The following is a 115,343-nucleotide window of genomic DNA, read 5'->3' on the forward strand; positions in this document are numbered from 1 at the left end:
GCCAACGGCGGCGAGGAGGCTCAGCGCCGGCCCCGCGGAAAGCGAAGCGCCTGGAACGGAAATCAACAGCCCCCATTCCACCACCAACCAAATAAGACTGTAAACAAACACGATTTTCATCGAGTTTGTCTACAGTCTGAGGCACCATCCAGAAAACTGGATGGTGCCTGTCACCCTAACTCACCTCTGCTTATAATCCCATGTTTTTTGCGATGATTACTTTCATGACTTCATTTGTTCCGCCATAGATGGAGGCTACTGCGACATCGCGATATCTTCTGGCAATCTCGTACTCTTCCATATAACCGTATCCGCCATGAAGCTGCATGCATTCAGCCGCGACACGCTTGGAAAGGTCTGTCATCCACCATTTAGCCATAGAGACTTCATTTACAATATCTTTGCCTTCCATGTGATCAACGATCATCTTATCAACAAACGTCTCGCCAATTTTAATGTTGGTTGCAAGTTCTGCGAGTTTAAACTGAGTGTTTTGGAACTTGCTGATTGGCTTTCCGAAGGCAGTGCGCTGTTTCACATAATCCACTGTGATTTCAAGCATTCGCTTCGATCCGGTAATACTGCCGACAGCAAGCATAAGGCGCTCTCGCTGCAGCTTGTTCATTAGGTAATAAAAGCCCATGCCTTCCTCACCGATTAAGTTTTCCTTAGGAACAATCGCATCCTCAAAAATCAGCTCGGATGTGTCATTGGCATGCTGCCCAATTTTACGAAGCTTTTTCCCCTTCTTAAATCCGGGAGTGCCTTCTTCTACCACCAGCAAACTAACACCCTTGTGGCGCGGCTGAGCATCTGGGTTCGTTAAGCAGACAACGATTACAAAATCGGCTGAATACCCGTTTGTAATAAATGTCTTTTGTCCATTCAGCACATAATGGTCGCCCTCTTTCACGGCAGTTGTCTGGATGGAGGCGAGATCTGACCCCGCTCCAGGTTCTGTCATCGCAATGGCTGAGATCATTTCTCCGCTCACTGCTTTTGGCAGCCACCTTTGCTTCTGCTCTTCGGATCCAAATTCCGCAATATATGGAATGACTATATCGTTATGAAGGCCAATTCCAACCCCGCCGCCTACTTTATCCATTTCTTCTACCATGACGATCGAATAGACAAAATCAGCTCCAGAACCGCAGTACTTTTCATCTACCCAAGGACATAAAAATCCTTGCTCCCCGGCCTTCTGCCAAAAGGATCTTGGAACTTGTTTTGCTTGTTCCCACTCCTCATGGTAAGGCATGGCTTCTTTTTCAAGAAATTTCCGAAAGGATCTCCGGAAAATTTCATGCTCTTCTTTAAAATAAGGTTTCATTTAACACCCAACTCCCTTTATAGCGTTATTTAGGCTGCATATTTTTCTGCTTCAGCGGTGCTTTCAGGATTTTTCCTGTTGCGTTCTTTGGCAGCTCCTCAAGGAAGTAAATTTTCCTTGGGACCTTATATGGTGCAAGCTTTGTTTTACAATAAGCAATAATTTCTTCTGGAGTCCTTTTTTCCTTCATGACAATGTAAGCAGCGATTTCTTCCCCAAAAACAGGATCGGATTCCCCAATAACAGCGCCCTCTATAATATCCGGATGGGTGTAAAGTACTTCTTCAATTTCCCGAGGGTAAACATTATATCCACCGCGAATAATCATGTCTTTTTTACGGTCAACAATATACAAATAACCACGTTCATCCTGTCTAGCAAGGTCGCCAGTATGGACCCAGCCATCAATGAGAGTTGAAGCTGTTTCTTCTGGCTTTTTATAATAACCCTTCATTGCATTTGGCCCTTTGAAGATAATTTCTCCAACCTCCCCAACTGGAACCTCTTTTCCAGATGGATCGATAACCTTCAGTTCCATGCCAGGAAGCGGAAGGCCAACAGAACCAAATTCTTTTTCAACATCAGTTGGAAAGCAGCTGATCATGACGGTACTTTCCGTCTGTCCATAGCCTTCGCCAAGTTCTACACCCATTTCTGCTCTTACCTTGTCTCTGATTTCCATTGGCAGACTCGCACCGCCACATCCTGCTGATCTAAGGTAAGGAAACTCAAGCTCTTTGATTTTTGAGGAGTGGACAAACATTGTGTACATAGTCGGCACACCCATGAAAATAGAAATTTTTTCGTCAGATAGCTTTTGAAGGATGATATCCGGTATAAAACGTTCTTCCAGATAAATCGTGATTCCAATATACACACTTTGGAGCATGCCCTGAAGCTTCGCAAAAGCATGAAAAAGCGGCAGGACAACCAGGATTCGGTCAGCTCTCGTTATCTCTGATATTTTAGCGCTCGTTTCAGTCATCCATTCAAGGTTTCCATGCGTGATAATGGCGCCCTTTGGTTTTCCTGTTGTTCCTGAAGTATAGATAATTTGCGCGTGCTCCTCTTGTTCTTTCGGTTCAAGGAGGAATTCATCGGCGTCACCGATTACCTCCTGCCAGGAAGTAAACGGGATTGCGGGCTCCAATGAAAAAATCTTTTTGACCGTGGATAACTGGGAAGTTGACTTTTCAACTTCTGCCATGGAAATTTCATCAACGATTAATGCTTCCGCCTCTGAATCGTTAAGAATATAGGTAAGTTCACTTTCCTTAAAAAGTGGATTAAGCGGAACAACTGTTGCACCGATCGATAATAAAGCAAAATAGGCAACCATATATTCTGGCTTGTTACCCATCATCAGTCCAACATGAGAGCCATTTTTTATTCCAAACTTTTTTAAACCGACTGCTTTTCTTTTCACTTTTTCAGTAAGCTCCTGATAGGTAATCGGGTTATTTTTAAAAACAACAGCGGGATGGCTTGGAATCTCTGCAGCTGTATTAAGCAAAAATTGTGTAACATTCATCTTTTTTGCCTCCTTTTCGTACTAGTATGAAAATGATAATTTTCATTATGTACATTCACATTGTGTTGCAATTGAAGGTGACAATGATGGACAAGCAACACTTTATTCAGCCTATAAAACGTTTTAAACTAGCCAAAGGTGACTGAATAAAGTGTCTAATTTTTAGAAGCTTAGACTGGCAGTTTTGCTTCCCATTTATCGACAACAGTGACGCCAAGATTTTGGAATGTGTTCATTTCTTCAAAAATCCTCGGAACTTCTTCCAGAGAAATTGTGCTCGTTACCAATTTGCCCGGGTTCAATCTGCCCTGCTCAACCATTTGCAGCATATAAGGGTATCTGGATGGCTGCATGCCTAGGGATCCAACTAATTGAATTTCTGATAAAGCGATTAAATCGATAGGAATCGGGATCATACCTTCTTCTTCTCTTGAGGTTAAGCCGATCTGTAAATGTCTGCCGCGCTTTCTAAGGCTCATAATCGAGGATTGGCAGGTTTGTTTGATACCCAATGCATCGATTGAGACATGTGCACCGCCTTTGGTAATTTCTTTAATTGCTTCAGGAGCGTTTACCTTTCTTGCATTTACGGTTGCAACAGCACCGAGTCCTTTGGCAAACTCAAGCTTATCGTCACCAATATCTACGGCAATGACATTCGCTCCAAGTGCAGTTGCGATCTGCACAGCAGATAAACCTACTCCTCCACAACCATGTACAGCGACCCATTCACCCGGCCTAACACGTGCTTGGTCCGTAATTCCGTGGAAAGCAGTCATAAAACGGCAGCCCATCCCGGCTGCTTCCACAAATGAGATACTATCAGGTAGCTTCGTCAGGTTTACGTCTGCATTCGGAACATGTGTATAGCGCCCATAACCTCCCCAAGACGTAAAGCCTGGCAGCTGGACGTTCTCACAAATATTATGGTGGCCGCTCTGGCAATAAGGACAAGTTCCATCACCAATTGTAAACGGAACGATGACACGGTCACCCTGTTTAAAGTTTTTAATGTTTGCGCCTACTTCTTCGACAATTCCTGAGAATTCGTGGCCTAATACATGAGGCAATGGAAGCTGAATTCCGATCCATTCCCAGTCTCCCTGCCAGGCATGCCAGTCGCTGCGGCACACCCCATTTGCTTCAACCTTGATGACAACCCCATCTGGCGTGCATTCTGGATCTGGCATTTCCCGAACAACTAATGGTTTCTTTAACTCTTCTAAAACTAGTGCTCTCATACAGCATTCCTCCTAAGGATATGTTGCTTTAGTAACTCCCGGACCTTGTTTGTCCGAGTCCATAATTACTCTATGAAGCTTTTTAAGTTTAAAGAACTTGTCTGAGATCCCAAGATAGAAAATAATTGGTAGATTACAACCCTACTAGTAAGCGCTTACAACATAATGAAAAACGACCCATTCACCTCTCTCCACACAAGTCTTTATGCAATCCACACTGCATCACAAAGGCACATCTGCCTGCATAAGAAAAACCATTCCAACTCTTTCATTCTTATTATGTAGTAAAAATATTCTGAATGTTATAACTATAACACACTCGGGTGACAGGCACCACCCAGTTAATGGAAATATTTTAAATCTCTCAATCTATCTATAATTTAAAAGCCCCTATCCACCGTAACTTTCCGTGTAGTGCTCCCTACTGAATCGGTGACCATGGTGACAGGCACCATCCAGTTATATGGAAATGGTTTTCTGTTTGGCTGTGGACATAGAAAAATAAATTGTTGATGCTGCAGCGTCTTTGCTATACAATGGCAGAAAATGGATGGGGGTTGGTCATAACGTTCTTGACAGTATTACCTTACATATTAATCTTTGGCTTGCTTGTTTATTTCTTTTATTACTTTGTAATTCTAGTGATCGACTCAAAAAAGCGAGTTGAACAAAACGATAAGATCATTGAACTGTTACAGCAAATCAAAAAGAGTCAAAATTCAGGTGGGTGACAGTCACCATCCATATTTTTCTAGAAATTTGCATTTTCCACATAACAAAAACAGCTAAGCCTTTGGCTGTTTTTGTACAGTTACCAATTAACTGGGTGGTGCCTGTCACCTTTCAGTCACCTTTCAAATTAGATATTTGCAGGCTGGGGTGCGAATTTCTTTTTTTGAATATGGATAAGTCTTAAGGACAGGGCGATTGATGCGGCCAGAAGGCCTGTTGTTAGGCCAATCCAGTAGCCTGATGCTCCAAGACTTGTATAATGTGCAAGGATATATCCTACTGGCAGACAGATCAGCCAATAGGCAATCAGTGTCATAACAAATGCTAGATTAACATCTTTATAGCCTCTTAATGCAGCAAGTGCTGTTGCCTGGATGGCGTCGACGATAACAAAAAAGAGTGCATATATCAGAAAGTGGCCTGTTAAGCTGATTACTGCAGGATCGTTCGAGTAAAATCCAGCCACATCATATCGGAATAGAACGACAAGCAACCCTGTTACAGCTGCGATAATAATCGAAAGATAAATGCCCAGCCAGCTGTAAGTCTTAGCATCGCCATACCGCCTTGCTCCCACTTCAAAGCCCACCAAAACCGTTTGAGCCATGCTGATCGCAAGGGGAATCATGTACAGAAAAGAGACAATATTTAAGGCTGTCTGATATGAGGCAATGGTAATAATATTAAACCTGCTGATTAATACTGTCACCACTGCAAACATACTTGTTTCAAAGAAAATCGAAAACCCCATCGGGACACCAATTTTAAGGATTTCCATTAGTTTTTCTGTAGAAAATTCGCTAAAAAGCGTCGATCCTGCGAATTCAGAAAATGGTTCCTTTGTTTTAATGATATAAGCGGTTATCCCCGCAATTACTACATAGGTAAAAGAAGTTGCATAGCCTGCACCAGATCCGCCAAGCTCAGGAAAGCCAAATTTCCCGAAAATCAGCATATAATTCAGTACAAGATTCACTGGCAGAGACAATAGCAAGATAACCATAACCACACGTGTTTTTCCTAATGCATATATAAAGGCTCTCAGTACGTTATATAAAAATAAAGGAATGATCCCAAAACTGAGACCAACTAAATAATCATGAGCTGTTTTATGTACACCTGGATCCAAATTCATACTGTTTAAAATTGGATTTAATATGAGTGCTCCGATTAAAATGACCGTTAAACCAATTAAAAAAGCAAGGTAAATTCCATGAGTTAAAACAGAAGAAACTTCACGGTGTTTCTTTTCCCCAAGTTTCTGGGCAGCAATTGGAGACACTGCCAGTAAAATTCCGCTTAATCCAGTAAAAACTGGAGTCCAAATCGCCGAACCAATTGCAACTCCTGCTAAATCCGAGGCATGGTACCTTCCAGACATGATTGTGCTGAAAAAGACCATTGAAAACATTCCCAGCTGCGTGATTAAAATAGGAACCAACATCGTTGTCAGCTGTTTAATTTTCTCTTTTAAAGTAAATGTCTGATACATGATGAATACTCCTTGGGTTAGAATTAAACGAGCACACAAAAATAGAGACGGCAAAGACATTTAAGTGACGTAGGACTGAGGAACACCCGCTTAGATTAAAGAGTCAACAAGAGATGTTGCCTTATTATCAGTCGCCGGCCGCACTCATATTTGACGCAGCAACGCATATGGTTACCCACAAAATCAATCCTTTAGATTTCCCTAACAATAAGAAAGACACCCCGAAGAGTGCCTTATTAATTCATAATTATGATTATATCTCAGAAACCATTCCCCGTCTTTTCTAAACCCTTTTGGGGTAACAGGCACCATCCATATTTCTTCCAAATACCTATATCAAAAACATTCATTCATACTTGAAATCTATCGTTATGTGACTAAACATCAGCCTTACCAATCTCCCCTTCTTTATCCTAATTATACTAGAATAAAAACCAAGGTGCCTGTCACCGAACTACTTCAAATTCTCCTGTTTGGGTGTTGACGAGGAAGCCTTGTATGAGGAGTCCTTTTGGTATGATTGGGTGGTTTTGGATCATTGTCATGTTGCCTTTTACTGCTGTTTTTACATCTTCCTGGCCTGCCAGCCAGCTCATAACATCGCCGTTGGCAGCCTTAATGTAGTTTATTGTTTTAATCGTATCTTCTGATATTCCTGATTCTTTCATTTTTAATAAAAGCGCCCCGCTGTCAAGAGGGTTTTTCTGGCCTTTTTCTGCAACGATAAAAATTTCTTCTATTTCTTCCATCAATAAGGTTCTAATAATATTTCTAACCGTGCAGCCATATGGATGAGACACTTCATTGTCAAAGCTATTTAGAATAACAATCTGCTCTTCAGTTCTATTAGTAATTTGCGGCAGCATCTGAACTACTTCTTTATTCATGCCTGTAATAATTAGTGTTTTTTTGTTGGTCATCGTTATTTCCTCCTAGTAGAATAGTTTGGCCAGTCCATAATAAATCGGAATTCCGGCGATTAGATTGAATGGAAATGTCACTCCTAGTGATAATCCTAAATAAATCGAAGGGTTTGCCTCTGGTACTGATGTTTTCAAAGCAGCAGGAGCAGCAATATAGGATGCACTTCCCGCAAGAACTCCCATAAGGGTAGCGCCGCCCAAGGAAAGACCGGCGGCATGCCCGACAACCACACCTAAACTTCCAAATAAAATCGGAGTAACTATACCAAACAACAATAGCTTCAGGCCATGTTTGCGAACCTCAGGCAAGCGTTGCCCGGTAATAAGCCCCATATTTAGTAAAAAAAGAATTAAAATGCTGCTATACATATCCATGAATAACGGTTTGACCATCGGAACCGCCCGATCGCCGAGCAACAAGCCAATTAGTAAACTTCCAACCAGAAGTAAAACGCTTTTTCCAAATAAACTCTCCCTTAAAACTTCACGATCTAAGGTTGGAAGTGAAGAAATAATTCCCAAGCTTCTTGCAGGAGCCGGCTTTATTCCTCGGTTGCTCTCAATCATCTTCAATAGCAGCAATGAAACAAATATAGCTGGGCTTTCCATTAGAACAACAAGGGCATTCATGTAACCCTCATAGGATACTGTCTCTTTTTCTAAAAAAGAGATAGCTGCCCCGTATGTTACTATGCTTACCGAACCATACGTTGCAGCAATGCCTATCGAATTTTTCAGGTCCAGTTTGACAAACCGCAAAATTAGCAAAGCTAGCAATGGGGTAAGTGATCCGAGCAGTAGTGTTGCTAAGATCGGGGCCATTACCGAATCGAGTGAATAATGGGTAAGCTCGATTCCCCCTTTGATTCCAATTGCAATTAGCAGATAAATACTCAATGCTTCACTCAGACCACTGGGGAATTTCAGGTCAGATTTGCATAGAGCAGCAACAATTCCTAGAACAAAAAACAAAACAACTGGGGACATTAGATTTTCCACAATCATCTCAGACATAAATCATCCTCCTTTATAAAAAAAACCGATATTTGCAGAATACAGATGGCTATGCCTCTGATCCTGAAATACCGGTTTACCCTACAACGAACCAATCTGGTTTTTTTAGGGTCTCCCTGTCTAGTTTTATAGCTTTTCTTCGAAGTTTGAACTTAACTTGAATACCATAATCCGTTCGCCTGTACGAGTGCTAATATCAGTGTGAAAACTAATTACCTCTTCTTGGCTAATCTTGCAGACGATCTCCATGAGCTGCTCCAGTCCGTGCTCTACAAGCTCAGACCGTACTTTTTTTATTGTCAGCACGCCCTCTTTTGTTTCACATAACGAATACTCTGCAGGTGTTAAAATACCACGCAATGTGACAATAACCATATCCCGCAAAATATCAGTTTTAACTAGGACTGAGCCACGGCCAAGGAAATCCTTTTCCCATTGGGTTAATGCTTTGCTAATTTCTGCCTCAATGGAACCTTTCGACCTTTTCATCAACATCATTCTCCATTCAATAACAAGTCGCATTTACATGTCTGGGGCTAAGGACTTTTGGACACCACACATCATAAAGGCTGGCAAAGCCTAGTTGCTGGCGTGCAGGCAGACTCTTAAGCTTTTTAGTAACTTTCACCTTTAAAGTTTTTTACATTCCCAGACCATAAAAAAATCGGCATATTTCTCCCTAGCTTCCCAGAAAAGAAATATCCCGATTTATCTGCTTCCTCCCCCTCCGTCTTATAAAGGTTCCTTTTTCATACAGTCAATTCACATTAACAATATGCTAAAGTTACTTCAGAAACAGAAGGGTAAGAGTAATCTCTCGGATATTATATTATAAAAAACATAATAAACTGTCTAGCACCCAGCTGTCAACAAAAAAATCTCAGGTGACAGGTCCATCCATTTAATTCCCATTTCATGACACACGTCCTCAATTATAAGGATAGGGAAAAAACTGTGACTACACTTAAAACATTCTTCTGCCTTTGGACAACTCTCTTCCTCATGATATGATGAGAAAATAATGTAAATTGGGGTGATTGGATGAAGTACAGACGTTTAGGCAAAACGAATCTTGATATTTCAGTAGTTGGTGTGGGGACATGGCAATATGGCGGAGAATGGGGCAAAGATTTTTCGCAATCCGAGGTGGACGCTATTTTAGATAAAGCTCAGGAGGTTGGCATTAATTTTCTTGATACAGCTGAATGCTATGGAGATCATCTTTCCGAGCGGCTGATTGGGGATTATTTGAGCCGGAATAACCGGGAGGATTGGATTGTCGCCACTAAATTTGGCCATCACTTCCTCGGAAGCTTTGAACGGTCAAGACAATGGAGTGCTGGTGATGTCCTGAATCAGTTAGACGCTTCACTAAAATCTTTAAAGACAGACTATATCGACCTTTACCAGGCCCATTCTTGCTCTGACGAGGAATTCAATAATGATGAGCTATGGACAATGCTTGATAAACAAGTTCAGGCGGGGAAAATCCGGCATCTAGGCATATCATTAAAAAGTAATGATGATAGTTATCAAACAGATAAGGCCCCGGACGTGAACGCTGGTGCTATTCAAGTTGTATATAACCGGCTTGATCAGAATCCTGAAGAAAAGATCTTTCCCTCCAGCATTAATAACAATCTCGGGGTACTTGCCCGAGTTCCGTTAGCAAGCGGCTACCTGAGCGGTAAATATAAGCCTGGCGCAACTTTCAGCAAGGATGATGTGCGTTCCAAACATGATTCAGAAAGAACTGATCAGCTTTTAAGGAAAGTCGAGGAAATTAGCCGGACAGAGGTTCCTAACGAAGTACCAATGGCATCATGGGCACTAGCCTGGTGTTTAAAGCACCCAGCCGTAACAAGTGTCATTCCCGGCTGCAAAAATCCAGAACAAGTAGTCCTAAATGCCAAAGCAGTTGAATGGGTATCAGGCGATCACCCACAAACTATCCAAAAATAGGCAGGTGACAGGCACCATCCATTTCCTGCCAAAAAAGCCCTTCCCGGACCGGAGAAGGGCTTTTTGCATGCTATTTAAAAGTAGATAACATAGATAACTAAGGCTAAAACAATACGATAAATTGCAAATGGTATGAGCTTTACTCTATTAATCAGCTTTAGGAAGAATCGAATTGAAATTAACGCAAATACGAAGGCACTCAGAAAACCTGCGATAAAAAACGGCAGCGCGTCCATCGAAAAATACTGCCAGTTTTTCAGTAAAGATAGTGCACTTGCACCGAACATTATCGGTACAGCCATTATGAACGTAAAATCAGCAGCAGCCCTATGGCTTAATCCCAATAAAACACCACCCGAAATAGTGGAACCTGAACGTGAAAACCCAGGCCACAGTGAAAAACACTGAATTAAGCCAACTACCATTGCCTGCTTATAGGTAATTTGATCGACGGATTCGATCTTTTTATTTTTAGGACTGAACAGATCAGCGGCAATCATTAATAGAGCACCTACAACCAAGCCAACTAAAACCGTTTCAATAGAAAATAAATGTTCATCAATGTAATCCTCAAATAAAACGCCTAATATTCCCGCTGGGATAAGGCCCACGACAACTTTTGAAAGACTCAGCCGTTTTTGTGTTACAGCCTCGCTGGTTCTTCGCTTTAATCCTAAGAGGTCTATGAAGCGATCTTTAAAAATAATGACCACTGCCATGATCGAACCAAGCTGGATCACTACTTTAAAAGTATTTGCCACATACTTCGTTAAAAACTCCTCTGATTTTAGCCACATATCGTCGACAATGATCATGTGCCCGGTAGACGATACCGGAGCAAATTCTGTTAATCCTTCTACAATACCTAAAAAGATTGCTTTTAAAATAATTAATAGATCCATATAACTTCCCTCTTATTCCTGATGATAGAAAATCCGGATCTCCCATTGCCAGATGGCATGGATGAACCTGAAATTCATTTTAAAACATATATGGTTAAGAAGCTATATAAATCGAACGAGAAAAGAGTTATTTCTTACCTAACTTATCTATCAAGCTATTCCTCGTCAGCTCTGCCTAGTACTGAATTTGTAGATAAAACCGGCCTAATCCAACTCTTCAAATTGGATTATTTTTTGGAGTTTTTCAACAATGACCACACACCTTCGTTCTCCAATTTTATAAATATACATCTTTTGGCCCTTCTCTTGAATCAATTTCTTGAATTGAATTTCCCCAGTCAGTTCCTGTGCTTTTGCTAAATCTGATATCTTTTTATAGATTTGGTCTTTCGTTGGTTCAATTTTAGATGCTATTTTAATAGGGAGCTGCATCCCCTTTACTCTAATCGTAACTAGTATCACTGAATCCACTTTTTTCATCTCCTTAATGAAGCTATTCGACGCAAAAAGATGATTCCCTTTAACTTTTACGAAACCGTAAAAAAGCATAAACGGCCTTTAAATGAAGTATGGACAGGAGCCAACAAGAAATGCGGAAGCGTTTCAAGTTGGCTTATCGCAGAAAAGAAGACGTAGTACACTTATCACCCAACGCAGGAATTGGATGCACACACCGCATATACGAATCAATAAAATGAAACTTTCAGTATTACCTGAACCGAAAAAAAAGCCGGACATGTTCATAATGTCCGGCCTCTTGGTGCTTCTACTCATTAAGAGGATTCTCTCTGCCTCTTACTGAATATTTTTGTATTCGTCTTTAATCTCTTTAATAGTCTTATCGAACTCTTCGCCCCAATGATCATTAATAGTATTAAAGATTACCGTTCCTTCTTCATCCATTAATGCATAGCCTCGATAAGCAGTATCACCATTTTTCATATCCATGTGATCTACTAATTCAAGATCAGGATCGGATATAAAATCAATGCTTGTCCCATATTCTTCTTCTAGCGCATCATGTAACTCTGCCTGATGTTCTGGCGTATCATTACTGATAACATACTTATTGGCGTCGATATCGTCTAATTCATCAAGATTTTCATGCAACTGAACCAGTTGCTGCTGGCAAAGTCCTCAGGTGTAGCTAGTGATGAAAAAGAACAAAGTTGGCTTATCTTGCGGGAATGTTACTTCGTTCTTATTATGATCCATTAAAGTCGTTGATTCCAGATTATCCTGGCCGCACGCAGTCAAAAAAACAGCTGCTGCCACAAGCAATAGCATCATTTTTAATTTCATACCGTTTCTCCTTACTAATAAGTCTAATAATTAAAAACAGTACCATTTTTAATTTAAAAAGTAAACTAATAGGGCTGACCAGACAGGGTGACAGGCACCATCCAGATATTTGCCAATCTGCCTAACAAAAAAAGGCAGAAGCTCTTTTAAAGAAACTCCTGACTTTTCTTCACACCAAAACTAATCTTCGTAAAAAAATGCGTCTTCATACCCGGAATTTCTTGCCCGGTCTCTTTGCAATTCTGCATTTTCACGTACTGAGAAGGCACCAATTTGCACTTTATACAAACCGTCTCTGAGCAGGACAATGGATTCGAATCCTTTACTCTCTGCATCAGCTGCTAACCTGTCTGCATTTGCCTTATTCCTGAAAGCTCCGATTTGAACTTTATAGAGAGTGCCTGAACCAGTATCAGGATCAGCACCAGGATTAGGATTTGATACTCCTGACAAATTAAATGCCCTGGCAATTCCATTGGCATGGCCTCTGGCGATCTCATTTAAGAAACTTGCCGAACTTAATCGACTTGCATCATTGGCATTATCAATAAATCCATTTTCCGTGAGTACTGCCGGCATGATGGATTCCCTCAACACATGAAAATTGGCTGTTTTTTCACCACGGTTGGCAAAGTTTGTCTGGCTAAGCACCTCTTCATGTATGGCAGTTTGATATGTGGTTGTAGGAGCTCCCACGCCTGGATAAATATAACTTTCCAAACCAGCACCACCCCCTGCATTTACATGGATTGACAGGTAAAAATCAGCTCCCCAGCTGTTAGCCTCATTCGTTCTTTGATCCAAGCTAACTGTCTGATCACCAGTCCTGCTCATGCGGACAGTCACACCTTCATACTCGTTAATCAAAATATCTCTTAAATTGGTGGCTATTTGCAAATTTAAATTTTTTTCTTGTAAGCCATTTCCGGCTGTTCCTGGATCTGCACCACCATGCCCTGGGTCTATAAAGATTTTTACCATTAACATCACCTCTCTATATCATATAGAAAGGATCTTTAAACGTTTGGACAAACAACATATTTATTTATAAAACAAGTTTTAAAATAACAGGTTTACTGGAGGCTTTCAATCGCTTGTTTAACGTGTCTAAATGACCTTATAGCAGACAAATTTATTCCGCTGTTCACAGCTGTCTGTGCTAATTCCGGTCTTATTCCTGTTATTGAGATAATTATTCCTAATAATCGCAGGACATTTCCAATTTGATGAAGATAATAGGCCATTTCCGGATCTATTGTCTTAAGCCCAGAGAAATCGGCAATCAGATGTTTAATTTCCAGCTTTGAAATTTTCGGAACTACCTTTTCTAAAATATAATCAGCCCTGTATGAATTCATAGTACCAATTAGCGGCAGTACAGCAACTCCCTCTTTAACCAATACAATTGCTGCTGACAGTTCGGCCATTTCTTTTTGATTCTCTTTAAACATTTTATCCGTAAGACGTTCATATGCGATGACTGTTTGATTGACGCTAAAATCGAGCAATGTGTTAGTCCGCTTAATTATATAGGTAGTTTCTTCTATAGTAGCCTCGAACTCTATACAAATTCTTGTTACAATGTCAGTTAAAACTTCACGTGTTGGAGAATACCGAACTATGATGTCAGAGATTTTTTCTTCAGATGAGGCTTGTCTTTCCCCGTTTCTTTCACTCCATATTAAAAGTCCTTCAGGCAATTCCTCTTTTTCTTGAATAAGGGAGTTTCCTAAAAAACCCATTAACTCCACATACATGCTGATCGCTTGGTCTTTTTCCCACTGGGGGATATTCAAGTTTAACGTTCCAAGAACATTTTCCACGATTTCAACAGCTAAAGATTCTGCATTATTTATTATGTAGGTAGAAATCGAAGTCATTCTCATCCATCACCTTTTCTCATTTGATGAACCTATTATACCCTAATCTATCAATTTATAAGTATACCAAGCCTTGGGTATTTGTATCTGATGAGAAACCCCCACGTGAAAGAAAAAATGGAAGGTGACAGGCACCATCCATTTTTTTCCTCTTAGTGTTTATTTTCATCAACATACTTCCCGAAATCAGGGATTGCAATTTTATCAAATTCTGCTGCAAGCTTCTCTAAACTGATTGATAATTCTTCACCTGAAAGTGGCAAGCCATGTCCTGTTACGGCAATGCTCGGCTTAAGTGCTTCCAGTTTCCGAACCGATTCCCATGATGCATGCCAATCTGTCGTTAAATATCTCGGCGGACCGCTAATTTCCTTTTCCTGCATCATCACACTGTATAATGATTCCTGCTTTACGGTAACAAACGCATCTCCGGCAATTAACGCCCGATCCTTGTCTCTGAAGAAAGAAACATGGCCTGGTGTGTGACCTGGTGTGTGGATCCAACGCCAGCCGGGCATCTCAGGAACACTATGATCAGATGGTAAAGGCTTTACATGGTTTCCAAGATTAATCGGTTCGTTTGGAAACATCGGCGACATTTTGGCGACTAATCCGCCCTCTACTGTTGGATCAGGCTCCGGATAGCTCTTTTGCCCGGTAAGGAAAGGCATCTCCATACTGTGGGCATATACAGGGACCTTCCACTCCTCAACGAGTTCAATAATCGCACCCACATGATCAAAGTGCCCGTGAGTTAAAATAATCGCCTTTGGCCGGCTGTCCTCACCAAACCTTTCCGCTACAGCAGCGAATATCTCACCAGCAGTTTCAGGCATTCCCGCATCTACTAATACAAACTCTTCTGACTTAGGTTCACCGACCATACAGAAGTTTACAATTTGAATGGTTTGGCAAAATAAATCCGGTAATAGTTCGAGGCCATTTCCACTGGCAACCGAGCTAGCAGGAATAAATTTATAGTCATTTCCATAATTCATATCATTTTCCATTAAATCCGCGCCTCTTTTCAATGTTACTTGCAAACAATAACCAAACTTATCTTCCGCTTTTTGATTATTATTATTCAAACCAAGGAGAAGGATTCTCTATTACAGAATATACCCATGTTCAGCAAGGTCTCCCAGCTGTTCAACCACCATCATACAGTCCACAAAATCCAGTTTCTTTAAACAGCTTTACCTAGTTGTCTTTACCGCCTTTTTTGTTAAACGTTCGTTCTTTAAGCCTTTATCACTATAGGAGTTATCGCTATTAAGTCGCCCTCCAACTGGTCCGCCATTCCTATCATTATTACCTTGCTGTCTGTTGTCTTGTGCCATACTTCACCTCATCACCACATTGTCTTTATGATCTCATTAGATCTATCTAAAAGAAAAAGATCCTTTTAAAAAGGACTATTTCGACTACTAGCTTATTTATTTCGATGCTTTCTTTCTTTGGTACTTTGCGGTGCAGTATCTATGGTACCGCTTTTACTATCATATTCCTTATCAATTCCCGCAAACCTTTTATAGTCATCAGGACGATCCTTTCCAACAGACCCTTTGGCCATATACCTCACCTCCTCTTTTAAAAGTAGGATTTACAGCCCAGCCACAATTATGTACAACGGTATTTTCTAGTGATTTTTATATAAAATCATCATGGAACAACCATACTATGTAGCAGAAAGGAGGAGATAGCATGGACAATAAAAAGGAAATACCACAAAAAGAAAATCTTAAAATAGCAGGCAGAAATTATGAGACATCGGATTATAAAGGTGAATCCCAGCTAGAACAAGGCCTTGCAACAACACACGAACAGGCTGGGGACGATTATACAGAAGGAACCGTTGACCAACTATTGGAATAACGGATGTTAAAATTGAAAACAGATACTAATTCAAACCCGGATATTGGCTAAAAACCTGTATATTCGGGTTGTTTTCTATTCCCCTTCCTTTTTTAAAAGCTCCCTAATTCACCATTTATTCCAATTCATTTGTCTATCACACCTAATATCCTGCTCTTTTTTACAGATGTCTGGGTTAAGAGAAGTTTAACTGCTTCCCTTGCAGTATATTGAGTTGTAAAATAAAAGGGTCAAGAAAGGATGTGTAACAATGGCGATCGTATTGCCTCACATTGAAGATTCAAACACAACGCACTATATCCCTCCAAAAAATGAGTATGAAACCTTTCAGGATGAAAATCATTATGAAGAAAAAGTACGAGAATGGGGATTAAGCACAACAAAGGATGTTAAAAGGGAATTTTGGTACAAGGATAAGAATCATCAGCGGCTAATAACTATAAAAGGATATGAGACTTTTGGTGAAACAGCCGATCATAATACACTTGTGATTGAATTTCAGGATGGCAATCTTTCCTGTATCCACCCCGCTTACTTAAAAGAAATGCAGGCATCTTCCTTTGGGAAAGAAAACTGGGCTCAGGACGAAGCAGTTACTCCGAAAACAACTAGTAAAGCCCCAAAACAAAGTGAAAAAACTGATTCTGCAGTAAAACCTAAAAAGCAATCGAAAGTAAAGAAGGAAAAGCCTGCTAAGATCGTCTTGCCTGAGGAAAAGGTTCATTTCTCTGGAAAAGTTAAACAACTGGCTCTTAGCTGGAATCACTTTAATGAAGATAACGACGAAGTAATCGTTCTGGAGAATGTCCGGATACAACAAGATGACGCAATTGAAATTGGCCTTGCTTGGTGTTCTCATAGCAAAACGCTGAAGAAATTTGAGCTATCTCCAGGAGAAACGCTTGAATTCGATGGGAAAATCGTCAAAAAGAATCTCCCAAAAGGTAAGGATGTTGAAGACGAGGCCTTCATTTTGGACGTTTCAGTACCTTATAAGATTAACAACCCATCAAAAATAACTAAAATATAGTATCCCCTTAAAACCCCGCAGCTGTAACTGCGGGGTTTTCGATTAAACATTATTATTCCTTTCTAAGTGAAAAACCGATATTTTTCAAAGCACTTTCAAGGTTTGCCTGGATATTAACCTTTTCTAAGTCAATGTTCGTTTCCATCGCTTTCAGTGCCATATCAGGTCTAATACCAGTTAGGATTGGTGTCACCCCGATTAATGATAACAAATTAACTATTTTTAATAAGGATGAGCTTACCACATGATTAATTTGGGCTATTCCAGATAAATCAATGATCAAAAATTCAAGAGAGAGGTCCTGGCTTTTTACAAGTGCCTGTTCAATAATGCTGTCCACCCGCAGTTCATTGACATTCCCTATTATTGGTAAAATCGCCACCCCTTTGGTAATTGGAACCAGCGGCGCCGACAAATTCTCTATTTGTTTATTTGCCTCATCCAGCTCTAAAACATAGGAAAGTAGAGAACTCATTGTTTCGAAAAGCTTAATATTCTCTTCAGTAAAATTGAACGGTTTCGTATCTAAAGCACAAATAGTCCCATAGTTGCTTCCATCCTCATAGAAAACCGGCAGACCAACAAAACTTCCGCTTCCCAACTCATCGGTTACCTTTAAAGACTTCGTTAGTTCACTTTTTGTTATATCAGGAATTATAAGAACTTTTTTCCCATAGTCTACGCTTAACTTGCAGAATGTCTCTTCAAACGGCATAGTTTCTCCAGCCTGTAAAAGAGTTTCATTTTTGTTAAGTACTTTAATAACTTCATTACTAACATTATCATTTTTAGCAATAAATAAGGTGTTAATATCTAAAAGTTTACTCATCATTTTTAGGATACTATCTGCTGCCTCATCAAAATTTTTGAATACATAGGTAGAGTTTTGTCTAGATACAGATGATACGTTCATATGTATTTTCCCTTCTGTCCATTTATTATTAATCTGCAAAGAAATTCTTTTACCCAGATTGTTTTCCTTTTAAACATTTTTAAAATATTTAAAATCGATGAACAGCTTTAAGCTTTAAAATAATAGATAAGCAAGAATAGAATAACTGGGTTATAAGTGGAAAGGATAATTAAAAACCGGGTTCGGTTTTGTTGATTAAAAGGAGGGGTTTTTGGAATGGATTATTTAGATATGACCTATCGAATTATCTTTACCTTTATTGTGCTTTATATCCTTTGCAGAATCTTAGGGAAAAAATTAATTTCCCAAATGACTTTTTTTGACTTTGTCGCGGGTGTTGCATTAGGGTCAATTTCAGCCAGTTTGATATTTAGCCAAAATCTCCCTACACGAATAGGGATATACGGTTTAGTTTTATTTGCTTTATTGGCATTAATACTTGATATTGTAGCCTTAAAATCATTTAAAGGCCGGAAAATTTTAAACGATGAACCCACACTTATAGTGAAAAACGGAAAAATATATGAAGAAGGTTTATCAAAAGCACGGCTCACGATCGATGAAATGCTATTTCAGCTTCGGAATAAAAATATTTTTTATTTAGATGAGGTTGAAATTGCCTTTTTTGAAACGAATGGCCAGGTAACAGCTTTGAAAAAAAGCACGCAATTGCCCCCTACAAAACAGGATATGCAAATCAATTCCCCATCCAGGGGGCTGCCGCAAACTTTCATTATTGATGGAAAGATCCTGCCCAACAGTCTGAAGGCTGCCGGAAAAGATGAGGCATGGGTGAAGTCAATATTACAGACTAATGGGATCTCAAAAATTGGTGATGTAGCTGTTGCTCAAATCGACCAACTAAATAAGGTGTTTATTGACAAAAGAAATGACCAAGAAGCCCTTACATAAAAGGGTACTTTCGAGACCACCATGTGTGGTCTTTTTTTTAGGAATGATCGCAACCTACTTTAGGCTTCCCGCAATGATATAAGGTGCATAAATTAGCATAAGCATTTTCATTCTTAAAGGAGGTCCATATGATCAATTTTTTTTGGCGCCCTCGCCCTACCCGTCCACCCCTGCCGTTTTGGTTTAACCATTCCCAGTTTCCAAGTCCCCACTTTTTTAACGGTCAGCCTATAGAGCAGTCACCTTATAGTTCACCCTATACATTTGTAGTTGGTCACCATACAACTGGCAGCTTTGTTCCAGGAGGTGGAGGACTTCCGCCAAACTTTTAGTTTTTCACCCTTCCATTTTGCACCTGTTTACTGGCTTTACATTTGAAGTTATAATAAGAAAGCCATCCTGCACCCTTAACTAATTAAAAAGGAGGCGACATTATGGCAAAAAAAGCGTTAATTATGAAGCACAAGAATGAGCAAAAATTTCAAGTGCGTGAATATACTCGCTGTGAAAAGTGTGGACGTCCACATTCCGTATTGCGTAAATTTAAGCTTTGCCGAATTTGTTTCCGTGAACTCGCTTATAAAGGACAACTTCCTGGGATCAAAAAAGCAAGCTGGTAATAGAATAAAAACCCCACTTTTTGGGGTTTTTTACATATAATGTCTAGTACAGGACTAAATTCTTTTACTCATCAATAAAAGAAGCGAGATGTTCTTTCCCGCTTCCTTTTGTCACTTTTATTTTAGAATGGTAGAGAAATGTTGATTTCCGCTCCTGGGCTTGCTTTCCATAAAAAAGAAAAATAGGCCAAACCGAAAATAGCTCGAGTTTGTTTAAAGTCTGAAACGAGACCCTCACTAGAGGGCTCGTTTTTTTGAGCAAATTAGATTTCTTCTATTTCCCAAGTGTGATTTAACTGAATGCATCCCTTCAAAGTCTGCGCGACAGGACAGCCTCGGTCAAAAACACCGAGAGCTCGTTCGGCAGCATCTCGTTTTCCTTCAGGAACTTTGAGTTTATAATGGCAGTCGATTTTGGTTATCTTAAGAACTCCTTCAGGTGCTTCAATTGTTCCTTGAACCTTAGCACTGACCTTATCTGGGGAAGTCGGTATTTGGCGCGCCTCCAGCGCACCGGATAAAGTACCGACCAGTCAGCCACCCGCAGCAGCAACAATGTGATCTAGGGTTGACGGATATTCTATCTCTGTCTCAGCTTTATAAAAGTCCCGGACACCACCGTGCACTCCAAAATAGAACGGCTCTGTAAAGCCCTCTACGTATGCCTCCCTAATTTTATTTGCTGTATCCTTTTGAAAAATCGTAATATTTGATAACGCTATCTGATCTGACAAAATGCAGCCCTCCTTTATATTTGCTCTTACCTTACCGTAAAAGCCTTCCATGGTCAAAAAATCCAACTTTCAATCTGCTTGTTTTATATTTCCCTCATGTGAAAAATAAAAACCAAAGTTTGTTACTTAAAAAATGCTGCCCGAAGACAGCATTGCCCAACATTCATCTTAAGATTTTACTATACTGCTTGAGATTTCACTATTAAGGAACTCGCCGATATAATTGTACACTTCCTTTATATCTTCCTTTGAGTCAATCATGCTGAACAGGTTAAAGAATCCATGAATTTGGCCTTCCTCCCGCTTAATGATGACCTCAACACCTGCTTCCCGTAATTTTTCACCATAAGCTTCCCCTTCATCACGCAAAGGGTCATATTCGGCGGTGATTACAAGAGCAGGGGGAAGACCACTTAAATCTTCCGCTAGCATCGGCGCAGTATGGGGGTTGTTTCTCCCTTCGTCACTTTGAATATAAAGTTTACTGAACAGCCCCATTGATTCTGTTGTTAAGAAATATCCGCTTCCATTCTCCTTGTAAGAGGCATATTTATCCGGCTGGAACCGATCTGTAACTGGGTATAGCAATAACTGTTTGCTTATTGATAATCCGCCTTGTTCTTTTGCCATCATTGAAACAACAGTTGCCAGATTTCCGCCAGCACTATCCCCCGCAACTGAAAGCTTTGTATTATCAACATTTAATTCCTCTGCATGGTCATACACCCACTTGGCAGCTGTAAAACAATCATTTGGAGCTGCTGGGAATGGATTTTCTGGTGCAAGGCGATAATCAACTGCAACAAGAACTTGCTGGGAGGCTTTTGCAATACTCCTGCACACACTATCATGGGTATCTAAATCCCCGTAAACAAATCCGCCACCATGGAAATAAACAGTAACTGGAAATGGCCCTTCCCCTTCTGGCATATAAACCCGCACTGGAATATCACCTTCCGGGCCCTTTATCTTCTTGTCCGTCACTTTATGAATCTGTTCTACTGTTCCTGCCGGTGAAGCAGCGCTTCTTCCTCGAATATCCTCTAACGTAGGGGTATAGCCCTCTGGATAAACAGGTAACAGGTTTTCTAGAAAAAATTTCATTTTCGGATGCAAAACTCCCACTTTTTTTCCTCCCTTATTAGATCTCACATATATGTCTAAAAATTCAGTTATTTATTTATTCGACAATTCCCTTTTTATTCCTGCAATTTTTCTTTAATTCATGCTAACTGATCCTAATAGTTACTTTTTCCGAAAGTTTGGATTTTGAAGATCTGCTAAAATCGTGGGATATTCTTTGTCAATTTTAAATAGGAACATAAGAATAACCTGAATAACGGCTAACCCCAACGGAATATGAAGATTAAGGATCATGATCATTTTTATTGAAAGTGCTGTTTGCTCTCCACCGCCGCCAACATATCCGCCATAAGCCAGCATCCAGCCAATTAATCCGATACCAATACCTGAACCAGCTTTAATTCCAAAGCTCGCACCGCTATTTACTAAACCTTCAGTCCGAAGTCCGGTTTTCCATTCTCCATACTCAACAGTGTCGTTAATCATTGCAAAGATCAACGCTAATGCTGGCATTGCTCCAAGACCTCCCAGTGTGCAGCCGATCAAGAAAAGGACTAAGCTAGTCGGTTCGACCATCCTGACGATTTGGCCGATGATGAATAAACAGGCACCCCACATGACAACATTTCTTTTGCCAAACTTCTTTACAACTGGCCCCAGAAAAAACAATCCAACGAGCATAGGCAAAGATATAGCCATTCCGATTAGAGGATAGTAGTTTACATTGCCGAACACATATTGCGCATAATAGAGGGCCGAACCCTGTGTAAGTCCAATTGTCGCGTAAAACGTAACACTAAACCCCGTGACAATGAACCAGTATTTATTTTTTAATAAAGCACGGTAGGAAGCTTTAAATGGTATATTCTCTTGCATACTTGCGGTTACCTTTACTCTTTCTTTTACAAAAAAGAAAGTCACAGCAAGGGCCGTTATAGTAACGAATCCATATAAAACGGCAAGCGGCGTCCAGCCCATAGCAGCTGTTAACGGTTGGGTAAGTGTCATGACGAGCAGATTTCCTACCATAATAAAAATTGCCGCATAAATGTTTGACATTGATCGGCTATGCTGATGCTGGGTCATTAGTCCAAGCAATGTTTTATACGGAATCGACACTGCTGTATAAAGCAATATAAATAAAATATAAGTCGAATAAGCATAGATGATTTTACCGGTCATCCCAATGTCAGGGACTGCAAATAAAAGGACCATTGTAACGGCTAGCGGGACAGTCATCCATAATAGCCACGCCCTAGCTTTTCCATGCTTTGACCTAGTTCTATCTACAATCGTTCCCATTCCTATGTCGGTAACTCCATCGAAAAGACGGGCCACCAACATTAATGTTCCAACGACCCCTGCTGATATTCCGGCTATATCTGTATAATAGTACGTTAAAAATGCGCCAATCAAGGTTGTTATCGCAAATATTCCAAAACTCCCAACCCCGTATGCCCACATCTCCTTTTTCCCAGGCTGTGTCAATTCTAGCGCTGTGGTGGGTATATACCCGCCGTCTACCTTTTGCTCTAACATTTACTTCTCCCCTTTGCCTAAATTATAATTTTTCTCTTTCTAACAAACATTGATTGGCCAACGGGCTGGCATACTCAAACAGTGCTGTCATGCTGGCAAACAATTGTTAAGAAAACCAAGGAATAACCGACATTGAAGTGATAAAAAATCATTATGTATGCATGAGTGCACTGAGAAGAAATTATTAAGATACTTTTTAGAAAAGACTCTAGGATAGGAGTGGAAGGAGGAATAAGCTGCAGAATCTGATAATCAGCCACAATAATAAAATGATCATGTCGGCTGACGAAGTTGGTGAAAGCGGTTACAAAATAAGATAAGTAGGTTACTAACTTGTTTATGTTTTCAAGTACTTAAAATATAACGGGTCAAAAACAGCTTTGTCAAACTAATTTTCTGACTATTCGGTTATTTAATTTTTTATTATTATTTTAAAATAGATCAGCATTACTCTCGTTAGCTAAAACACTGCAATACCAGTGACCACTACAATCTCAAAAAATGATTTTATAAAAACGTTTTCATAATACAGTCATCTATCATCAAACTATATGCAGGGTATTCACAATTTCCCCCGAATATAGTAGACAAGACTTATATTAAAGAGGTGATGAACATTTATGCTAAAGGCTGAAAAAGTAGAAACCAAGGATGCACTGGATGCGATAGAATACTTTTATCAACAAGGCTGGACCGACGGCTTTCCGATCGTTCCGCCTACTTCTGACAGAATCCTTGCGATGCTGGCTAGTGTAAAGATGGAGCCCGATACGATTGTTGGTTCCATTCCTGAGAGAGAGCGGGCGTTCACGGCTGAAGTGGTAGCTATCAATTCCGTTATTGCCGGATGTCTCCCAGGTTATTTCCCTGTCGTTATGGCGGCGGTGCAAGCGATTACCGAGTCCGACTTTGGATTGCACGGTCCAAGTGCTAGTACACATGGCGCGGCAATCATGATTGCCGTAAACGGACCAATTGTACAGCAAATCGGTCTAAATGACAGTGAAAATGCTTTTGGACCAGGAAATCGAGCTAATGCAACGATCGGGCGGGCAATTCGGCTGCTGATGATGAATGCCGGCGGCTCACATGAGTTCGACCGTTCAACACTTGGTACCCCTGCCAAATACAGCTTTTGCTTTGCTGAGAAAGAGACCGACTGGACACCCTTGCATGTTCAACGCGGATTTAATGAGGAAGATAGTACGGTCACTGTCTTTGCTTGCGAAGGTCCAAACCAAATTCAAAACCACGGTGCTCTTAAAGGAGAAAGTATTTTGCGGACACTTGCTGATCGTATGACTCCATTAGGCTCCTTTAACATGGCTAGCGAAACAGAAATGGCTGTTGTGATTTGTCCGGAGCATTATTACCATTTACGGCGGGAAGGCTGGACGAAAGAAACAGTCCAGCAATTCCTGTATGAGCATGCTGTTCGCTCTGTGGCAGATATGAAAAAGGCAGGCCTAATCGAAGCGCCGATTGGCGATGGGGACGATCTGCAACTCAAACATGCAGTTCCCTCACCTGAACACCTATTATTAATGGTTGCCGGAGGAGATGCCGGCCGCTTTTCAGCCTGCATGCCCGGCTGGTTTAGCTATAAGCAATCTAAGGCTGTCACCAAATCGATCTCAGCCGCTACAGGCTTCACCTGAGCAGAATGCTAAATAGCCAATCGGTGATTGGCTTTACTAATTGAAATAGAAAGGATGAGATCTGCCTTGAGTTTAATAGTTTTTAATCCAACGAGCGGCCCGAGCTTAAAAGAGTTGCATATGGCAAAACGAAACAAGCCATTAGATGGAAGTGTAATCGGGTTAGTGGATAATGGAAAAATGAATTCAGATACTGTTGTTCAATTTTTAGGTGAAAAACTTCAGGATAAATATAAAGTAACAGAAGTAATTCGTTTTAAAAAACATTCCTTTTCACATGGCCTGAAGGAAGAGGACGCACGAATGCTGGCTGGCAAGTGCGACTTTATTATTTCAGGTGTTGGGGACTGAGGCTCCTGCAGCTCGGGCAGTTTGCTCGATGGAGTTATTATGGAAAAGCTTGGAGTTCCTACAGCAGTCATTATCACTGAACCATTTATTGCTTCAGGCAAAGCAATGGCAGTCGCCCAGGGAATTCCAGACTACCCGTTTGCGGTAATCCCCCACCCTATTGCCGCTACAGAAAGACAAGCTCTCGGTGAATGGACGGAGCAAATAGTCGATGAAGTCGCGGAGATTTTAACTAAGGTGAATTAACCCAAAAAGTCGTACTTTCCTGAAGTGGATTGTACGGCTTTTTTCATTTTGAATTTGAGGATCCCAGCGTATTTTCTCCAACATTCTTTCTAAATAAAGTCAGACTTGTTTTCTGTATGTCCATTTCATGATAACATTCTAATTGAATAAGAATAGAGAGAGTGAACCCATATGATTTTTACCAAACTAGTGATTGATCTGCTTTGTGGCCTGCTTGTCCTCGTAGCTGGGATAGTCTATTTAAAAAACACGTTTAAAACCATTCAGAATTTGGACGAAACTAAAACAGATGCTAAACAATTTCGGAAAGAATTTTACTTTGCTGATTTTATTCGGTATCTGTCCATTGCCGTAATCGTCATGTTCATCATGGTATGGGCCATAGACAAGGAAGTGAACATTGCCTTAAATATTGTGTTTCCCTCTATGCTGATTGCCGGAGCCGTAAAAGGTTTTCACTATCTTTTTAAAAATAAACTTACAGGTCCCCGCTATATTTACTACCTTGCAGTAATTGTCCTATCTATATTAAATATTCTTTAGGTGTTTCATTCCGCTACCAATTTTCTACTCCATATAAGAAAAACCAGGCAAAAACCACCTGGTCCTTTTTTGTTTGGCTGTTAAATGGTGCTGTTGATTTCCACTCCAGCCGCTTGCTTTCCGCGGGGCGTGCGGTGAGCCTCCTCAGCGCTAAAGCGCCTGCGGTGTCTCACCTGTCCCGCTGCTCCCGTAGGAGTCAAGCGCCTTCCGCTCCAATCAACAAAGTGCAAAAATCAACATCTGGCTTTAAAACAGCCTTTTGTTTAAAGCATCCAAAGTTCTATTCCATTCCTAATGATAATCCCGAATCATACTATAAAGAATGTCTTCCTTTAGGACGTTTGGCCGTAAGGAGATGGGCACTGGAGCTGGATAAAAATAGTCAACCCATTTAAATTCTGATAATATAAAATAATGTGCCTGAACCCGAAGTGGGGTCAGGCACTGCTATTTTAACGCTGGATTTTAAAGGTTCCTGTTCCCTTGGCAATGAGCTTATTTTCCGAGTCAATAATTTTAGAATCAACGAAGGCTAGTTTGTATCCCTGCTGGATGATAGTAGCTTCGGCAAAAACTTCACCTTGCTTAACAGCGGCAAGGTATTGCGTCGTTAGGCTGGTTGTTGCAACTCGCTGCTTTGTGACGGACCTAAGAAGCATTCCTGAAATAAGGTCAAGCATCGTGGCATGAACACCTCCATGCAATGTACCATTTACGTTAAGCAGGTAGTCACGAATTGCCAGCTTTACCTTTACCCTGTCATCCGCAAACTCAACAATTTCAAAGCCAATATGCTTAAAAAATGGGCTGTCCTCAAAACTTGTCCGAATATCAGCATGTGTTAGCTGCACGTATTTGTCCTCCTACATCAGCGTGAAGTAAACTCTGGTTTCCTTTTCTCTAAAAATGCAGCCGTGCCCTCATTTTTATCCTCAGTTGAAAATAGGATGGCTTGAGCTAATTTCTCAATGATCAATCCCGTTTTTTGATCAGTTTCAAAGCCGGTATGTACGGCTATTTTCGCCAATTTAACAGCGAGCGGCCCCTTTGAAAGGATTTTTTCGGCAATTTCTTCTGCCTTTGCTTCTAGTTGTTCAGGTGGAACCACTTCGGAAACTAATCCGATTCGATACGCTTCTTCCCCATCAATAATTTTTCCTGTCAGGATCATATCAAGTGCTTTCCCTTTGCCGACTGTCCTGGCAAGACGCTGAGTTCCCCCTGCACCGGGGATAATGGAAAGATTCAATTCAGGAAGACCAAACTTTGCATTGGAAGAAGCTACTCGGATATCACAGGCAAGAGCAAGTTCACAGCCACCGCCAAGTGCAAAGCCGTTGACCATAGCAATGGTTGGTTTATCATACATTTCGATAAGATCATAGACCTCTTGCATCGCCCCAGGCTTAAAGACATCAAGCGCAGTTTTTTGCTTTAACTGGCCAATGTCAGCTCCTGCTGCAAAAGATTTGTCTCCTGTTCCGGTAAAAATAATACAGCCTACCGTTTCATCTTCCCTAAGCAAATTTAAGGCAGCAACAATGTCCTCAAGCGTTTCTTTGTTTAATGCATTGCGAAATTCTGGACGATCGATCAAGATATACGCTAGTCGCCCGGTTTTTTTTAGTTTAATATTATCAAATTGATCCATTTAACTGTCAGCTCCTTTCTCCCTTATTTCTTTAAGGAGATTACTTTAAAACTTGCCTGTCCGTTTGCAGCTATATTGCCCTCAGGATCAAAAACCGTTCCCTCTCCATATGCAATATTGGCATTATCATGTTTGACTGAAGCTTTACAAACAAAATAATCTTTTTTGGTGTTGTCAAAAATATTTACACTCAGCTGGATGGTCACACCAAAACCATCCAGTGTCTTGGCAATAACTGTTCCAATAGCCGTATCAAGCATAATGGAAAACAGGCCGCTATTCACGGTTCCTTCATCCTGCAGGTGCTCAGATTTTACGTTAGTGTGCAGAACCACGGTACCATTCTCATCCTGTTGCCGCTGAAAAGATAAATGATCAAATAAAAGCGAATGCTGTTGTTCCATGAGTGCACCTCCAACAAGTGCCGGTAGGATTATCCGGCAATATTTTCAATTAATATTGCCATTCCTTGTCCCCCGCCGACACAAAGAGTCGCGATTCCGTATTGCTGTTTCCGGCGGATCAGTTCATGAAGCAAAGTGGTGACGAGGCGGGCGCCGGTTGATCCGACTGGATGTCCTAGCGCAATTGCTCCGCCGTTTACATTAACCTTAGACTGATCCAAGCCTAACTCCCTAATGACCGCTAAAGCCTGGGAAGCAAATGCCTCATTTAATTCAATTAAATCTATTTCCTCGATTGTTTTCCCTGTTCTTTCAAGCAACTTTTTGACTGCAGGCACTGGACCAATTCCCATAACTTCGGGGGAGACACCTACTGCTGCCCAATCAATGATTCGGGCTAGTGGTTTAAGGTTCAGCTCTTCAGCTTTGGTTCTTGACATAACAACTAGAGCTGTTGCACCGTCATTACGGCCACAAGCATTCCCTGCTGTAACGCTCCCATTTTTTCGGAATACAGGTTTCAATTTACTAAGCTTTTCAATTGTCGTTTCAGGCCGGGGATGTTCGTCGGTCTCGACCAATACTGAGCCAGATCTCGACTTGACCTCTACTGGGGCAATCTCAGCTTTAAATCTCCCTTCAAGGATAGCTGAATCAGCTCTCCGCTGGCTTTCAATCGCAAACGCATCCTGATCCTCTCTAGAAACTTCATATTTCTCGGCAACATTTTCAGCTGTAATTCCCATGCCAAGGTTTTCACCGTATATTTCTTTCGGCTGCTGCCCTGCTTCCGTATTCGAATCAACTAAATGTGCCTTGTCGCCTCCGAATCGGGAACCGCGAAGGTAAACAGGTGAACAGCTCATGCTTTCTGTTCCCCCAGCGACAACGATCTCTGCCTGACCTGACTGAATTTGCTGCACAGCAGAAGCGATTGCCTGCATACCCGAAGCGCACAGACGGTTGATTGTAAAGGCAGGTGAAGAGTCTGGAACACCTGCTCTTAAGGCCGCTACTCGAGCAACATTAGATGATTCAGTTGTTTGTCTTACTTCCCCAAGGATCACTTCATCAACTTGGTCTGCTTCAATATTGGCGCGATTAACCGCTTCTTTGATCACATGGCTTGCCAGTTGTCCAGAGCTAATTTCCTTGAACGCCCCTCCATACCGTCCAATTGGGGTGCGTACGGCACTTACAATTACAATTTCTTCATTTAAACCCATGTTCAGTCTCCTCTCTCTTTATGCTTTTAGCTGTATTCTTTTTTTAATTGGCCCGCAATAATATTTTTTTGAATCTCAGAAGTTCCTTCATAAATACGTGTGATTCTTGCATCCCGGAAAAAACGCTCAATTGGATAGTCAGAAATGTAGCCAATTCCACCATGTACTTGGACAGCTTTGTCTGCAACCCGGTTATAGACCTCTGATCCAAACAACTTGAGCATGGCAGCCTCTTTGATCACTTTCTGACCTTCATCAACCATCCAGGCGACACGATAAGTGAATGATCGAAGCGCTTCGATATCTACTGCCATTTCTGCAAGCATATGTCCGACCGCCTGGTGATCAATAATGGGAACATTGAATTGGATCCTTTCGAGGGCATAAGTCGAGGACAAGTCAAGAAGCTTCTGGCATGAACCCAGATTTCTAGCTGCCAGACCTGCACGTCCATTTGCTAGGATTTTTAATGCATTCACATAGCCTTGGCCTTCTTGACCCATTACGTTTTCGGCTGGCACCTCGCAATCCTCCATAATTACTTCGGCAGAGTGAGACCCTCTTAGTCCCATTTTCTTTTCTACTGCTCCTACATGAAAGCCAGGAAAATCTTTTTCAACAATAAAAGATGTTATTCCCTTTGCCCCTTTTGCAGGATCTGTAACAGCCATTACTGTAAAAACGTCAGCCTCTGTAGCATTAGTGATATAATGCTTTGTACCATTGAGGATAAATTTATCGCCTTTTCTAACTGCAGTGGTTTTTAGATTTGTCGCATTGGAGCCTGCTGCTGGCTCTGTAAGTGCAAACGCTCCTATCTTCTCCCCAGACGCCATATCTGGAAGATACTTCCGCTTTTGCTCTTCATTCCCCATTTCAACAATCCCAACTGTTCCAATGCCCGTATGTGCACCAATCAAAGTAGTATAGCCATTATGTGTAGCTCCGATTTCCTCATACAGCGCGCATTTACCGACCATACCGATACCAAGCCCGCCGTACTCCTCAGGAATACTTAATCCAAATAATCCAAGCTCCTTTGACATTTGAATAATCCGGTCGGGAATTTTATTTTCCTCTTCAATTTGCATGGCCACAGCTTCGACTTCTGTTTGCACAAAATCACGGACATTTCTTTTTAAAAATTCAATATCTTCACCTAAACGAAAATCCATATCCAGTCACTCCTTTAATTGTAGTTATAAAATCCTCTGCCTGTTTTTTTGCCAAGATGCCCTGCTTTTACATATTTTACGAGAATTGGACATGGACGATATTTTTCGCCGAGAGTCTTATGCAAATACTCCATATTTCTTAGCCTTGTATCAAGTCCAACAAGATCGGCTAGCTCCAGCGGTCCCATTGGATGATTGAGTCCAAGCTTTATCGCTTTATCAATGTCCTCTATCGTACCAACGCCTTCCATTACCATGTTCATTGCTTCGTTTCCGATCATGCAGTTCATCCTGCTAACAGCAAAGCCTGGAAATTCATTGATCTTGACACACTCCTTGCCAAGCGTACGGCCAAATTCAAAGCATTGATTAATAGTTTCTTCTGACGTTTCCAAACCGCAGATGACCTCAATCAGCTTCATCTTGGGCACTGGATTGAAAAAATGAAGGGCGATACAGCGGTCTGCCCGGTTTGTCTGTGCCGCAATTTCTGTCGGGCTCATTGTTGATGTATTCGTCGCCAGTATCGCATTAGCAGGTGCATACTGATCAAGCTGCTTAAATATCTCTATTTTAAGTTCCATGATCTCAAGGACTGCTTCAATAACTAAATCAGAGTCATGAACGGCATCCTCGAGGTTTGTAGTGAACCGAATGCGTTTTTTTGCGGCATCTGCCTCCGTACTGCTTAGCAATCCTTTTTCGATTGCACGGTCAAATTGCTTATCCAAATAGGATCGGCAAGTGTCCAATGAAGCTTGATTAATATCTTGGACTGTTGTTTCAAAACCTGCTGCAGCACAAGAAAACGCAATTCCTCGCCCCATCGTGCCAGAACCAATTACACTAATCCTTTTCACAAAACCTTCTCCCCTCGGCTGTTCTATATATGTATATAAGCCCCCGCCGGAGCAGGGACATTTACTTTTGCAGGAATATTATAGGTTGTTAGTAGCGCTTAACGGGCGCTTCCGCTTTTGTTTTCATCCAGCTCCAGCGCCTAGCTCCTCGAGTCGCTTCGGTCCAGCCGATGAAGTCAAAGAACGACTTCACCTTCTGGCCCTCCAGCGCTTTTTTAGTTGCGCCTCCTAGCTTCTCGAGTCGCTTCGATCTTGCTGATGAAGTCAAAGAACGACTTCATCTGCAAGACCTCCAGCGCTTGTCGAAGCTAAACAGTCGGCTTCACATTAAGGTTTGTCGGAGCTGATCAAGGCGCTTGCGCTTTTGTTTATTTATGCGTTCACTTTTAAGCTTTTAATCTCTTCTACTAGCATCGGAACGACTTCAAACAAATCTCCAACAATACCATAATCGGCAACCTTAAATATATTCGCCTCAGGATCTTTGTTAATTGCTACGACAATTTTAGAATTGGACATCCCTGCTAAATGCTGGATGGCACCTGAGATACCACAGGCAATATAAAGATCTGGAGTGACAACCTTGCCTGTCTGCCCAATCTGGAGCGAGTAATCGCAATACTCTGCATCACAGGCTCCGCGTGAGGCACCCACAGCCCCCCCAAGCACATCGGCAAGCTCCTGGAGCGGCTTGAAGCCATCTTCGCTTTTGACACCCCTGCCACCGGCAACGATCACTTTCGCTTCGGAAAGATCTACCCCTTGAACGGCTTTTTTCGCTACTTCTTTTACAATCGTCCGCAAGTCTTTAATCTCAACAGACAGCTTCGTTACTTCCCCTGTTCGTGAAGCATCCTTGGGGAGCGGAGTAATATTATTTGGACGAATCGTCGCAAAAATGGTTCCAGCAATTGAAAGCTTTTTTTCAAATGCCTTTCCAGAGTATATTGGACGGGTAAATACGACATTTTCGCCTTCTGTCTCGATTTCAATAACATCCGAGACTAGACCGGCACCAAGCTTGCTGGCAACTTTGGGAGCCAGATCTTTTCCTGCAGCTGTATGGCCAAAAACAATCGCATCTGGTTTTTCCTGATTAATGACAGCTAAAATTGCCTGTGAAAAACCGTCTGGAGTATATTGGGCAAGCTGTTTGTCCTCAACGGCAACAACCTGGTCTGCTCCATAATGGAACAACTCCTGTGCCAAACCGCTAACTGTTTCTCCAATAAGAACTGCAATGACCTCGCCCCCTTCAGATATTTTCTGGGCAGCTGCAATTCCTTCAAAAGATACATTGCGCAATGCTCCATCACGGGCTTCACCTAATACAATGACTTTTCTTGGCATTTTGTAAAACACTCCTTTTTATATGACTTTTGCTTCAGAATGCAGCAAGCTCACAAGTTCCTTTACCTGGACATCCAACTCACCTTCAAGTACCTTCCCTGCCTCTTTTTTTGGCGGCAGGAAAATTTCGATTGTTTTTGTTTTTGCTTCTACGTCATCTTCGTCAAGATCTAAATCATCTAGCTCCAATTCCTCAAGAGGCTTTTTCTTTGCCTTCATAATTCCCGGCAAGGATGGGTAACGTGGTTCATTTAAGCCTTGCTGAGCAGTAACAAGCAGTGGAAGTGCTGCTTCGATTGTTTCAGAGTCACCCTCAACGTCACGTACAATTTTAACGCTGGTTCCGTCGACAGTAATATTAGTGATTGTTGTTATATAAGGAATATCTAACAGGTCTGCAACTCGCGGTCCCACTTGTCCGCTGCCGCCATCAATTGCAACATTTCCGGCAAGGATCAAATCTGCCTCTTTACCTTGAAGAAATTCAGCTAATATTTTTGATGTTGTGAACTGGTCACCATTTTCGATATCATCTTCAATATTGATCAGTACAGCTTTGTCAGCACCCATTGCAAGAGCGGTCCGGAGCTGTTTTTCTGCTTCTTCTCCGCCAACAGACACCACCGTGACTTCCCCGCCCTGACTGTCCCGAATCTGGATAGCTTCTTCAACAGCGTACTCATCGTATGGATTGATAATAAACTCTGCTCCATCTTCAACAATCGAACCATTAGAGATGACGATTTTCTCTTCCGTATCAAACGTTCGCTTTAATAATACAAAAATATTCATGTTAACCCTCCTTAAACTTTTTCCGGAGTGGCCTCATAGTTATAAAAGCCTTTTCCGGTTTTGCGTCCAAGCTCACCTTTTTCAACCTTTTCTGCTACGATTCTGGATGGCTTATCCCGCTCATCCCCTGTTTCCTGATAACGTTGCATCCTAACTAAATAATTAACATCAATTCCGGTCAGATCCATTAATGCAAACGGGCCGATTGGATGGTTAAGAGCTTTTTTACAGACAATGTCAATATCTTCGTGACTGGCAACACCGGATTCTAAAAGATAAACTGCTTCATCCATCAGCTTTCCTAAGATGCGGTTGGCAACAAAACCTGAGATTTCCTTATTCAACAGCACAGGTACTTTGTTTATCGATTTAACAAATGCAACAGCGGTGTCGGCTGTTTCTTCAGATGTATGAGGCCCGCGAACAACCTCGACAAGTTCCATGACCAATGCTGGATTGAAGAAATGCACATTGCATACCTTCTCCGGCCTGGCTGTTACGTCAGCAAGCTTCGAGCTAACGATGGTTGAACTGTTTGTTGCAAGAATCGCATGTTTCTGAGTGATTTGGTCAAGCTTTGAAAAAAGCTCTCTCTTAACTTCTAGCTTTTCGACAATTGCTTCAATCACCATATCAACGGAGCTTAATTCGGCTAGTTCAGTAGTAAATAGGATTCTATTAAAGGCTGACTCAACAGCTTCAGCTGTATATCTACCTTTACTTACGCGTTTTTGCATCTGTTCTTCTAGAATTCCCTTGCCCTTATTTAGGCTTTCCTGACTAATGTCCTGCAGTATGACTGAATAACCGGCGAGTGCACTGACCATTGCGATTTGGGCCCCCATCGCTCCTGCTCCAACGACAGCGACCTTATTAATAGCGTTAATTGGCATTATTTTGCTCTCCCTTCTCCAGTTCCTCTTTTACTAGCAGCCTTTTTAATAGCTTTCCAACTGTATTCCTTGGAAGTGATCCCCTTACATCAATTACCTTTGGTACTTTGTAAGGTGTCAATTTGGAGTAACAGTACCCACGGAGTTCATCTAGATCGATTTCGCGCCCGGTTTTTGGAACCACATAGGCTTTAACTAGTTCTCCGTGTTCCTCGTGGGGAATTCCGACTACTGCCGCTTCTTGGATATCTGGATGTTCATAGAGAACTCCTTCAATTTCCTGTGGGTAAATGTTAAAGCCGCCTACAATAATCATTTCCTTTTTCCTGCCTACGATATAGAAATATCCTTCATCATCCATCATCGCGAGATCTCCGGTATATAACCAGCCGTTTTGGAGTGCCGTGTGTGTGTCTGCTTCGTTATTCCAGTACCCTTTCATTATTTGCGGTCCTTTTATCAGCAGTTCTCCGACCGATTTTGGGCCAAGTTCATTATTGCTGTCATCGATAATCATACAATCCGTTTCTGGCATAGGAATTCCAATGCTTCCAACTTTTCTGATTCCGAAAGGGGGATTGCGGTGAGTCGAAGGTGAAGCTTCTGACAAACCAAAGCCCTCCCCGATCGTCGCGCCCGTTAATTGTTCAAAACGCTTGATTATCTCTACAGGCAGTGGCGCTGATCCGGACGAACATATTTTCAGGCAGCTTAGTCCGAACTGCTCAATTTTTGGGTGATTGACGAACGCATTATACATCTTTGGTACACCTGGAAAGAATGTTGGCTGATATTTTTTTGTTTTTTCTAGAACATCGTTTATTTCAAATTTCCTAAAAAGCAGGATCTTTGCTCCTATATAGATTCCTAGATTCATCGCACTGGTCATCGCGTACACATGATACAGGGGGGTCGCCGTAAGAACGGTTTCCTCCCCTTTGAGCATTTTGCCGCCGTACATGGTAAAGCTTTGAACTACATTGGCGACAAGATTAGAATGAGTAAGCATGGCCCCTTTCATTTTCCCTGACGTACCGCCTGTATATTGAATAACGGCCACATCTTCGTTAACATCCACGGAAACCGGAACATCAATTGGGTCTGATTCTTGGATCATTTCATCTAGACTTGTAAAACCGTCCCATGGCTCAGAACCGCATTGCGAAGCGATCAATCGCTTGAAATGGTAGAGACCATTCACTTCTAAAATGGTTTTTTTAGCTAATGGATCTGCTACAATATAGGCGACCTGGGCGTCATTCACTATCTGCAGGAGCTCCCTTGGTGTATACATTGGATTGATTTGGACGACGGTAAGTCCAAGAGCATGTGCTGCATAATAAGAGACAATGTAATCTGGATGATTGGCAAGCATTAATCCGATTCGCTGGCCCTTTTGAAAGCCAAGGTTTCTCCACGCTTCTGCAAGGCGATCAACTTTGTCCTTTAGCTGAAGATAGGATAATGTTTCATCCTCAAAAATGATAGCCGTTTTAGACTGATACTCGTCAGCTGATTGAGCGAGCATTTGGTAGAGCGATATTTCTGGCAGCTGTATGGAGGCATTTTCCTTATAAAACTTAAACCATGGACGACTTTTTAAACTTTGCAAAGGTTTTTCATCCTCCCGTACTTTATTCTAGAACACCCTGTTCCTCATAATATTTTTTTGCGCCAGGATGAAGTGTCTCCGGATCGATTCCATCGAAGGCAGTTTCAAGTGTGAAATGCTTTGCGCGCTCTGGAATCTGTTCTTCAAAAGAGTCCATATTGTCCCAGAAAATTTTCGTTAAATTGTAAACATAATCTTCTTCCATATCCTTACGAACGGTCAGCATGGAAACAGCAGTATAGGTAGGAATTTCTTCATCCTGTCCCTTATATGTTCCTGAAGGAAGATTATCGAAGGAAATACCAAAACCTTTTTCATTAATGCTTTCCAATTTTCCCTGGTCGATTGGTATGACTTTGATTGGGTTTGTCATTTCAATTTCTTGAAGTGCTGTAACGGTTGGTGCTCCACCACCTACAAAGACATCAACATTTCCGTCTGACAGCATCGATGCTCCGTCTGAATAATTCCCATAAGAAATTTTACCGCCCGAACTTTCAATCGACTTTTCGTCAATTCCATATTCCTCCATCATTCTCCAGAACGCGACCGGTCCGCCGCCGCCTTTTGGCCCAAGGAATATATGCTGGTCAACGATATCCTCAATTGTATTAATATCACTATTTTTCTGTAATGTAGCGATGGTTTGGTATACAGGATAAAGAGAAGCAACACTTGAAACTGTATCTAGCTTTTCAGCAAAGCTTCCTTCACCTTTAATTGCATCAGAGAAATCAGAGGTATAATTGATTCCCATATGAATATCTCCAATATCAAGTGATTTTAGGTTGGCTGTAGAGCCTCCTTCAATTTGAGATGCATTAAGATCGCTAAAGTTGTCCATATAAACCTCTGACATGACGGTAGTGATTGGGAACCAGCCTGATCCCATCGGACCAGAGCCAATTTTCAGGAATTTTTCTGGTGCTTCAACTTTTCCATCATCCCCACTTCCACTCGTTTCATCAGACCCACAAGCTGCCATAAGGAACATGCTAAACATAAGTAAAAGACTAATCGTTAATTTTTTCATTTTTATATCCACCTCTCCAATCTTTCTATTAAACATTCAAATGTTTTGGTGCCTCGGTCAAAACAGACCGCTTTTGCCAGACATAAACCAGCACGAATACTGCAAGTCCAATTAAATCTGTCATGAATCCGGGAATGACAAGCACAAAGGCTGCTGCAAAGAGCAAAATCCTCTGGACAGGATTTAAACCAATGATTAAGTAATTTTCAACAGCTGCTGAGAATAAGAAACAGCTAACTAACGCGCTCGCAACTGCTAGCGTAACTTGAAGTGTATTCCCATTTTGCAGCAGTAATTCAGGGTTGTACACAAAGATAAATGGGATTAAGAATCCGCCTGCCCCGATCCGCATAGCATAAAACGCAGTGGCATTTGGATTTGACCCTGCAATTCCAGCCGTTGTGTAGGCTGTTATTGCCACTGGAGGTGTCAGACCGGATAATACACCAAAATAAAACACAAACATATGAGCGGCAATCAAGTTAACACCTGCATCAACAAGAGCTGGAACACCAAGGACTGCTAAAATGACGTAAGCCGAAACAGTCGGCATTCCCATCCCAAGTATGATGGAAGCAAGCGCAATCAAAATTAACAGCAGGAACAATTGTCCGCCTGCCAGGTCGATGACGAACCTTGAGAAATTCAATCCTAGTCCAGTCAGTGAGACTGCACCGACAATGATGCCAGCTGTCGCACAAGCAGCAATGACGGAAAGAGATCCGCGAATTCCACTTTCCAGCGCTGCCAAAATATCCAAGAAGTTCATTCTGGTCGCCTTCCTGATCCAACTAATCGCGACTGTTAACAGGATGCCATAAAATCCTGCTTTCATCGGGCTGTATCCATAAATCATAAGCGCGATGATCGCGAAGATCGGCAGGAAAAGATAGCCTTCTCTTAACAGGATCTTAACCGGATCAGGCAGCTTTTCTTTTGGGATTCCAGAAAGCTTTAGCCGCTTTGCATGGAAATAGACAATAAAGCCTGCAATTAAGAAATAGATGACTGCCGGAATAAGGGCATACAAAGCTAGCTTTATATACGGCACACCCGTTGCTTCTGCCATAATGAATACAGATGCTCCCATAATAGGCGGCATGATCTGCCCGCCTTGAGAGGCAACCGCTTCCACAGCAGCTGAAAACTTTTTCGAATACCCAAGTTTCTTCATCAGTGGGATCGTAAATGACCCCGTAATAGCAGCATTTGCAGCACCGTTCCCGGTAATCGTTGAAACAAGACCGCTCGCCCCAACTGCAGACAGAGCAGGGCCTCCAGTTTTGTTTCCAAGAGCTCCGAATGCAAAATTTGTGAAAAACTGACCTCCGCCAGATTTCATCAAAAATGAGCCAAAGATAACAAACAGGACCAGTATCGTCGAACTCACGTAAATCGGAGAACTAAAGATTCCAAGCGTACTATTAAACATTTGGTCGATCATCTTGCCATACCTTGCACCTGGATGGGCAAGGATTCCTGGAAAATACTGACCAAAGAAAATATAGACGAGGAAGAACAGGCCAATCAGCATCATGAAGAATCCATTTGTTCTCCTAGTTGCTTCAAGGATCAAACCAAGCAGGAGTGTGCCAAAAATCATGTCATTATTGCTGACATTCCCTTGCCGGCTTTGAATTTCTTCGGCGCCAGCCATTATATAGGCACCGACCACCATCGTGAGAATTAGAAACAAAACATCGATGGCTCCAAATTTATTTCCTTTCTTAAACGGAAACAGCAGAAAGATCAATAACAAGGCCCATACGACATGAATACTTCTTTGCTCCCATGATGGCAGTGTTCCAAAACCTGCTGTATACACATGAAAAATCGACATCCCAATTGCCAAAAGCGTAACAATTAACATATAGACTCTTGTTTTATTCCAGCCTTCTTTCCTGGAATGCCAAAGTTCTTCGATAAAGGCAGGTTTTTCTTTTACCGTTGTGTCAATCTTCCCCGCAGACTGTTCTTCAGCCATTTTTATCCCTCCCTTAACGTAATGCGTCAGGCGCTAAAGCGTACTGCCGCCATCTACGGATAGCACTTGTCCTGTTACAAAATCACTGGCAGGGCTGGCGAAGAAAAGGGCTGCTCCCTTTAAGGCCTGATCATCTCCAATTCTTCCGAGAGGGTTGTGGTTTTTAATCTCCTCCCCTTTATCAGCCAGCACATGTTTTGTCATTGTGGTTGGAAAGAAACCCGGGGCAATTGCATTAACATAAATGTTATGCTGCGCCCATTTTCTTGCGAGATCCCTTGTAAAGTGATGAACAGCTGCTTTACTAGTGCTGTAGCCAATCGCATTCAGTACCTCAGGAGGTTCTGCCTTTACACCAGCTGCAGACCCGATGTTGATAATCTTACCGGACCTTTGTGCAATCATCTGCTTTCCCACTTCTTTTGTAACCAGAAAGGTTCCCGTCAGATTGACGTTCAGTACTTTTTGCCAGCCATCAAGCGGCATGTCCTCAACAGACGCTCCCCAAGTTGCTCCACTGTTATTTACCAGGATATCGATTTGTCCAAAATCACTAATGACTTTTTCGACTGTATCCTTTACATCCTCTTCGTTCTGGATATTGCATGCGTAGCCTTTTGCTTTTATGCCGAAAGTATTTTCCAGATACCGAGCCGTTTCTTCGCACTGTTCAAGCTTTCGGGAGCAAACAGCAATATGACAGCCTGAGGAGGCGTAAATTTCGGCAATTTGGCGGCCAAGCCCTCTTCCTCCGCCAGTAATAAATGCGACTTTGTTATCAATGTTAAACAAGTCAGCCTGGCTTTTTATTTCTTCATTCATCAATTTTCCTCCAAAATTCTTCTGGCAATAATTAACCGCTGAATTTCATTTGTCCCTTCGTAAATCTTGGTAATTCTTGCATCCCGATAGAAGCGTTCGACAGGATAGTCGGATACATAACCCATTCCGCCATGGATTTGAACAGCTTTATCAGCAACTCGATTGAATACTTCTGAAGCAAATAACTTAGCCATTGAAGCTTCCTTAATCACCTTTGTTCCTTCATCGATCATATAAGCTGCCTTTAAAGTAAGAGCTCTGGCTGCTTCGGTTTCTGTTGCCATGTCAGCAAGCATCCACTGGATTGCCTGGTTGCTGGCAATCGGCTTACCGAACTGGATTCTTTCCTTAGCATAGGATGCGGATAGTTCAATAAGCTTGTCGCAAGATCCGACAGACCGTGCTGCCAATCCTACCCGTCCTTCTCCTAGAATTTTCAACGCTGACATATAACCCATTCCAACTTCACCGATGACGTTTTCTTCTGGCACAACACAATCTTCAAAAATCAGCTGAGCTGTATATGAACCTCTTAAGCCCATTTTTTTGTCTTTTTTACCAATCGTAAAGCCAGGGAAATCCTTCTCAACAAGGAATGCGGTAATGCCTCCCTTTGCCCCCTTGTCCTTGTCTGTCAAGGCAAACACGGTAAACACATCAGCAACCGGTGCATTGGTGATGAAGTGCTTTGTGCCATTAAGGATCCAATTGCTGCCGCTTTTCTCGGCTCTTGTTGCTAGATTGGTAGCATCTGAACCTGCTCCTGGTTCAGATAGGGCGAAGGCAGCAATCTTTCTGCCAGCTGCCATATCCGGCAAGTATTTTTGTTTTAAATGGTCTGACGCAAGCTTTACTAGACCAGTACTTCCGATTCCAGTATGGGCGCTAATCAAACTGACAAAGCCGTTATGAGTCCGTCCGAGCTGCTCAAGCACTACCGCTTTTCCGACTGCATTTAACCCAATACCTCCATACTCTTCTGGAATACTGATTCCAAATAAGCCTAACTCCTTTGCCTGTTCGACAAGATGCTGAGGAATTTGGTCTTCATCTTCGATTTGCTGTGCGAAAGGTTCAACTTCTTTCTCGACAAAGTTTTTAACCATTTGTTTCATCTGTTCAATTTCTTGTGGAAGTGTAGCTTGCATATGTATAGCCTCCTTGATTGTTTTCATTTTTACAGTTGCAAGAATCGTGCCAAAAGTAAAACGCTTTCACGACACTATTCTGAACTTGTTAAAATTTTAGAAGATTCATATTTGAATCGACAAATATATACATTTCGACATTGAATATAGGTTAATTCATGATTCTTTTTTGAATCGATCGATTCATTTTTGAATCAATTGATTTTTGTAGGACTATTTCTAGAGAATAAGCATGGATATTTGCTATAGAGGTATGGTTTTATTGGAAATGAAGAAAAAAAAAACCACTAGTTTTCAATTTAATGACAACTAGTGGTGGAAATGGTTTATTTTCGTTGTTGTTCTTCTGCGAATTTTAAAAGTCCATGAATTGTGTTGGTTAGGGGAACTTGGACATTTGTTTTTTCTGCTTTTCGGATAAGATAGCCGGTTAATGCATCTGTTTCTAATTTTTTCCCATTTTTAAGATCCTGGAGCATTGATGTCTGATGGTCTTTTGCCCTTTCTGACGTGATAAATAGGTTTTCCAAGAACTCTTGCGGAAAGGAATAGCCCAGTTTATTTGCAACTGCCAACACTTCATTCCCAATTCCTTCTGCTAATTTACGTAAATGCGGGCTACCCAGCATATCTCCTACACTAGCATTTGCGACCGCTGAAAGAGGATTAAAGGTAACATTCCATATGTACTTCTTCCATTTGTTCCTTAGGATATCTGATACTGTTTTAGCTGGGATATTTGCTTGTTCAAAAACTTGAGTAAAGAGCTGGCTTTTGCTTTCTGAATCACTGCCAAGCCCACCTATTACTAGTTGATAAAAGCCATTCTGTCTGAAAATCCCAGGTGAAACGGACTTGGCCTGCACATAGGTGGCGGCAGAGAATACCCGCTCCTCACCAAACACCGACACTAGTACTTCTTCATTACTAACCCCATTTTGTAAAGTTAAAATAAAGGTGTCTGGACCGCACGCAGCATTTATCTGCTGTGCTGCCTCCTCCGTATCCCCCGATTTCACACAAAAAAGCACCAATTCAGCATTCGATAATTCCTTTACATCATCTGTAAAATGTTCACTAACAACGATCAACTCTTCATCCTTATATACATGCAGCCCATTCTCCGTCATTTTTTCAAGGCTGCTTCCCCTGGCTATAAAAGTAACTTCGTGACCAGCTGAACTTAGCAGACTTCCAAAAAAAGCTCCCACAGCACCTGTGCCCATAATTCCGATTTTCATAGTACCTCCTAGCGGCATAACCTGCCAGTTTAATTATTTTCATCTGTTGTTTTAAATTTTAAATTGTACTTTTTCAGCTTTCTTACAATGGTTGGCTGGCTTGTATCAAGAGCAACAGCCAGATCATAAGTGTTGGTACAGTTTTGCATAGCAAGTGATAGGAGCTTTTCTTCCGCCAGCTCTGCAGCTTCCTTTAAGGTCATTAGCTGATTGACTTTGACATCTGCCACTTCCGACTGTTTATATTCGGCTGGTAAATGGCTAATATGCAAGGTATCCTCCTCAGTCACAAGCACCATTCTTTCTATCAAGTTACCAAGTTCACGAATATTACCCGGCCAGCTATAGCGGTAAAAGAGCTCATTGAGAGCAGGAGAAACCTTTTTACGTTTTTGATATTTTGTATTTAAAGCCTCTAGAAAATAATCGACCATCGGCAGAATATCGTCTTTTCTTTCAGCAAGTGGCGGGATTGACATCGGGACTACATTAAGGCGGTAAAATAAATCCTCACGAAAGGTTCCTTCCATTACCATGTCCTTTAAATTCCGGTTTGTTGCTGCAATGATACGAACATCTAATTTCACCGGTTTTATGCCACCTACTCGCTGAACCTCTCTCTCTTGGAGAACTCTCAGCAGCTTTACCTGAAGCTGTAAGGGAAGCTCGCCCACTTCATCAAGAAACAGAATGCCTTTATGGGCAAGCTCGAACATTCCAGGCTTCCCTTTGGTATGAGCACCTGAGAAAGCGCCACCTTCATATCCAAATAATTCAGACTCAAGCAAATCAGGAGGAATCGCACCACAATTAATCTTGATAAATTCTCCCGCACGGCTCCGTTCGCTAGTTTCATAGATAAACCGTGCAAGAACATCTTTTCCTGTTCCGGTTTCACCAAGGATCAATACGGTTGCATCCACATTAGCAATCCTAGCAGCCGTTTCGTAAATCATTTTCATTTGATCGCTTCGAATCACGACACCTTTTGGCTGATACACTTTCCCTTTAAGTCTCTCAATTTCTTTTTTATAGCTATTGTTTAATTTAGTAGCTTTAGTAAGCGCAGTTTGGAGTTCATTTAACTCAGACAAGTCACGGATATTTGTTACAATACTTTCAATTTCCTCCGCTTCATTAAAAACCGGGTTACCTGTTAATAATGTTTCACGTCCCGCATAGTTCGTCTGGACCAATGAAACACTGCGTTTTTTTTCAAGAACTCGATGGGTCACCGAACTTTTTAAAATACCTCTTTTAATTAAGTCGTCAACCTTTTTCCCAATATAATATTCCTTAGGAATTCCAGTTAGTCTTTCTATCGCTGAATTCGTTTTGATCGTTACGCCATCTTTATCTGTTATATAGATGCCATCGTAAGAATTCTCGATGATGGCATCCAGTTTTCTGTTGGTCCGCCTGGCATCTGCCAGCTCTTCTACTAACGAAGTTAATTCTGAAGAAAACGTTCCTATATAGACAATATCGGTAGAATCCTGAAGCTTGCTCTTAATAAAAATACAGTCGGTATCTCCGCAGACTGCATATATTAGTGTACCGCCCCTCAACTCTTCCCAACTATCAAATATCTCATTTATATTCTTTTGGATAATGTTCGTTTTTTTAGGCAGGCACTGAAGAAATACTTCGTTGCTGTAACGGATGCAATCATCGGATGAAGCAATAAAAAAAGGAAATGGGAGTTTATCGATTAGGACTGCTTCCATGTTCTCACCTCGGCAATTGTATAGTTATATAGTTATTATACACGGAAAAATTACTTTCTCCTTATTCACTTATACAGATGCGGTATTTTCAGGGGACTAATTTCTCTGCTAAGAGAATAAAAAACTCCCCCTGCAGTCACTGCTGCAAAACTTAGAAACAGGTAGGCCTGGCTATACTCAGTCCCGATTCCATTCCAAAAGGGATTAATAGCATTTATTGAGGAAAAGCGAGCCAGTATAATTCCGGATACGGTAACCCCCATCGCTCCACCTATATATTGAAACAGCTGAAGTGTCCCAATACCAGTGTTAACTTGTTCGGTTGGCAGCACTTCAGATAGTCGGTTAGGAATCCCTGTAGTGATACAGACGAACCCAGAACCGGCAATGATAAAGGCCACCAAAACAATGAATATTGACTGAAAGCCCAGTGAAGAAAATATCATTGCAGCTGTAAACATGCAGCCAATCCCTGCAAGGATAAGTTTTTCCGCCCCATATTTATCAACAGCCCTTCCTACAAGAACCGAAGCTAGCGAAGAGAAAATCGCTGCAGGGAACAGGATCAGGCCTAATTTCGCTGGACTTGTAACTGAATGGATCTTAACTAGGAGGAGGGGGGTCACAAACATCATGGAAAAATTAATAAAGAAGATCATGAATCCGATTGCGATTAAGTGAGCCACCCGTCTGTTTTTTAAAATCTCTGGTTTTAAAAATGGATGCCTCTTCCTGCCGAGATGCTTCCAGAACAACCATATTAAAGGCAGTCCTATCAAAAACATAAGCTTTCCGGTTGATAGAAGAAGCAGGATTGAAAATAAACTGCCCATCATCAACAGCAATCCTGTAATATCAAACTTCACAAAGGACCTTTCCTCTTTCGGGAGGATCCGACGATAAATCGGGATGGTAATCATTGATATCATGGAAATAGCAAAGAGTTTTTCCCAGCCAAGATACTGGGTAATTACTCCTCCCAATAAAGGCCCAAGCCCGAACCCCAGAGTAATGGCCGCTCCGATTCTTGCCATAGCTGCACCACGCCGATAGAACGGAATATACCTCGAAGTAATGATCACCCCAAGAGCCGATATGCTAGAAGCACCAGCCGCCTGGATCACCCGTCCCGCGACAAGGAAATAGAAATCATTTGAAAGGAAACCTACTAGAGAACCCGCACCAAGACAGAGCATTCCAAAGGTCAGTAGCCCCCTGACAGATATTGAATTTGACAGCTTGCTATAAAGTATCGCACCAATTGCAAACACAGCAGAATAACTGCTGACAATCAGAGATGACGATGAAGGTTCCAGGTTAAATCGATCAGCAATTGTCGGGAGCGCTACATTAAACATCGATGTATTAATGACGGTTACAAGTGTATTTAAAAAAATGGCACTATAAAGTATGTATTCATGTTTGATCAAAAGGACTTCATCCTTATGATTTTGTATTTCCAAAAGAATCTCCTCCCTGTTTTTTTGGACGGTACAGTCAGAGAAAATTCAGCGAACTAATATAAGAGAAAACCCAGCAGGACCAGCAAGATTTGCTGCCAAGTCACTGCTGGATCTTTAACTGCAATTGCTTATTAAAGTTCTGCTACTGGTTTTTTACTTGTTGAAACTGATAATGCAAATCTGCTAATGCTGCAACAATGGCATTGGTCGCCTTGCCATAGTAGTTTTGTTTTACCGCTTCAGACAAGTCGTCTATTCCATGAAGAATACTATGTCCTCGTAATAGCCTTCCTATATAATCTCGGCCATGCTCGGTGGCAAGTGTACAAGACGCTTCTAGTATAACCCCATACTTTCTTTCAAGCTCTACAGTAATTGTTAGCGTTTCATATACATTTTGCGCAGCCATACCAGCAGGCAGCCGGGCGTGCCCAGCAATAAACATCGTATGTGACATATTTTCCACCTCTGCGAATTGTTCTTTACCTATAATCAATTCGCTTTGGCAATATAGTAATCCTGCAAATCATTTTATTTAGTCAGAGGCTCTGAGGAATTTCGTGATTAGCTTTTGACACTTTCCTTATGATTTTCAAACGGCCAGCTTGGAAGCGGGTTAGAAAGAGCTTTGTCTGCGCGATAATCCAAAAGGTATTCAGCTTGCATAACCGTATGAATTTCCCTTGTTCCTTCATATATAACTGGAGCCTTGGAGTTCCTAAGAAATCTTTCAACCGGATATTCATTTGAGAATCCATATGCCCCGTGAATCTGAACAGCATCATTCGAAGCTTCATTTGCAAAGTCGCAGGCTTGCCATTTGGCCAACGAAGTTTCACGAGTATTGCGTTTCCCGTCATTTTTCAAGCAGCCTGCTTTGAATACAAGCAGCCTGGACATTTGATAGCCTGCTTCCATTTTAGCAAGCATTTGCTGAACAAGCTGATGCTTACCGATTTCTTTGCCAAATGTTTTTCGTTCATGGCAATATTTAACACTTTCTTCAATACAAGCCTTAATTTGTCCACACGCGCCTGCTGCTACTGTAAATCTTCCGTTGTCTAGTGCGCTCATGGCAATTTTGAAGCCTTCTCCTTCTTTGCCGAGCAGGTTTTCTTTCGGAACACGGACATTGTCAAAGAACAGTTCCCCTGTGTTTCCTGCCCGTATGCCCAATTTACCTTTTATAGCTCTGGAAGAAAACCCAGGCATTGTTCGTTCAATGATAAAAGCTGATATACCATGGTGCTTCTTTGCTTTGTCTGTGTAAGCGAATACAAGGAAATGATCGGCAAAATCACACAGTGAAATCCATGTTTTTTGGCCATTTAAAATATAATGATCCCCATCAAGCACAGCAGTGGTATTCAAGGATGCAACATCTGAACCAGCATTTGGTTCGGTTAACCCAAAAGCACCAACCTTTTCACCCTTAGCCTGTGGGATTAGGTATTTTTGTTTTTGCTGTTCATTTCCCCATTGAAGGATTGTCAGACTGTTTAAACCTGTATGAACCGAAACCGCCGTACGGAAAGCAGTATCGCCTCTTTCCAACTCTTCGCACACAATTGCAAGTGTATTATAATCCATACCGCTTCCACCGTATTCTTCCGGAACACAAACTCCCATTAAACCCAGCTCAGCAAGCCTTTTCAATATAGATGGTTCGAAATGACCTTTTTCATCCCACTCGCGAATATTTGGGTTAATTTCCTTATCTACAAAATCTCTGACCATTTTCTGAACCGACACCTGTTCATCTGATAAATTAAAATTCAACATTTTCTAATCTCCTCCTGTGTTTGCAAATAATCTGTTTTTAGCTAAAAAAATAAAAGCCAGCTGCATAGGTATGCAACTGGCTCTTGCCTGGGTTTCCCTTTCGGTACCAGACTAGACAGTAATGTAAAAAACATTTATTAATAGTGAGTAAAGGAAACAAGCGTTCCGCTGATCATAAGAGGGCTACCTCTTTAGAAGCTCAAGCTGTTTGAAATTATTATAACTTCCTTCAAAAAAAATTGCAATCTGTTTATTTGAAAATTTTCAATATTCTCTTATAAAATCTCTTTTTTAAAACTAGCGTAACTATATGGCTTGTACTTTTCAGGATAAATCCCACAGAATTAGTATACTCTGATACTATACCCGTTGTTTTAGGCATAAAGGTAAGGTATAATTTGGCTTTCTGACAATCGTGTGATAGGATTTATGAATCAACATATAGGAAGTGAACAATTAATGATTAAGATTGAAATTCCAGCACCTGATGTGGTACTTACAAAAAAGAAACAACTTGGAGAAGCCGTTGAAGCACCATTAAGCAGCGAATTTGGTTTTACAGACTACCATCGAATTCCAAGAGATAAAGGCGGTATCATCATGATGTTTAATGCTGATGATGAACTGCTGTTTGTCGGCAAAGCCCGGAAGCTACGCCCACGTGTAAAAAAGCACTTTGAAGACACAGTTTCGCCTATCAAGGCTCATCGCGATGAGGTTTACAAGATTGCTGTATTTACTGTCGAAGAGGCTGCGGATCGTGAAATATACGAAACCTACATTATCAACACACTTAAAGCAAAATATAATGTTGATAAAGTGTTCTATAAGTAAATTTGAGGTACAGTAAAAGAGCTGGGAGATAATTTCTCCCAGCTCTTTTATTTGGCTTTATTATCTTTATACCTCAATTCAAGGGATCCTCCTTCATGTGGAGTGAATCTGTCTATCTGAAATAAAGTCCTTTCCATGTACATTTCCTTCAATTCCCTCTACGAAATCACCGCCTGCCTAGCTATTATCCAATGCTCCTCACACACATCCTTTTATAAAATTTCTGGAAAAGTTATACTTCTCTCATTTATTCTGGAATATTTTTTGTGAATCTCTTCAAACTAATTGGAGGTCTAGTATTAAGTACATATATTTTGGGAGGTACATTTATGAAGGATATTAGCCATAATACTGGCTTAACTTCGTCTGAAATTGCAAATCTTTGGTCTCAATATATTAATGACAGTATGTCGGTATGTATTTTAAAGTATTATTTAAAATCGGTAGAGGATAAGGATATACGCTCGATTCTCAAGATTGCCCTAAGGCTGTCTCTAACACATGTTGATAAAATAAAAGGCTTTCTTGATAAAGAAAACTACCCAGTCCCAAAAGGATTTACTAAAGAAGATGTAGATTTGGCAGCTCCACGCTTATTTTCAGATACGTTTATGATTGTCTACATGCACATTATGACCATTCACGGCCTTTCAGGCTATGCAGGGGCTGTCAGCACCTCCACAAGGCATGACCAGATTAAGTATTTCACAAACTGCAGCGCTCAGGCCATGGGATTATACAGCCGGATATTAAATTTAATGCTAGAAAAGGGTATAGCCAGCAGGCCTCCCAATATAAATCCACCCAGCCAGATTGATTATGTTGAAAAGCAAAGCTTTCTAACTGGCTGGTTCGGAACGCGAAGGCCCCTAAATGCTGTAGAATCAAGCGGGATCTTTTTCAACATGCAAAAGAACGCGGCAAAAATAGTATTAGAATTAGGTTTTAGCCAAGTCGCGAGATCAAAGGTTATTAGGGATTATTTAAAAAGAGGTGCAAATATTTGCGACCAGCATTTTGATTTTTTCAGATCGATATTAGCAGAAAGTCATTTACCGCCTCCAAAAAAATGGGATGCTGAGGTTACCAACTCAACTGTTCCTCCCTTTTCAGATAAGTTAATGCTATTTCATATTGCAACCTTGATTTCAACTGCCATCGGGTATTATGGTGCCGCTTTTTCTTTATCACAACGCCGTGATTTAGCGGGAAAATATTCACTTCTAATAGTAGATATCACAAAATACGCAGAGGACGGGGTAAATATTTTGATAGATAATGGATGGCTAGAACAGCCTCCTACTTTTGATGACCGAGATAGTCTGATGAACAAAAATTGATCAACCGTCTGTTACACAGGTCGGCCGACGTGAACCTGGAAAGTTTATTCATTCAAATCCATAGAAAAACCTGCATCCAAAAATGCAGGTTTTATCTTCTATTTAAACCAGCCCTTTTCCTTTGATTGGGTAATGGCTTCAATTCGGTTTTTAACTTCTAGCTTATCTAAAATGGCTGAGATATAATTTCTGACTGTACCCGTTTTTATGCTTAGCTCATCAGCAATTTCATTAGTGTTTTTCCCGCCGGCAATCAATTCAAGGACTGCCTTCTCCCTGTCAGTTAACGGATTTTCTTCGCTATAGACATTATCCATTAGTTCAGGTGCATAAACTCGCCTGCCCGCCATAACGCTGCGGATGGAATCAGATAGCTCTTCGCTCGGGCTATCCTTCAGTAAATAGCCGCTTACACCTGCTTTTAAGGCACGCTGAAAATAGCCTGAGCGGGCAAATGTGGTTAAGATAATCACTTTACAACCTTTCCCCTTAAGCTCTTCAGCGGCTTCCAGCCCAGTCTTACCAGGCATTTCTATATCCATAATGCAAACATCTGGTTTAAGCTTCTCGACAAGCTGGGTCGCTTCCTCCCCATTGCTTGCCTTGCCAACAACTTCCATATCATCTTCGAGATTAAGTAACGAACCTAAAGCCCCCAATAACATTCGCTGGTCTTCAGCAATGACAATCCTTATCATTACTCTTGCTCCCCCTTATCCTATCTGTTTCACATCATTTGGTACTTTGATAACCAATTTTGAACCATCCCCGCCAGTAACCTCAAGGCTGCCATTCACAAACTCTAGTCTTTCTCTCATTCCAATTAATCCATGGCCATTTGCAGAGGATTGGTCGTTCACATCGCCAGTTCCATTGTCACTGACAGTTATAATGACTTCGTCCCTCGTTTGTGCTATCGATACGAGGCATTCTGTCGCCTTGCTATGTTTTACTACATTAGTCACAGACTCTTTTAGACACATGCTCAAAATATTTTCAGTTAATAAGGAGACATTTGTTAATGTCGGTTCCGTTTCTAACTTAAAATCGATTTCAGCAGCACTTAATAGCTGTTTTATGTGAGTTAGCTCATCTCTCAAGCGTATCCCGCGCATTTCAGAAACCATCTGTCTTACTTCATTCAGAGCGGTTCTTGCCGTCTGCTGTACATCTCTTAACTCGTTTCTAGCTTTTTCAGGGTCTTTGTAAACTAATTTTCTCGCCAGATCGCTTTTTAAACCGATTAGAGACAGCTTTTGCCCAAGTGTATCATGCAAATCGCGAGCTATTCGCTGCCGTTCCTCCAATTTTACCAAATCGGATATCCGCTTGTTTGCATCCTCGAGTTTCTCCTCTAGGTGTCCAAGCTCTTTTTTATTGCGAATGGTAAATGGTAGTAAAATGATACTTACCCAGATAATAATGACAAACGGAAGCTGTCTCAGGAACAGTTCATCTTTCATCACTATGTTAAAGTTAATGGCACCCGAAGTGCTTATCAGATGAATAAAATAAAGGACTAGAAAGGCAATTCGATCTTTTATATTTCCAATTAAGAAGGCTAGAAAAAAAGCAAAATAAACGTAACTGTAAAAACCCGTGGCTGCAATCGACATAATGATAAGAAGGCAGGTCCAAAGATAGACTGGCCATCCCTTAGATACAAATGCAAACCAGTAGATAAAAAAGAAAGATAGCGTTAGTAAGATTCCAACAACCATTTCAGCTGTCGTTGATAGTTGTGAGATAAAGTAAAACGGCAATATCGCTAATACTGCCCATATATAAGGAGATATCCCGGTGCTTTTTAATAAATTTACATACTTGTTTAACATTTAAAAAACCTCATTTATAATAAGAAACTGGGTTTATTTGTATTTTACCATAATACCTTGTCTATTGCCTTAAGGCTTATAGCTTTTATAAAACAAGCTCCCCTTTTGCAGATCAACTCAAAAAGTTGTGATCTTGCACCAAGGGGAGCTTTAAATCGTATTTTACAGCTCAGGCTTCGTCTGAACGGACATATTTTTTTGTTTAATAATCCCTTTTATGTCACCAAAACTAACAAAGTTTTTACGTTCTTCATCCCATAATCGGAAACGAAGAGACTCTAAGCTTGTTTTAAGTGTAATGGTTGGCACGTTTTGTAAAGGTGTTGTACTTTTATGAACTTCTTCAAGCTTGTAGTTCGGTACTCTTGGGCTCAAGTGATGAACATGGTGAAAACCAATGTTCCCAGTCAACCATTGTAGGAGTTTTGGAAGTTTGTAAAACGAGCTTCCTTCCACTGCAGCTTTTACATATTCCCAATTCTCATCTTCTTCAAAGTAGGCATCTTCAAAGGTATGTTGTACATAAAAAAGCCAAATGCCAACAGAACCAGAGATGAAAAAGATGGTCCCCTGAACAATCAGGAAATTCTGCCATCCAATTAGCCAAGAAAAGAAGACAACCAAACTTGCGAGGGAAACATTTACGATATAAGTGTTAAGACGTTCATTCCATTTAGCGCCTTTTCTGTTAAAACGGTTGGTAATCACAAAAATGTAAATTGGTCCTATGCCGAACATCACTAACGGATTCCGGTAAAGCCGGTAGCCGATTTTTGTCCAAATAGAAGCAGCTAAATATTCATCGACTGTCATCATCCAGATATCGCCAGTACCCCGTTTATCAAGGTTAGAGCTTGTAGCATGATGAACAGAGTGTTCATGCGCCCATTGATTATAAGGGAACAAAGTCAAGATTCCAGCAATGGTGCCCACTATTTTATTAGCTTTACGGTTTTTAAAGAAAGAGTGGTGGCAGCAATCATGAAAAATAATAAAGATTCGCACTAAAAAGCCTGCTGCAGGCACTGCGAAAACAAGTGTCAGCAAATAAGAAACTGAAAGACTTTGGTAGGCCAGGATCCATAGTACCACAAAAGGTACAACTGTATTAACTATCTGCCATATACTTGCCATTAAATCGGATTTTTCGAAGGGAGCAACTAGCTTCCTTAGCGTCCTTGCATTTTGGTTGGTCATTTTTTCAAATTCCCCTTCCTTTCATTCAATATCTAAAGTATATAGAAAGCAAATATCACTGTGTAGTAGCACCTGTCATGTCCAAACCATGATAAATGTCATGTATGAGGAAAAACAGCCGAAATTAATTTTACAGGTATATTTTTAGACAGGTTAATTGTAAAACAATAGTATGCAATGTATCTGGAGCAAAGATTTAGAAAGACAGCATAAAGTCAACTTTTTTCGGTCAGTATACACACAAGCTAATTTTATTGTGTCCGAGTAACTTTTACCAAATATTTTCTGACCATAAAAAAGCTTGAATCCCTGTTGGATCCAAGCCCTTCATTAAAAAAACGTCTTAATCACTTCATCTTCTTTTCCGCATTCTGTACAGCGGTATTCGATTTCTAAGGCGTCTTCCCGGGCATTGTGGACCGTTTTCTTTTTACAGTTTTTACAGAATTTTGTTTTCCATACCTCTTTCATCCCTATCCCTCCATATTGAGTACTAGCTTAATCCTAAAAAGTACTATCCCTGATAACTGCCTCCATTGTTAATCGATTTGGAAAAAATATCTTGACGATATCTTCAGCACCTGATTATATATTCTTAACCATTAATACTTATAAAATCAGGTTTACAAAGGGGCTACCTACATGTATCTCAAATCGGTAAAAATGAGTCCGCCGCAGCTCTTAATTTTAACTTTTATTATCTCAATAGCTGTAGGTACTGTTATTTTAAAATTGCCTTTTTCTACGACTGGAGGGATATCCTGGGTGGATGCTTTCTTCACCTCCACTTCTGCTATGACTGTTACAGGGTTAGCAGTAATAGACACAGGAAAATCCTTCACCTTGTTTGGAGAAGTTGCAATTATGATTCTTATCCAGCTTGGCGGGTTGGGTATTATGTCTTTTGCCGTTTTAATTTATATCATGCTGGGCAGGAAAATCGGCTTTAAAGGCCGGATGATTTTGCAGCAAGCCTTGAATCAGACCTCTATTGGGGGAGTCATCAGGCTGGTTAAAACCTTACTCTTCTATTCAATTATTATTGAATTTATTGCCTTTCTTATGCTATGTCTGCGTTGGATTCCAGAATTTGGCTGGAAAACAGGGTCATACTATAGTCTTTTCCATTCCATATCTGCATTCAATAACGCTGGATTTGCTTTGTGGCCCGATGGATTAAGCAGGTACGTTGGGGATCCAGTCGTGAACCTGGTGATTACCTTGTTATTTATCATTGGCGGATTAGGTTTCACGGTTTTGACAGATCTTTGGTACAAAAAGGAGTTTAGGCAGTTAACCCTTCATTCAAAAATGATGATTGTTGGAACGCTAATTATAAATGTTGTCGCAATGCTGACCATTTTCGGATTAGAATTCAATAATCCCAATACATTAGGAAGCTTAACGGCCAATGAACAGTTTTGGGCTTCTTATTTTCAAGCAGTAACAACTAGAACAGCAGGGTTCAATACCGTTGATATTGGCGGGCTCGAAAACTCAACTGTACTATTTATGGTGTTTCTTATGTTTATTGGAGCTGGAAGTGCCTCTACAGGCGGAGGGATTAAATTAACAACATTCATGATTATCTTCTTAGCTGTATTTTCATTTATTAAAGGTAAAAAGGATATTGTAATCTTTAAAAAGTCTTTGGCTTCCTTCTTTATTCTTAAAGCTTTAGCCATCTTTATGATTTCAGTTTTATTTGTGTTTCTTGCTCTTTTTATCATTAACATTACTGAGGAACTCCCCTTCCTGGAACTCCTGTTTGAAGTCGTTTCTGCATTTGGAACAGTTGGGTTGTCAATGGGGATCACCGCGGACTTATCAGCCGTTGGTAAAATTGTCATTATATTTATCATGTTTCTAGGCAAACTGGGTCCGTTAACTCTCGCTTTTTCGCTCGCAAAGCCTGAAAAAACCAATGTTAAATATCCGAGCGAAGATGTCTTGACCGGCTGACAAGCTAACTTCATATTGGTGATACACATTGATGCCGCCTTTACATAAGGCTGTCAGACTGTAGACAAACTCGATGAAAATCGTGTTTGTTTACAGTCTTTTTTTGGTTCGTGGTGGAATGGGGCTGTTGATTTCCGTTCCAGGCGCTTCGCTTTCCGCGGGGCCGGCGCTGAGCCTCCTCGCCGCCATTGGCGTCTGCTGCGGGGTCTCACCTGTCCAGCTGATCCCGCAGGACATTGATTGGGCATCCTCGAATTTGCCCACGCACGAAGGAAATGCGATAGCACAAGGAAGGCATCCGTGAATTCACATCACACGAAATTATGCGATAGCATAATGAGGAATTTCGAGGAGTCTACGCGCCTTCCACTCCAATCAACAGGGCTTCTAAACTTAAGGTAGAACTATACCAAAGTCTATTTTAAAATAGAATCATATAACTCTTGAGATGATGAAGATGCTTTCGAAAAATAATCCAATCCAACGAGATCAATTAGAGGATGGTCGCTTTAGATCAACTTGTTCCTCAATAACATCTAGTCCGCAAAATATTCCAAAAAGGGGTTCGGAATGAGAACATTCCAAAGACCCTTTTGTCGACAAACTGGCCACCTTTACATAAGCGGTTTTTTATTTTAATCTTTTTTTATTCACCCAAGATATGGATAGAACCTATAATTCTGGGAATGCTATCATTAAAATTAGTCCTTCTAGGAGGTTTTGTTCATGATGGATTTATCAAATAACATGGAATTTGAAATGAAAAACGGATTTTTGCCTAACCTGAGCAATTCGGAGCGGTTAAAGATTTTAGAAGTAAAAGAAGGCATAGCCGTCATCCAGATGGATAAATCTCATTCCCGAGGTGTATTCCCAACCGAAAGCTTGCAATATTGGATTAGAAGAGGTGCACTAAGGCTCATTGATGAGCATCAGCAGAAGTCCTCTTAATAAGCAAAGTGCAAGTCCGTAAGCTAAGCATAAACTGAAGCAGCTCGACAAAATAAATGAAAACAAGCCGCCCATAGCGAAACGCGGGCGGCTTTCCTTTGTAAGATCTTAAAATTCAAACATTCCTTGCCTAAGATTCTATTTCACAAACATTTCATGCAAATATAACTCGAAATGATGCTTTTCTTCCGATGAACCTTTTAAAGCTATTTGACCTTTAAAAAGGGTTTTTGTTGTTTTCAAGTCTGCAACAATCACACCTGCATCAATGGTTGAACTCATTTGCGCGGAAGCAAGATACAGTTTACCGTCTTTTACGGTTGTCATTTGACCATGCACAATATCCTTCTCACCTGATAGTTGGATACTAAATGCTTGACCAACTTGATCTTTTTCTAAACTATAAGGAGTTACAACGAGCTCCTGTCCAGCTAAGATCATGAAATAAATGGTAGAGCCATCATAGAAGCTAAGTTGGTTATTATCTAATTGCAAGTCTGGTATATTAATTTCTTCTTTTTCTTTCGTTTGTAAATTGACGGAAATGATTTCTTCATTGATCACTTCTTCTCTGATAGATTCCGTATCTTCAATCACTTTTACTTCCCTTTTTATGAGCACAAGGTGTTCATTTGCTTTTGTGGGGTTTGTTCTCATTATTTGTACGTTAAAACTGGTATCGCCTTGCCCTTGTGGATCTTGAACAATAGGTTCATGGTTGCTAATTGTCTGATTCGAAATATCTATTGTATAGATATGTGTTTCATTATTGAAGTCATTTTTCATGATGTTTTGGGTGATAAGAATCATTTCATTATCAAACAGCTGTATATCTTCCACAAAAATATGATCCAGTTCTCCACTGTTTGGAACTTTCACCGTGAAGGAGTTTATATGATCATCCTCTTTGTTTAACACAGATAAATCAAACGTAAAGTCCCTCGTTCTTAACGACCCCATTTTATAATTAACATCTGCATAAGCCAGAAAATCATTGTTCTCAAAATACAAGTTGACCCATGACTGCTTGCCTCGCATGAAGGTACGATATTCTTCCCGAAATTCTTTGATCATAGTAGGAGGCTGCCCTGTTACCTGATCTAGAAAGGAACGGCTATTGTATGTAGATCCGTCAGCGGTGATTTTCAAATTCGTACTCACATAATTCATAGAGGAAGTATCTGTATAGGATCCCTCCAACACTAATGAATTTATCTCTTTTGCATCACCACTCTGTGTTTGGATAACAAACTCCGGATGTTGTTCCGCTGATGTAGCAGAATTCACATAGAAAGTTCCAATTGTTAGCACAATTAAAACGATGATTGCAGTAGATTTCCAGTATTTTCTCATTTTATTCACTCCTTATACGGTGATCTTATTCTTTAATAAAAATCCACTTAGCCAAACCGATAGAGCGAGTACAATTAACCCCATTACGATTTCAAGTATCAACAATTCAATCGGGTAGAAAAAGCCGTTTAATACAAACTCGTGTAAAAAAACTGGTGAAATCAAAACAACTGCCGCGACGGCACTATAAATAAGGCCAGCAAAAATTCCTTTCCACCTGTAACTTCTTTCCATTAAAATTGCGGTAAATAAAATCGAGACAACCAACATTCCAGCTCCATAATAGAGGATAAGCTCAACAATACTGGTTGGAATAATGATACCTAATTCAGGCATGCTTGATACAATTTCATTCACACCCATATCCCTTCTGAATTCATTAGGTACCATAACTTTCATAACCAACATCTCGATCGGTATGATAATAAGTTGAAATGCAACAAGACCAAATGTCATAATCAGGATATTGGTAATCTTTGAATAAAAGATATTCAATCTTGTTGTTGGGAGCATTAATAGCCGATAAATAAATGTATTTTTTCCAATCCAATCACGATACCAAATAAGAAAGATATAAAAGCCAACCCCAGCAATACAAAATGCGATTGGTCCCATAAACCATACACTTCTTGCGATCTGTAAGAAACTCATTTGACCAAAAATTTCCAGAAACTGAGCCTTCGACATCATCTCATCATAGATTTTTTCATTGGCCATGCTTAAATAACTTCTTGATTGCACAATAACTCCTACAATCTGCGCAACAAAGGTGATCCCTAACAAGGCTGAAAATAGTATCGCAATACGGTTAAATTCAAAGTTAACTAGCTTCAGATAATTTTTCATCTTTTATACACCTCTCTCATCACATCGATGACAGACTTCCCTTCGTTTTCACGTGCTTCTTCTGCACTAAATTCTTTTGTAACGATTCCATCGTCTAGAAGGACAACCTTATCGATTAAATGTTCAATATCTCCTACTTCATGTGTCGTAATGATGACGCCGCGATTCTCAATCAAATGACTTGTGAACACATTTGCTATTTCCTCTCGACTGAACATGTCAATTCCCGAGAACGGCTCATCCATCAAAACATAATCCACATCAAGTGCTAAGCCAAGTAACAGATTAACCTTTGCCGTATTCCCTTTTGATAAGGAAGCAATTCGGTCACTAAGATTTAATCTAAAAAACTCTAGTAATTCGGTTGCACGTTCCTGATTCCAACAAGTATAAAAGTCATTCATAAACTCCATCGCCTCTGCTATTGTCATTTGTGGAAGCATCGTAATGACATCAGGAATAAAAGTGATTTTTTCGAATGTAGTTTTATCTAACCGTTTTCCATCTATTAAAATCTGTCCTTTATTAATTGGGGTCAGGGCCATAATTGCATTTAAAATTGTTGTCTTGCCAACCCCATTTATTCCAATTAAACAAGTGATTTCACCCTTGTTCGCCGTAAAAGATACGCCTTTTAATATTTTCTTGCGTCCGAATTTCTTTTCGACTGCTTTTACTTCTATCATGTTTAAGCCTCCTTATCATCGTTAGCTGTGTACTTTACCCTAACCAAGTCAAGCAGCTCCTCGACTGGCACGTTAATCGAACGAATCGAAGTTACAAACATATCAACTGCTTCAATAATCAACTCTTCTCTCACTTTACCTAGCGTCTTTGTATCTGTGGTAATTTTGCTCGGATGATTCCGTTCTGTATAGATCAAACCCTGTTCCTCCATTTCTTTATACGCTCGTTGTGCAGTATTAGGATTAATTTTCATCCTGTTTGCTAACTCACGTCTCGATGGGATTTCCTCTCCAGGCTCCAATTCACCAATTGCGATTTTTTCCTTGAAATAACGAACAATCTGCAAATAGACCGGGTCACGATTATTAAAGTTTACATTCATCGAAACAACTCCTATACGACCTTTTAAGTAATACATCACTTAAGTGTGTGTATTAAATAGTTCATACACTATGGGTGTATTATATGATTAATACACAATGGTTGTCAATCGTTTTTCTGTATAAATATGGAACGGAAGTTATCTGTCGCTTTTTTTACTAATCTGATATTAAAAACATGCAGAACGCTTCATAGATGAAAGAAGCCGCCCTGGGCTATCCGAGAGCGGCTTTTTATCGATATAATTTTTACTGGAATATCAAGGTTGTGAGAAGCTCTTCCAATCAGTTTAATACATTCTCGAGTTTTTAAATGCATTGTAACTGGATCTTTTGAACTTTTTTAGTTTCTATGATAATTAATCAGACACCGCGTTTATTTCCCCATATCAGTGCATGCAGCTGAGGCAGAATTCTTACATTATTGAGCTTAGCATCTTCCATAACTGCATTAACTAAAGCTTCATATTTCATAAGCAGCTTGGACGTTAACTCCTGATTATTCATATTAGAGATATCATCATTCCCAACCTGCAAAAACAATGGAACCTGAGGATATCGCAAATGAACAGTCTTTGCATAAGTCAAATCGTTTTCATCAAAAATGACTACCTTTAAACTCGTATGAGAATGGTGTCTTAGTTGGTCAAGAATCAAGTCTAAGACACCAAAATCGGTGACCATATTGGAGCTCGGCGGCTTCGGCGAAATCGTTAAATCATTGATTTCAAGCATCCAGTCCTGCCATTTGCTGCCCTGTGTTTCGAGTGCGGTTTGGATATTATTCTCTTTTAACAGCAATACGAGTTCTCCAAGATTTTTTAAAAGGGCCGGATTTCCGCCTGAGATCGTCACATGGGAGAATGACTGGCCTCCTACATTTCGAAGCTCACTAAGAATTTCCTCTGCTGTCATAAGGTCGATGTCATCTTTTCCAGAACCGTCCCAGGTAAAAGCTGAATCACACCAGGAGCAAGAATAATCACAGCCAGCTGTTCTGACAAACATTGTTTTCTGGCCGATGACCATACCTTCTCCTTGTATGGTCGGACCGAAAATTTCCATTACAGGCAATTTACTCAACTTCCATCCACTCCCGTCGCGCTTCTGCAAAGCTAGTTGGAGTTTCATATAAACGGACAAACTCTACCCTGGCTCCATCATACGAACTCTTGCGGCTGTTTGTTTTCAGAGCCTGATCCATTTGTTCGTATATCCAAACGACCATATTTTCCGCAGTCGTATTCATGGCTGGCAATGTTTCATTTAAGTAACGGTGATCCAAGTGAATTTCAATTTCCGACTTCCATATCTCTTTTATTTCTCCAAAATCGATTAGTAGCCCTGTCTTTCCAACGAAACCGCTAATTCCAAAGATCACCTGATATGTATGCCCATGTAGGTTTTTACATTTGCCCTCATAGCAATGAAGATGATGAGCCGCGTCAAAAGTGAATTCCTTGCTGACCATCACTCGTTTATGATGGTATTTTAGCTCATCTCTCTTAATATCCTGGTCTATTTTTTGAAGGTTTTCGACGATCCGGAAGCCGTACATTACCGTTCCCCCTTTTCTGCCAGGTAGGTTTCCAATCCTTTTTTACGTAAGACACACGCTGGACATTCCCCGCATCCGTCGGAAGGGATTCCATTATAGCAAGTCAAGGTCTTGTTCCGAACAAAATCAAGGGCCTCGAGATTGTCTGCAAGCTTCCAAGTTTGGGCTTTATCAAGCCACATTAAAGGTGTGTGGATCACAAACTGTTCGTCCATTGATAGGTTTACGGTGACATTCAATGATTTGATAAAAACATCCCGGCAATCAGGATAGCCGCTGAAATCTGTTTCACACACTCCCGTAATGATGTGCCTTGCTCCGACTTGCTTTGCCAATATTGCAGCAAAAGACAAAAATACAAGATTTCTTCCTGGAACAAACGTGGAAGGCAATTCCCCTTCTTTATGGGTAATTTCAATATCATCCCGTGTTAATGCATTGGGTGCAAGCTGATTCAATAAGCCCATATCTAAAACGGTGTGTTTCACACCAAGTTCATTAGCGATATTTTCTGCAACTTCAATTTCCAACTGATGACGCTGATTATAATTAAATGTGACCGCCTCTACCTCTTTAAATTCTTGAAGCGCCCAAAACAAGCAGGTTGTACTGTCCTGGCCTCCACTAAAAACAACAAGTGCTTTTTCATTTTTCAAACCTTCCATCTCCTTAAGAAGGAAAAACAGCAAAAATCCATGCCCTAAGGACATGGATTCATGGTCTCCTTAGTTTTTTATAGAGGGTGCAGCTAAGAACCTCTTCTATTCACTTTGATAGAATACCATAAAATCATTTTAATAGTAACTAAAATAGATCGTTTTTTAGAGAGTTATTATATTCACTTTATTCGTGGTGTTAGTGATTTATCACACCTATTTTCTGTACTTTAATTCCAAATCTTCTGTTATATTAGACCTATAGAATAAATTTCCAAATTTATTATTGGAGGCCTTTATGAAACGCCTTACAAAGCATTTAATTGTGGTTTCATTTGACTGCCTTTCCTCATTAGATTTCCCACTCCTTAAAGAGCTGCCCCATTTCAATGCTCTGTTGGAAAGAGGATCCTATTGCACTCATGTTGAAACCATTTACCCTTCAGTCACTTATCCATGTCATGCTACGATTGTTACGGGAAAATTCCCTAAACGCCACGGGGTGATTAACAACACATTTGTACAGCCTGGCAAAACATCGCCTGACTGGTACTGGGAACGCAAGCATGTAAAGAGCACCACTTTATATGACGAAGCAAAACGAGCAGGACTCTCAACTGCTGCCTTGCTGTGGCCGGTGACAGCAAAAGCAGACATCGATTACAATATGCCGGAGATTTTCGCCAATCGGCCTTGGCATAATCAAATAGCCGTTTCTCTAATGAATGGAACTCCTCTTTATCAGCTTGATATGAATCGAAAATTTGGCCATATCCGCAACGGGTTAAGCCAGCCTGAACTGGATGATTTCGTCTTGAAATCAACTGTACAAACGATTAAAGATAAAAAACCAAACCTTATGCTTATCCACTTTGTAGATCTTGATTCGCAGCGCCATTATCATGGTTTTTCATCAGAAGAAGCTATGGCTGCTCTCCGCCGTCATGATAAGCGGCTGGGCGATATTACCAATGCACTAGAGGAAGCTGGCATTTACGAGGATTCTACGCTTATTGCATTAGGTGATCACAGTTCGCTGGATGAATCAAAGGCTGTCAAACTTAATGTATTGCTGAAAGAACGCGGACTGATTTCTATAAATAAGAACGGCAAAGTAAAGGACTGGAAAGCTTATTGCAAAAGCTGTGATGGCTCTGCCTATATATATGTAAAAGACAATAAAGACACCACGACCAAACGAACTGTTAATCAACTGCTCGATCGGCTGCTGCTTGATGCTGAAAATGGAATTGAACAAGTGCTGACGGGTGAGGAGGCTGGTGCTAGGGGAGCCGATCCCAGTTGTTCATTTATGATCGAAGCACTGCGAGGATTTTATTTTACAGAAGGACTTAATGGTGCTTACATCGATACCGTCACAGCAGAAGATGTAAAAGCAAAACGATACACGTTTGCATCGCACGGCTATTCTCCTGAAAAAGAAAATTACCATACGATGATTATCGCAGCCGGAAAAGGGATTCGGGAAAACAACGTTATACCCTTCATGCACCTTGTCGATGAAGGGCCTACATTTGCCCGCCTGCTTGGGGTCGACCTTGGAGATACAGATGGGAAAACTATCGAAGAATTTTTCTTAGATTAATAGATACACATAATCTAGTTTCTAGGGAGGCAATTTTATGAAAATGCGTTTTTCTAAAGAAGAGAACAGCTGGATGATGTATGACTGGGGGAACTCTGCTTATTCCATCATTATTTCAACTGCTGTTTTTCCATTGTTTTATAAAGCTTCTGCAACAGAAGCAGGAGTCAGTGCTTCCAATTCAACAGCCTACTTAGGCTATACGATCGCAATCGCAACATTTATATTAGCAATGCTGGCCCCTATCTTAGGAACGGTTGCTGATTATCAGGGATTTAAAAAGAAATTCTTCACCTTTTTTGTTGGTTTAGGAGTACTGTTCACCGCCCTGCTTGCGTTTATTCCAAGTGAACAATGGGCTTTACTGCTTGTTTGCTACACCATCGCAGTAATTGGTTCGTCCGGTTCGAACGTTTTTTACGATGCCTTTTTAGTTGACGTTACAGAAGAGGAGCGTATGGACCGCGTTTCGGCCCGTGGCTATGGATTGGGCTATATTGGTAGTACAATTCCATTTATCATCTCAATAGCGATCATCATGCTAGCGCAAAGTGGCACGATCCCTGTATCGACCACGATGGCAAGCCAAATTGCATTTATTATTACTGCTTTGTGGTGGGGATTTTTCTCAATTCCTTTGTTTAGAAATGTTCAACAGCGCCATTATATCGATCGTGAACCTAGGATTGTTTCTAACAGTTTCAGGCGCTTAGGTAAAACCATTAAAGAAATCCGTAAACACCGGGCACTGTTTATGTTCTTGCTCGCCTATTTCTTTTACATTGATGGCGTTGGAACGATTATTACCATGTCAACAGCATATGGATCAGATCTAGGAATCACCTCTACAAATCTGTTAATTATTTTATTTGTCACCCAGGTTGTCGCTGCTCCATTTGCACTTTTGTATGGAAGATTAGCGGAAAGGTTTACCGGGAAGAAAATGCTTTACGTTGGTATTATTGTCTATATTATCGTTTGTATCTACGCCTATTTCATGAAGACGACATTTGATTTTTGGATTCTTGCGATGCTGGTTGCGTCCTCTCAAGGCGGGATTCAAGCGTTAAGCCGTTCCTATTTTGCAAAGCTCGTGCCGAAACAAAATTCCAATGAATTTTTCGGTTTCTATAATATCTTTGGAAAGTTCGCCTCAATTATGGGCCCGCTGCTTGTAGCTGCTACTGCCCAGATAACCGGCAATTCAAGCACTGGTGTGTTCAGTTTAATTGTCCTGTTTATTATTGGCTTAGCCATCCTAGCCCGTGTCCCAGAACCCACAGTCGATGTGATTGCGGGCGAGCAGACTAAATCTTTATAGCGATGTGGCCTGGCAGATTATTGCCAGGCTTATTAATTGATGCAGCTAGACTTTACCTAACTCTTTTAACTGCTTTAACGAATAGATTAACTTCATTTATCAAACAACACGAATACCTTAAAGAATTTCCCTCAAAAAATAGAACTAACAATTCTATGAGAGGCTGTTTTAGCTCCGGATATATTACGGGCTGTTGGTCCAATTTCCAGTTCAGAAAGAGCACCCATTACGTATAAACCTTTTGTCCATTCAAGATTTGAAGAAATAACAGGAAAACCGCACTCTACGCAAGGAAGCTCCTCTTCCTCTATCAATGGGTGAATCCAGTGTAAATCCTTCATAAGGCATGCAGATTCGTTTCGTATTTTTTTCCAATTTGATAGAGGCTCATCATATGGATCGATGACAGCCATTTGTTCAGGTTTTACCCTGCCACACTTCAATAAGGAGATAGCCAGAGTACACCCCTGAATACCTCCTCCAATTATTGTCCATCGATACATGAAAATCACCTACTAGAGAGAAATAAGCACTCTTTCATACATGAATGCTTGTTTCTTATTTTGTCTCCCGATGAAGCGTCCGCCTTTTTAACCGGGGACAATACTTTTTAAGCTCGATTCTGTCCGGGTTTGTACGTTTGTTTTTCGTTGTGATGTAATTACGGTCTCCTGTCTCAGTACAGGCTAAGGTAATAGTAACACGCATAGGAAAGCCTCCTTTTTTCAAATAGTAATCATTACGATTTGTATTATATTTATTTCTTCTATTTTTGTAAAGACTTTTATGTGTAAATTATTTCACCTATTCTATGTTCATCCTCCCCCCAACTTTCCTACTCTAATTTCTAGCCAAAAAGATAAATCGTAATCATTACGAAAATAATTTACTTCTTTCGAGATTTCAATTATAATTCAAAACGTAATCATTACGATTTAATTAATTGCCGGTAATGTGATACTGAACAAAATGAATTTACACAAAAATCGCGAAAGTCCCTGTCTTTTAATTGAGTTTTATTCTCCAAAGTTTCAATCCTTATTCATAATTCGGCTGAAAAAAGGTCAATCATACTAGGAGGAATGTTTGAATGAAAAAAGTACCTGTTACAGTATTAAGCGGATATTTAGGAGCTGGGAAAACCACTTTATTAAATCATATTCTATCTAACAGAGATAACCTTAAGGTTGCTGTCATTGTAAATGATATGAGTGAGGTTAACATCGATGCCTGGCTTATAAAAGATGGAGGTTTTTCAAGGACGGAAGAAAAATTGGTTGAGATGCAAAACGGCTGTATCTGCTGTACCTTGCGTGATGATTTAATGAAGGAAGTCGAGCGCTTAGTAGACGAAGGGAATATTGATTATATCGTCATTGAATCCTCGGGGATTAGTGAGCCCATTCCTGTCGCCCAAACTTTCACATATATTGATGAGGAACTTGGCATTGATTTGACTAATAAATGTGTCTTAGACACAATGGTAACTGTTGTGGACGGAAGCAGCTTCTGGAAAGATTATGTATCTGGGGAAACATTGCTTGAACGGCAGCAAGGTACAGATGAAACCGATACTCGTGATATATCTGATTTACTTCTTGACCAGATAGAATTTGCTAATGTCATTATTTTAAACAAAACAGATTTGCTAGAAAAAGAGGCTACAGACCAGCTTCTCTCTCTATTACGAAAGCTAAACAGCGAAGCCAGAATTATTCCTGCGGTCAAATCTGAAGTGAACCTTGAACTTCTATTAAATACAGGCAGTTTCGATTTTGAAAAGGCAAGCGAGGGAGCAGGCTGGATAAAAGAATTAAATGAAGAACATACACCTGAGACAGAGGAATTTGGCATTTCTTCCTTTGTTTATAAAAGAAAGGTTCCTTTTCATCCGGAACGGCTAATGAGTTGGATGGAAGACTGGCCTGTCGATATTGTCAGAGCTAAAGGCTTCTTCTGGCTGGCGTCCAGAAATAACCTCACAGGACTACTCTCGCAGGCTGGTCCAAACATTACCATTCAGAGTGCCGGCGAATGGATAGCAGCACTGCCTGAAAAAGAACAACAAGAAGTACTCCCTGATTATCCTGAACTACTTGAAAAATGGGATCCTATATATGGAGACAGGGTGACAGAGCTCGTGCTAATTGGTATAGATATGAATCGGAACGAAATTGAGGAAACCCTCGACGGCTGTCTTTTAATAGAGGCTGAATTACGTTCTGACTGGTCATTATTAGTTGATCCCCTCCCCTCTTTTGCAAAAATAGAATAATAAAATTTTGATTGGAGGCATTCTATTGAAACAAGCATCACTATTAACAGCCTTAATACTCATCCTAAGCTTGTTTCTTGCTGGATGTAATGGATTAGATAAAAATGCGGGTAGGCATGAAGATGACAGCACCAAGTTAACGGTGTACACAACTATTTTCCCTCTTGAGGATTTCGCGAAAAAAATTGGCGGAGATTTTGTTAAGGTTGAATCCATTTACCCGCCGAACGTTGACGCACATTCATTTGAACCATCCACAAAGGATATGGTCAAACTGGCAAATGCTGATCTGTTCATTTATACTGGCGCTGGTATCGAAGGCTTTGCAGATAAGGCAGTCAAGTCTTTAAAGAAGCAAGAGGTGAAAATTGTAAAGGCAGCAGAGGAAATAGAGCTTTTAAAGACTAAACTTAGTCATGAAGACGCGCACGGACATGAGGAGGAAAAAGCTCATTCTGAAGAAGAGAACGGACATGAGGAGGAGCAGGATCATGGGAAAGAAGAAGCTCGCTCTGAAGATGACCCGGAACATGAGGAAGTAGAAGCCCACGGACACGGCACTGGAGATAAGGACCCCCATATTTGGCTTGACCCAATCCTTGCAATCAAACTCGCAAATAACATTAAAAATTCTCTAATTGAACGGTTGCCTGAACAAGAAAGAGTGTTCGAAGAGAATTTTAACAACCTTAGAAATAGACTCGAGGAACTTGACGAGGAGTTTTCAGTGGCGATTGAAGCGTCATCCTCTAAATATCTGTTAGTTTCCCATGCCGCATATGGGTATTGGGAGGAGCGCTATGGTATCGTCCAAATCCCTATTGCTGGGTTATCTCCTAGCCACGAGCCAACCCAAAGAGGCTTGGCGAAAATCATTGAAGAATCGAAAGAACATAATATTGATTATGTAGTTTTTGAAAAGAATGTTTCTCCAAAAGTTTCTGAGATTATCCAAAAGGAGATAGGAGCAGAATCCTTAATGTTAAGTAATCTAGAATCTATTACTGATGAAGATATTAATAATAATGAGGACTATTTTAGCTTAATGAAGAAAAATCTCGACACATTAATCACCGCTTTACAATAACTATTCAGACAGAACGGTTAGACCAGGCAGTTACCCAGCTATATTAAAAGAAAGTACTCTGTTTAACTTGGCTGTTGATTTCCAGTCCAACCGATCGCTTTCCGAAGGCAACTCCGGGTGTCTCTTTGGCGCACAGTGGTGGATGCCACTAAAAAAGGCTCTACAAATTAAAAGGCTAAAACTTTTCCAAGAGTTAAAGTTTCAGCCTTTTTTCTGTGACTCACTTATACACGAGCGTTAATTTTCTCTCCAGGGTTTCATTTGCCGTGGGTCGTGGCGGCGGGCGGGCCTTCTCGGCAATATAGCGTTCTCCGGGCTCACCGTGGCCCGTTCTCCCGCAGGACATTTATTGGTATTCTCGAATAACCTATGGAGAAATGGTTTTTTTCCTTCAGTAGAATAGATAGACATTACCTGCTGACTAAAACACTCCACCCGCCGCCAGCAATAAAGATCTCCAAACAAATAGAGCTGGCTAAGTTAAACTTAGCCAACTCTACCTTCTTTATTATATCATCCTGTATTGCGCAATCCTGCAGCAATGCCGCTGATTGTTAATAACACTTGATTAAAGAGTTCTTCGTCAGGTTCTTCCTGTTGACGAAGTTCGTTAATGAGCTCCACCTGGATGAAGTTTAGTGGATCGACATACGGATTTCTGCGATAAACAGAGTCCTTAATGTTCGGAGCGTGATCCAGCAGCTCTTCGTCACCTGTAATGCTTAAAAGAATGTTTTTTGTTTTGTTATATTCTTCAACGATGTTCGTGAATATACGTTCACCGACTTTTGGGTCTTCGACTAATGACGTATATTCCTTCGCTGTGGTAATATCCGCCTTCATCAAAGCCATTTGCAGGTTATCAATAGTAGAGCGGAAGAAAGGCCATTCCTCATACATTTCTTGTAAAAGCTTAATATTTTCCGAACCTTTTGAAGCAAAGCTTTCAAGACCTGAACCTGCTGCATACCAGGCTGGCAGAAGCTGACGGCTCTGTGTCCAGGCAAATACCCATGGAATAGCACGCAAGTTTTCAAGTGAATTGCTGTTTTTCCTGCTCATTGGACGGGATCCAATGTTCAGGCTTGCAAGCTCTTTTAATGGCGTAGCCTGATTAAAATAGGTAATGAAATCTGGGTCTGAAAACACGAGTGATTGATATTTAGTTAGTGAAATGGATGACATTTCCTCGATTGCCTCTACCCATCGCTCATCACGGATATGGCCTTGCTCTGATTCTTTCGACACATGGGCAGCTGCTCTTAACAAGGTAGAAGTTGCCTGTTCAAGACTTCTGTAGGCAATATCCTCTAGCAAGTAGCGGGAGGATAGAACTTCGCCCTGCTCCGTAATTTTCACTCCGTCTCCAAGCGTTTCGACCGGCTGTGACAGAAGGCTCCTGTTTAGCGGGCCGCCTCCCCTGCCGAGCGAACCGCCGCGGCCATGGAAAAACTTAAGAGCAATATCATAGTTTTTGGCCATTTTATGAATCTCAACCTGAGCTTTGTACAGCTTCCAGTTCGCCGTTAATGTTCCGCCATCCTTGCTGCCGTCGGAATAGCCAAGCATGATTTCTTGCTGGTTGTTTAACTGCTGCAAATGTTCACGGTAAACTGGCATATTGAACAAAGTTTCCATGATTTCCGGCCCCGCTGTCAGGTCATCAATTGTTTCAAGCAGTGGTGCCACGTTTAGGTCGCTTTCAGCAGTCCCATCAGGGTGAAGACGGTAAATTCCTGCTTCCTTAGCTAGGAGAAGAACCTCTAGCAAATCACTTGCAGACTGGGTCATGCTGATAAGATAGACGGAAATAGATCTTTTGCCAAATTCATCATGGGCATTTTTTATCATTTGGAACACATTGAGTATTTCCTGTGTTTCTGCTGAATAATCGGAATGCATAAGTAACAGTGGTCTTGGATCCTGCAGCTGCTTATTTAAAAGAGACATTTTCTCTGTTTCAGTAAGCGAAGTATAATCTTCGGAAATACGGACCTTTTTGAAAATTTCCGCTATCGCAGTTTCATGCTCGCCGCTGTGGTTACGAATGTCTAGCGTTGCTAAATGGAACCCAAATAGCTGCACTTGGCGAATAAGTTTTTGAAGAGTTTTTAACTCATGGTGAGTGGGATGATGCTGATAAGTGCTCCGGTGAATTAATTGGATATCCTCCAGCATCTCCTCGGATGTTTTATATCCTGCTTCGGTTTTCCCAACCTGCTTGAGCCTCTCTAGGATAATCGCAAATTGGCGGCGGTAAACTTCAGCCTCAACAGGCCATTTTTGATCTTCTTTTAAGTACCTCGCTTCACCAGCTTCTACAGATTGGAGAAGTTCACCGCTTACATTTACTCTTGCAGTCGAATGGCTGAAGCGTTTCATCAGCTCGACCAGCACGGCTTTATACTTTTTCAGAACAAGCCTGCGCTGCTTTTGGAGAGTCTCCCAAGTAATATCTGAAGTTACATGAGGATTTCCATCTCGATCCCCGCCGATCCATGATCCAAACCGAAGGAAATTGGGGACTTCCCAGTCGCGTTCCGGGTAATGTTCTTCAAGGCAATCCTCAACTTCCTGATGGATATCAGGCAGCACATCAAATAAAGTCTGGTCAAAATAATATAAACCATTCCGGACTTCGTCAATAACAGTCGGCTTACGGTCACGCAGCTCGTCCGTCTGCCATAAAACAGTAACTTCATTAAAAAGGCTTTCCTGAAGCTTTTTGCGTTCTTTGTTAGCAAGCATTGGATTGTCGAGGCTTTTTAAAATATCGGCAATCCTCTTTTGAATTTCCAAAATGGACCGTTTGGTTGCTTCTGTAGGGTGAGCCGTCATGACTAGTTCAAGTGAGACGGTATTTATAACATTTTGGATTATTTCTGGAGTGATTTCATTTTCCTTTAGTGAAATAATTGCGCTCTCAATTGATCCAGGCTGAACCTTGCCATCTGCTTGGAGATGATATTCGCGGCGCCTGCGGATCCGGTGGTTTTGTTCGGCGGCATTAATTAAGTGGAAATAAACCGAAAAGGCTCGAATGACTTGTTTTCTCATTGGTGAATCAAGAGCTGCAATTTCACGCTTTAAAATATCGTACGTTTCATGTTCGTTTTCATTTCGAAGTGTTTTACACATTGTCCTGATTTTTTCGACTTTTTCAAGCAGTTCAATTCCGCCTTGGTGAACTAAAATCTCTCCTAATATGTTCCCTAGCATCTTTACATCTCGTCGTAATGGAAGTTTATTATCGTTGATCGTTAACTCTGTTGTCATTGTTTCACCTTCCCTAAATTACAGTTAGTAGAATTTTTTAAATATTAATATAACATATTTCTAAAAATTTTTATAGGAATTTATACCCCGTTCATCCGTTCGGTATTAATTCATTGTAACAATAAAGGCCGGACTTTTCTATTAATTCGGTATTTCTGACACTACACCGGACATACAAAAACGCTCTCTAAAAATATTGAAAAGCCCACCAGATATAGGTTTATAAAAATCCCAATATTTTTTTAATCTATGTGATTTTAACCAGCTGTTTTCTGTTTATTAATGATACATCTAGTTTGATATTGTTATAATTTGGCCGAAATTAAAGACAGTCTATTGAACTTTTTCTCCCATAAAGAAAAGCCTCCTCTGGAAAGGAAGGCTCATCTCACGTTATCTCAATTTCGATCCATCTAGTTACTTCTCTAAACACTTTTTTTTCTTTGTAAGAAGTTCTATATCCAAAAAAGTGACGGAGTCTAAGGTTTTCAAAGCCTTCAAGCTGATTCACTACTGTTTCAATTCTTCTTTTTTCGTCAGGAGTAGCTATTACGCTAGTCGTTTTTCTCGATAGAACAATGGTGATTTTTCCTTTAGCCAAATCAGATTGTGAAATCCCTCTTCTAGCCACTATGTTTAACTTTTTATTCACTTCCCACAGAAATAAACCATCAACTGTTTGAAATGTATGTATTACTTGTTTAAGAGATTCCTTTTTTAGTTCTATAAAATTAATTACTTGTTCGATTTTTCGTTCCTTCAAATCTTTGACCGAAGGGACTTGCTTTCGCCAGCCTTGGATTCTTTCTAACAGCATTTTGTAAGCCTCCAATTTCCCTGATGTTTCTGTTGCCTTTATACTATTCGAAGCTTTTCACTTTTTTGGGGGGATTGATAAAGAAAAATCCCTGTTAAACTTGGATGTTAATTTCAGCTACAGCCGCACTCTACCTAAAACTTAGAACTTTTATGGTTTCCTAAACAGCAAAAAAAGAAGCTGAAAACAGCTTCTTTTCGAAAAGTTTATCTTTCCAATGGCAATCCAAGCGCTGCATTGTTTACAATTCTGTCACCAATCAGTTTGTAGCCCTGCTCATTGGGATGGAAGAAATCACCTGCAAGCAAGCTTCCGGTATTTGCTTCAAATAAGTCCTGGATTGGGATAAAACTCGTGTTTTCATATTTGCTTAAAACTCTCTGAGAAGACTCATTCCAACTGTCAATGATTTGATTTGATTCATTAATGCCAGGAAATGCTTCAAAGAAAGGATTAAACAGGCCTACATAATAAATTTGCGAATCAGGATTAAGCTCCCGTACTGTCTGCAAGATCTTGTCTAAATTTTCGGTATAAACCTTTTCCTGTTTGTGAAACAGCTCCATTTCAAGATTCAGGAAATGATTTTTAACGATTTTAAAGACGTCATTTCCGCCGATGGTCATTAAGATAACATCGGCTCCTTCGACTGCACCTCTAACGGCAGGGTCTTTAAGCCTCTTTAGCATATCTGATGTATCATGACCCTTTTTCCCATAATTATAAAGCTGGACAGTTGGATCCTCTACTTCAAGATGGGAACGAAAATGCCCAATATACCCGAGCTTAGTAACATCGCCGACACCTACGGTAAGGCTGTCTCCTAGACCGACAATATTCAAGTGATCTTCATTTAAAATCAGTTTTCCATTTTCCTGTGTAATCCTGTTTGGTACTGCGATCTGCTGTTTTAATGCTACAGTCCCCTCAGTCTTTTCAGCTGGTTTGGACTTTTTTACAGTGCTAAGCACTTCCTTTTCATGTTTCACCAAGTCAGGTTTAGCAGCTTCAAGCTGAACCGTAAGCATATCATCTGGCAGTTCATTGGTTTTGAGAAAATTTGAATGGAACAGTGCAAATCCTGTTATTCCAAGGACTAGCACCAAAGAAATGAGTGTGGCTAGAGGTTTATTTTTCAAAATGGCATCACGTCCTTTTTGCGGGTGTTTACAATAGGTGTTCACGGGATGGATGACCGTATAAGATAAGGTTATGTTACTAATCTTTTCATACTTCCATTATATCAAAATAGTTAAAATTTTAGGAGATTTATATTCTATAATTAGCGTATTAATTTAATTTTTTATGGAACATTGTCCAATTATTTCCTTAATTAAAATATATGAAGAAATGTTAAAATTGCTACGTTCATTTCTGGATATTTTCAAAAAAAGACTTCCTAAAAACAGACCTGATTACCTTTTCCCAGAATTACAACTGTCTAAACATATTGAGCATACCCCCTATTAAATTCAAACCTCACATAAAGACAAAAAGCATGCCCTATTTGACTATAGTCAAATAGGCATGCTCCATCTCAATAAAACGGGAATGGAAGAATGAAGGGAAACACAAATTGAACATAAGGAAACCGGCGTCTCCGATATCGGCGGTACCTCCGCCGCCCGCCGCCATAACCGCCTGGGACTCCGTAGCCACCTCCAGGAACACCATATCCTCCGTAGCCTCCGTACTGGCGGCTTTCATCTTCTTCAACTACTTCAGGAACGAGCATGATAACGCCGTCTTCATCTGCATTTTGAATAATACCTTCCATTTGTGAACCATCTCTCATTTGTGCAAGCACATGATAGTTCATATACTTGTTACAGACGCTTTGGACATTTCGAAGATTCTCACCTTCCTGACTCCAGCCCTGTAGCGCATGTGAATTATTATAATAATACATCTTAATCCCTCCTTTGCCTTAGCAGGATATTCACCCAGATAGCAAAGTGACACTTTCTCGTGCACCAAAATAATTAGCCTTCCTTTCTTTTACTGCATAGTTCCAGTGCAGTTTGAAAAAACTAACTAAAAGCAATATGGAGGATTTCCAAATGACAAACGATCATTTAATGAAATTAACTTCCAGTGAAGCAAGTTTCTTATGGGTAAGTTATATGAAAGATTCCATGAGTATATGTATTTTTCAGCATTTCTTAACCCACATTGAAGATGAAGAGATTAAATCACTCCTGTCCCTGTCGATGAGCTATTCACTGGAACATGTTCAGGAAATTCAGCACACGTTAGAGCTGGAGAATATTCCGGTTCCCGATGGCTTCAATGAACACGATGTAAAACTCAATTCCCCGCGTCTATACACGGATCCATTTTATTTACGGTTCCTAGAACAGTTTGGAAAGAATGGACTCAAATCTTACTCCCTTGCCTTGTCCAACTCTTACCGGGACGATGTTAGGGGATTTTTCAGTAAATGTATTAATCAGACTTCAAACTTATTTAATCAGGCAGTGCAGCTCATGCTTGAAAAAGGAATGACAATGCTCCCTCTGCTCTCGGAAGCACCGGAAAAAGTACAATATGTAATAAAGCAAGGCTTTCTTGCAGGATGGTTCGGAAGCAAGCACAGTTTAACGGCTTTGGAGGTTGCGGCACTGCATCAAAATGCGCAAGCTAATGCTGTTGGGAAAGCTTTATTTACCGGTTTTACCCAAACAGCAGAAACAAAAGATGCTCGTGATTATTTCAAAAGAGGTTTGGAGATTGCAGTAAAACATATAGATATCTTTCATAACATCCTCTCACAGGAAAACCTGCCCTTCTCTGATATCAAGGACAATCAAGTAACAGCCTCCACAACCCAAATATTTTCTGATAAATTAGCAATGTACTGCATCGCAGTACTGAATGAAAATGGAATGCGGAATTATGGAACTGCCTTCTCACTGTGCCAGAGAAGAGACTTAACTAACTCATTTAACCGCCTGGCTTTAGAAAGCAGCCTTTATGCTGAAGATGGTTTACACCTGCAAATTAAGCATAACTGGGTGGAACACCAACCCATGCCTTCTTCGGATGGAAAGTCTATACTTCCGTGAGACACCTAAATTGCAACAGCCTAAGCCCATCGATTCCTCCGATGAGCTTAGGCTGTTGCAACCTTCAAAATACAACTAGTTGTTTGGAACTTCTTCGTTATTTTCTTTCTTCTTGCTGAATCTTAGATCTGAGTTCGCCGTTTCTGTCTTAAGGTCTGTTAAATATAGGCCTAATTCCTGTTTCAGTTCCTCTTCTGACTTTTCAACATACAATCTGCAATCACCTCCTGTAATTTATCTTGTCATTAATTCGAATTACTTATCCTTTACCCTTAATATCTTTGAAAATTCATAATCTTTTCAGACCCGTTTTCCCTATGAATTATACAAACAAAAAAAACCAGGGTTTTCCCCCCGGCCAGTAGTGAATGCGTGGATCGTACTTTATTTAATACCACATTTAATCGATAAAAAGTGTATGGCGGGTTTTCCATCTTTCCAGAGCGAGAAAAACCCAAAAGCTATACACCCCAAAGGTAATTATACAGAGGATCCACCATTTTACCCAGTTGCCAAATAACCCAAGTGCCGAACCAGTAAACTTTAGACGCCTGCCTTCAATTACCGTATGCTTTGCTTTCCAACCGTAAATCATGGTAAATGCCCAGGGGAAAAACAGACCAAAACTAAAAATTGTAACCAATACTCCTAGTACGGTCCAAGTAATAAATTGCAAAAGCCCTCCATCAAAATAAGACTTTGTTTCCATCTGCATAATAGGAATTCCCTCATTAATAATTGCTCTGGTATTCATTGATTCACACCCACTCGGTTTTTTTACGATAATATTCAATGAAAAAGGCCATTCCCCTTTATTTTTTTCATAAAATTATACTTTAGTACTAATCGATTACATAAAAGGATATAGTCCTAATTTTTACCGAATTCTTACCTAGTCCATGCACTCTATCTGGAAGGTTCATTCAATGAAAAACACACTGATTTATGTTGCTTAACTAGTATTTTTAAGATTTCTTGAGATTCTTCCTTCTTCCTCAGATTTCTTCTTTCCTCTAGCTTATATATGCCAGACAATTTTTTGATAAAGGATTGAGTTTGGGTCATTTAAATTGAGGCCGAGATCTATTGGGCCTAGTACCCTGACCCTATCAAACTATCTAATTAATACAAATTGCTAGTCTAGAACTCTCTCTTTATTCATATTAATAGAGAAAAAGGAGAAAATGATGGCCTTTTTAAACATCTATACGCAATCTAAATTTATTGGTTTATTGCTGGGTCCGCTTGGATTTTACCTTATTTTAATGCTGATGGACGGCGTTGAGAAAGAGCCAAGAGCAGTTCTTGCCACTACTGTCTGGGTTTCAGTATGGTGGATAAGTGAGGCGCTGCCAATCCCGGCCACGTCACTTCTTCCGCTGATTTTACTGCCGGTTTCAGGAGGGCTCGACAGTGATTCAACTGCTTCTGCCTATGCAAATCCTGTAGTGTTTATGTATATGGGCGGCTTTATTATTGCCATTGCTATTGAAAAATGGAAATTTCACAAACGGATTGCTTTGTCGATCCTGTGTGTAATAGGCACGCGAAGCAACCGGATTATCCTTGGTGTGTTATTGGCAACCTCGTTTATGTCAATGTGGATTAACAACACGGCTACCACCCTTATGATGCTTCCGATTGCCCTGGCACTTATAAAGCAGATTGATGAGGAAGAATTGATGGATGCAGAAAACCTTGATAGTTTTAGGAAAGGATTATTACTTACAATCGCTTACTCAGCTACGATTGGCGGACTTGCAACACTCATTGGATCAATACCCAATGCTGTCTTTGCGGCAATTGCTTCTAAATTGCTCAACAGAACTATTACGTTTACAGACTGGCTTATGTTTGGGCTCCCCCTGTCGCTTTTATTGCTGGTAATTCTTTATTTTTATATGACTAGAGTCCTATTCCCGGTAAAAATCAATACTCCATTAGAATCCGATTTTATCAGGCAAGAACTTCGAGAACTTGGACCACTCAGTTTAGAAGAAAAACTAGTAGCAATAGTATTTTTGATCACGGCTTCCCTATGGGTCTTCGGCGGATTTTTGCCTGAAAGCATTAATGATTCAATGATTGCTATTTTCGGGTCACTCTTACTATTTTTTCTGCCATCTGGAAAAGCATCAGGTGAACGGTTGCTTGAGTGGGAGGATACTGCTCAGCTTCCTTGGGGCTTATTGCTGTTATTTGGCGGGGGGCTTGCACTGGCATCTGCCTTTAAGGACTCTCGGCTTACTGAATGGATTGGCGAGCAGCTTTCGCTGTTAAATAATTTCCCTTATTTTATTTTGATCGTTCTTTTAGGTGCAATCATTCTGTTTTTAACAGAAATTATGTCAAATACTGCCGTTTCCAACATGGTCATTCCGATTACGGTTGGGCTCTCTGCTGCCTTAGGAATCGAAGCTTATGGGCTGATGGCTACTGCTGCATTAGCTTCCTCCTGCGCATTTATGCTGCCGATTTCAACCGCACCAAATGCTATCATATTTAGCTCGGATTACATCAACATGAGTGATATGATCAAAGCAGGCTTTTGGCTCAATATTATTTCTCTTATAGTCATTACCCTGCTAATTTATTACTGGCTTCCAATTATTTTTTAATTTCCAAGTGAAAGTCTCATGATTCGGACAGCTTAAGCAGGATATGGGCTCCCGCGAGTCCGAATGCTTGGCTGATTCGGACGACTGCCGTGATTCCATTATAAGGAAAGGTAAATTCAAATACGTTGTTGCATTGCAAAACGACATAAAAAAAGACAGATCGAGTGATCAGTCCTTTTACGATTACTATGTGATAGCAGGGAATGTGAGTGTAATTGAAGTGCCAACCTTGTATTCACTGGTAACCTTTACTGTTCCTCTCATGCTGTCGACAATTCGAAAGACAACCATCATCCCCAATCCTGTCCCTTTCTGTTCTTTTAATGAGAAATACGGTTCACCAAGCCGAGCAATGTGCTGTGGACTCATACCAATTCCTGTATCCGTGATGCGAATATTAACTTTTCCTTCTGCCTCCGAGGTTACTATCGATATAACTCCTCCGCTAGGCATCGCTTCTATCGAATTTTTGCCAATATTGATTAAAACTTGCTGAAACTTATGGGGATCTCCGTGAATCCTGCTATTATGAAGCAATAAGCTTTCCAACTCCACACCCTGCTTTAAGGCCAGCGGACTGAGGATTTCTACACACTTTTTGATTTCGGATTCTAAACACATGGCGGTTTCTTCTTCTGAATGAGGCTTTGCAAAGGTGAGGTAGTCATCTATAATTCCGGTAGCCCTGCTTGTTTCTTCAATTGCAAAAGATGCGTAAGCTTTACTTTCTTCTGATGTTTTGGGATTTTCATGTATCAGCTGTAAAAAACCTTTAACAGCAGTCAATGGATTTCTGACCTCATGGCTGATACTTGCGGCCAAGTGGCTGACAATTTCCATTTTTTCAAATTTGATTGATTCTAGCTGCAAAATATAGGCTGTTCTAAGAACTTCCAATAGATAGGTAACAAAAAAGGCTGATGTAGTTAAGACGAGGGAGTAAATGAAAAAGGAAGAATAATCATTAAAGCCGAAAACCAGCGATGGGATCAAAAATCCTATAATTGAATAAACAAAGGCTGACGCCGTAACAACGGTCACCTTAACATGCAAGGGCTTTTGAAAATAACGGTAAGAAAGCCATATAATGCCGGTAGAGGACAGCAATATGAGCAGGAGTGATACCCAGACGCCGCTTCCCCCAAGCAAAAAGCGGCTGACAATAAGAAGGAAGCTAAGAGCTATTGTTACTCGTTTCCCCCCGTACAATCCCGCTAATAGAAATGGTATAAACCTCAAATCATAAATAAATCCGTGGTTGCCGACTGGTACTGCTAAGAGAAGGCTGATGATAATTAAGAAGGCGGGGACAAGGAACAGCTCAAGTTTTCTATAAGAAATACGCAAAAACCTGGATTTATTCAAAAGAAGCATGTTTCCTATTAACACAGTGATTAGAATAGCCAGCAGATTGATAAGCAAACCGGAAAGCAAGCTCAAGAGCATTCCCCATTTTTAAAAGATTCTTGATCCTATTGTAAGACTCTGGCAGTTTATTTGCAATAATCAAAAAGATGCTGAACCAACACTTGCGTTAGCACAGCACCTATAATCAATCTCTTGTTATTGAGGCATATTGATATTTTTACCGTAAAAAATTTCATCCATTTCAATTTGCAGTCGTTCTGTAATTTCGTCTTGTTCTTCCGAATTTAACTTTGTTTTCGAATAACCAAACAGATAATTGTTTAAATCAAACTCTTTCAGCTTGCATTTGGTATGAAAGATATTTTCTTGATACACATTCACATCAATCATATCATAGGAATCTTTGATAACATCTGGAATGTAGTTTTGGATTGAACTAATATCATGGTCGATAAACAGCTTACGTCCATTTTTATCACGTGTAAATCCGCGAACTCTATAATCGATTGTCATCACATCTGTTTCAAAGGAATGGATCAGGTAGTTCAATGCTTTTAAGGGCGAAATTTCCCCGCAAGTCGCAACATCTATATCTGCCCTGAATGTACTAATTCCCTCGGTAGGATGGAATTCAGGATAAGTATGAACGGTAATATGGCTCTTATCAAGCTGCATCACAACATTGTCCGGCAATGGCCCTGGTGATTCCTCAAAAGATTCTTCAGTTGGGACCTCAACAACAGGTCCTTCAGATACGAGCATCGTTACACTCGCTCCCTGCGGCACGTAATCTTGTTTCGCCACATTAAGGAGGTGGGCTCCGATAATATCAGCAACATTTGAAAGTATTTTGGTCAATCGATCAGCGCTGTATTGCTCATCAATGTATTCTATATATGCCTCACGCTCTTCTTTTGTCCGTGTATAACATATATCATACATGTTGAAGCTTAATGATTTTGTCAGGTTATTAAACCCGTGTAATTCAATACGCTGCTCAGGTGTCAGTTTCACAAAAAATCCCCCTTATAGTCTGCGTTACGTTGATTCCCGTAATGCTTGTATACCTTATTCTCCCTAGTTCAAACAATTATAGATAAACAAGCGGCTTTTTTCGGTAAATATTTTTATGTTACCCATTTTGATGAATAAAAAAACAGCCATGCAAGAAATGCAGAGCTGCTATAATTCTAACTAGGTGTTTTCTTCTTTATTTCAATCAGTTTCAAACGGTTATCATCAATCGATTTGATTTCAAAATGCAAATGGTGATATTCAAATGTATCCCCTTCTGCTGGGAAATGACCGATCTCTTTTAAAAGAAACCCTGACAGATTGTCTTCCTCTTCAGGAAGTTTGGTTTTAAAAACTTCATTTAGTCGATGCAGACCGAGCTTGCCGTTGCAAATAATATGGGAATCAGTTAATTCATCGATTAACACTTCTTCATCTTCATCCATCTCATCTTTAATCTCGAGGCCAATCATCGCTTCAATGATATCCTCATTCGTGATGATTCCCTCTGTTCCTCCATATTCATCAAGGACAATAGCAATATGCTTACGCTCTTTCAGCATCTTCTTAAAAACTCTTTCAATTGAATGAAACTCGAATACAAACAGAGGTTCTTTATCTATCAAGTCGTCTAAAGCCATTTTAGGGTTAAGTGACCAGGAAATGAGCAGCTTGGAATGAAACACACCGACAATATTATCCATGTTCTCTTTGAAAATCGGGTATCTCGTAAAACTATTGTTTAAGACAATATCTCTTGCGTCCTCAAACGCAGCTTCAATAGGAATTCCGATTATTTCAGTCCGCGGCGTTTTAAGAGCATCTTTTACATCAAGGTTTTGAAAATCAATTGCCCCTTTAATCCTTTGAGTTTCTTCATTTCGGAAGGTTCCCTCCAGAGCAGCAATGTCCACCATTGTAATTAGCTCTTCTTTAGAAATTGAAACAGGCTCTGCTTTTCCCCCTGAAATCATCTTAATAATTGTTCTTGTAAAACCGGTTAAAAGGAAAGTCAGCGGTTTAAACAATATTAACAGGACTCTAATAACAGGAAAAACAGTATAAGCAACCTTTTCTGAAAAAGTGGCTGCAATCGACTTTGGGAGGACTTCAGCAAAAACAATCAGGACTAAAGTCAATATACCTGTCGCAATTCCAACATTAAAGCCATACTCAATCGCAACTATTGTAACTAGGGTAGGCAGCATAATATTGGCAATATTATTTCCAATCAAGATTCCTGTAATCAGTTCATTCGGTTTAGAAACGAGCTTAAGCAGCTTTTGCGATTTTTTATCATCATTATCTGCCTTTGTCTTAATTTTCATCTTATTTACGGCTGTAAGTGCCGTTTCACTTCCAGATAAAAAGAATGACATTAGTAAAAAAAATAAAATTGCTATAAACACTTTTTGTCCTCCAGCTAGGAATAAATTTTCGACATTTTACAATAATAGGAAAAAGCAGCCATATAATCAGATGTGTTACGGTTAATTTAAAAAGTTACCCATATTTTCAAATGCAGTAAGTAGCGATTGTTGTATTTCTTCATCTATTCCCGCGTGCACCAAAAAATATGCATTTCTTCTATATTAATCATAACAAAGATACATCCTAGAACGAACATTTTCAAATAATATTATCTGAAATAAAAATGGATTGATAAATTCATTATTTTAATTAGAATTTTTATAAAAATATTTGAATATTCAAGCCACAATTGGAAAAGAAACCCTAAATATTTTTCTTTGCTATCTTGGTATAATAAGGATATAAAGGAGAGGAGCTTTTGAAACTATTCAAGCTATTATTAGTTTTTGTAATCGTTGGTGCACTTTGTGTTTCGGCTTGGTTTTACTATCCGCAATACCAGATTGAAAGAATGAAAAAGCAAGCCATCGAAACCACCACTGATGTGCAAAAAACTTCATATATAAATTATTTTCAAGATTCAACAGAGCAGCAAATTGATCATCTAGCTATAGGAGACTCTGTAATCCGCGGCTACGGAGCTAATCATGATGAGAGTCTCGTTCACCAATTTTCCAGTCAGCTTGAGGAAAACACGGGTAAAAGTGTTCATCTCCAAAACGAAGGCATTAACGGGATAACCAGTGGCGAATTAAATTCAATCGTCCAAGCAGGCCAGTTCGACCAACAGTTTAAGTATGCAGACATTATTACGATCAATGTTGGAGGAAATGATGTTTTACGCATGGCACAGAAACAAGATTATTACCGTGCCTTCCAGGAATTCGAACAGCTTCAATCGAACTTTTCTGAGAATCTCAATTCCATTGTCGCCCATATTGACAAGCTTAATCCCAATGCCGCGATTGTATTGCTTGAACTATACAACCCTTTGCACCCTGATAATCAAGTATACAGCCTTGCAGAAAAATTGCTTCCAAAATGGAATGTGAAAATCTATGAGGTTGCTAAGCAAAATCCGAACGCAATCGTTGTTGAAACAACTAAAGTAATTAACGGTAAAAACCTCCATCATTTATCGGCTGATGGTGTTCACCCCAATTCAGATGGGTACGCAGCGATCTCTAGCCAAATCTTGTACCAATTCACAAATCAATATATTCAAAAAGCAGTGTAGAAAGAGGGAATTCCCTTCCTTCACACTGCTTTTTTGTATTCAGGACCCAGAAAGTTCCCAGGTTTTTAATCATCGTAGGGGTTTTCTGCAATTACATCATGCCATTATCAATTTCATTCTTAATAGTGTGCATGTGGGATTCCACATATGCTCTTTCATAACCTGACACATGCTTGGCATTTTCTTCTGGAACCAGATCAGAAATGCCGAGTTTTTTGTATATCCAGTCAACTAAACACCAAAACCTAGCAGTCCTCCGAAAAGAGCTAACCAAACCATACTCCGTCACCCTTTCTGGTTTTTATTATTAAGATGGAAATCCAAAATTGAGGGCATTTTATAAGGATCTTAGTCGATTTACTGCTTGAGCAGCCTGCCAGAATGATAAGCAGGATAACACACAACGTCCCCACGTTCTCATTACTACAACCCCTATTTTTATAACCTTTATTATTAGTACGTTTATTCTAAATAAAAGTTTCAACATTCAGACATATCAAACTATAAAACCCAAGGACAAGCATATTTAAGGAAGCTGAGAGGTGAATTTGTTACACTAATATGGAAATGAAATATTTGGTTTAAGGGGGAATTTTTAGGTATGTATGATATTTTAATTGTTGGAGCTGGACCGGCTGGAGCCAGTGCTGCTCTTTTTGCTGCAAAAGCTGGGAAACAAACATTGGTCCTTGATCATGATAAGAGTATTACAAAAAAAGCTTGGATTAAAAACCATTATGGTGTTCCAGAAATTGACGGACCAGAACTAGTGGCTATTGGTAAAAAACAGGCTGCAGAATTTGGGGCAAAGATCGTTGAAGGTGAAGCCTTAACGATTAAAAAAGCTGATGAAGGATTCAGCGTCGAAACAGAAAACGGTGTCTTTGAAGCCAAGCACATCATTCTTGCAACCGGGTTAAGCATTGATCTAGCCGAAAAGCTAGGTGTGAAAACAAAGGATGGTTCAGAACCGCGCATTAAAAGAGTCATTGATGCAGACCATAACGGAAGAACCAGCATCGAAGGAGTCTGGGCAGCTGGCACTTGTGCAAATGTCAGTGTTCATACAATCATCACTGCAGGTGACGGCGCAAAGGTAGCTATTAATGTGCTTAGCGAGTTAAACGGAGAACGTTATGTTGACCATGACCTGCTAAAATCATAATACAATAACGTAGAAAGCTGTCCGGCAACTGGACAGCTTTTTCTGCTTTCATAATTATTGTTTCCGTATGACTATTTATCCGCCAGGTTCATGGCTGTTTCAGCTGCTGTCATATCGACGTGAATCTGCTGGCTTATATCACTGGGATAATAATATCCTTTCGAAATCATATAATTGCTGATGTTTTCATGTGTCTCGACAGCGGTCCTCAACTGTTCCCTTAAAATCTCACGCATTTCAGGTGTCGCTGTTTCTGTAATCGCAACTGCCAGATTTCGGACCCCCGACTTGGCGGCGATCAAGAAATCGGTAGCAATAACCTGTTCAGTCATCCCGCCCATTCCTATTATCTTCTGAATCAGTTCATTCACAAGACTGGCCTCCCTGCTCTTATTAACCCTTGCAATTGTTGAATCTCTTGGTATCCACTTGCAGCATCATTTTCTAAAATTTGTTTAAGTTCGTCATCCTGAACCAGCTTACTCATCAAAGCTGACTTGGTAACACAGAGATTTTTAAAGGTTAATATTTCATGTAAATCTAAAGTTTCATGCACTCCCAAAGTTCCCATCATATTCACTTCCTCTAAAATAATTTACTTTTTTAGCGTGTGTATTTGATAGGTAATTATTCATGGAAGCCCTCCTCTCTCTCTTCTCGATTGTATAAATCCCTCCAGTAAGGAGTAAATTAACTTTGTTAAAGACTTGTGGAGGTGATAGATCATGGAACAACAGGAAGCAATGGCCTTTCATGAAACAATGGAAACTCATGAAATTCTTAATTTTAAAACGATCTGTCTAGTTCGCTCAAAACTTATGCAGGGCATTTGCTTTGACAATGATTTGAAAAATTTAATGCAGAAAGATGTCGAGCAATCTTCAAGAGCGATAAAAGAACTTAAGGAATTATATACAAAAGCGCGAACTACTTTACAATGAGGTGAAAGTCATGAGAACAATGGATTTTTTAGATCCAGGTAGTGCTGAAGGAATGCCGGATAAGGCAGATGCAGCATTCGCCTTGGACTTTTTGTTATCTGTAAAAAATGGAATACGTAATTACTCCTTTGCTTTAACAGAAACATCCAGTCCAGAAGTCCGGAATACCTTGTTTAAACAGATGGAAGAAAGTATGGATTTACATGCAGAATTGTCCGATTTGATGATTAGCAAAGGCTGGCTTTATTCCCATGATGTTGGCAAACAAGTGGAGTTAGATTTAAAATCTGCTGACATGGCCCTTGATATTGCTGAAATGAACCTATATCCAAGAGACACAGACCGACTTGGAATGATGGCAACGCCAAATAAATAAAAGGAGGAGATCCTGTTAATGAAAGCAGTTACGTACCAAGGCATCAAAAACGTACAAGTTAAAGATGTCAAGGATCCATCCATTACTAGTGTTGACGATATAATTGTAAAAGTCACTGCCTCAGCTATTTGCGGTTCTGATTTACATTTGCTCCATGCGCTTATTCCGAATATGCCAACCGATTATGTAATCGGCCATGAGCCCGTTGGAATCGTTGAGGAAGTTGGCCCTGAGGTTACGAAAGTCAAAAAGGGTGACCGCGTTATCATCCCATTTAATGTAAGCTGCGGGCATTGCTGGTTTTGCGAGAATGATATCACTAGTCAATGCGACAACTCAAACCAACATGGAGATATGGGCGGATTCTTTGGCTATTCAGAGACAACTGGTGGTTATGCAGGTGGACAAGCTGAATACATGCGTGTTCCCTATGGAAATTTCACTCCCTTCAAAGTACCTGAGAATGCTGAAGTTGAAGATGAAAATTTAACTTTAATAGCAGATGCTGCTTCTACAGCTTATTGGAGTGTTGAACATGGTGGAGTAAAAAGTGGGGATACCGTTGTTGTTCTAGGGTGCGGGCCAGTTGGATTACTTGCCCAAAAATTCGCCTGGCTTAAAGGAGCAAAGCGAGTTATAGCCGCTGATCACCTTACTTATCGGCTCGAGCACGCTAAAAAAACCAATAAGGTAGAAACAGTCAATATCGAACAGCATGAAAACGTTGGCGAGTATATCAACGAGATGACAAGCGGCGGAGCAGATGTTGTTATAGATTGTACAGGAATGAGCGGTAAAATGACTCCTATGGAACAGCTTGGCAGCGGCCTGAAGCTTCATGGAGGAGCGATGGGCGGAATAGTAATTGCCAGCCAGGCGGTTCGGAAGGCAGGAACCATCCAAATTACAGGGGTTTATGGGGGAAGATACAATGGCTTTCCGCTTGGAGATATTTTTAACCGTAACATCGATCTGAAAATGGGCCAGGCACCAGTCATCCCAATTATGCCCAAGCTATTTGAAATGATGGGAGACGGAAAATTTGATCCAAAGGATGTTATTTCACATGTCATTCCTTTAGAACAGGCAAAACACGGTTACGAGATTTTTGATACCCGAACCGACGACTGCATTAAAGTTGTCTTAAAACCTTAAATCCTTTAACGGCGGTGGCTATCTCATTTTAGATGCCGCCTTTCTTATTCACTCTTCCTCCCCCTTAAGTCCCCTTTTTCTTTAATTGTTTATACTGGTCAATAAAGTATTTAGGGTTTGTTTTAACGTGAAAAGGGAATACACCTTGATTTGTATGAAGATAAAAAAATCCTTGTTTTCCAGACATGACTTTATATGAAACATCATGGACTTCTTTTATTAAAAATCTATGGGCCGATGTTACAATTTCATCCTCATAGAGGTGGATAAATTCCTCGGTTTCTGTGATTTTTTGTTCATTCCAGTCAATCTCTCTGATCATTTTAATATATGCCTGTGAGCAGATAAATTCCATGTTGTGCCTCCAGTCGAAAATCTGTATGTTTAACTATTGTAAAAGAATAGTTAATCCATATCAAACTAGATCACCTATATTACGGTTTCTTTTCAATTCTTGCCAATCCCTTTACTTAATGCAGTTTCTCCTTTACGCTTAACGAGGTAGATAATTAATAAACAATGGGTTGCTTGTAGCGGGGTCCCCCTATATTTTACAGAAAGGGGCTTGAAAAATGAATCTAACTAGTATTCAAGACATGCTCCAAGAATTAAAAGGGAAAACATTCGCAAACAGCAATGTCACTCATAATTTTATCTTGAAAAACAAACAGGAAGTGTCAATCAGTTATAATGAATCAGATGGGAAGTTCACCATTTTATTTACAGACCGAAACATCACAGAGCAGTACATTGATGTAGCAAGTGCATCTTTGGCATTGTATAAAACATTTAATGAGGAAGAAAACCTTAAAACTGTTTTAGGTAATGATAGCCAGCCTGAGGCTGTTCAATAGTAATAAATACACAGCCGCCGGAAGCGGCTTTTTATTTTGACTTACATTCTCAATCGTTGCTGATTTTTTTAGAAATGCGCTGGTTAAACGCACTGTTAATTTTCTCTGCTGTTGTTTACTTCCAGACCATTCGGGACATCTAGTTTTCGCTTACTGAAAACATGGCCAACAGCCTGAACTACTCTAACTGTGTCCTGTAACAACGTCGTCATTTCCGTTTAACTGACTAACCCAGAAAAAGGTTTGGATTTTTCATTCCAAACCCTTCCATTCTATTATATTTCCCTTCTCATTGCCTTCAAAACATCAATTTTTGTAGCGCGCTGAGCAGGGCGCAATCCTGACAAAATCGTAACAATATAACAGATAATTATGCAAATCAGCGGCAGGATAAATGGAATATGGCTAAACATTAACCCTTCTGGCAGTTCTTCTCCAAAAGCACTTTGAATAATCATTGGGATCGCAAAATTTACAGCAAAGCTGATTACATAGGATACAACTGTTCCAATTAATGCCCCGATTAACCCGATATAACTGCTTTCAAGCAAAAATATATTTTTTATAGTACGCGGGTTAGCCCCAATCGCTTTCATTATACCAATGTCTGGAGCACGCTCCGTTACAGCCATTGTCATGGTATTATAAATTCCTATTGATGCAATTAATATCGCAATTGTGCCAATGAGGATCAACCCTGCTTTGACAATCGTGAATATCATATTTATCTGCTTTAATTCGGATACAACTGAGTAGCTTGCATAATTCTGTTCTTCAAGCTTTTCAGTAACACCTTCAACGGCTTCTAGGTTTCTGGCATAAACTTTAACTTCTTCAAATGTATGGTTATCCGTGTCCGTAACTTGCTGTGCTCCACTATTCGGATCGTTCATCATACCGCGCGGAGTTCCGGTAAATGCTTCAATTTCTTTCAGGGTTTCCTGTGAAATGAAAACGTTTTGGTCCATTACCCATTCTCTTGTCGGTTTTTTCCCAATTCCAGCAACAATAACACTAATGTCTTTCTTCTTTTCTTCACCGTCAATCCATTGTTTAGCTGTGAATGTCAGTTCTTTTCCAACTAAGTCTCCCTGGTACTTGTATTTTTCATTAAGTACACCCTTTTCGTCGTACATATCTTCCTCTTTAGCATTCTCTGAAACCAAAGAGTTGGCAAAATCATAGCCGACAATTATTTCATTCTCTTTTTCCGGCAGGGCCCCTGCTGATAATTCAAACCCTGCTTTTATTTCAGAAGGAATGTGAGTCACATATGTTTGTGCCCATGAACCATATTCGCCAATTTTATAGGATCCTTCCTGAAATAATGCTTGCCGGCGAACAACCGCTTTAACATTATCGAGGTTCTCCAATGCCTCAATATCTTTTTCAGTTAACGGCCGATATGCTCCATCTCCCTCTTCCTTGCCGTGTACATCAATTTGCGTTACAATCCTTTGTTCAGTCGTTTCTTTAATAATTGACTTGTGCAATCCAAATCCAACAGAAGCTAGTACAATTAAAAACGCGCAAGCCATTGCTGTTGCAAGAATGGTCATGAAAACTCTTGTTCGATTCTTTTTCATATTTTGCTGAACAAATAGGAACTGGTCTTTGAGCTTCATAGGAGTACCTCCTGTTTAGTGGATAATTCAGGAGAGTATATGCGCCCGTCTCTCAGTTCAATTGTCCTGTTTCCAATCTCCGCTACTCTTTGATCATGGGTAATAATCAAAAAAGTAATCCCCAGCTCCATATTCAAATTTTTTATAAATTGTAATAGTTCTTGCTCTGTCTCACTATCCAGGCTTCCTGTTGGTTCATCAGCCAATATAACGGGAGGGTTAACGATAAGTGCCCTTGCAATAGATACCCTCTGCTGCTGGCCGCCCGATAATTCTCCGGGGTAATGATCCTTGTAGTCAATGAGGCCGACAGTTGTTAAAATTTCCTCAGTTGTTTTTTTTCGGTCTGCTTCATTGACACCTTTTAAAATGAGTGGCAGCTCAACATTTTGAAAAGCAGTCATTGAAGGAATTAGCTGAAAGCTTTGAAAAATAAACCCTATATGTTCGATACGAAAATCTGCAAATTTCGTTTCGCTTAGCTTCGTAACATTTTTATTATTAATCAAGATCTCTCCTTCCTTTGGATGGATAAACCCACTGATCAAATTGAGAAGCGTTGACTTACCAGATCCGCTTCGGCCGACAATTGTGACGATTTCCCCTTGTTTAACTTCAAACGATATATCCCTGAGCATAGGAATAATCGTTTTATTTCCCTTTCTGCCAATTTCAAAATCATGGCTTAAGCTTTGTACCTTTATCACTGTAACGTCCCCCTATGTAACTTCATATCTTACATAAATAAATGTTTTCACTTAATAGACGCTGGAATTGTAGTTTCCCCTACAATAAAAAATGAAAAATTTCTAAAAGCAACTCTTAGGTCCCCCTGAAATGCTCTCTCTTTCCATAGGTACTGAGCTAGCGGTTAATAGAAAAAACGGTATCCCAAGCTAGGGATACCGTTCCGTTTACTTTTTTAAAGAATGTCTAGTCTTGCAACTAGAGATACTAGAACTTGCAATAGTAGCTGTAGGTTTACAGCAAGGTCAGTGTCTGTTGTTGTTACTCTAACACCACGTGAGTTTTCGATATACGTCTGCTGGCGGTTAACCTGATGAGTCTTAAGGTTACCCATTAGATCCGTTGTCAGCCTTTCTGCTTCAGAACTATCTGCAACAGAGATGCTGATTATGAGCGTGATTGCTGCCTGCAGTGCAACCTGAAGGTTAACAGCTGCTTGAGTGTCTGTAGTAGTTACTTCAACATCTGCAGAATCTTTAATGATTATCTGCTCAAACGATTCCTGAATTGTTTTAACAGTAGCTTCCAGCTCTTCCGTATCTTGTTCACTTAGCGGATGGAATGAAGCCGGGTCTAATGCACTCCATTTTCTGTCTGCCGCTCCAGCTGTAGAATTACACTTAACTGTAGGTCTGTCTCCAGCCCAAACTTTACTTTCTCCCATTATATATTCCTCCTTATTTTAATATTGGTCCCAAAAATTACTGGCGGGCGAGTTTCAACTATGCTGCGTCTATTTGTCGGTCTGTTGTTTTGTCAGGTTTTTTACTCCATCCTGCAAGTTTTTTAACAGGTCACGGATTTCCTGCTTTTCCCGCTTTGACAACTTAGGCTTTTTAAAGGCGACTTTATTCCTTTTAAAAGCATTATCCAGCAATAAGTCGACACTTTTCCTAGTTGCATCATCTACATTCATTTTCTTGAAGTTTGCCATTAACCTCACCCTCCTTAATTTTCTTTTCTCTATAACCTATGTAGGGCAAATCTAGTATGTATAGTTGTTTGTCCTAGTGCATTCGCCTTTTCTGATACAATCATCTATTTCTATTAGGTAACTATCTATGAAAGATAGGCAGTCAGGCGATAAGGGCCAAGTTTAAATTAGGGCAAAATAAAAAGCCTATCCTCGTATGGATAGGCTCCTCTGTTTACCTTAATTTGTTGCTGGACGGTTTTCCTTCATGCTTTGCTTCCCAGTGCGGCTATTTTTAAAGTTTTTGAATTGATTAATCAATTTGTCGCGTGTCTTTTTGCTTCTCATCAGGTACGCTGCACCTAAGGCAATTGTCGTCATCATAGTTTTGTTTTTCATTATGTTACCTCCTCTAATTGTTCTTCTTTTGAAATTTCCCCATCTAGGTGTCGGATAAACCTAAATCAAACGATCTTCCTTGGCTAGGGAAGCAGCTGGGATATTGAGTGCTTTCTTAAAAAACGTGCGGAAATGACTGTCGTAGTAGCATCGTTGTTGGTATATAGTATTTGGCGAGGTTCTTTATTAGGAATTATATTAAATTTCACTTAATTGTGATACGGTTCACCGTAACGCTCCAAAATGGGATCCTCTTGTTTTTAAGATAAAACTAACTCACTTTTAAATAAGATGTCTTGTCCTTAATCGAGTAATCTTCAAAAGTAAAATAAGCGGAGATTTTTCCGTTAAATGCAAAAATGATCTCGTTTTTGGGAAAATAGGGGGAGTTTTTCCGCCTATACAAAGTAAAATTACCTATTTTCATGTTTTTCAGTCAAATAAGGGGAATTTCTCCATTTATTTTAATCCTATTTCAGAGCTACTTACTAGTTAAGGGGAATTTTTCCGTCTATTTATCAGATCGGTTGCATAACCTGATCCCCGAGCCGATAAGTTCGGGTGGAATCATCAGCTTAATCATAAAGTTGGTACCCAAAACGTCACTGCAAATGACAGAGGTTTTGTCCCTCTTTTTAAATTTCACAAAACTTATTATCCATCATAATAATGATGTCAATTGGCAATTCAAACGTCAATTCTTATAATTAGAAATCACTCAAAACGGAACCAGTAGGATAAAATACAACCTTTTTAATAGAAATGTCAGGCTGAGGTTTTATTACGGTTTCTTAGGTATGCGCCTATTAAGAGAAGAATTGGAATTATGATCTGCATAGGCCAATGCAGATAAATCGGAACAATATCAAGTCCCTCAATAATATGCTCAGGATAGCTAGCTGCGATTGAGATAGAAACGAATAAAATAATAATCCCAATCGGAAAGCAAAGCTTTTCCGTTTCTTTAAAATTAAACACCTCAGCTGTTCCGATCACAGCAGCGTAGAAAAATATCCCAATTTTAAAGAAACCGCCAATCACCGCATAAAGTAAAAAGAAGACGTCAAGCCGCTCGATAAATTCAGCAAATTCAATTTTGCTAATGGTTGTTAAAAGCGGAAACGGAGCACGAGAGTATAAATCTGGTCCTAATACGGCTACATTAATGGCCATTGTAATCGCAATATTGATTCCGCTGAGCAAAATAGCCATTAGACCGACTTTTTTTGCATACTTCGGTTTGTTAAGTGTTGGAAGAAGCATCGCAAAAACAACCATTTCTCCAAATGGAAAAGTAAGCGTTTGTGTCAAGGTTACTTTTATAACAGCAACAAAGCCAGTTTCCATAAATGGCTTTAAATTCGAAAGGTCTATTAAGCCTGAGGCGATGATTAATATAAACCCAGAGATAGCTACTATATACACCACTAAAAACAAGAGTTCTCCCGTCCTAGCGACAACCTCGATTCCCTTATAAACTGCATAAATGATAACCAGCATCATTAAAGCATTAATAATGAGAAGTGGTGTGAACGTATATGATGTCATAACGAGCAATTCTCCAAAGTCACGTAAAACCCTTGCAGCAATATAGATAAAGTAAATAATATAAAGAAATGAAATGATATTCCCAACCAGTTTTCCGGCTATCTTTTTCGAGTATCCCGTTAATGTAAGATCTGGATAATACATATATAGACGGTGGTAAACAAGGTAGAGTCCAAAGCCTCCAGCCATTCCGAATAATATCGCAATCCAGGCATCCTGTTTAGCCTCTGCTCCAAGGCTTACTACGATCGAGCTTCCCATTTCAAATAGGACAATTAGGACAAATAATTGGGTCGGACTAATCTTCACCTTATTCACTTCATACACCCGCTTTACAATTGACGTCTAGGTTATAAGAACGACTTGGTCCGTGACCCTGTTCGTCTAATAAATACATCCACTGATACCGTCACTTTTGCCTTAGAGAACTCTTCTTCCCAGCTTCCTTTTAACTCTTTCCATTTCTTTGGGTAACTCTTATGGATTTGCTCCCCGAATCCAAAGACATCACTCGGAACGGCCTGTGCAGTTTGTATTGCATCTAAAGTTTCCTGCTTAATTTCGCTTTCTAGTGCTTTCTCAATTTCCATTAAAACAATCGGATCCGAAAGATCAACTGCCGCTTTCACTTCACTGATGGTGCCCTCCATAGAAATACTAACGTGAAAGGAAGGTACTCCATTGTTTAGGTTCGAAGTGATTTTTGTGTTTGATCTAATTACCTTCAGGTTAACTGCTTTCTCCTTGCCTTCCCACTCAGTATTGACTACCGTCGACTTTACTTTGTCCAGGACCCAGGATACCCCACGCGCTTTTTTCCCTTCTATCCAACTGTTGAATTTTCCGTCTTTAAAGATAGCCAGGCCATTCACTTTTAAATATACCGGTAATTCTACCTTTTCTAAATCCTCTTTTTTTCCCCCTGAAGATGCATCCCCTTCGATCGTAATTCCTGAAATTGCCGGTTCTCTACCTTCAGAAACTAAGGCTCTGACTACCTCATCAATATCCACTTCAAAAGACTCTCCCCACCGACCTTCTGATACTTTAATAGCCTTCGAAATTTTTTCGGCAGGAATTTTTTCTAATGGGGTAAGGATACTAACAATATCCTTAGCTTTTACATTTTTTGCAATCAGGACCGCTGTTGTGGTCCTGAATTCGGGCTCGCGTTCCATTAAATCCAATACTTCATTCATTCTGCTTTTAGCAACCTCTTCCCCAAAGACAGCCACCGCGGTATGGGCATAATACAATTCTCGCGAAAATGTCTCGCTAACCTGTCTTGTTCCTTCAATAAGACTTTCTGAAATCGCAGTAAAGGTAACAATGGGAACACCTTCACCTCCAATTCCGGACTGCCCTAATGGAATATTATTAGGAATGACGACTTGATAGGTGAATTCAAACTTGTCATCATCTTCTGCTTTATCAACTCCTATTGCCATGACAAACGCAAGCTCAGTTAGCTCTGTTTTATCCCAGCAACCTCCTAGAAAGAGAATATTTCCGCAAATTATTACCAACAAAAGTTTTCTAACCATCCTTGTTCCCTCCCTTGGAAGGCCTAGGCTGTTGGTTTTCGCCCATTCTTTTAATATTTTCATCAGCAATTAAACGAGGCCGTGTTTTAAACGACCATAGTGGAAATCGAATAAACACATCTTTCTGATTATCAACTATAAACGGTGCTAAAGGTGCCATATAAGGAACCCCAAAAGAACGAAGTGAGCACAAATGAACAATCATAAATATTAAACCTAGCAAAATGCCATAAAAGCCAAAAGAAGCAGCTAATACCATAAGCCCGAATCTCATGACCCTTGTTGTTATCGCGATTGCAAAAGTTGGTGTTGCAAAGTTTGCTATTGCTGTAATTGATACAACAATAACCATTACTGGTGATACAAGCCCTGCCTGCACAGCCGCCTGGCCAATAACAAGCGCTCCAACAATAGAAACGGCCTGGCCAACAGCCCTCGGAAGCCGCAACCCTGCTTCCCTTAAAATTTCGAAGGTGATTTCCATAATCAGCGCCTCAATGAAAGCAGGAAAAGGAACACCTTCACGTTGAGCGGCAATGGCGATCGCCATTGTGGTGGGAATCATTTCCTGGTGAAATGTTGTTAATGCTATGTATATAGCGGGTGCAACCAATGAAATAAAAAATGCTAATATTCTTAACAACCGAATGGCGGTAGCAATATCAAACCGATCATAATAATCTTCCACTGCATGGAAAAACTGTATAAACACAGCTGGAGCACTTAGTACAAATGGAGTCCCATCAATAATAATAGCGACCCGGCCCTCCAAAAGGTGAGAACAAATTATATCGGGTCTTTCCGTATGGTACACAGTTGGAAAGACAGTGAATGTTTGATCTTCTATTAGTTGTTCGATATAACCTGACTCTAAAATAGAATCCATATTTATCCTTTTTAGCCTTGTGCGCACCTCTTCAACGATCTTTTCGTTCGCGATACCTTTTATATACATGATTCCCACATCAGTCTGGGTAACCTTTCCTATTTTCATGGATTCAAGCCACAAGTTCGGGCTTTTGATTCTGCGGCGTATTAGGCTCGTATTTGTTCGGAACGACTCGGTAAAAGCGTCTTTAGGTCCTCGTATGGACAGCTGTGTCGTCGGCTCACTTATTGCACGCTTCTCTTCCCCTCTCGTATCTCCTTTAATTGCTTTTTGAAATCCATCGATAAAAATGATTGTTTCACCTGATAAAAGTGAGGGAAAAAGCTGATCCCAATTAGTAACTTCAGAAACATCACCAAGGGCTACTGCTCTTTCTTTAGCCACTTGAAAAATTTCTTTTCCAACGGGCATATCTGTTTGCTCGTGGGCTGATTCCACGATAAATTGGCTGATAACCTTACTATCCGCAAGGCCATCCGTATAAGCGATAGCCGCCTTTATTTTATTAGCAATTAGCAGTTGACGAACGACAATATCATTGCTGTTCCCAAGCTCGTGTTTAATGTAATCAGTATTGTCTTGTGCCTTATTAAAAAGCGGAAGATTTTTCGGGTCACCAGGATCCAGGCGTTGGCGGAAATTATCGTTTTTATCAAACTTTGTTTTCCTTTTTTCCTTTTTAAACCAGTTCAGCACGCCTGTCACCTTCTTTTAAGTTATTTTGGTTATTTTAACCACAGCTGTGGATTTTATGAAGAAAAAGTTGGCTCGAATAAGTACGTGCAAATACTCTCATGATATAAAGAAAAGGTGATTAAAATGAAATTACTTTTTGTTACCCTCTTGCTCGCCCTTTCATTAACCGGTTTGATCATAGGTATTGATATCATTATGGGAACGCCCTTTTCACTTTCATTTCTTAAAACAATAAACCCCTATAAGGTATTGGACCCTGGAGAGCTAGCTATTACCTTATTTTTAGGTTTGTATGTTGCAATCAATTTCTATCGTTCCTATAGAAAACGACGAAAAGCAAAACCACAGACACAGTCATGACAAATGTCGGCTTGCTTTCTGTTTTTCTACCGCTAATCACTTTGCATAGTTGTCTCCCCAACAAGGAAAACTATATCTGCAACAACTAATTTAAGGAGTGAACATATGTCCAAAACATTAACCATAGTAGCTCTATCGCTTTCAATCATTGGCGTGGCTGGGTGTGGAGCTAATAATGCTGGTGAAGACCGAAATGGCACTATGCAAATAAACCAAACAGAATCTTACAATCAGCGTAGTCTTCGGGTAGAAAACAATGCTGAAGAGAATATTGAACGTATGGCTGAGGTTGACGAAGCGCATGTTATCATCGCCAACAACGATGCTTATGTTGCAGTAAGACTTGCAGACGATAACAACCGGACAGCCAGAAATACGAGGTCCAATGGCAATCGTACTGGAAGAGAAGGAACCAACATTATGGGCGGCATCGGCGGAAACGGTGTTGGCGGCACCGGGGAACGCAGAACAGATGGAATAGGCCGCAATACAGGAACTGGCACGATGGATGGGACAAACTTAGGAACTTACGGAACTGGGCGCAGGAATGGCAATGGCAATGGCAATGGTGCTGGGGCAAGTTATGGAGCTGGTAATGGAACCAACACAGGTACTGCCCGCCTGTATGGGCAATCCGGAGGCGGCGGCAATGGTCAGGGCTACACTCAGGTTTCCAACAAATTTGAACAGCAAATTGCTGATCAAGTCAGGGAAGCTAACCGCGACATCAATAACGTCTATGTCTCAGTAGATTCTGGATTTTTCGATCAAATGACCGGCTATGCTCATGACATTCGTGACGGTGGAAATAGGAACGGCTTATTTAATGACTTCAATAACACAGTCCGCGGACTGTTTCGCTAATACTCAATAGCCAGAGGGAGTAACCTCTGGCTTCTATTTTTTCCAGCAGATACAAGGATAGGTAATAGAAAAAAAGGAGGATTAAAAATATGGCAGACCAGACGTCGCTATCAGTGGAAGAAGCTATCGAAACTAGGCACAGTATTCGCCGCTTTACGGAAGACCCAATTCCAAAAAAGGAAATGAGTAAAATATTAGAACTGGTGCGTTTATCCCCGAGTGCCTGGAATTTGCAGCCATGGCGCCTTCACGTAGTAATTGAATCAACGCTTAAAAACAAGCTAGAGGAAGCTGCTTACGGACAGAAACAAGTCGGCTCGGCCCCTGCTGTCTTTGTGGTAATCAGCGATATGGAAGATGTTCTCGCTAACCTTCCAGATACCATTCACCCCAGCATCCCAGAGGCTCGGCGTGAAGAAGAAGTCTCGAATCTTGCTTCCTTTTTTAATGGAATGAGCATCGAAGAGCGAGGCCAATGGGGTTTAACACAAACCAATATAGCTTTCGGCTTTTTAATGATGGCTGTTCAGGGATTAGGTTACTCAAGTGTCCCTATGCTGGGTTTTGATCAGCAAAAAGTGAAAGAACTTTTAGACTTGCCTGAACATGCAAAATTCGCTGGGATTCTCCCAGTAGGCAAGGCGGCAAACGAGGGATATCCGCATCATCGTTTTGAACTTGAAAAAATTGTTACTTTTCATTAGCAAATATATGGGAGAAACAAATCAGTGATATGCTGGTTAAACTGGAAACTTTTCTAAAAACTGAGATATCGACTTTGGTCGAGCTCAGTTTTTTTGATTCAATCTTTATTGCATCAAGTCAATTGAAGCAACTTCTGTCAGCTTTAGCAACAATACTGTCAGCCTCCATTTCACCGTACAAAATAAATCTGGCAATTTCACCTTTTTAAAATATGGAATAAGTTTCATAAATTACCTTAACTAAGCGTTTAAAGAACTATTTTATCTTTGCATTTCGAATTGTTTCCCGATAATGTAATAAGAAGCAAAACGTATGTGGAAAGGTTGAGATGATAGATTGAAGATACTTATAACAGGGGCCAATGGGTTTTTAGGAAAGAAGCTTAGCTTAAACCTATTAGAGCAGGGGCATGATATGTACTTATTGGTAAGGAAAAGCAGCCGATTGGATTCTTTTATGAAGAATGAAGGAAAGAACTACTCTTCAAAGATTCATATAATAGAAGGTGATGTTACAGATAGATATCTTGGATTAACCAGTCAGCTACTTGATGCTTTACAAGGTAAAATAGATGCAATTTACCATGCCGCTGCACTGTTATCATTTGATGAAAAAGATAAGGATAAAACTTTTATGATCAATGTACAAGGTACCGAAAATGTGCTGGATTTTGCACTAAAGATCGGTTGTCCCAAGGTATTATATATTAGCACTGCCTATACAGTCGGAAAAGAAGTGTCAGGCTCTGAAGCACTTTATTCAACTGACCGAAGCTTTGTGAACCCCTATGAGGCTTCCAAGTGCAAGGCTGAGCACCTTGTATACGGATACAAAGACAGTCTGAAGATTGCCATTCTCCGCCCATCAATCATAATTGGTGATTCCAAGACAGGGAATGCGGACACTAATTTCGGTTTGTATGGATTTTTAAAAGGCATTAAAATCTTGAAAAAAAGAGCAGACCGCAATCTAAATAAAAACCCATATAAGCTGGTCCTTGATCCGGATATTGCACAGAATTTGGTACCGATAGACTATGTAATTGATGTTTTGACAGCAGCATTAAACCATAGCAAAAATGGCGATATAATAAACATTACAAATCCAAATCCTCCCCTGCAGTCAGAGATTTTGTCGATTGTAAAGGAGGTCCTGGATTTCCCGCAATTGGAGCTTCATTCATTTCTATCAAGGGAAGAAATGACAAACGAAGAGTTGGGCTTTCATCATTCAATGGCTATTTTTAACAGCTATTTTCAAAGAACTATTGATTTCCCTACTGCAAATACGAAAAAAATGCTTTCCTCTGCAGGAGTTCCGCTTCTGGATATGGATAGACAAATGTTAAAGAGAATTATAAAAGTGTTTTTAATGGAAAAGACAAGGGTTGTTCACACATAGCTTTGTATTTCTTCTGCCTTTAAAGAGAACTCCCATTGGAACCTAAAAGACCGCGTATAAGTACCAATCCGCGGTCTTTTCCGCATTCCTGATTTAAAGAATTCTTGGTTTGTCATTAATTAATGCCTATAGAGCGCATTATTAAAACACACTCCTATGACTTGAAGAGCTAGCCGAATTATTATAAACTGACATACTGCTAAAATTTTACTACCTGATCCTCTTACAAAAATCCGAGCATATTCCTTTATGCAAGAGCTACAACCATGGAGCTAAGCAACCTGCGGACCCAGCCACAAAAATAAATACCAGGCATCATTCAACAAATCTCGACGCCTGGTACTCTACATAAAAACTTTGCCTAAGGTGTTGTAAATCCCAAAATCCCCATTAGGATCGGCACAAAAACAGTACCGAGGATGAGGAAGGTTACGGTTAACATTCCGCTGTATTTGAGCAATCCCCTCTCTCGGCGAATAATACCTACTGCCCCCAGCAGGTTGCTGACAATCATTGAACTGATTGCCGAGAAAAACAGCAATTTTATCGTATTGGCCTTTTCTACAGAAGGCTCGCCACCTGCGATTAAATAACTTAAAGCTAAAAAACTGATTCCAAGGATGATAAAAACCGCAGATGTTCTGCTATAGGCGTTGTTCATAAGGCACCTCCCAATAAAATTAGGCAGCATGTTTCTATAAAATTTGTATTAATGGAAAAAATTCCAAACATGTTACCTTCTTCCCTTTCAACTTCTTTTACTTTGTATAATAATGGTGCTTACTAGCAGGTTATAGGAGGTAAATAGATTGAATAATACTGAGAACCTTTTTTCGGTAAATGGTAAATTTAATTTGCGGAAATACGCTTTATTTGGCTCTCAATCTTTCTGAAGTTTAATATTTCTCCACTATAAAAGCGGGGTATTCAGCTATAGTTCATCATCAGCAATTACCCTGCTCGGCTACTCCAGCATGAACTTCATAATCTTAATCTATTATCTTTTTGCCACCCAAGTGACCGGCAACACCTGTAAGTGCAATTTGAACTTTATATAATTTATACAAAAACGCGATTGAGGGTTCCGGTTTAAAAGAAAAGATGGTGATTACTTTTGGCTGGATGATTTATTAATGCTTGCTAAACCACAGACGGCGAAATTGGAATTCGCCAATTTGATCGAAATCATAAACAATGTTGCCGTGCTATTAAATAGACAGGCTTTATTAACGAATATTGCAATTGAGTACAGGGCTAGGTAACAGATCTGAGGGTTTCTTGCGAAGTAAACAAAATTAAATAAGTGATTATTAATATAGTTAAAAATGCATTCGAGACGATGTCGAGTGGAGGGAAGATTACCATCAAAGCTAAGTATGAGCAGGAATTTGTTCTTTTAAGCATTCAGGATTCTACCGACGCCTTGCTCTTCGTATATTTTAAAAATCATCCTATCTTTGCAGGCTATTCCGCTTTTCCACTATTATACAAAAAAGTGCACGCTTTTCGCATGCACTCTTTCCGATATTTTTATGTTTTATGCAACCTTTTTCCATCCAGAGATATCTTCTTCAAGCGGAAGATTATTTGCTCTGGCTTTTTTAGCGGCAATGAAGAATATTACTGTCACAGCTACTGTTGCAATTGCAGCACCAATATAGGCAACATTTAATGATAACCCGAATCCGATTGGAGCGTTCAGGATATAAGTGGTTGTTGCCATTGTCATGAAAATACCAGGAACTGCTGCAATCCAGTAGTTTTTCTTAGCAATGAACAAGTACATGGCGCCAACCCATAAAGCAATTACGGCTGTGGATTGGTTTGCCCAAGAGAAGTATCTCCATAATAATGTGAAGTCAATTTTTGTTAAGGCAAAAGAAATAACAAATAGCGGAAGTGCAATCCATAGACGGCTCATGATTTTCTTTTGTGAAAGATTGAAGTAATCTGCAATAATCATACGTGCACTGCGGAAAGCTGTATCACCAGAAGTGATCGGCAGGATGATAACTCCCAAAACTGCAAGTGTTCCACCAATTGCACCAAGCATTAACGTAGATGCTTCACTTACTACTGCACCTGGTCCTCCATTAGCAAGAAGCTCGTTAAGTCCTGTTGCTCCATCAAACAGGCTCATAGCCGCAGCTGCCCAAATCATAGCTATAATACCTTCTGCGATCATCATGCCGTAAAAAATCTTCCGGCCTTGTTTTTCATTTTGTGTTGTACGAGAAATAATCGGCGTTTGTGTTGCGTGGAAACCTGAAAGAGCTCCACAAGAAATGGTTAAGAATAATAATGGAAATATAGGTGCATTATCAGGATGCAGATTTGAAAACGAAAGTTCAGGGATTGGTGCTCCTGTAAAGACAAGTCCTGCTCCTACTCCAACAGCACTTATTAAAAGTAAAGCTCCAAAGATCGGGTAAAATCTTCCGATAATTTTATCGATAGGAAGCAGTGTTGCTAGTATATAATAGATGAAAATAGCTGTCAGGATTAACCACATTGCTGCATAGCCATCCATCAGAGTGTAAAGCAATCCTGCTGGAGCAGTTACAAACACTGTTCCAACCAGTAATAGCAATAACACGGCGAATGCATTAACAACATGCTTCATTACTTTACCTAGAAATCTTCCGGCCAGCTCTGGAAGGTGGGCACCACGGTTACGAATCGAGATCATACCAGTTAAATAATCATGGACAGCACCGGCAAAAATACAGCCGACCACGATCCAAATAAATGCTACTGGGCCATAAAGCGCTCCCATGATTGGTCCGAAGATAGGTCCTACACCGGCTATGTTTAATAATTGAATCAAGGAATTTTTCTTTGTGGTCATCGGGAGATAATCAACATCATCTTGATGCGTGTAAGCTGGTGTTGTTCTTCCTTCGTTCACTCCAAAAACTTTTTCTACAAACTTGCCATACGTGAAATATCCGACAATCAAAAGCACTACACCTGCCAGAAATGTATACACTATAATCCCCCCAAATAAAGTTATGAATGCGTTTACATGGATTATATAGTAGAAACGCAGGTTAAAATGCTTTTTGGGTTTAACATGCCGGAATTAGGGATTAACATGTTGATTTAAGAGATTAACATGTAGAAAGCGATTACATACAAAATCGCTAGTACCTTGAATAGCCCGACAAGCGCTAGAAGATGGTGTTGTTCTTTGACTTCATCATCCAGACCGAAGAGACTTCGAGAGTGGAGGCCTGAGCTAGACAGTAGTCAAGGGCAAAGATTTTATACATGCTTATCTTTGAACAAAGCGCAAGTACCCGTAAGTCGAAGTACACTAGGCGCCGGTTACTGAAGCAGGATGCAGTCAACCAGTACGATTATCTGTATTATGAAACTTTTATAGTTTCCTAAACAAAAAACAAGCAGGATCGACATATAGCAATTGTCTTTCCTGCTTGTTATGGAGTTCTTTTCTATAACTCTAGTTTTGAGCGCAGCGCTTTTACATAGTTTCTGCTGACAGACAGCATTTCTGGCCTGCCCGTTACTTCAAGCTGATAAGCACCATTAAACCAAGGCGTAAGCCGATTAACGTAATGAAGGTTAACCAAATAGCTTTTATGAATTCTAAAAAATGAAAATGTGGTTAAACGGGCTTCTAAGTCCTTTAAAGGTGATTTAAGATCGTATTCTCCTGTTTTTGTGATAATCCTCGTCATCTTTTCATCCCTGTATATATACAGAATATTAGTTGGCTCAAGATAAATTATTTCTCCACTTTCTTCAACAGCCAGCTTTCCAGAGGTCCTTACAGCCGCCTTTTCTGAAGATTCTAGCAAAAGTTTTTCTATGCGTTTAATTGTCTGCCGGAGCTGCTCTTCGTCATAAGGTTTTAATAGGTAATCAGTCGCTTCATAACGAAATGCTTCTGCTGCGAATTGCGGGTAAGCTGTTGCAAATATAATTAAAGGCACTTTTTTTAACTCAAGCAAAGACTTTGCCACTTGCATCCCATTCATTTTTGGCATTTCAACATCTAAAAATACTACGTCAGGCTGGATTTGCAGGCATCTCATCAAAGCTGCCTCCCCTGTATCTGCCTCTCCAGCGATTTCTATTGAAGCATGCTCGGACAGCAAATGCTTTAATTCATCTCGAGCATATCTTTCATCATCAACTATAATTGCTTTAATTTTCTTATCCATTATACTTCCTCCGTAATCGGAATCACAAAGCTGATTTCCGTCCCCTTATTCAGCCGGCTTGTTATATTAAGCGCTGATTTTTCACCGAACATCATCGTTAATCTCCTGTTTACGTTGTATAGTCCAAGGCCAGTTCCAGACACAGACTGGACAACGTCCTTACCAATTTGTCCGATTCTTTCTTCACTCATTCCACTGCCATTGTCTGCTACCTTAACTTTTATCGCATTTCCGTCTGCAAAAACCGTGATCACAATCAAACAACCCTTTTCCATATCTTTAATCCCGTGTTTAATTGCGTTTTCAACAATAGGCTGCAATGTAAGCGGCGGGATTCTTTCAGTAAGAACATCGTCTTCAATCTTGTATAGAACCTGAAGTTTGTCAACAAACCTTGCCTCTTCTATAGCCAGGTAAGCCTTTACATGCTTCAGCTCTTGTTCCAGACTTGTGATATGGAGGGTGGTGGCAGTCAGGTTTTGCCGTAAGAAATGAGAGAGAGAAATCAATAACTTCCTAGCCATACCTGGATTAATTCTAATCAGTGAAACAATGGTATTAAGTGAGTTAAATAGAAAATGCGGGCTGATTTGTGCCTGAAGAGCCTTTATTTCTGCTTCCTGTGCCAATTGATAAGCTCGGTCTGCTTCAGCAATTTCAAGCTGATTACTTAAAAGGACACTTAGCCCGGATATCAGCTCCATTGCAACGTTTGTAATCTCTTTTTCAGAACGGAAATAGAACTTAAGAGTTCCAATCGTTTTGCCCCGCTGTTTTAAAGGAGCAATTACCGCTGCACCGAGCGGACATCCCTCTTCTCGGCAAAAAATCATTTCTCCGTTAGCCACAACCAGCTCACCGCTATCTAGTACATCTTTTGTTATTTGTGTCTGAATTGGGTTATTAGCATGGTGGTGATCATCACCAATTCCAACATGAGCTAATATTTCATTTCTATTTGTGATCGCTACAGCACTTGTTTGGACTTCGGTGTGAAGAATTCTGCAAACCGCTTCAGCTGATTCGGTTGTAATTCCTTTCCTTAAAAAGGCCAGTGTCTGGTCCGCGATTCGCAAGGTCTTTTGAGCTTGCAGGGCACCTGCCTTTTCCTCTTCGTTGACCACATTTTTAATAATAAGCAGGAAGAGTGCCGAACCGATTCCATTAGCAACGATCATCGGCACACCAATAATTCCTACTAGCGTAATGGCTTGTTCAAGCGGGCGTGCAAGCAGGATGATAATTATCATCTGCACCAACTCCGCTAGAGCCCCGACCAGGAAGGCAACAGGTAGTGTAACATGTTTATTTTTACGAAAAAACGCTCCTGCAATGATACCTGCAATGATTGAAGCCAATCCGCATGAAACCGCAGTAAAGCCACCAAGTGTCAGTCTATGAAGCCCGGCTATTAATCCAGCACCAATACCGACCTTATAGCCACCTAGTAAACCGGCCAAAACGACTCCAATGACTCTGGAATTAGCCAAAGCCTCATCTGCATTCAAATCTGCGTTCCAGCGTTGAAAGCCTAGTGACTCTGTGCTAAAAGCGATCCCAGAGTAGGTCCCGATAATGCCAAAGAAGCCAAAAAATAGGATTGCTGTGTACTGCTGACGCCGGCTAATGTTTTCATAGTGGATCATGTCTCTAAAAAAGCGAAATCTAGTTAAGATGAAGGCAATCGTCACGATAATTCCAAGCCGTTCCACCATGGTTATCAGCAGTTCAAACATAAGTCTGCTCCTTTTACATTCAGGATTTTATTGTCCAAGTTTCTTCTCCCCATCTTAATTGAAAAAACTAAAAATGAAAAGTTCAGATTTTTTTCAGCTTGCCTATTCCGTAGGAGCCAATTGGTGGCGGTTATAAAAACAACAATTAGCTTGTATACAGCCTGACATAAAAAAGGCAGCTAGATGGCAGCTGCCTAATAATTAGGTTAATTTATATGGTCACGCTGTGCATTTTTGAAGGTAAATTGATTTTAGCTGCTTTCTTGCGCGATAAAGCCTTGTTTTTACAGTCGAAGACTTAATTTGCAGGGCATTGGCGATTTCATCTTCCTTTAAGCCGAATTTCGCCTTTAGCAGCAGAACTTCCTGATATTCAGAGGACAGCTGTGTGAGAAGCTCCTGGATATCATCTTTTAAAAATGTTGCCGCTGCTTCCTGTTCCAAACCCACCCCATAATCTGTTCCCATCTGTACTTGTTCAATAATTACCTGATCAACGAGGATACAGTTTTTTCGTTTATCTGACCGAAGGAAGTCAATTGCTGTTCGGGTCGCGATACAGCTCAGCCACCCGCCGATTTTGCCTTCATCTTCAATCGTATCGATCTTTTTGAAAGCTTTAATAAAGGTTTCTTGAACAATATCTTCAGCAATGTACGGATCACGCACTATACAAATAGCGGTTTTATAAAGCCTGTTTGAATAATTGGAAACAAGCTCATTAAAATCAATCGTTTTGCTGGCCACTTCTCACACCTCCAGTTCCTTGAATAGGATTCCAGCTTACTCTTCGAAATGTTTTTTGATAAATTCCGGTGCATGGTCACGATGAAATGCTTTTAACTCTGGACTTTCTTCCGTCTCATACATAAATGAAGCAATATAGGTTTCTTCTATATTCCATGTGGCCCGATCAAGACATTCTTGGATTCGTGCTTTGTCCGTAATTTTTATCGTATTTGGATGATTTTCAAGTTTTTCATGAACTTGACGCGAATCAATGGAATAAGGATCCAGACCGATATCAGATTCCTTGCCGACGAGAATATAAGAGATGTCATCTGCTATCACCATTGCCCTGTGCAATAAGTCTTTCCGTTCCAGCCATTCCTTCAGATTGTTGTAAGAAGGTTTTAATTCTAAATAAACGAAGGAGTTCCCTCCCATGTAAATCTCCATGCTTGCTGAATTCCCTTGCCGATACACCATGCTTTCATAGGATTCTTCCAGAATATCCTTTTGAACAGCAGCAACCAGTTCTTCCACTTCAGCAGAATCTGTAATGGTTATATGCTTAGGGACCATTCCGTGCGATTGAATCGTTACTTTTTCAGCCTGGTGCGGTTTAACTTTGAAAATCTCATTGACTGCACGCTTATATTTTTCCGATTCATAAATAGGTTTATAATGTTGAGTGTATAAATCCCTTGGAACCACATATTCTCGGATAACTTTATTGCCATCCTTCAGTTCATAAATAAATAGTGCCGTTTCAGAAGATGGACTTATCCCATTATTGCTCCGCTTGTTTGCTACGATTTGCTTGTGCAATTCCCTCACCTGCTGAATACTTTGTTCATCAGTCAGCGGCGAAGGCTTAAAAATATCCTCGTAGTTATGAATAAACACACTATGATTGTTGGTTAAAATGACCCCTTTAACATCTTCCTGATCGGGCACCCTATTTTCATAGCCGGTTAAGAAAGGCACGCTTACTGCTAAAACAGTAAATACAGCTCCATAAATAATCAAACCTTTAATATGGCCAAATACTCTCCATGTTTTTTCAAGGACCATTTCAGCTGCAAAATAGCCAATTATAGTCCCTACAGCATACCCAAAGACTGTCCATCCATAGTGGTTTTGTACTTCTCCAAAATACATTCCGCCAAGTAACATGACACAAAAGGTAACCCCATATTTAAAAATGGATTTAAGCTTTGGAAAAGCGATCGCCTGGGTAACAGCTTCCGTCTTTCGTTTTTTATAAATCCAGAGAGACAATAAGTAAAGTACTAACGTGATTGCCAGATATGTTCCAATCGTTGTCCATGAAAATGAATTGTGCTCTAGAATATAAATCGTTGTAAGTGGCGACATTTTCTCCAGCTCACGGTTTAAAAAATAATCGCTTGGAAAACCGTAAAACAAAGTCCCCATATTCACGAAAATAAGAAGCGTTATTCCAGCTGGAAATAATAGAAGGATATAAGTCAAAACACCTTGAACAGCTGAGATCCCCGTCAGCATACCTACAAAAATGCCAGCTGAATAAATAATGATATTAAACATAATCGTGTATCCAGCCCAGCCATAAATGTCCTTTAGCCCAAAGTAGGTATCTAGGTCCATAACGCCGTGCAATACAGCAACTAATAACGCCACAGCCACTATCGGCAGGAGTAAGAAAAATAGTCCTGTAAGGGTGTATTGAAAAAATAAACTTTCCCTTTTCAATGGAAGGCTGTGCATTAAATCCACACTTAGTTTAACTTGTAGAAACCTAAGCAGAAAGACAGCTAAAAGTACCGGAACGATGATCATAAAAATCATTTGAATCGGGAAATCATATCGGAACAAATTGTTCTCTTGGTGGATGAACCTGTATTCTTCCCCGTAATACATCATCATTCTAATCGGCAAAATGAATGCTAATCCTAAAAAATAAACCAATGAAACCCAGCCAATGCTTCTGCTGATCTGGAGGGCAATTTCTTTATTAAATAAAGATATTTTTGATGGCATATCCCAGATCCTCCATTTCATAAATGAAAATTTCCTCCAGCGTAAGCGGCAGTAAATCAAAAATTACAGGATTTGAATTTCTAATCTTTGCAGTTAGTTCTTCTTCATTTCCTCTTACTATGCAGAGCATGACACTGCCTCTTTTTTCCAAATGCACCGGATTTAGCTGCTCCATTACTGATTCAGGAACTTTCCCTTTATAAGCAATTTGAATTTTATGAATATCAGATTTTAAGTCATCGAGCTCTTTTTCCATTAAGAGCTTTCCTTTATGAATGATTCCAATATGATCACACATATCTTCAATTTCTCTCAGGTTATGGGAAGAAATCAGAATTGTCATTTCCCTTTCAGCAACATCATGAATCAGCAGGTTTTTCACCTTTTTCCTCACAACAGGATCCAGGCCATCCATTGGCTCATCCAGCAGCAAAATATCAGGCATTGTTGACAGAGCCAGCAAAAATGCCGCTTGCCGCTGCACCCCTTTTGAAAAAGTGTGGATCTTTTTGTTGATGCTCATCTCAAAAACTTCTGAAAGACTTTCAAAACGCTTATCATTCCATCCTGAATAAATATTTTTATAAAAAGCAGCCATTTGTTTAACCGTATATTGTGAAAAGAAGAAGGGCTGATCAGGAATAAAGAAAACTTTATCTTTAAGATTTATATTTTCATATACTGGCTGCTCATATATCGTCACGTCGCCTTTATCTTGACGATAAATACCTGCCAGCAGCTTTAAAATCGTTGTCTTCCCTGCTCCGTTAGAACCGATTAATCCATAAATTGAACCTTTTCGGACGGACAGATTGATATCCTCTACTGCCTGGAGACTTTCAAATGCTTTAGACATATTATTTATTTGAATCATCATTCTGTCCCCCCCCTTTTCCTGCTTCTAGCTCTGAAATCAGGCTGTATAAATCCTCAGCTGAAATGCCAAGGTACAATGCTTCTAAGATTAGCTTTTCTAACTTTGATTTCACCTCTGCCATTTTCTCCGTATCCTTTACATAAGTATTTGCATTTACAAAACTTCCCCTGCCCTGAACTGAGTAAATAAATCCTTGAGTTTCTAGCTCACGGTAAGCCTTTTGAATCGTATTCGGGTTAATTGTCAGCTGCTGCGCAAGCGTTCTGACAGATGGCAGCTGCTCATCAGGCTTGAGCACTTCATTGATGATCAGCTCTTTTAGCTTGTCAACTAGTTGTTCATATATGGGTTTGCGGCTTCTAATATCGAGCTCAAACATTCAGGCACCCCAATCTGTATCAAGTGTATTAAGTGTACTAAGTGTGTTAATACAGTTGATTATATACTAAGCTTTTCCAAAATAGAAGTCTTTTTTTATGTAAATTTATAAAATCTATAAGCTGATGATGGTGACCTTAAAAAGTAAGCCAGAAGCATGGTTCCCTGTATAATAGGAGTAGAGTTGTACGGTTAGAGGTATTAACAAAATATGGCCAGTCGATTACTTTGTACGAAATGTAGTTTTCGTATTATCATAGGATATATGGATGGGTATTTGAAAAGGGCCATACCCTTATGCGTTCTATATATTTAGGCTAAAATGTTGATTGTAAGGAGGAGATTAATTGAAGCGTTTTATACTGTTATTGATTATTGCCGGATTCGTATATGTTTCATGGGGGAACTCGGAGAACAACGACCTAAATTTATTAGTCGATAAAATAACTTCACAATTTAATTCAGCAAGTGATCAGTTTAATCTTGATGAAACGATAGATACAGTTGGAAACCGCCTTAAGGAATTGACAGGCCAGCTCGACCCATCGTTACTTCAGCTTCAGGAGACCGATTCAGAAAGTGTTCCTGTACAAGTAGCGAAACCTGAACTGGAGAAACCTGCTGAACAAGTCTTCTCCATTCATAATCTTGAAATAGGTACTACCATGCAAGAAGTTAAACAAACTATGGGAGAGCCTAACCGAGTATCAACGAATGAATACGGTGGCCAGTGGCACACATTCCATGATAACTATCAGAACTTTTTAATGGTTTCATATGATTCTAATAATCGGGTATCCGGTTTGTTTACAAATCAAGATCTGATTTCTTCCAAAAATGGGGTCCAATATGGGGCTCCTAAAGAAACAGTTATCGCAGAACTTGGTGAGCCTGTCGCGAGAATTCAAAAAGGGCTCGTTTACTATCAATTACAAGAAGATCGAGATTATGATGTATTTCTTATAGATGGCAACTATATTACGGTTTTCTATGACAAACATCAGAATAATACAGTTACGGCTTTACAAATTCACACCAAAGAGATGGAGCAGAACAAGCAAGATTTTTACGCAGAGGCTAGCCAGACGTTAAAGGAAGGGTTTGAGTACCAGCTCTTTGATTTAACAAACTCCGCCAGGGTGAAGCATGGAAAACCAGTGCTGGGGTGGGATGACCATGTCAGAGGCACAGCGCGGAAGCACAGTCAGGATATGGCGGAAAATAATTACTTTAGCCATACTAACCTTCAAGGTCAGTCACCTTTTGACCGTATGGAGGAAGATCAGATCTCATTCTCTGTTGCTGGGGAAAACCTGGCCTACGGACAGTTCAGCGGGATATTCGCCCATGAAGGCTTGATGAATTCTATGGGACACAGAGAGAATATATTGAAGGCTGACTACAAGCTTTTGGGTGTAGGCGTTGCCTTTAATACGAAGTCCCAACCCTACTTCACCGCAAAATTTTATACAAAACGAAGAATATAACGAGTAAAACACACAATTTGCTGATCTTAAAACTTTAGGGATATTTCTTTTAAAGAGTTAAGATCTAAACTTTTAAAGCTAAAAACCCTCTGATAAAAAGGTATTTAGATATAATATTTTTCTAACTTCTGCTTTGTTAAGTAAAACGGAAAAGAGGTCTCCCTTAGAATAGGAGACCTCTTTTTTTTGCGAAAATTATTAGGAAACTTCTTTTTCCCTATCAAACGTGTATTCTTCTTCCCAATACTCAGCATTTTTAATACCCAGCTTGGTTGAATTAAAGACAGGATCGAGTCCTTGTTTCTTTTGCTCCTCATAATCCTTAAGGGCAATCAAAGCAGGTTTGGCTAATAGAAGAATGGCAATCAAGTTTAGCCACACCATTAAGCCTAAACCAACATCACCCAAAGCCCAAGCTAGCGAGGCTGTTTTAATTGCTCCATAGAATGTCGCACCAAGCAAGACTAGCTTAGTTAGGAGCACTGGTATTTTACTGTTTCTACCGCGGAATAGGTATGCAACATTCGTTTCCGCCATATAGTAGTATGCCATGATTGTTGTAAAGGCGAAGAAGAAAAGCGCAATTGCAACAAATCCAGCACCAAAGCCTGGGATATTGGCTTCAACAGCAGCTTGCGTGAACGCAGGTCCTGCCTCCACTCCCGGCAGGTTTTCAACAATGAAAGTTTTACCGTCTGGTCCCACTGTATTAAACGCACCAGTAAATAAGATCATAAATGCAGTTGCGGAACACACAAGCAATGTATCAATATATACAGAGAAAGCCTGGACAAGCCCTTGTTTGGCAGGGTGAGACACCTCAGCTGCAGCTGCAGCATGCGCTCCAGTCCCCTGACCGGCTTCATTAGAATAGATTCCCCGCTTAACTCCCCATGCAATTGCACTGCCTAAAATTCCTCCAAATGCAGCGTCACCACCAAATGCACTTGAGAAAATAAGTGTAAACACTTCTGGCAGCTGCCCAACATTCATTCCAACGATGACAAGTGCTACAAGCATGTAGCCTAAAGCCATCAAAGGAACAACGTATTGTGCAACTACAGCAATTCTTTTAACGCCGCCTAAAATGATTGCACCGATTAGTAAGACCAAAACGATACCAGTAACCGTTTTGCTTATTCCAAAGGCATTTTCCATCCCAAGTGCAATTGAGTTGGACTGAATGCCCGGCATCAGCACGCTCATAGCAAGAAGAGCAGCTACCGCAAACACCACTGCAAACCATTTAATTCCTAAGCCTTTTTCGATATAGTAAGCTGGGCCCCCGCGGTATAGACCGTCCTGCTTTACTTTGTATATCTGTGCTAGGGTTGACTCAACAAATGCACTGCCTGCCCCAATAAAGGCAATCATCCACATCCAGAAAACTGCACCCGGTCCACCCATTGCAATGGCTGTAGCAGTACCGGCAATGTTACCTGTTCCAACACGGCCTGAAAGAGCAATAGATAAGGCCTGAAAAGAAGAAACGCCCGCATCGGAACCTCTGCCTTTGAACATGAGCATTACCATGTCTTTAATGTGACGAACTTGCAAAAACCTGGTTAAAATGGAAAATAACAAACCGATCCCTAGGATAGTATAAATAACCGGTGTACTCCACAAAATACCATTTACCGCATTTACAAAAGCCTCCAAGAAGATCCCCCCTATTTCTTTGTTTTTTTTATCTATTCTGAATTATATTCTATAAACTATCTTTTGCACAATAACGAATTTAAAAATATTTTGAATCTTCTTAACTGGACCAAAAACGCTTTTTTCTATTTTAGTTATTTATCACAATTAGGTCAATAGTCCTTGTTCAACTGCAAGCGTATTCAATCAATTTAATTTAATATGCTGCGAAAACCAAGTGTACTATGAGGGCCAACTGGGTAAATAGGATTGAGGCCAATTAACGATTTTCCATACTTCAAGGAACTAAATCAGATGATAAGGAGAGTTGTATTATGCAAAAATTTGAGAAATTAAATAAAAGCTATATAAATGGCGAATGGGTTGAAGGCACAAGCGGAAGATCAGGTGATATTACTAACCCATTTGACGGCTCAGTTATTACTACTGTTCCGTTGGCCACCAAGGACCAATTAAAGGAAGCTTTTGAGGTAGCAAAGACTGCTCAAAAGCAATGGGCAAAAACAACAGCCGACGAACGGAAAAGAATTCTCGGCAACGCGGCTGATTATCTAAAGGAACATAAAGAAGATATTCAAAGAATTATAACTCGCGAGACAGGCGGGACAATTGTAAAAGCTGAAGTTGAACTTGGTTTAACGATCGGTTTGCTGGAGCAGGCCATGAAATATACAAATGAACTTTACGAAATCAAAGATGTTGAAGATCAGATTGAAGGGAAAGTAAATCATGTGCATCGTCTTCCATTAGGAGTCATCTCTTCTATTTCACCCTTCAATTTCCCTATGAATTTATCAATGAGGACCATTGCTCCAGCGCTTGCACTTGGAAATGCTGTTGTTCACAAGCCTGATTTGCAGACAGGCCTTACGGGCGGCGCCATTCTCGCGAAAGCGTTTGAAGAGGCAGGTTTGCCGAATGGAGTCTTTAATATGATTTTCACGGATCTTGAAGAGATTGGTAATGAAATGCTGGAGAACCCAATCCCGCGTCTGATTGGATTTACTGGTTCAACCCCGGTAGGAAAGCTGATTGGTGAAATTGCCGGAAAAAACCTTAAGCGCGTTGCTCTTGAATTAGGAGGCAATAATCCATTTATTGTCTTGTCAGATGCGGACGTCGATAAAGCTGTCGATGCTTCTATCTTCGGCAAATACATCCACCAGGGTCAGATTTGCATGAGTGTTAACAGAATTATTGTTCATAAAGATCTTTATGAGGAATTCAAAGGAAAATTTGTGGAGCGGGCAAAAAATCTACCCTATGGGGACCCAAGCGATCCAAATACTGTTGTAGGCCCACTTATGAATAGGAATCAGGTTAACAAAGCGCTCGAAGTTGTAGAAAAAGCGAAGAAAAATGGAACCAATGTAGCACTAGATGGGAAAGCAGAAGGCAATGTTCTCTCCCCTGTCGTTTTTACTGAAGTGGACAACTCAAGCGAGCTGGCGCAAACTGAATTATTTGCTCCTATCGCTTCTCTCATTAAGGCTGATTCGGATGAAGAGGCAATTGAAATGGCAAATGAAACACAGTACGGATTAAGTTCTGCCATCTTCACGACCAACCTTGAAAGAGGCGAAGAGCTCGCTCTTAGAATTGACAGCGGTATGACCCATATCAATGACCAGACCGTTAATGACAGCCCGATTGTTCCATTTGGAGGAAACAAAGAAAGCGGTATGGGACGCTTTGGTTACCCGTGGGTAGTCGAAGAATTCACAGTTACAAAGTGGGTTTCGCTGCAAACCAAATATCGTAATTTCCCATTCTAAAACAATAGAAAGTGATAAAGCCGCCGGGCCCTCCTCTAAAGGGACCCGGCGGCTTTTAAGTTTTAGCAAAAGCCTCGCATTCGTTCTCTCTTACCTTTCTTCTGTAGATTTTTTAAGAAGTTCAAATTGCACTTTACACTAATCTTTAGATCACTTTTTTTAAAAAAAGGATAATGTAGGTTCTGTTTTTCAGACCAGGTAAGATTAATTGAAGGTTTTGAGCCAGAATACCCGTAACTGTATTTTAAATAACCTTCCTGCAGTACTTATCTATTTTTGCGTCATACAAGGTGGTTATTGGATCGTTCAATCGACTTTTTGCATCGTTAAATTTGGCTATTGCATCAAACCGGTGACAATCTTGTTACACACTCAACTAAAATAAGAAGAATACCCCATCCTAACACCTTGGCCACCCATAATTTGCAGCCCTCCTAACCAAAATACATTAAAAGAAGGACAGCCCCTCTTTATCGAAGGCTGCCCCGTTAAGAAAATCTATTTAAAACCTTCCAGTTTTCAGTATGGAATAAATAATCCATAAAAACATTAAAAAAGCGATGATAAAGCCTATTTCAATAGCCGGGAAGCTAGCTAAAATAGTTTCATTTCCAAAGGTTGAACCAATGATTAAGCCTAATACAACAATGCTGAATGCAAGCAGCGTTAAACTGAACGAGACTTGGTTTGAGATTCGATCCAGCTTATGGAGAATATTCTTAATATCGGCCAGCCCAATCTGAAACCGGAGCTCCCCTTCCGATGCCTGCTTAAGGACATCTTTCATCTGGCCTGGAAGACTGAAGATCGTTCCTGATACTTCCTCCGTTTTATTAAGCCAGCGCTTCCCGAGTTTAAAGGGATCATATCGTTCGAGTAATAATTTTTCCGCATGGGGCCTTGCCATTTCAATCATACTTATGCTTGGATCGATATCGCTTACGATCCCCTCTATTGTCATAAGCGTTTTTCCGAGCATGGTAAAATCTTTAGGTATAAATATATGATGGTTTTGAGCAGTGGAGAATAATTCGTTCAAAGTAACACCAAAATTTAATTCACCGAGTGGAACATGGCTGAATCGCTTACGGATACGGTCAATATCACCGTAAAACTGGCCATGGTCAATCGAGGATGGAACTTCTGTCAATTCGTACATTGCTTTCACAACAGCATCTGTATCTTCTTTCATTAACCCGATCATTAACGTGGTTACATGGTACCGCTTGCTGGGTGATAGCTGGCCAATCTGGCCAAAATCTATTAATGCAAGTTGGGCTGTCTCCTTAATATACAGGAAATTCCCGGGATGCGGATCGCCATGGAAAAATCCTTCTCGTAAAATTTGTGTCACAAATGCTTCCACGAGAGTATCAGCTAACTGTCTCTTATTATTTTCACTAATACCGCCATCATCAAGTTGTGTTAATTTTATCCCGTTAATGCATTCCATTGTTAAAATTTGAGACGTGCTATAATCCCAATGAATTACCGGAACTTTAATTAACTCATGTTCCTCGAACTGCAGTTTAACTGTCTCTGTATTACGTCCTTCTTGAATATAATCAAGTTCTTTTTTTATGGAGAAAGATAGCTCTTCCATTATTTCAGTTAAATGATTGTATTTTGCCCAGTCGTAATGATTCTCGATCAGACTTGATAACTCCTCTAGAATATCTAGATCTGTGTAGATCTGGCTCCTGATTCCAGGCCGTTGGATTTTCACCATAACCTGTTCACCGGAACGCAAAACAGCTTCATGTACCTGTCCAATCGAAGCTGCAGCCACATAATCCTCATTAAAAGAATAGAAAAGTTCTTCTGGCGGAACGCCAAGCTCTAATTCTAATTTTTCTTTTATTTCCTGAATTGGAACCGCAGGTACATCATCTTGCAATTTCTCTAGCTCAAGGATAACTTCCGGAGGCAAAAAATCACTGCGAATGCTTAACATCTGGCCAATTTTTATAAAAGTTGGTCCTAAATCCTCTAGGAGAGTCCGCAGCCTGCTGCCAGCCTCCTTTGCATCCCCATGTTTAAAATCTGCTGTTATTCTTTCCTTAAAAGATAAAAAGTGAGAGAGCCCCACTTCTTGGACTAAATACCCATAGCCGTTTTTTACAAGAAGGGAGACAATCTCATTGTATCGTTTTATGCGTTTAACTCGATCTGATATCATTCCGATCACCTATAGTCTGTATTATATTTTTCAGTGCTGTCATTAGTATTTTTATTGTCGTTTTTTATCATTTCAATTTCTTCACGTAAGAAGGTAAGCTGGTCATGAACGACTGAAAGCTCTTCTTGAGTTACAAAGCCAAGTTCCTTCAGCTCTTGTTTTGTCATGTTTCGGAGTTCTTCATTCCAGCGGTCGCTCTTTTCTTCACCTTTTTTAAAAAATTCATCTAAAATGGCTTCCGCCTCATTTGGAGCCATCTGGCCCTTTTGAACAAGGCTTTTAACGGTTTCTTCAACCCTTTCCTTCCCCACAACTGCTGCTCCCAGCCCTAGTAAAAATCCTTTTTTTAATAAATTATTCACTTTATGTCAACCTCCCAAATAATGTACTTAACCTCTTTTCTAAATACCCCAAACCACATATTATTACTCTTTAAAAAAGGCTTGTTAAACCTTAATGTTGATAACAAGTCGTCAAAACCGCTAACTTTCCACGGGCGAACCAGCTT

The 115,343-nt window shown here is 40.3% G+C and carries 116 protein-coding genes and 1 riboswitch; of the genes, 32 read left to right on the top strand and 84 right to left on the bottom strand.

The window, feature by feature from the left end:
* Window positions 1-190: 190 nt before the first annotated feature.
* The 7 genes from HRJ06_RS07370 to HRJ06_RS07400 all read right to left on the bottom strand — a co-directional run bounded on the left by HRJ06_RS07370 (window position 191) and on the right by HRJ06_RS07400 (window position 8,752).
* Complete coding sequence (locus HRJ06_RS07370; RefSeq protein ID WP_174731204.1) at window positions 191-1,330, bottom strand: acyl-CoA dehydrogenase family protein; 1,140 nt, start codon at window positions 1,328-1,330, stop codon at window positions 191-193.
* A 25-nt stretch (window positions 1,331-1,355) separates the two neighbouring features.
* Window positions 1,356-2,861 (bottom strand): class I adenylate-forming enzyme family protein, encoded by a 1,506-nt coding sequence (locus tag HRJ06_RS07375; protein ID WP_174731207.1) that lies wholly within the window; start codon window positions 2,859-2,861, stop codon window positions 1,356-1,358.
* 170 nt (window positions 2,862-3,031) lie between these two features.
* A complete protein-coding gene (locus tag HRJ06_RS07380) occupies window positions 3,032-4,102 on the bottom strand; it encodes a zinc-dependent alcohol dehydrogenase family protein (protein ID WP_174731210.1) in 1,071 nt (356 codons plus the stop codon).
* A gap of 859 nt (window positions 4,103-4,961) precedes the next feature.
* Window positions 4,962-6,326, bottom strand: coding sequence for an MATE family efflux transporter (locus HRJ06_RS07385; RefSeq protein WP_174731213.1), 1,365 nt, complete (start codon window positions 6,324-6,326; stop codon window positions 4,962-4,964).
* 446 nt (window positions 6,327-6,772) lie between these two features.
* Window positions 6,773-7,246 carry a carbonic anhydrase gene (locus HRJ06_RS07390; RefSeq protein ID WP_174731216.1) on the bottom strand — a complete coding sequence of 158 codons (474 nt, stop codon included), beginning with the start codon at window positions 7,244-7,246 and terminating at the stop codon, window positions 6,773-6,775.
* A 12-nt stretch (window positions 7,247-7,258) separates the two neighbouring features.
* Complete coding sequence (locus tag HRJ06_RS07395) at window positions 7,259-8,263, bottom strand: sodium-dependent bicarbonate transport family permease (RefSeq protein WP_174731219.1); 1,005 nt, start codon at window positions 8,261-8,263, stop codon at window positions 7,259-7,261.
* Between the two features lie 126 nt (window positions 8,264-8,389).
* Window positions 8,390-8,752 carry a Na-translocating system protein MpsC family protein gene (locus tag HRJ06_RS07400; RefSeq protein ID WP_174731222.1) on the bottom strand — a complete coding sequence of 121 codons (363 nt, stop codon included), beginning with the start codon at window positions 8,750-8,752 and terminating at the stop codon, window positions 8,390-8,392.
* A gap of 552 nt (window positions 8,753-9,304) precedes the next feature.
* Between HRJ06_RS07400 and HRJ06_RS07405 the strand changes: the two genes are divergently transcribed.
* Complete coding sequence (locus HRJ06_RS07405) at window positions 9,305-10,225, top strand: aldo/keto reductase (RefSeq protein ID WP_174731225.1); 921 nt, start codon at window positions 9,305-9,307, stop codon at window positions 10,223-10,225.
* Between the two features lie 74 nt (window positions 10,226-10,299).
* Here HRJ06_RS07405 and HRJ06_RS07410 read toward each other — a convergent pair whose 3' ends face one another.
* From HRJ06_RS07410 to HRJ06_RS07450, 9 genes are all read right to left on the bottom strand, one after another.
* A complete protein-coding gene (locus tag HRJ06_RS07410) occupies window positions 10,300-11,127 on the bottom strand; it encodes an undecaprenyl-diphosphate phosphatase (protein ID WP_174731228.1) in 828 nt (275 codons plus the stop codon).
* Between the two features lie 204 nt (window positions 11,128-11,331).
* A complete protein-coding gene (locus HRJ06_RS07415; RefSeq protein WP_174731231.1) occupies window positions 11,332-11,598 on the bottom strand; it encodes a hypothetical protein in 267 nt (88 codons plus the stop codon).
* Window positions 11,599-11,922: 324 nt separating this feature from the next.
* Window positions 11,923-12,246: a redoxin domain-containing protein gene (locus tag HRJ06_RS07420; protein WP_174731906.1), complete on the bottom strand. Its 324-nt coding sequence runs from the start codon at window positions 12,244-12,246 to the stop codon at window positions 11,923-11,925.
* Between the two features lie 18 nt (window positions 12,247-12,264).
* Window positions 12,265-12,429: a hypothetical protein gene (locus HRJ06_RS07425; RefSeq protein ID WP_174731234.1), complete on the bottom strand. Its 165-nt coding sequence runs from the start codon at window positions 12,427-12,429 to the stop codon at window positions 12,265-12,267.
* A gap of 180 nt (window positions 12,430-12,609) precedes the next feature.
* Window positions 12,610-13,410, bottom strand: a complete 801-nt coding sequence (locus HRJ06_RS07430; protein ID WP_174731237.1) for an N-acetylmuramoyl-L-alanine amidase — start codon at window positions 13,408-13,410, stop codon at window positions 12,610-12,612.
* A 92-nt stretch (window positions 13,411-13,502) separates the two neighbouring features.
* Window positions 13,503-14,309, bottom strand: coding sequence for an STAS domain-containing protein (locus HRJ06_RS07435; RefSeq protein ID WP_174731240.1), 807 nt, complete (start codon window positions 14,307-14,309; stop codon window positions 13,503-13,505).
* Between the two features lie 152 nt (window positions 14,310-14,461).
* Window positions 14,462-15,319, bottom strand: coding sequence for an MBL fold metallo-hydrolase (locus tag HRJ06_RS07440; protein ID WP_174731243.1), 858 nt, complete (start codon window positions 15,317-15,319; stop codon window positions 14,462-14,464).
* Window positions 15,320-15,505: 186 nt separating this feature from the next.
* A complete protein-coding gene (locus HRJ06_RS07445) occupies window positions 15,506-15,649 on the bottom strand; it encodes a hypothetical protein (protein ID WP_174731246.1) in 144 nt (47 codons plus the stop codon).
* 92 nt (window positions 15,650-15,741) lie between these two features.
* Window positions 15,742-15,882, bottom strand: a complete 141-nt coding sequence (locus HRJ06_RS07450; RefSeq protein ID WP_174731249.1) for a hypothetical protein — start codon at window positions 15,880-15,882, stop codon at window positions 15,742-15,744.
* Between the two features lie 131 nt (window positions 15,883-16,013).
* On the opposite strand from HRJ06_RS07450, the gene HRJ06_RS07455 reads away from it, so the two are divergent.
* On the top strand, window positions 16,014-16,184 hold the full coding sequence (locus HRJ06_RS07455) for a YozQ family protein (RefSeq protein ID WP_174731252.1): 171 nt from the start codon (window positions 16,014-16,016) through the stop codon (window positions 16,182-16,184).
* A 250-nt stretch (window positions 16,185-16,434) separates the two neighbouring features.
* Window positions 16,435-17,214, top strand: a complete 780-nt coding sequence (locus tag HRJ06_RS07460) for a hypothetical protein (RefSeq protein ID WP_174731255.1) — start codon at window positions 16,435-16,437, stop codon at window positions 17,212-17,214.
* 52 nt (window positions 17,215-17,266) lie between these two features.
* Here the strand turns inward: HRJ06_RS07460 and HRJ06_RS07465 are convergent, their stop codons facing one another.
* Window positions 17,267-18,127, bottom strand: coding sequence for an STAS domain-containing protein (locus HRJ06_RS07465; RefSeq protein WP_174731258.1), 861 nt, complete (start codon window positions 18,125-18,127; stop codon window positions 17,267-17,269).
* A gap of 216 nt (window positions 18,128-18,343) precedes the next feature.
* Between HRJ06_RS07465 and HRJ06_RS07470 the strand changes: the two genes are divergently transcribed.
* The 3 genes from HRJ06_RS07470 (at window position 18,344) to HRJ06_RS07480 (ending at window position 19,659) form a co-directional block, all read left to right on the top strand.
* A complete protein-coding gene (locus tag HRJ06_RS07470) occupies window positions 18,344-19,039 on the top strand; it encodes a DUF421 domain-containing protein (protein ID WP_174731261.1) in 696 nt (231 codons plus the stop codon).
* 128 nt (window positions 19,040-19,167) lie between these two features.
* Window positions 19,168-19,371, top strand: coding sequence for a hypothetical protein (locus tag HRJ06_RS07475; protein ID WP_174731264.1), 204 nt, complete (start codon window positions 19,168-19,170; stop codon window positions 19,369-19,371).
* Between the two features lie 102 nt (window positions 19,372-19,473).
* Window positions 19,474-19,659: a type Z 30S ribosomal protein S14 gene (locus HRJ06_RS07480; protein ID WP_174731267.1), complete on the top strand. Its 186-nt coding sequence runs from the start codon at window positions 19,474-19,476 to the stop codon at window positions 19,657-19,659.
* Between the two features lie 263 nt (window positions 19,660-19,922).
* Here the strand turns inward: HRJ06_RS07480 and HRJ06_RS23670 are convergent, their stop codons facing one another.
* The 4 genes from HRJ06_RS23670 to HRJ06_RS07500 all read right to left on the bottom strand — a co-directional run bounded on the left by HRJ06_RS23670 (window position 19,923) and on the right by HRJ06_RS07500 (window position 23,015).
* On the bottom strand, window positions 19,923-20,192 hold the full coding sequence (locus HRJ06_RS23670; RefSeq protein WP_174731908.1) for an OsmC family protein: 270 nt from the start codon (window positions 20,190-20,192) through the stop codon (window positions 19,923-19,925).
* Entirely contained in the window at window positions 20,193-20,393 is a 201-nt protein-coding gene (locus HRJ06_RS07490) for a hypothetical protein (protein WP_174731270.1), read from the bottom strand.
* 168 nt (window positions 20,394-20,561) lie between these two features.
* Complete coding sequence (locus HRJ06_RS07495; protein ID WP_174731273.1) at window positions 20,562-21,518, bottom strand: alpha/beta hydrolase fold domain-containing protein; 957 nt, start codon at window positions 21,516-21,518, stop codon at window positions 20,562-20,564.
* Between the two features lie 120 nt (window positions 21,519-21,638).
* Window positions 21,639-23,015 carry an MFS transporter gene (locus tag HRJ06_RS07500; protein WP_174731276.1) on the bottom strand — a complete coding sequence of 459 codons (1,377 nt, stop codon included), beginning with the start codon at window positions 23,013-23,015 and terminating at the stop codon, window positions 21,639-21,641.
* A 620-nt stretch (window positions 23,016-23,635) separates the two neighbouring features.
* Between HRJ06_RS07500 and HRJ06_RS07505 the strand changes: the two genes are divergently transcribed.
* From HRJ06_RS07505 to HRJ06_RS07520, 3 genes are all read left to right on the top strand, one after another.
* Entirely contained in the window at window positions 23,636-24,673 is a 1,038-nt protein-coding gene (locus HRJ06_RS07505; RefSeq protein ID WP_174731279.1) for a hypothetical protein, read from the top strand.
* A gap of 66 nt (window positions 24,674-24,739) precedes the next feature.
* Window positions 24,740-25,270, top strand: a complete 531-nt coding sequence (locus tag HRJ06_RS23445) for a UGSC family (seleno)protein (RefSeq protein WP_273701395.1) — start codon at window positions 24,740-24,742, stop codon at window positions 25,268-25,270.
* Window positions 25,271-25,441: 171 nt separating this feature from the next.
* On the top strand, window positions 25,442-25,813 hold the full coding sequence (locus HRJ06_RS07520; protein WP_174731288.1) for a hypothetical protein: 372 nt from the start codon (window positions 25,442-25,444) through the stop codon (window positions 25,811-25,813).
* A 452-nt stretch (window positions 25,814-26,265) separates the two neighbouring features.
* Here the strand turns inward: HRJ06_RS07520 and HRJ06_RS07525 are convergent, their stop codons facing one another.
* From HRJ06_RS07525 to HRJ06_RS07615, 19 genes are all read right to left on the bottom strand, one after another.
* Complete coding sequence (locus HRJ06_RS07525) at window positions 26,266-26,664, bottom strand: hotdog fold thioesterase (protein ID WP_174731291.1); 399 nt, start codon at window positions 26,662-26,664, stop codon at window positions 26,266-26,268.
* A 17-nt stretch (window positions 26,665-26,681) separates the two neighbouring features.
* Window positions 26,682-27,464: an enoyl-CoA hydratase/isomerase family protein gene (locus HRJ06_RS07530; protein ID WP_174731294.1), complete on the bottom strand. Its 783-nt coding sequence runs from the start codon at window positions 27,462-27,464 to the stop codon at window positions 26,682-26,684.
* Window positions 27,465-27,487: 23 nt separating this feature from the next.
* Window positions 27,488-27,868, bottom strand: a complete 381-nt coding sequence (locus tag HRJ06_RS07535) for a PaaI family thioesterase (RefSeq protein ID WP_174731297.1) — start codon at window positions 27,866-27,868, stop codon at window positions 27,488-27,490.
* Between the two features lie 29 nt (window positions 27,869-27,897).
* Window positions 27,898-29,094, bottom strand: a complete 1,197-nt coding sequence (locus HRJ06_RS07540; protein ID WP_174731300.1) for a thiolase family protein — start codon at window positions 29,092-29,094, stop codon at window positions 27,898-27,900.
* A gap of 26 nt (window positions 29,095-29,120) precedes the next feature.
* Window positions 29,121-30,269 (bottom strand): acyl-CoA dehydrogenase family protein, encoded by a 1,149-nt coding sequence (locus tag HRJ06_RS07545; protein ID WP_174731303.1) that lies wholly within the window; start codon window positions 30,267-30,269, stop codon window positions 29,121-29,123.
* 14 nt (window positions 30,270-30,283) lie between these two features.
* Window positions 30,284-31,129 (bottom strand): 3-hydroxyacyl-CoA dehydrogenase NAD-binding domain-containing protein, encoded by an 846-nt coding sequence (locus HRJ06_RS07550; protein ID WP_174731305.1) that lies wholly within the window; start codon window positions 31,127-31,129, stop codon window positions 30,284-30,286.
* Window positions 31,130-31,501: 372 nt separating this feature from the next.
* Window positions 31,502-32,479: an electron transfer flavoprotein subunit alpha/FixB family protein gene (locus HRJ06_RS07555; RefSeq protein ID WP_174731308.1), complete on the bottom strand. Its 978-nt coding sequence runs from the start codon at window positions 32,477-32,479 to the stop codon at window positions 31,502-31,504.
* Window positions 32,480-32,497: 18 nt separating this feature from the next.
* Complete coding sequence (locus tag HRJ06_RS07560; protein WP_174731311.1) at window positions 32,498-33,271, bottom strand: electron transfer flavoprotein subunit beta/FixA family protein; 774 nt, start codon at window positions 33,269-33,271, stop codon at window positions 32,498-32,500.
* Between the two features lie 11 nt (window positions 33,272-33,282).
* Window positions 33,283-34,164 carry a 3-hydroxyacyl-CoA dehydrogenase family protein gene (locus HRJ06_RS07565; protein ID WP_174731313.1) on the bottom strand — a complete coding sequence of 294 codons (882 nt, stop codon included), beginning with the start codon at window positions 34,162-34,164 and terminating at the stop codon, window positions 33,283-33,285.
* On the bottom strand, window positions 34,154-35,776 hold the full coding sequence (locus HRJ06_RS07570; protein ID WP_174731316.1) for a long-chain-fatty-acid--CoA ligase: 1,623 nt from the start codon (window positions 35,774-35,776) through the stop codon (window positions 34,154-34,156). Before HRJ06_RS07570 ends, HRJ06_RS07565 begins: the two co-directional genes overlap by 11 nt.
* Window positions 35,777-35,798: 22 nt before the next feature.
* The gene (locus tag HRJ06_RS07575; protein WP_174731319.1) at window positions 35,799-36,809 is read right to left on the bottom strand and encodes a TAXI family TRAP transporter solute-binding subunit; all 1,011 of its coding nucleotides are present in this window, start codon (window positions 36,807-36,809) and stop codon (window positions 35,799-35,801) included.
* A 28-nt stretch (window positions 36,810-36,837) separates the two neighbouring features.
* On the bottom strand, window positions 36,838-38,793 hold the full coding sequence (locus HRJ06_RS07580) for a TRAP transporter permease (protein ID WP_174731322.1): 1,956 nt from the start codon (window positions 38,791-38,793) through the stop codon (window positions 36,838-36,840).
* Between the two features lie 33 nt (window positions 38,794-38,826).
* Window positions 38,827-39,615 (bottom strand): SDR family oxidoreductase, encoded by a 789-nt coding sequence (locus HRJ06_RS07585; RefSeq protein ID WP_174731325.1) that lies wholly within the window; start codon window positions 39,613-39,615, stop codon window positions 38,827-38,829.
* Complete coding sequence (locus HRJ06_RS07590; RefSeq protein ID WP_174731328.1) at window positions 39,615-40,763, bottom strand: acyl-CoA dehydrogenase family protein; 1,149 nt, start codon at window positions 40,761-40,763, stop codon at window positions 39,615-39,617. Before HRJ06_RS07590 ends, HRJ06_RS07585 begins: the two co-directional genes overlap by 1 nt.
* A 326-nt stretch (window positions 40,764-41,089) precedes the next feature.
* Window positions 41,090-42,004 (bottom strand): ketopantoate reductase family protein, encoded by a 915-nt coding sequence (locus HRJ06_RS07595; protein ID WP_174731331.1) that lies wholly within the window; start codon window positions 42,002-42,004, stop codon window positions 41,090-41,092.
* 29 nt (window positions 42,005-42,033) lie between these two features.
* Window positions 42,034-43,731 carry a sigma-54 interaction domain-containing protein gene (locus HRJ06_RS07600; protein ID WP_174731333.1) on the bottom strand — a complete coding sequence of 566 codons (1,698 nt, stop codon included), beginning with the start codon at window positions 43,729-43,731 and terminating at the stop codon, window positions 42,034-42,036.
* A gap of 65 nt (window positions 43,732-43,796) precedes the next feature.
* Window positions 43,797-45,194 (bottom strand): MFS transporter, encoded by a 1,398-nt coding sequence (locus HRJ06_RS07605; RefSeq protein WP_174731338.1) that lies wholly within the window; start codon window positions 45,192-45,194, stop codon window positions 43,797-43,799.
* A 142-nt stretch (window positions 45,195-45,336) separates the two neighbouring features.
* Window positions 45,337-45,651, bottom strand: coding sequence for a DUF3870 domain-containing protein (locus tag HRJ06_RS07610; RefSeq protein WP_174731341.1), 315 nt, complete (start codon window positions 45,649-45,651; stop codon window positions 45,337-45,339).
* A gap of 107 nt (window positions 45,652-45,758) precedes the next feature.
* On the bottom strand, window positions 45,759-46,976 hold the full coding sequence (locus HRJ06_RS07615; protein ID WP_174731344.1) for an acyl-CoA dehydrogenase family protein: 1,218 nt from the start codon (window positions 46,974-46,976) through the stop codon (window positions 45,759-45,761).
* A 459-nt stretch (window positions 46,977-47,435) separates the two neighbouring features.
* Here HRJ06_RS07615 and HRJ06_RS07620 point away from each other — a divergent pair, with 459 nt between their 5' ends.
* Window positions 47,436-47,810: a nucleotide excision repair endonuclease gene (locus HRJ06_RS07620; protein WP_174731346.1), complete on the top strand. Its 375-nt coding sequence runs from the start codon at window positions 47,436-47,438 to the stop codon at window positions 47,808-47,810.
* Between the two features lie 329 nt (window positions 47,811-48,139).
* Window positions 48,140-49,150: a DUF3231 family protein gene (locus HRJ06_RS07625; protein ID WP_174731349.1), complete on the top strand. Its 1,011-nt coding sequence runs from the start codon at window positions 48,140-48,142 to the stop codon at window positions 49,148-49,150.
* 98 nt (window positions 49,151-49,248) lie between these two features.
* Here the strand turns inward: HRJ06_RS07625 and HRJ06_RS07630 are convergent, their stop codons facing one another.
* From HRJ06_RS07630 to HRJ06_RS07645, 4 genes are all read right to left on the bottom strand, one after another.
* Window positions 49,249-49,848, bottom strand: coding sequence for a response regulator transcription factor (locus HRJ06_RS07630; protein ID WP_174731352.1), 600 nt, complete (start codon window positions 49,846-49,848; stop codon window positions 49,249-49,251).
* 15 nt (window positions 49,849-49,863) lie between these two features.
* Window positions 49,864-50,985: a sensor histidine kinase gene (locus HRJ06_RS07635; RefSeq protein ID WP_174731355.1), complete on the bottom strand. Its 1,122-nt coding sequence runs from the start codon at window positions 50,983-50,985 to the stop codon at window positions 49,864-49,866.
* Between the two features lie 162 nt (window positions 50,986-51,147).
* Window positions 51,148-52,182 carry a Delta(5) desaturase DesA gene (desA, locus tag HRJ06_RS07640; protein WP_174731358.1) on the bottom strand — a complete coding sequence of 345 codons (1,035 nt, stop codon included), beginning with the start codon at window positions 52,180-52,182 and terminating at the stop codon, window positions 51,148-51,150.
* A gap of 330 nt (window positions 52,183-52,512) precedes the next feature.
* Window positions 52,513-52,653, bottom strand: coding sequence for a hypothetical protein (locus HRJ06_RS07645; RefSeq protein WP_174731361.1), 141 nt, complete (start codon window positions 52,651-52,653; stop codon window positions 52,513-52,515).
* 171 nt (window positions 52,654-52,824) lie between these two features.
* Between HRJ06_RS07645 and HRJ06_RS07650 the strand changes: the two genes are divergently transcribed.
* Window positions 52,825-54,144: a TrkH family potassium uptake protein gene (locus HRJ06_RS07650; RefSeq protein ID WP_174731363.1), complete on the top strand. Its 1,320-nt coding sequence runs from the start codon at window positions 52,825-52,827 to the stop codon at window positions 54,142-54,144.
* A gap of 726 nt (window positions 54,145-54,870) precedes the next feature.
* Window positions 54,871-55,095, top strand: a complete 225-nt coding sequence (locus tag HRJ06_RS07655; protein WP_242035160.1) for a hypothetical protein — start codon at window positions 54,871-54,873, stop codon at window positions 55,093-55,095.
* A gap of 138 nt (window positions 55,096-55,233) precedes the next feature.
* On the opposite strand, the gene HRJ06_RS07660 is transcribed toward HRJ06_RS07655, so the two are convergent.
* The 7 genes from HRJ06_RS07660 to queC form a co-directional block, all read right to left on the bottom strand.
* Complete coding sequence (locus HRJ06_RS07660) at window positions 55,234-56,448, bottom strand: hypothetical protein (protein ID WP_174731366.1); 1,215 nt, start codon at window positions 56,446-56,448, stop codon at window positions 55,234-55,236.
* Between the two features lie 12 nt (window positions 56,449-56,460).
* Window positions 56,461-57,294 (bottom strand): hypothetical protein, encoded by an 834-nt coding sequence (locus HRJ06_RS07665; protein WP_174731369.1) that lies wholly within the window; start codon window positions 57,292-57,294, stop codon window positions 56,461-56,463.
* Complete coding sequence (locus tag HRJ06_RS07670) at window positions 57,291-57,980, bottom strand: ATP-binding cassette domain-containing protein (protein WP_174731372.1); 690 nt, start codon at window positions 57,978-57,980, stop codon at window positions 57,291-57,293. Before HRJ06_RS07670 ends, HRJ06_RS07665 begins: the two co-directional genes overlap by 4 nt.
* 2 nt (window positions 57,981-57,982) lie before the next feature.
* The gene (locus tag HRJ06_RS07675; protein ID WP_174731375.1) at window positions 57,983-58,363 is read right to left on the bottom strand and encodes a GntR family transcriptional regulator; all 381 of its coding nucleotides are present in this window, start codon (window positions 58,361-58,363) and stop codon (window positions 57,983-57,985) included.
* A gap of 361 nt (window positions 58,364-58,724) precedes the next feature.
* Entirely contained in the window at window positions 58,725-59,444 is a 720-nt protein-coding gene (queE, locus tag HRJ06_RS07680) for a 7-carboxy-7-deazaguanine synthase QueE (protein ID WP_174731378.1), read from the bottom strand.
* Window positions 59,437-59,919, bottom strand: coding sequence for a 6-carboxytetrahydropterin synthase QueD (gene queD / locus HRJ06_RS07685; RefSeq protein ID WP_174731381.1), 483 nt, complete (start codon window positions 59,917-59,919; stop codon window positions 59,437-59,439). The genes queE and queD overlap by 8 nt, the downstream gene beginning before the upstream one ends.
* Window positions 59,919-60,575 (bottom strand): 7-cyano-7-deazaguanine synthase QueC, encoded by a 657-nt coding sequence (gene queC, locus HRJ06_RS07690; RefSeq protein WP_174731384.1) that lies wholly within the window; start codon window positions 60,573-60,575, stop codon window positions 59,919-59,921. The genes queD and queC overlap by 1 nt, the downstream gene beginning before the upstream one ends.
* A gap of 63 nt (window positions 60,576-60,638) precedes the next feature.
* Window positions 60,639-60,684, bottom strand: a riboswitch (PreQ1 riboswitch).
* A 189-nt stretch (window positions 60,685-60,873) separates the two neighbouring features.
* On the opposite strand from queC, the gene HRJ06_RS07695 reads away from it, so the two are divergent.
* On the top strand, window positions 60,874-62,181 hold the full coding sequence (locus HRJ06_RS07695; protein ID WP_174731387.1) for an alkaline phosphatase family protein: 1,308 nt from the start codon (window positions 60,874-60,876) through the stop codon (window positions 62,179-62,181).
* A 37-nt stretch (window positions 62,182-62,218) separates the two neighbouring features.
* Complete coding sequence (locus HRJ06_RS07700; protein ID WP_174731390.1) at window positions 62,219-63,502, top strand: MFS transporter; 1,284 nt, start codon at window positions 62,219-62,221, stop codon at window positions 63,500-63,502.
* A gap of 131 nt (window positions 63,503-63,633) precedes the next feature.
* Here HRJ06_RS07700 and HRJ06_RS07705 read toward each other — a convergent pair whose 3' ends face one another.
* The gene (locus HRJ06_RS07705) at window positions 63,634-64,005 is read right to left on the bottom strand and encodes a hypothetical protein (protein ID WP_174731393.1); all 372 of its coding nucleotides are present in this window, start codon (window positions 64,003-64,005) and stop codon (window positions 63,634-63,636) included.
* Window positions 64,006-64,060: 55 nt separating this feature from the next.
* Entirely contained in the window at window positions 64,061-64,210 is a 150-nt protein-coding gene (rpmG, locus tag HRJ06_RS07710) for a 50S ribosomal protein L33 (protein WP_174731396.1), read from the bottom strand.
* Between the two features lie 382 nt (window positions 64,211-64,592).
* On the opposite strand from rpmG, the gene HRJ06_RS07715 reads away from it, so the two are divergent.
* Together HRJ06_RS07715 and HRJ06_RS07720 are read left to right on the top strand one after the other, a co-directional pair.
* A complete protein-coding gene (locus HRJ06_RS07715) occupies window positions 64,593-65,777 on the top strand; it encodes a GTP-binding protein (protein ID WP_174731399.1) in 1,185 nt (394 codons plus the stop codon).
* A gap of 25 nt (window positions 65,778-65,802) precedes the next feature.
* Window positions 65,803-66,864 (top strand): metal ABC transporter solute-binding protein, Zn/Mn family, encoded by a 1,062-nt coding sequence (locus HRJ06_RS07720; protein ID WP_174731402.1) that lies wholly within the window; start codon window positions 65,803-65,805, stop codon window positions 66,862-66,864.
* A gap of 513 nt (window positions 66,865-67,377) precedes the next feature.
* Here HRJ06_RS07720 and ppc read toward each other — a convergent pair.
* From ppc to HRJ06_RS07740, 4 genes are all read right to left on the bottom strand, one after another.
* Window positions 67,378-70,140, bottom strand: a complete 2,763-nt coding sequence (ppc, locus tag HRJ06_RS07725) for a phosphoenolpyruvate carboxylase (protein ID WP_174731405.1) — start codon at window positions 70,138-70,140, stop codon at window positions 67,378-67,380.
* A gap of 388 nt (window positions 70,141-70,528) precedes the next feature.
* On the bottom strand, window positions 70,529-70,957 hold the full coding sequence (locus tag HRJ06_RS07730) for a hypothetical protein (RefSeq protein ID WP_174731408.1): 429 nt from the start codon (window positions 70,955-70,957) through the stop codon (window positions 70,529-70,531).
* 206 nt (window positions 70,958-71,163) lie between these two features.
* Entirely contained in the window at window positions 71,164-72,096 is a 933-nt protein-coding gene (locus HRJ06_RS07735) for an SGNH/GDSL hydrolase family protein (protein WP_174731411.1), read from the bottom strand.
* A gap of 398 nt (window positions 72,097-72,494) precedes the next feature.
* Entirely contained in the window at window positions 72,495-72,866 is a 372-nt protein-coding gene (locus HRJ06_RS07740; RefSeq protein ID WP_174731414.1) for a hypothetical protein, read from the bottom strand.
* Window positions 72,867-73,017: 151 nt separating this feature from the next.
* On the opposite strand from HRJ06_RS07740, the gene HRJ06_RS07745 reads away from it, so the two are divergent.
* On the top strand, window positions 73,018-74,022 hold the full coding sequence (locus HRJ06_RS07745; RefSeq protein ID WP_174731416.1) for a DUF3231 family protein: 1,005 nt from the start codon (window positions 73,018-73,020) through the stop codon (window positions 74,020-74,022).
* Between the two features lie 75 nt (window positions 74,023-74,097).
* On the opposite strand, the gene HRJ06_RS07750 is transcribed toward HRJ06_RS07745, so the two are convergent.
* Together HRJ06_RS07750 and HRJ06_RS07755 are read right to left on the bottom strand one after the other, a co-directional pair.
* The gene (locus HRJ06_RS07750) at window positions 74,098-74,235 is read right to left on the bottom strand and encodes a hypothetical protein (protein WP_174731419.1); all 138 of its coding nucleotides are present in this window, start codon (window positions 74,233-74,235) and stop codon (window positions 74,098-74,100) included.
* A 187-nt stretch (window positions 74,236-74,422) separates the two neighbouring features.
* Entirely contained in the window at window positions 74,423-74,776 is a 354-nt protein-coding gene (locus HRJ06_RS07755; RefSeq protein WP_242035161.1) for a DUF898 domain-containing protein, read from the bottom strand.
* 430 nt (window positions 74,777-75,206) lie between these two features.
* On the opposite strand from HRJ06_RS07755, the gene HRJ06_RS07760 reads away from it, so the two are divergent.
* Window positions 75,207-76,640: an SLC13 family permease gene (locus tag HRJ06_RS07760; protein ID WP_242035162.1), complete on the top strand. Its 1,434-nt coding sequence runs from the start codon at window positions 75,207-75,209 to the stop codon at window positions 76,638-76,640.
* 186 nt (window positions 76,641-76,826) lie between these two features.
* On the opposite strand, the gene HRJ06_RS07765 is transcribed toward HRJ06_RS07760, so the two are convergent.
* The 3 genes from HRJ06_RS07765 to HRJ06_RS07775 form a co-directional block, all read right to left on the bottom strand.
* Window positions 76,827-78,080: an ATP-binding protein gene (locus HRJ06_RS07765; protein WP_174731422.1), complete on the bottom strand. Its 1,254-nt coding sequence runs from the start codon at window positions 78,078-78,080 to the stop codon at window positions 76,827-76,829.
* Window positions 78,081-78,203: 123 nt separating this feature from the next.
* Window positions 78,204-79,022 (bottom strand): adenosylmethionine decarboxylase, encoded by an 819-nt coding sequence (speD, locus tag HRJ06_RS07770; protein WP_174731425.1) that lies wholly within the window; start codon window positions 79,020-79,022, stop codon window positions 78,204-78,206.
* 176 nt (window positions 79,023-79,198) lie between these two features.
* Entirely contained in the window at window positions 79,199-80,431 is a 1,233-nt protein-coding gene (locus tag HRJ06_RS07775; RefSeq protein ID WP_174731428.1) for a CNNM domain-containing protein, read from the bottom strand.
* A gap of 380 nt (window positions 80,432-80,811) precedes the next feature.
* On the opposite strand from HRJ06_RS07775, the gene HRJ06_RS07780 reads away from it, so the two are divergent.
* Both HRJ06_RS07780 and HRJ06_RS07785 read left to right on the top strand, forming a co-directional pair.
* Window positions 80,812-81,630, top strand: coding sequence for an SGNH/GDSL hydrolase family protein (locus HRJ06_RS07780; RefSeq protein WP_174731431.1), 819 nt, complete (start codon window positions 80,812-80,814; stop codon window positions 81,628-81,630).
* A gap of 601 nt (window positions 81,631-82,231) precedes the next feature.
* Window positions 82,232-82,795 (top strand): FAD-dependent oxidoreductase, encoded by a 564-nt coding sequence (locus HRJ06_RS07785; RefSeq protein WP_174731434.1) that lies wholly within the window; start codon window positions 82,232-82,234, stop codon window positions 82,793-82,795.
* Window positions 82,796-82,866: 71 nt separating this feature from the next.
* On the opposite strand, the gene HRJ06_RS07790 is transcribed toward HRJ06_RS07785, so the two are convergent.
* Both HRJ06_RS07790 and HRJ06_RS07795 read right to left on the bottom strand, forming a co-directional pair.
* Window positions 82,867-83,166, bottom strand: a complete 300-nt coding sequence (locus HRJ06_RS07790; RefSeq protein ID WP_174731437.1) for a spore coat protein — start codon at window positions 83,164-83,166, stop codon at window positions 82,867-82,869.
* Entirely contained in the window at window positions 83,163-83,369 is a 207-nt protein-coding gene (locus tag HRJ06_RS07795; RefSeq protein WP_174731440.1) for a hypothetical protein, read from the bottom strand. The genes HRJ06_RS07790 and HRJ06_RS07795 overlap by 4 nt, the downstream gene beginning before the upstream one ends.
* Before the next feature lie 151 nt (window positions 83,370-83,520).
* Between HRJ06_RS07795 and HRJ06_RS07800 the strand changes: the two genes are divergently transcribed.
* From HRJ06_RS07800 to HRJ06_RS07810, 3 genes are read left to right on the top strand one after another with little or no spacing between them, the layout of a single operon-like run.
* Window positions 83,521-83,736, top strand: coding sequence for a spore coat protein (locus tag HRJ06_RS07800; protein ID WP_174731443.1), 216 nt, complete (start codon window positions 83,521-83,523; stop codon window positions 83,734-83,736).
* Window positions 83,737-83,746: 10 nt separating this feature from the next.
* Window positions 83,747-84,112: a spore coat protein gene (locus HRJ06_RS07805; RefSeq protein ID WP_242035163.1), complete on the top strand. Its 366-nt coding sequence runs from the start codon at window positions 83,747-83,749 to the stop codon at window positions 84,110-84,112.
* A gap of 18 nt (window positions 84,113-84,130) precedes the next feature.
* Window positions 84,131-85,267, top strand: coding sequence for a zinc-dependent alcohol dehydrogenase (locus HRJ06_RS07810; protein ID WP_174731445.1), 1,137 nt, complete (start codon window positions 84,131-84,133; stop codon window positions 85,265-85,267).
* Between the two features lie 64 nt (window positions 85,268-85,331).
* Here HRJ06_RS07810 and HRJ06_RS07815 read toward each other — a convergent pair whose 3' ends face one another.
* Window positions 85,332-85,622: a hypothetical protein gene (locus tag HRJ06_RS07815; RefSeq protein WP_174731448.1), complete on the bottom strand. Its 291-nt coding sequence runs from the start codon at window positions 85,620-85,622 to the stop codon at window positions 85,332-85,334.
* A gap of 217 nt (window positions 85,623-85,839) precedes the next feature.
* Between HRJ06_RS07815 and HRJ06_RS07820 the strand changes: the two genes are divergently transcribed.
* Window positions 85,840-86,121 carry a hypothetical protein gene (locus HRJ06_RS07820; protein ID WP_174731450.1) on the top strand — a complete coding sequence of 94 codons (282 nt, stop codon included), beginning with the start codon at window positions 85,840-85,842 and terminating at the stop codon, window positions 86,119-86,121.
* A 275-nt stretch (window positions 86,122-86,396) separates the two neighbouring features.
* On the opposite strand, the gene HRJ06_RS07825 is transcribed toward HRJ06_RS07820, so the two are convergent.
* The 8 genes from HRJ06_RS07825 to HRJ06_RS07860 form a co-directional block, all read right to left on the bottom strand.
* Window positions 86,397-87,746 (bottom strand): ABC transporter permease, encoded by a 1,350-nt coding sequence (locus HRJ06_RS07825; RefSeq protein WP_174731453.1) that lies wholly within the window; start codon window positions 87,744-87,746, stop codon window positions 86,397-86,399.
* Complete coding sequence (locus HRJ06_RS07830; protein WP_174731456.1) at window positions 87,743-88,453, bottom strand: ATP-binding cassette domain-containing protein; 711 nt, start codon at window positions 88,451-88,453, stop codon at window positions 87,743-87,745. Before HRJ06_RS07830 ends, HRJ06_RS07825 begins: the two co-directional genes overlap by 4 nt.
* A gap of 215 nt (window positions 88,454-88,668) precedes the next feature.
* Window positions 88,669-89,157, bottom strand: coding sequence for a spore coat protein (locus tag HRJ06_RS07835; protein WP_174731459.1), 489 nt, complete (start codon window positions 89,155-89,157; stop codon window positions 88,669-88,671).
* A gap of 69 nt (window positions 89,158-89,226) precedes the next feature.
* Entirely contained in the window at window positions 89,227-89,427 is a 201-nt protein-coding gene (locus HRJ06_RS07840; protein ID WP_174731462.1) for a hypothetical protein, read from the bottom strand.
* Window positions 89,428-89,646: 219 nt separating this feature from the next.
* A complete protein-coding gene (locus HRJ06_RS07845) occupies window positions 89,647-89,805 on the bottom strand; it encodes a hypothetical protein (protein ID WP_174731465.1) in 159 nt (52 codons plus the stop codon).
* A gap of 765 nt (window positions 89,806-90,570) precedes the next feature.
* Complete coding sequence (locus HRJ06_RS07850) at window positions 90,571-91,671, bottom strand: GerAB/ArcD/ProY family transporter (RefSeq protein ID WP_174731468.1); 1,101 nt, start codon at window positions 91,669-91,671, stop codon at window positions 90,571-90,573.
* 32 nt (window positions 91,672-91,703) lie between these two features.
* Window positions 91,704-92,897, bottom strand: coding sequence for a Ger(x)C family spore germination protein (locus HRJ06_RS07855; RefSeq protein ID WP_174731470.1), 1,194 nt, complete (start codon window positions 92,895-92,897; stop codon window positions 91,704-91,706).
* Window positions 92,890-94,479, bottom strand: a complete 1,590-nt coding sequence (locus HRJ06_RS07860) for a spore germination protein (RefSeq protein ID WP_197969897.1) — start codon at window positions 94,477-94,479, stop codon at window positions 92,890-92,892. Before HRJ06_RS07860 ends, HRJ06_RS07855 begins: the two co-directional genes overlap by 8 nt.
* Window positions 94,480-94,605: 126 nt before the next feature.
* On the opposite strand from HRJ06_RS07860, the gene HRJ06_RS07865 reads away from it, so the two are divergent.
* From HRJ06_RS07865 to HRJ06_RS07880, 4 genes are all read left to right on the top strand, one after another.
* A complete protein-coding gene (locus HRJ06_RS07865) occupies window positions 94,606-94,842 on the top strand; it encodes a YczF family membrane protein (protein WP_174731476.1) in 237 nt (78 codons plus the stop codon).
* A gap of 105 nt (window positions 94,843-94,947) precedes the next feature.
* A complete protein-coding gene (locus HRJ06_RS07870; protein WP_174731479.1) occupies window positions 94,948-95,706 on the top strand; it encodes a YhcN/YlaJ family sporulation lipoprotein in 759 nt (252 codons plus the stop codon).
* 89 nt (window positions 95,707-95,795) lie between these two features.
* Window positions 95,796-96,410 (top strand): nitroreductase family protein, encoded by a 615-nt coding sequence (locus tag HRJ06_RS07875; RefSeq protein ID WP_174731482.1) that lies wholly within the window; start codon window positions 95,796-95,798, stop codon window positions 96,408-96,410.
* Between the two features lie 337 nt (window positions 96,411-96,747).
* Window positions 96,748-97,812 (top strand): SDR family oxidoreductase, encoded by a 1,065-nt coding sequence (locus tag HRJ06_RS07880; protein ID WP_174731485.1) that lies wholly within the window; start codon window positions 96,748-96,750, stop codon window positions 97,810-97,812.
* A gap of 361 nt (window positions 97,813-98,173) precedes the next feature.
* Here HRJ06_RS07880 and HRJ06_RS07885 read toward each other — a convergent pair whose 3' ends face one another.
* On the bottom strand, window positions 98,174-98,473 hold the full coding sequence (locus HRJ06_RS07885; protein WP_174731488.1) for a hypothetical protein: 300 nt from the start codon (window positions 98,471-98,473) through the stop codon (window positions 98,174-98,176).
* A 472-nt stretch (window positions 98,474-98,945) separates the two neighbouring features.
* On the opposite strand from HRJ06_RS07885, the gene HRJ06_RS23450 reads away from it, so the two are divergent.
* Window positions 98,946-99,074: a hypothetical protein gene (locus tag HRJ06_RS23450; protein ID WP_277874662.1), complete on the top strand. Its 129-nt coding sequence runs from the start codon at window positions 98,946-98,948 to the stop codon at window positions 99,072-99,074.
* A 275-nt stretch (window positions 99,075-99,349) separates the two neighbouring features.
* Here the strand turns inward: HRJ06_RS23450 and HRJ06_RS07890 are convergent, their stop codons facing one another.
* The 7 genes from HRJ06_RS07890 to HRJ06_RS07920 all read right to left on the bottom strand — a co-directional run bounded on the left by HRJ06_RS07890 (window position 99,350) and on the right by HRJ06_RS07920 (window position 107,736).
* Complete coding sequence (locus tag HRJ06_RS07890) at window positions 99,350-100,801, bottom strand: carbon starvation protein A (RefSeq protein WP_174731491.1); 1,452 nt, start codon at window positions 100,799-100,801, stop codon at window positions 99,350-99,352.
* 466 nt (window positions 100,802-101,267) lie between these two features.
* Complete coding sequence (locus HRJ06_RS07895; RefSeq protein WP_174731494.1) at window positions 101,268-101,999, bottom strand: LytR/AlgR family response regulator transcription factor; 732 nt, start codon at window positions 101,997-101,999, stop codon at window positions 101,268-101,270.
* Window positions 101,999-103,735: a sensor histidine kinase gene (locus tag HRJ06_RS07900; protein WP_174731497.1), complete on the bottom strand. Its 1,737-nt coding sequence runs from the start codon at window positions 103,733-103,735 to the stop codon at window positions 101,999-102,001. Before HRJ06_RS07900 ends, HRJ06_RS07895 begins: the two co-directional genes overlap by 1 nt.
* Before the next feature lie 219 nt (window positions 103,736-103,954).
* A complete protein-coding gene (locus HRJ06_RS07905; RefSeq protein ID WP_338421064.1) occupies window positions 103,955-104,482 on the bottom strand; it encodes an RNA polymerase sigma factor in 528 nt (175 codons plus the stop codon).
* Between the two features lie 36 nt (window positions 104,483-104,518).
* A complete protein-coding gene (locus HRJ06_RS07910) occupies window positions 104,519-106,480 on the bottom strand; it encodes a DUF6449 domain-containing protein (protein ID WP_174731500.1) in 1,962 nt (653 codons plus the stop codon).
* On the bottom strand, window positions 106,455-107,354 hold the full coding sequence (locus HRJ06_RS07915) for an ABC transporter ATP-binding protein (RefSeq protein WP_174731940.1): 900 nt from the start codon (window positions 107,352-107,354) through the stop codon (window positions 106,455-106,457). The genes HRJ06_RS07910 and HRJ06_RS07915 overlap by 26 nt, the downstream gene beginning before the upstream one ends.
* The gene (locus tag HRJ06_RS07920; protein ID WP_174731503.1) at window positions 107,338-107,736 is read right to left on the bottom strand and encodes a GntR family transcriptional regulator; all 399 of its coding nucleotides are present in this window, start codon (window positions 107,734-107,736) and stop codon (window positions 107,338-107,340) included. The genes HRJ06_RS07915 and HRJ06_RS07920 overlap by 17 nt, the downstream gene beginning before the upstream one ends.
* A gap of 346 nt (window positions 107,737-108,082) precedes the next feature.
* Between HRJ06_RS07920 and HRJ06_RS07925 the strand changes: the two genes are divergently transcribed.
* Window positions 108,083-109,222, top strand: coding sequence for a CAP domain-containing protein (locus HRJ06_RS07925; RefSeq protein ID WP_174731506.1), 1,140 nt, complete (start codon window positions 108,083-108,085; stop codon window positions 109,220-109,222).
* Between the two features lie 198 nt (window positions 109,223-109,420).
* On the opposite strand, the gene HRJ06_RS07930 is transcribed toward HRJ06_RS07925, so the two are convergent.
* Window positions 109,421-110,881, bottom strand: a complete 1,461-nt coding sequence (locus HRJ06_RS07930) for an alanine/glycine:cation symporter family protein (protein ID WP_174731508.1) — start codon at window positions 110,879-110,881, stop codon at window positions 109,421-109,423.
* Window positions 110,882-111,195: 314 nt separating this feature from the next.
* Between HRJ06_RS07930 and HRJ06_RS07935 the strand changes: the two genes are divergently transcribed.
* A complete protein-coding gene (locus HRJ06_RS07935) occupies window positions 111,196-112,656 on the top strand; it encodes an aldehyde dehydrogenase family protein (RefSeq protein WP_174731511.1) in 1,461 nt (486 codons plus the stop codon).
* Window positions 112,657-113,158: 502 nt separating this feature from the next.
* On the opposite strand, the gene HRJ06_RS07940 is transcribed toward HRJ06_RS07935, so the two are convergent.
* Both HRJ06_RS07940 and HRJ06_RS07945 read right to left on the bottom strand, forming a co-directional pair.
* Window positions 113,159-114,835 carry an ABC1 kinase family protein gene (locus HRJ06_RS07940; RefSeq protein WP_174731514.1) on the bottom strand — a complete coding sequence of 559 codons (1,677 nt, stop codon included), beginning with the start codon at window positions 114,833-114,835 and terminating at the stop codon, window positions 113,159-113,161.
* 5 nt (window positions 114,836-114,840) lie between these two features.
* Window positions 114,841-115,197: a phasin-related domain-containing protein gene (locus HRJ06_RS07945; protein WP_174731516.1), complete on the bottom strand. Its 357-nt coding sequence runs from the start codon at window positions 115,195-115,197 to the stop codon at window positions 114,841-114,843.
* Window positions 115,198-115,343: the final 146 nt, after the last annotated feature.

This window comes from Mesobacillus harenae (genome assembly GCF_013343715.1).
Taxonomy (GTDB): domain Bacteria; phylum Bacillota; class Bacilli; order Bacillales; family Cytobacillaceae; genus Mesobacillus_A; species Mesobacillus_A harenae.

Coding starts and splice junctions, on each gene's coding strand:
- HRJ06_RS07370 (WP_174731204.1), bottom strand. CDS start 1,330: ATGAAACCTTATTTTAAAGAAGAGCATGAAATTTTCCGGAGATCCTTT.
- HRJ06_RS07375 (WP_174731207.1), bottom strand. CDS start 2,861: ATGAATGTTACACAATTTTTGCTTAATACAGCTGCAGAGATTCCAAGC.
- HRJ06_RS07380 (WP_174731210.1), bottom strand. CDS start 4,102: ATGAGAGCACTAGTTTTAGAAGAGTTAAAGAAACCATTAGTTGTTCGG.
- HRJ06_RS07385 (WP_174731213.1), bottom strand. CDS start 6,326: ATGTATCAGACATTTACTTTAAAAGAGAAAATTAAACAGCTGACAACG.
- HRJ06_RS07390 (WP_174731216.1), bottom strand. CDS start 7,246: ATGACCAACAAAAAAACACTAATTATTACAGGCATGAATAAAGAAGTA.
- HRJ06_RS07395 (WP_174731219.1), bottom strand. CDS start 8,263: ATGTCTGAGATGATTGTGGAAAATCTAATGTCCCCAGTTGTTTTGTTT.
- HRJ06_RS07400 (WP_174731222.1), bottom strand. CDS start 8,752: ATGAAAAGGTCGAAAGGTTCCATTGAGGCAGAAATTAGCAAAGCATTA.
- HRJ06_RS07405 (WP_174731225.1), top strand. CDS start 9,305: ATGAAGTACAGACGTTTAGGCAAAACGAATCTTGATATTTCAGTAGTT.
- HRJ06_RS07410 (WP_174731228.1), bottom strand. CDS start 11,127: ATGGATCTATTAATTATTTTAAAAGCAATCTTTTTAGGTATTGTAGAA.
- HRJ06_RS07425 (WP_174731234.1), bottom strand. CDS start 12,429: ATGAAATTAAAAATGATGCTATTGCTTGTGGCAGCAGCTGTTTTTTTG.
- HRJ06_RS07430 (WP_174731237.1), bottom strand. CDS start 13,410: ATGGTAAAAATCTTTATAGACCCAGGGCATGGTGGTGCAGATCCAGGA.
- HRJ06_RS07435 (WP_174731240.1), bottom strand. CDS start 14,309: ATGACTTCGATTTCTACCTACATAATAAATAATGCAGAATCTTTAGCT.
- HRJ06_RS07440 (WP_174731243.1), bottom strand. CDS start 15,319: ATGGAAAATGATATGAATTATGGAAATGACTATAAATTTATTCCTGCT.
- HRJ06_RS07445 (WP_174731246.1), bottom strand. CDS start 15,649: ATGGCACAAGACAACAGACAGCAAGGTAATAATGATAGGAATGGCGGA.
- HRJ06_RS07450 (WP_174731249.1), bottom strand. CDS start 15,882: ATGGCCAAAGGGTCTGTTGGAAAGGATCGTCCTGATGACTATAAAAGG.
- HRJ06_RS07455 (WP_174731252.1), top strand. CDS start 16,014: ATGGACAATAAAAAGGAAATACCACAAAAAGAAAATCTTAAAATAGCA.
- HRJ06_RS07460 (WP_174731255.1), top strand. CDS start 16,435: ATGGCGATCGTATTGCCTCACATTGAAGATTCAAACACAACGCACTAT.
- HRJ06_RS07465 (WP_174731258.1), bottom strand. CDS start 18,127: ATGAACGTATCATCTGTATCTAGACAAAACTCTACCTATGTATTCAAA.
- HRJ06_RS07470 (WP_174731261.1), top strand. CDS start 18,344: ATGGATTATTTAGATATGACCTATCGAATTATCTTTACCTTTATTGTG.
- HRJ06_RS07475 (WP_174731264.1), top strand. CDS start 19,168: ATGATCAATTTTTTTTGGCGCCCTCGCCCTACCCGTCCACCCCTGCCG.
- HRJ06_RS07480 (WP_174731267.1), top strand. CDS start 19,474: ATGGCAAAAAAAGCGTTAATTATGAAGCACAAGAATGAGCAAAAATTT.
- HRJ06_RS07500 (WP_174731276.1), bottom strand. CDS start 23,015: ATGTTAGAGCAAAAGGTAGACGGCGGGTATATACCCACCACAGCGCTA.
- HRJ06_RS07505 (WP_174731279.1), top strand. CDS start 23,636: ATGCTAAAGGCTGAAAAAGTAGAAACCAAGGATGCACTGGATGCGATA.
- HRJ06_RS07520 (WP_174731288.1), top strand. CDS start 25,442: ATGATTTTTACCAAACTAGTGATTGATCTGCTTTGTGGCCTGCTTGTC.
- HRJ06_RS07530 (WP_174731294.1), bottom strand. CDS start 27,464: ATGGATCAATTTGATAATATTAAACTAAAAAAAACCGGGCGACTAGCG.
- HRJ06_RS07535 (WP_174731297.1), bottom strand. CDS start 27,868: ATGGAACAACAGCATTCGCTTTTATTTGATCATTTATCTTTTCAGCGG.
- HRJ06_RS07540 (WP_174731300.1), bottom strand. CDS start 29,094: ATGGGTTTAAATGAAGAAATTGTAATTGTAAGTGCCGTACGCACCCCA.
- HRJ06_RS07545 (WP_174731303.1), bottom strand. CDS start 30,269: ATGGATTTTCGTTTAGGTGAAGATATTGAATTTTTAAAAAGAAATGTC.
- HRJ06_RS07555 (WP_174731308.1), bottom strand. CDS start 32,479: ATGCCAAGAAAAGTCATTGTATTAGGTGAAGCCCGTGATGGAGCATTG.
- HRJ06_RS07560 (WP_174731311.1), bottom strand. CDS start 33,271: ATGAATATTTTTGTATTATTAAAGCGAACGTTTGATACGGAAGAGAAA.
- HRJ06_RS07565 (WP_174731313.1), bottom strand. CDS start 34,164: ATGCCAATTAACGCTATTAATAAGGTCGCTGTCGTTGGAGCAGGAGCG.
- HRJ06_RS07575 (WP_174731319.1), bottom strand. CDS start 36,809: ATGAAAAAATTAACGATTAGTCTTTTACTTATGTTTAGCATGTTCCTT.
- HRJ06_RS07580 (WP_174731322.1), bottom strand. CDS start 38,793: ATGGCTGAAGAACAGTCTGCGGGGAAGATTGACACAACGGTAAAAGAA.
- HRJ06_RS07585 (WP_174731325.1), bottom strand. CDS start 39,615: ATGAATGAAGAAATAAAAAGCCAGGCTGACTTGTTTAACATTGATAAC.
- HRJ06_RS07590 (WP_174731328.1), bottom strand. CDS start 40,763: ATGCAAGCTACACTTCCACAAGAAATTGAACAGATGAAACAAATGGTT.
- HRJ06_RS07595 (WP_174731331.1), bottom strand. CDS start 42,004: ATGAAAATCGGAATTATGGGCACAGGTGCTGTGGGAGCTTTTTTTGGA.
- HRJ06_RS07600 (WP_174731333.1), bottom strand. CDS start 43,731: ATGGAAGCAGTCCTAATCGATAAACTCCCATTTCCTTTTTTTATTGCT.
- HRJ06_RS07610 (WP_174731341.1), bottom strand. CDS start 45,651: ATGTCACATACGATGTTTATTGCTGGGCACGCCCGGCTGCCTGCTGGT.
- HRJ06_RS07615 (WP_174731344.1), bottom strand. CDS start 46,976: ATGTTGAATTTTAATTTATCAGATGAACAGGTGTCGGTTCAGAAAATG.
- HRJ06_RS07620 (WP_174731346.1), top strand. CDS start 47,436: ATGATTAAGATTGAAATTCCAGCACCTGATGTGGTACTTACAAAAAAG.
- HRJ06_RS07625 (WP_174731349.1), top strand. CDS start 48,140: ATGAAGGATATTAGCCATAATACTGGCTTAACTTCGTCTGAAATTGCA.
- HRJ06_RS07630 (WP_174731352.1), bottom strand. CDS start 49,848: ATGATAAGGATTGTCATTGCTGAAGACCAGCGAATGTTATTGGGGGCT.
- HRJ06_RS07635 (WP_174731355.1), bottom strand. CDS start 50,985: ATGTTAAACAAGTATGTAAATTTATTAAAAAGCACCGGGATATCTCCT.
- desA (WP_174731358.1), bottom strand. CDS start 52,182: ATGACCAACCAAAATGCAAGGACGCTAAGGAAGCTAGTTGCTCCCTTC.
- HRJ06_RS07645 (WP_174731361.1), bottom strand. CDS start 52,653: ATGAAAGAGGTATGGAAAACAAAATTCTGTAAAAACTGTAAAAAGAAA.
- HRJ06_RS07650 (WP_174731363.1), top strand. CDS start 52,825: ATGTATCTCAAATCGGTAAAAATGAGTCCGCCGCAGCTCTTAATTTTA.
- HRJ06_RS07655 (WP_242035160.1), top strand. CDS start 54,871: ATGATGGATTTATCAAATAACATGGAATTTGAAATGAAAAACGGATTT.
- HRJ06_RS07660 (WP_174731366.1), bottom strand. CDS start 56,448: ATGAGAAAATACTGGAAATCTACTGCAATCATCGTTTTAATTGTGCTA.
- HRJ06_RS07665 (WP_174731369.1), bottom strand. CDS start 57,294: ATGAAAAATTATCTGAAGCTAGTTAACTTTGAATTTAACCGTATTGCG.
- HRJ06_RS07670 (WP_174731372.1), bottom strand. CDS start 57,980: ATGATAGAAGTAAAAGCAGTCGAAAAGAAATTCGGACGCAAGAAAATA.
- HRJ06_RS07675 (WP_174731375.1), bottom strand. CDS start 58,363: ATGAATGTAAACTTTAATAATCGTGACCCGGTCTATTTGCAGATTGTT.
- queD (WP_174731381.1), bottom strand. CDS start 59,919: ATGTACGGCTTCCGGATCGTCGAAAACCTTCAAAAAATAGACCAGGAT.
- HRJ06_RS07695 (WP_174731387.1), top strand. CDS start 60,874: ATGAAACGCCTTACAAAGCATTTAATTGTGGTTTCATTTGACTGCCTT.
- HRJ06_RS07700 (WP_174731390.1), top strand. CDS start 62,219: ATGAAAATGCGTTTTTCTAAAGAAGAGAACAGCTGGATGATGTATGAC.
- HRJ06_RS07705 (WP_174731393.1), bottom strand. CDS start 64,005: ATGTATCGATGGACAATAATTGGAGGAGGTATTCAGGGGTGTACTCTG.
- rpmG (WP_174731396.1), bottom strand. CDS start 64,210: ATGCGTGTTACTATTACCTTAGCCTGTACTGAGACAGGAGACCGTAAT.
- HRJ06_RS07715 (WP_174731399.1), top strand. CDS start 64,593: ATGAAAAAAGTACCTGTTACAGTATTAAGCGGATATTTAGGAGCTGGG.
- ppc (WP_174731405.1), bottom strand. CDS start 70,140: ATGACAACAGAGTTAACGATCAACGATAATAAACTTCCATTACGACGA.
- HRJ06_RS07730 (WP_174731408.1), bottom strand. CDS start 70,957: ATGCTGTTAGAAAGAATCCAAGGCTGGCGAAAGCAAGTCCCTTCGGTC.
- HRJ06_RS07740 (WP_174731414.1), bottom strand. CDS start 72,866: ATGTATTATTATAATAATTCACATGCGCTACAGGGCTGGAGTCAGGAA.
- HRJ06_RS07745 (WP_174731416.1), top strand. CDS start 73,018: ATGACAAACGATCATTTAATGAAATTAACTTCCAGTGAAGCAAGTTTC.
- HRJ06_RS07755 (WP_242035161.1), bottom strand. CDS start 74,776: ATGAATACCAGAGCAATTATTAATGAGGGAATTCCTATTATGCAGATG.
- HRJ06_RS07760 (WP_242035162.1), top strand. CDS start 75,207: ATGATGGCCTTTTTAAACATCTATACGCAATCTAAATTTATTGGTTTA.
- HRJ06_RS07785 (WP_174731434.1), top strand. CDS start 82,232: ATGTATGATATTTTAATTGTTGGAGCTGGACCGGCTGGAGCCAGTGCT.
- HRJ06_RS07795 (WP_174731440.1), bottom strand. CDS start 83,369: ATGATGGGAACTTTGGGAGTGCATGAAACTTTAGATTTACATGAAATA.
- HRJ06_RS07800 (WP_174731443.1), top strand. CDS start 83,521: ATGGAACAACAGGAAGCAATGGCCTTTCATGAAACAATGGAAACTCAT.
- HRJ06_RS07805 (WP_242035163.1), top strand. CDS start 83,747: ATGAGAACAATGGATTTTTTAGATCCAGGTAGTGCTGAAGGAATGCCG.
- HRJ06_RS07810 (WP_174731445.1), top strand. CDS start 84,131: ATGAAAGCAGTTACGTACCAAGGCATCAAAAACGTACAAGTTAAAGAT.
- HRJ06_RS07815 (WP_174731448.1), bottom strand. CDS start 85,622: ATGGAATTTATCTGCTCACAGGCATATATTAAAATGATCAGAGAGATT.
- HRJ06_RS07820 (WP_174731450.1), top strand. CDS start 85,840: ATGAATCTAACTAGTATTCAAGACATGCTCCAAGAATTAAAAGGGAAA.
- HRJ06_RS07825 (WP_174731453.1), bottom strand. CDS start 87,746: ATGAAGCTCAAAGACCAGTTCCTATTTGTTCAGCAAAATATGAAAAAG.
- HRJ06_RS07835 (WP_174731459.1), bottom strand. CDS start 89,157: ATGGGAGAAAGTAAAGTTTGGGCTGGAGACAGACCTACAGTTAAGTGT.
- HRJ06_RS07840 (WP_174731462.1), bottom strand. CDS start 89,427: ATGGCAAACTTCAAGAAAATGAATGTAGATGATGCAACTAGGAAAAGT.
- HRJ06_RS07845 (WP_174731465.1), bottom strand. CDS start 89,805: ATGAAAAACAAAACTATGATGACGACAATTGCCTTAGGTGCAGCGTAC.
- HRJ06_RS07855 (WP_174731470.1), bottom strand. CDS start 92,897: ATGGTTAGAAAACTTTTGTTGGTAATAATTTGCGGAAATATTCTCTTT.
- HRJ06_RS07865 (WP_174731476.1), top strand. CDS start 94,606: ATGAAATTACTTTTTGTTACCCTCTTGCTCGCCCTTTCATTAACCGGT.
- HRJ06_RS07870 (WP_174731479.1), top strand. CDS start 94,948: ATGTCCAAAACATTAACCATAGTAGCTCTATCGCTTTCAATCATTGGC.
- HRJ06_RS07875 (WP_174731482.1), top strand. CDS start 95,796: ATGGCAGACCAGACGTCGCTATCAGTGGAAGAAGCTATCGAAACTAGG.
- HRJ06_RS07885 (WP_174731488.1), bottom strand. CDS start 98,473: ATGAACAACGCCTATAGCAGAACATCTGCGGTTTTTATCATCCTTGGA.
- HRJ06_RS23450 (WP_277874662.1), top strand. CDS start 98,946: ATGCTTGCTAAACCACAGACGGCGAAATTGGAATTCGCCAATTTGATC.
- HRJ06_RS07895 (WP_174731494.1), bottom strand. CDS start 101,999: ATGGATAAGAAAATTAAAGCAATTATAGTTGATGATGAAAGATATGCT.
- HRJ06_RS07900 (WP_174731497.1), bottom strand. CDS start 103,735: ATGTTTGAACTGCTGATAACCATGGTGGAACGGCTTGGAATTATCGTG.
- HRJ06_RS07910 (WP_174731500.1), bottom strand. CDS start 106,480: ATGCCATCAAAAATATCTTTATTTAATAAAGAAATTGCCCTCCAGATC.
- HRJ06_RS07915 (WP_174731940.1), bottom strand. CDS start 107,354: ATGATTCAAATAAATAATATGTCTAAAGCATTTGAAAGTCTCCAGGCA.
- HRJ06_RS07920 (WP_174731503.1), bottom strand. CDS start 107,736: ATGTTTGAGCTCGATATTAGAAGCCGCAAACCCATATATGAACAACTA.
- HRJ06_RS07935 (WP_174731511.1), top strand. CDS start 111,196: ATGCAAAAATTTGAGAAATTAAATAAAAGCTATATAAATGGCGAATGG.
- HRJ06_RS07940 (WP_174731514.1), bottom strand. CDS start 114,835: ATGATATCAGATCGAGTTAAACGCATAAAACGATACAATGAGATTGTC.